The organism is Niveispirillum fermenti (genome assembly GCF_048066175.1).
GTDB classification, from domain to species: Bacteria; Pseudomonadota; Alphaproteobacteria; order Azospirillales; family Azospirillaceae; genus Niveispirillum; species Niveispirillum fermenti.
The window spans coordinates 173,015-288,357 of sequence record NZ_JBLTXA010000005.1; the positions used below are offsets into that span (position 1 = coordinate 173,015).

The 115,343-nt window shown below is 68.1% G+C and carries 80 protein-coding genes (2 of these 80 running past the window's edge); 43 read left to right on the top strand and 37 right to left on the bottom strand.

Translation table 11 applies throughout. The annotated features are described in order from the left end of the window. The 3 genes from proC to ACM9LZ_RS07230 all read right to left on the bottom strand — a co-directional run. Nucleotides 1-600, bottom strand: partial view of a pyrroline-5-carboxylate reductase gene (gene proC, locus ACM9LZ_RS07220; RefSeq protein ID WP_416618681.1) — the 5' portion only. It extends 207 nt beyond the left edge of the window; the window shows 600 of its 807 coding nt (coding positions 1-600); its start codon is at nt 598-600; its stop codon lies off the left edge, out of view. Nucleotides 601-671: 71 nt separating this feature from the next. After that, on the bottom strand, nt 672-1,175 hold the full coding sequence (locus ACM9LZ_RS07225; protein WP_416618682.1) for a type III secretion system chaperone family protein: 504 nt from the start codon (nt 1,173-1,175) through the stop codon (nt 672-674). 211 nt (nt 1,176-1,386) lie between these two features. Further along, nucleotides 1,387-1,647 carry an accessory factor UbiK family protein gene (locus tag ACM9LZ_RS07230; protein ID WP_416618683.1) on the bottom strand — a complete coding sequence of 87 codons (261 nt, stop codon included), beginning with the start codon at nt 1,645-1,647 and terminating at the stop codon, nt 1,387-1,389. Between the two features lie 160 nt (nt 1,648-1,807). Here ACM9LZ_RS07230 and lgt point away from each other — a divergent pair, with 160 nt between their 5' ends. The 13 genes from lgt to ACM9LZ_RS07295 all read left to right on the top strand — a co-directional run bounded on the left by lgt (nt 1,808) and on the right by ACM9LZ_RS07295 (nt 18,507). After that, nucleotides 1,808-2,635, top strand: coding sequence for a prolipoprotein diacylglyceryl transferase (lgt, locus tag ACM9LZ_RS07235; RefSeq protein WP_416618684.1), 828 nt, complete (start codon nt 1,808-1,810; stop codon nt 2,633-2,635). Continuing rightward, the gene (locus ACM9LZ_RS07240) at nt 2,632-3,810 is read left to right on the top strand and encodes a class I SAM-dependent methyltransferase (RefSeq protein WP_416618685.1); all 1,179 of its coding nucleotides are present in this window, start codon (nt 2,632-2,634) and stop codon (nt 3,808-3,810) included. Before lgt ends, ACM9LZ_RS07240 begins: the two co-directional genes overlap by 4 nt. Next, the gene (gene pgeF, locus ACM9LZ_RS07245; RefSeq protein WP_416618686.1) at nt 3,807-4,571 is read left to right on the top strand and encodes a peptidoglycan editing factor PgeF; all 765 of its coding nucleotides are present in this window, start codon (nt 3,807-3,809) and stop codon (nt 4,569-4,571) included. The genes ACM9LZ_RS07240 and pgeF overlap by 4 nt, the downstream gene beginning before the upstream one ends. Nucleotides 4,572-4,953: 382 nt before the next feature. Continuing rightward, entirely contained in the window at nt 4,954-6,618 is a 1,665-nt protein-coding gene (gene fliF / locus ACM9LZ_RS07250; protein WP_416618687.1) for a flagellar basal-body MS-ring/collar protein FliF, read from the top strand. 18 nt (nt 6,619-6,636) lie between these two features. Continuing rightward, the gene (locus tag ACM9LZ_RS07255) at nt 6,637-7,383 is read left to right on the top strand and encodes a FliH/SctL family protein (protein ID WP_416618688.1); all 747 of its coding nucleotides are present in this window, start codon (nt 6,637-6,639) and stop codon (nt 7,381-7,383) included. A gap of 45 nt (nt 7,384-7,428) precedes the next feature. Then, complete coding sequence (fliN, locus tag ACM9LZ_RS07260; RefSeq protein WP_416618689.1) at nt 7,429-7,761, top strand: flagellar motor switch protein FliN; 333 nt, start codon at nt 7,429-7,431, stop codon at nt 7,759-7,761. A 10-nt stretch (nt 7,762-7,771) separates the two neighbouring features. Next, on the top strand, nt 7,772-8,653 hold the full coding sequence (locus tag ACM9LZ_RS07265) for a motility protein A (protein ID WP_416618690.1): 882 nt from the start codon (nt 7,772-7,774) through the stop codon (nt 8,651-8,653). A 58-nt stretch (nt 8,654-8,711) separates the two neighbouring features. Next, nucleotides 8,712-10,277: a sigma-54-dependent transcriptional regulator gene (locus ACM9LZ_RS07270; protein WP_416618691.1), complete on the top strand. Its 1,566-nt coding sequence runs from the start codon at nt 8,712-8,714 to the stop codon at nt 10,275-10,277. 73 nt (nt 10,278-10,350) lie between these two features. Further along, nucleotides 10,351-12,462: a flagellar biosynthesis protein FlhA gene (gene flhA / locus ACM9LZ_RS07275; RefSeq protein WP_416618692.1), complete on the top strand. Its 2,112-nt coding sequence runs from the start codon at nt 10,351-10,353 to the stop codon at nt 12,460-12,462. A 154-nt stretch (nt 12,463-12,616) separates the two neighbouring features. Beyond that, a complete protein-coding gene (locus ACM9LZ_RS07280) occupies nt 12,617-13,624 on the top strand; it encodes a flagellar biosynthesis protein FlhF (protein WP_416618693.1) in 1,008 nt (335 codons plus the stop codon). Continuing rightward, the gene (locus tag ACM9LZ_RS07285) at nt 13,621-14,415 is read left to right on the top strand and encodes a MinD/ParA family protein (RefSeq protein WP_416618694.1); all 795 of its coding nucleotides are present in this window, start codon (nt 13,621-13,623) and stop codon (nt 14,413-14,415) included. Before ACM9LZ_RS07280 ends, ACM9LZ_RS07285 begins: the two co-directional genes overlap by 4 nt. Nucleotides 14,416-14,434: 19 nt before the next feature. Then, nucleotides 14,435-17,137, top strand: coding sequence for a hypothetical protein (locus ACM9LZ_RS07290; protein ID WP_416618695.1), 2,703 nt, complete (start codon nt 14,435-14,437; stop codon nt 17,135-17,137). A gap of 56 nt (nt 17,138-17,193) precedes the next feature. Then, entirely contained in the window at nt 17,194-18,507 is a 1,314-nt protein-coding gene (locus ACM9LZ_RS07295; RefSeq protein WP_416618696.1) for a DUF3422 family protein, read from the top strand. Between the two features lie 10 nt (nt 18,508-18,517). Here the strand turns inward: ACM9LZ_RS07295 and ACM9LZ_RS07300 are convergent, their stop codons facing one another. The 6 genes from ACM9LZ_RS07300 to ACM9LZ_RS07325 form a co-directional block, all read right to left on the bottom strand. Further along, on the bottom strand, nt 18,518-20,461 hold the full coding sequence (locus tag ACM9LZ_RS07300; RefSeq protein ID WP_416618697.1) for a CHASE2 domain-containing protein: 1,944 nt from the start codon (nt 20,459-20,461) through the stop codon (nt 18,518-18,520). Between the two features lie 113 nt (nt 20,462-20,574). Further along, nucleotides 20,575-21,261, bottom strand: a complete 687-nt coding sequence (locus ACM9LZ_RS07305) for a hypothetical protein (RefSeq protein WP_416618698.1) — start codon at nt 21,259-21,261, stop codon at nt 20,575-20,577. Between the two features lie 5 nt (nt 21,262-21,266). Then, complete coding sequence (locus ACM9LZ_RS07310) at nt 21,267-24,278, bottom strand: CHAT domain-containing tetratricopeptide repeat protein (RefSeq protein WP_416618699.1); 3,012 nt, start codon at nt 24,276-24,278, stop codon at nt 21,267-21,269. Continuing rightward, on the bottom strand, nt 24,278-33,550 hold the full coding sequence (locus tag ACM9LZ_RS07315; protein WP_416618700.1) for an MBG domain-containing protein: 9,273 nt from the start codon (nt 33,548-33,550) through the stop codon (nt 24,278-24,280). Before ACM9LZ_RS07315 ends, ACM9LZ_RS07310 begins: the two co-directional genes overlap by 1 nt. Before the next feature lie 18 nt (nt 33,551-33,568). Then, the gene (locus tag ACM9LZ_RS07320) at nt 33,569-35,254 is read right to left on the bottom strand and encodes a ShlB/FhaC/HecB family hemolysin secretion/activation protein (RefSeq protein ID WP_416618701.1); all 1,686 of its coding nucleotides are present in this window, start codon (nt 35,252-35,254) and stop codon (nt 33,569-33,571) included. A 199-nt stretch (nt 35,255-35,453) separates the two neighbouring features. After that, nucleotides 35,454-36,305, bottom strand: coding sequence for an MBL fold metallo-hydrolase (locus ACM9LZ_RS07325; RefSeq protein ID WP_416618702.1), 852 nt, complete (start codon nt 36,303-36,305; stop codon nt 35,454-35,456). A 215-nt stretch (nt 36,306-36,520) separates the two neighbouring features. On the opposite strand from ACM9LZ_RS07325, the gene ACM9LZ_RS07330 reads away from it, so the two are divergent. Continuing rightward, a complete protein-coding gene (locus tag ACM9LZ_RS07330; protein WP_416618703.1) occupies nt 36,521-37,285 on the top strand; it encodes a cyclic nucleotide-binding domain-containing protein in 765 nt (254 codons plus the stop codon). Between the two features lie 39 nt (nt 37,286-37,324). On the opposite strand, the gene puuE is transcribed toward ACM9LZ_RS07330, so the two are convergent. Next, entirely contained in the window at nt 37,325-38,251 is a 927-nt protein-coding gene (puuE, locus tag ACM9LZ_RS07335; RefSeq protein WP_416618704.1) for an allantoinase PuuE, read from the bottom strand. Nucleotides 38,252-38,346: 95 nt separating this feature from the next. Between puuE and uraD the strand changes: the two genes are divergently transcribed. From uraD to uraH, 3 genes are read left to right on the top strand one after another with little or no spacing between them, the layout of a single operon-like run. Then, nucleotides 38,347-38,886, top strand: coding sequence for a 2-oxo-4-hydroxy-4-carboxy-5-ureidoimidazoline decarboxylase (gene uraD, locus ACM9LZ_RS07340; RefSeq protein ID WP_416618705.1), 540 nt, complete (start codon nt 38,347-38,349; stop codon nt 38,884-38,886). After that, a complete protein-coding gene (locus ACM9LZ_RS07345) occupies nt 38,883-40,307 on the top strand; it encodes an NAD(P)-binding domain-containing protein (RefSeq protein WP_416618706.1) in 1,425 nt (474 codons plus the stop codon). The genes uraD and ACM9LZ_RS07345 overlap by 4 nt, the downstream gene beginning before the upstream one ends. Next, complete coding sequence (gene uraH / locus ACM9LZ_RS07350; RefSeq protein ID WP_416618707.1) at nt 40,295-40,648, top strand: hydroxyisourate hydrolase; 354 nt, start codon at nt 40,295-40,297, stop codon at nt 40,646-40,648. The genes ACM9LZ_RS07345 and uraH overlap by 13 nt, the downstream gene beginning before the upstream one ends. A 17-nt stretch (nt 40,649-40,665) precedes the next feature. Here uraH and ACM9LZ_RS07355 read toward each other — a convergent pair whose 3' ends face one another. The 6 genes from ACM9LZ_RS07355 to ACM9LZ_RS07380 all read right to left on the bottom strand — a co-directional run bounded on the left by ACM9LZ_RS07355 (nt 40,666) and on the right by ACM9LZ_RS07380 (nt 48,244). Next, nucleotides 40,666-42,705: a glycoside hydrolase family 97 protein gene (locus ACM9LZ_RS07355; protein ID WP_416618708.1), complete on the bottom strand. Its 2,040-nt coding sequence runs from the start codon at nt 42,703-42,705 to the stop codon at nt 40,666-40,668. 133 nt (nt 42,706-42,838) lie between these two features. Then, a complete protein-coding gene (hutU, locus tag ACM9LZ_RS07360; RefSeq protein WP_416618709.1) occupies nt 42,839-44,509 on the bottom strand; it encodes a urocanate hydratase in 1,671 nt (556 codons plus the stop codon). Further along, a complete protein-coding gene (gene hutG, locus ACM9LZ_RS07365; protein WP_416618710.1) occupies nt 44,506-45,339 on the bottom strand; it encodes an N-formylglutamate deformylase in 834 nt (277 codons plus the stop codon). The genes hutU and hutG overlap by 4 nt, the downstream gene beginning before the upstream one ends. A gap of 4 nt (nt 45,340-45,343) precedes the next feature. Continuing rightward, entirely contained in the window at nt 45,344-46,885 is a 1,542-nt protein-coding gene (gene hutH, locus ACM9LZ_RS07370) for a histidine ammonia-lyase (protein WP_416618711.1), read from the bottom strand. Then, the gene (gene hutI / locus ACM9LZ_RS07375) at nt 46,882-48,090 is read right to left on the bottom strand and encodes an imidazolonepropionase (RefSeq protein WP_416618712.1); all 1,209 of its coding nucleotides are present in this window, start codon (nt 48,088-48,090) and stop codon (nt 46,882-46,884) included. The genes hutH and hutI overlap by 4 nt, the downstream gene beginning before the upstream one ends. After that, entirely contained in the window at nt 48,080-48,244 is a 165-nt protein-coding gene (locus tag ACM9LZ_RS07380) for a hypothetical protein (protein WP_416618713.1), read from the bottom strand. Before ACM9LZ_RS07380 ends, hutI begins: the two co-directional genes overlap by 11 nt. A 182-nt stretch (nt 48,245-48,426) precedes the next feature. On the opposite strand from ACM9LZ_RS07380, the gene ACM9LZ_RS07385 reads away from it, so the two are divergent. Beyond that, the gene (locus ACM9LZ_RS07385; protein ID WP_416618714.1) at nt 48,427-49,782 is read left to right on the top strand and encodes a formimidoylglutamate deiminase; all 1,356 of its coding nucleotides are present in this window, start codon (nt 48,427-48,429) and stop codon (nt 49,780-49,782) included. Continuing rightward, entirely contained in the window at nt 49,779-50,504 is a 726-nt protein-coding gene (gene hutC, locus ACM9LZ_RS07390; protein ID WP_416618716.1) for a histidine utilization repressor, read from the top strand. Before ACM9LZ_RS07385 ends, hutC begins: the two co-directional genes overlap by 4 nt. On the opposite strand, the gene ACM9LZ_RS07395 is transcribed toward hutC, so the two are convergent. The 3 genes from ACM9LZ_RS07395 to pgmB all read right to left on the bottom strand — a co-directional run bounded on the left by ACM9LZ_RS07395 (nt 50,505) and on the right by pgmB (nt 57,476). Continuing rightward, nucleotides 50,505-51,722: an MFS transporter gene (locus ACM9LZ_RS07395; RefSeq protein WP_416618717.1), complete on the bottom strand. Its 1,218-nt coding sequence runs from the start codon at nt 51,720-51,722 to the stop codon at nt 50,505-50,507. It lies immediately after the preceding gene. A gap of 198 nt (nt 51,723-51,920) precedes the next feature. After that, nucleotides 51,921-54,362 carry a TonB-dependent receptor gene (locus tag ACM9LZ_RS07400; RefSeq protein WP_416618718.1) on the bottom strand — a complete coding sequence of 814 codons (2,442 nt, stop codon included), beginning with the start codon at nt 54,360-54,362 and terminating at the stop codon, nt 51,921-51,923. Nucleotides 54,363-54,455: 93 nt separating this feature from the next. After that, nucleotides 54,456-57,476, bottom strand: coding sequence for a beta-phosphoglucomutase (gene pgmB, locus ACM9LZ_RS07405; RefSeq protein ID WP_416618719.1), 3,021 nt, complete (start codon nt 57,474-57,476; stop codon nt 54,456-54,458). Between the two features lie 212 nt (nt 57,477-57,688). Here pgmB and ACM9LZ_RS07410 point away from each other — a divergent pair, with 212 nt between their 5' ends. Together ACM9LZ_RS07410 and ACM9LZ_RS07415 are read left to right on the top strand one after the other, a co-directional pair. Beyond that, a complete protein-coding gene (locus ACM9LZ_RS07410; RefSeq protein ID WP_416618721.1) occupies nt 57,689-58,723 on the top strand; it encodes a LacI family DNA-binding transcriptional regulator in 1,035 nt (344 codons plus the stop codon). Between the two features lie 250 nt (nt 58,724-58,973). Next, nucleotides 58,974-59,777: a response regulator gene (locus ACM9LZ_RS07415; protein WP_416618723.1), complete on the top strand. Its 804-nt coding sequence runs from the start codon at nt 58,974-58,976 to the stop codon at nt 59,775-59,777. Nucleotides 59,778-59,822: 45 nt separating this feature from the next. On the opposite strand, the gene ACM9LZ_RS07420 is transcribed toward ACM9LZ_RS07415, so the two are convergent. Then, a complete protein-coding gene (locus ACM9LZ_RS07420) occupies nt 59,823-60,209 on the bottom strand; it encodes a YciI family protein (RefSeq protein WP_416618724.1) in 387 nt (128 codons plus the stop codon). A gap of 214 nt (nt 60,210-60,423) precedes the next feature. Between ACM9LZ_RS07420 and ACM9LZ_RS07425 the strand changes: the two genes are divergently transcribed. Both ACM9LZ_RS07425 and ACM9LZ_RS07430 read left to right on the top strand, forming a co-directional pair. Further along, complete coding sequence (locus ACM9LZ_RS07425; RefSeq protein WP_416618726.1) at nt 60,424-60,843, top strand: DUF983 domain-containing protein; 420 nt, start codon at nt 60,424-60,426, stop codon at nt 60,841-60,843. Further along, on the top strand, nt 60,840-62,219 hold the full coding sequence (locus ACM9LZ_RS07430; RefSeq protein WP_416618727.1) for an aminotransferase-like domain-containing protein: 1,380 nt from the start codon (nt 60,840-60,842) through the stop codon (nt 62,217-62,219). The genes ACM9LZ_RS07425 and ACM9LZ_RS07430 overlap by 4 nt, the downstream gene beginning before the upstream one ends. A gap of 213 nt (nt 62,220-62,432) precedes the next feature. Here ACM9LZ_RS07430 and ACM9LZ_RS07435 read toward each other — a convergent pair whose 3' ends face one another. Continuing rightward, nucleotides 62,433-64,685: a helicase-related protein gene (locus ACM9LZ_RS07435; RefSeq protein ID WP_416618728.1), complete on the bottom strand. Its 2,253-nt coding sequence runs from the start codon at nt 64,683-64,685 to the stop codon at nt 62,433-62,435. A gap of 175 nt (nt 64,686-64,860) precedes the next feature. Here ACM9LZ_RS07435 and ACM9LZ_RS07440 point away from each other — a divergent pair, with 175 nt between their 5' ends. The 3 genes from ACM9LZ_RS07440 (at nt 64,861) to ACM9LZ_RS07450 (ending at nt 67,811) form a co-directional block, all read left to right on the top strand. Continuing rightward, entirely contained in the window at nt 64,861-65,493 is a 633-nt protein-coding gene (locus ACM9LZ_RS07440) for a hydrolase (RefSeq protein WP_416618729.1), read from the top strand. A gap of 123 nt (nt 65,494-65,616) precedes the next feature. After that, nucleotides 65,617-66,276 (top strand): DUF3047 domain-containing protein, encoded by a 660-nt coding sequence (locus tag ACM9LZ_RS07445; protein ID WP_416618731.1) that lies wholly within the window; start codon nt 65,617-65,619, stop codon nt 66,274-66,276. A 215-nt stretch (nt 66,277-66,491) separates the two neighbouring features. Beyond that, nucleotides 66,492-67,811: a cation:proton antiporter gene (locus ACM9LZ_RS07450; protein ID WP_416618732.1), complete on the top strand. Its 1,320-nt coding sequence runs from the start codon at nt 66,492-66,494 to the stop codon at nt 67,809-67,811. A gap of 95 nt (nt 67,812-67,906) precedes the next feature. Here the strand turns inward: ACM9LZ_RS07450 and ACM9LZ_RS07455 are convergent, their stop codons facing one another. Beyond that, entirely contained in the window at nt 67,907-69,973 is a 2,067-nt protein-coding gene (locus ACM9LZ_RS07455) for a methyl-accepting chemotaxis protein (protein WP_416618734.1), read from the bottom strand. Between the two features lie 185 nt (nt 69,974-70,158). Between ACM9LZ_RS07455 and ACM9LZ_RS07460 the strand changes: the two genes are divergently transcribed. Further along, nucleotides 70,159-71,517, top strand: a complete 1,359-nt coding sequence (locus tag ACM9LZ_RS07460; protein WP_416618736.1) for an MFS transporter — start codon at nt 70,159-70,161, stop codon at nt 71,515-71,517. A gap of 121 nt (nt 71,518-71,638) precedes the next feature. Here ACM9LZ_RS07460 and ACM9LZ_RS07465 read toward each other — a convergent pair whose 3' ends face one another. After that, nucleotides 71,639-72,706, bottom strand: a complete 1,068-nt coding sequence (locus ACM9LZ_RS07465; RefSeq protein ID WP_416618737.1) for a LacI family DNA-binding transcriptional regulator — start codon at nt 72,704-72,706, stop codon at nt 71,639-71,641. A 270-nt stretch (nt 72,707-72,976) separates the two neighbouring features. Here ACM9LZ_RS07465 and ACM9LZ_RS07470 point away from each other — a divergent pair, with 270 nt between their 5' ends. Next, nucleotides 72,977-74,584: a carboxylesterase/lipase family protein gene (locus ACM9LZ_RS07470; protein WP_416618738.1), complete on the top strand. Its 1,608-nt coding sequence runs from the start codon at nt 72,977-72,979 to the stop codon at nt 74,582-74,584. Here ACM9LZ_RS07470 and ACM9LZ_RS07475 read toward each other — a convergent pair. Continuing rightward, entirely contained in the window at nt 74,565-74,960 is a 396-nt protein-coding gene (locus ACM9LZ_RS07475) for a response regulator (RefSeq protein WP_416618740.1), read from the bottom strand. The two genes, ACM9LZ_RS07470 and ACM9LZ_RS07475, sit on opposite strands and share 20 nt — an antisense overlap. Before the next feature lie 112 nt (nt 74,961-75,072). Between ACM9LZ_RS07475 and ACM9LZ_RS07480 the strand changes: the two genes are divergently transcribed. Together ACM9LZ_RS07480 and ACM9LZ_RS07485 are read left to right on the top strand one after the other, a co-directional pair. After that, nucleotides 75,073-76,695, top strand: a complete 1,623-nt coding sequence (locus ACM9LZ_RS07480; protein WP_416618741.1) for a diguanylate cyclase — start codon at nt 75,073-75,075, stop codon at nt 76,693-76,695. Nucleotides 76,696-76,822: 127 nt separating this feature from the next. Next, nucleotides 76,823-79,744, top strand: coding sequence for a response regulator (locus tag ACM9LZ_RS07485; RefSeq protein WP_416618743.1), 2,922 nt, complete (start codon nt 76,823-76,825; stop codon nt 79,742-79,744). Nucleotides 79,745-79,869: 125 nt separating this feature from the next. Here ACM9LZ_RS07485 and cheB read toward each other — a convergent pair whose 3' ends face one another. Genes cheB through ACM9LZ_RS07515 form a run of 6 tightly spaced genes read right to left on the bottom strand, consistent with a single transcriptional unit; the run spans nt 79,870 to nt 87,476 of the window. Continuing rightward, nucleotides 79,870-80,904 (bottom strand): chemotaxis-specific protein-glutamate methyltransferase CheB, encoded by a 1,035-nt coding sequence (gene cheB, locus ACM9LZ_RS07490; protein WP_416618744.1) that lies wholly within the window; start codon nt 80,902-80,904, stop codon nt 79,870-79,872. 11 nt (nt 80,905-80,915) lie between these two features. After that, nucleotides 80,916-83,177, bottom strand: a complete 2,262-nt coding sequence (locus tag ACM9LZ_RS07495; RefSeq protein ID WP_416618746.1) for a hybrid sensor histidine kinase/response regulator — start codon at nt 83,175-83,177, stop codon at nt 80,916-80,918. 22 nt (nt 83,178-83,199) lie between these two features. Beyond that, the gene (locus ACM9LZ_RS07500) at nt 83,200-84,810 is read right to left on the bottom strand and encodes a methyl-accepting chemotaxis protein (RefSeq protein WP_416618748.1); all 1,611 of its coding nucleotides are present in this window, start codon (nt 84,808-84,810) and stop codon (nt 83,200-83,202) included. A gap of 1 nt (nt 84,811) precedes the next feature. Further along, on the bottom strand, nt 84,812-85,477 hold the full coding sequence (locus ACM9LZ_RS07505; protein ID WP_416618749.1) for a chemotaxis protein CheW: 666 nt from the start codon (nt 85,475-85,477) through the stop codon (nt 84,812-84,814). Further along, nucleotides 85,474-86,946 carry a CheR family methyltransferase gene (locus tag ACM9LZ_RS07510; protein WP_416618750.1) on the bottom strand — a complete coding sequence of 491 codons (1,473 nt, stop codon included), beginning with the start codon at nt 86,944-86,946 and terminating at the stop codon, nt 85,474-85,476. The genes ACM9LZ_RS07505 and ACM9LZ_RS07510 overlap by 4 nt, the downstream gene beginning before the upstream one ends. After that, nucleotides 86,943-87,476, bottom strand: coding sequence for a chemotaxis protein CheW (locus tag ACM9LZ_RS07515; protein ID WP_416618751.1), 534 nt, complete (start codon nt 87,474-87,476; stop codon nt 86,943-86,945). Before ACM9LZ_RS07515 ends, ACM9LZ_RS07510 begins: the two co-directional genes overlap by 4 nt. 930 nt (nt 87,477-88,406) lie before the next feature. Between ACM9LZ_RS07515 and ACM9LZ_RS07520 the strand changes: the two genes are divergently transcribed. Beyond that, nucleotides 88,407-89,747, top strand: a complete 1,341-nt coding sequence (locus ACM9LZ_RS07520; protein WP_416618753.1) for a replication initiation protein — start codon at nt 88,407-88,409, stop codon at nt 89,745-89,747. A 125-nt stretch (nt 89,748-89,872) separates the two neighbouring features. On the opposite strand, the gene ACM9LZ_RS07525 is transcribed toward ACM9LZ_RS07520, so the two are convergent. Both ACM9LZ_RS07525 and ACM9LZ_RS07530 read right to left on the bottom strand, forming a co-directional pair. Beyond that, nucleotides 89,873-90,799 (bottom strand): ParB/RepB/Spo0J family partition protein, encoded by a 927-nt coding sequence (locus ACM9LZ_RS07525; RefSeq protein WP_416618754.1) that lies wholly within the window; start codon nt 90,797-90,799, stop codon nt 89,873-89,875. After that, nucleotides 90,792-91,745 (bottom strand): AAA family ATPase, encoded by a 954-nt coding sequence (locus ACM9LZ_RS07530; protein WP_416618756.1) that lies wholly within the window; start codon nt 91,743-91,745, stop codon nt 90,792-90,794. The genes ACM9LZ_RS07525 and ACM9LZ_RS07530 overlap by 8 nt, the downstream gene beginning before the upstream one ends. Before the next feature lie 378 nt (nt 91,746-92,123). On the opposite strand from ACM9LZ_RS07530, the gene rocD reads away from it, so the two are divergent. The 6 genes from rocD (at nt 92,124) to ACM9LZ_RS07560 (ending at nt 99,564) form a co-directional block, all read left to right on the top strand. Next, complete coding sequence (gene rocD, locus ACM9LZ_RS07535) at nt 92,124-93,347, top strand: ornithine--oxo-acid transaminase (protein ID WP_416618758.1); 1,224 nt, start codon at nt 92,124-92,126, stop codon at nt 93,345-93,347. A 46-nt stretch (nt 93,348-93,393) separates the two neighbouring features. Next, nucleotides 93,394-94,308, top strand: coding sequence for an arginase (locus ACM9LZ_RS07540; protein ID WP_416618759.1), 915 nt, complete (start codon nt 93,394-93,396; stop codon nt 94,306-94,308). A 122-nt stretch (nt 94,309-94,430) separates the two neighbouring features. Continuing rightward, nucleotides 94,431-94,916 carry an Lrp/AsnC family transcriptional regulator gene (locus ACM9LZ_RS07545; protein WP_416618761.1) on the top strand — a complete coding sequence of 162 codons (486 nt, stop codon included), beginning with the start codon at nt 94,431-94,433 and terminating at the stop codon, nt 94,914-94,916. A gap of 202 nt (nt 94,917-95,118) precedes the next feature. Beyond that, nucleotides 95,119-95,685 (top strand): transcription elongation factor GreB, encoded by a 567-nt coding sequence (greB, locus tag ACM9LZ_RS07550; RefSeq protein WP_416618763.1) that lies wholly within the window; start codon nt 95,119-95,121, stop codon nt 95,683-95,685. 258 nt (nt 95,686-95,943) lie between these two features. Beyond that, nucleotides 95,944-98,883, top strand: coding sequence for an ATP-binding protein (locus tag ACM9LZ_RS07555; RefSeq protein ID WP_416618764.1), 2,940 nt, complete (start codon nt 95,944-95,946; stop codon nt 98,881-98,883). A 228-nt stretch (nt 98,884-99,111) separates the two neighbouring features. After that, nucleotides 99,112-99,564, top strand: coding sequence for an RrF2 family transcriptional regulator (locus ACM9LZ_RS07560; RefSeq protein WP_416618765.1), 453 nt, complete (start codon nt 99,112-99,114; stop codon nt 99,562-99,564). A 14-nt stretch (nt 99,565-99,578) separates the two neighbouring features. Here ACM9LZ_RS07560 and ACM9LZ_RS07565 read toward each other — a convergent pair whose 3' ends face one another. The 4 genes from ACM9LZ_RS07565 to ACM9LZ_RS07580 all read right to left on the bottom strand — a co-directional run bounded on the left by ACM9LZ_RS07565 (nt 99,579) and on the right by ACM9LZ_RS07580 (nt 104,573). Beyond that, nucleotides 99,579-99,974, bottom strand: coding sequence for a response regulator (locus ACM9LZ_RS07565; protein WP_416618766.1), 396 nt, complete (start codon nt 99,972-99,974; stop codon nt 99,579-99,581). Further along, on the bottom strand, nt 99,971-103,531 hold the full coding sequence (locus tag ACM9LZ_RS07570) for a response regulator (protein ID WP_416618767.1): 3,561 nt from the start codon (nt 103,529-103,531) through the stop codon (nt 99,971-99,973). Before ACM9LZ_RS07570 ends, ACM9LZ_RS07565 begins: the two co-directional genes overlap by 4 nt. A 238-nt stretch (nt 103,532-103,769) precedes the next feature. Next, entirely contained in the window at nt 103,770-103,961 is a 192-nt protein-coding gene (locus ACM9LZ_RS07575; RefSeq protein WP_416618768.1) for a hypothetical protein, read from the bottom strand. A 111-nt stretch (nt 103,962-104,072) separates the two neighbouring features. After that, nucleotides 104,073-104,573: a hypothetical protein gene (locus ACM9LZ_RS07580; RefSeq protein WP_416618769.1), complete on the bottom strand. Its 501-nt coding sequence runs from the start codon at nt 104,571-104,573 to the stop codon at nt 104,073-104,075. Nucleotides 104,574-104,615: 42 nt separating this feature from the next. Here ACM9LZ_RS07580 and ACM9LZ_RS07585 point away from each other — a divergent pair, with 42 nt between their 5' ends. Beyond that, nucleotides 104,616-104,876 (top strand): hypothetical protein, encoded by a 261-nt coding sequence (locus ACM9LZ_RS07585; RefSeq protein ID WP_416618770.1) that lies wholly within the window; start codon nt 104,616-104,618, stop codon nt 104,874-104,876. Nucleotides 104,877-104,995: 119 nt separating this feature from the next. Further along, nucleotides 104,996-105,313, top strand: a complete 318-nt coding sequence (locus tag ACM9LZ_RS07590; RefSeq protein WP_416618771.1) for a hypothetical protein — start codon at nt 104,996-104,998, stop codon at nt 105,311-105,313. 301 nt (nt 105,314-105,614) lie between these two features. On the opposite strand, the gene ACM9LZ_RS07595 is transcribed toward ACM9LZ_RS07590, so the two are convergent. Then, entirely contained in the window at nt 105,615-106,343 is a 729-nt protein-coding gene (locus ACM9LZ_RS07595) for a YjbF family lipoprotein (RefSeq protein WP_416618773.1), read from the bottom strand. Nucleotides 106,344-106,353: 10 nt separating this feature from the next. Here ACM9LZ_RS07595 and ACM9LZ_RS07600 point away from each other — a divergent pair, with 10 nt between their 5' ends. From ACM9LZ_RS07600 to ACM9LZ_RS07615, 4 genes are all read left to right on the top strand, one after another. Then, nucleotides 106,354-109,293, top strand: coding sequence for an SLBB domain-containing protein (locus ACM9LZ_RS07600; RefSeq protein WP_416618775.1), 2,940 nt, complete (start codon nt 106,354-106,356; stop codon nt 109,291-109,293). Between the two features lie 16 nt (nt 109,294-109,309). Next, on the top strand, nt 109,310-111,835 hold the full coding sequence (locus tag ACM9LZ_RS07605) for a YjbH domain-containing protein (protein ID WP_416618776.1): 2,526 nt from the start codon (nt 109,310-109,312) through the stop codon (nt 111,833-111,835). Between the two features lie 177 nt (nt 111,836-112,012). Beyond that, entirely contained in the window at nt 112,013-112,954 is a 942-nt protein-coding gene (locus ACM9LZ_RS07610; protein ID WP_416618777.1) for a glycosyltransferase family 2 protein, read from the top strand. Between the two features lie 552 nt (nt 112,955-113,506). Then, nucleotides 113,507-115,343 carry the start of a beta strand repeat-containing protein gene (locus tag ACM9LZ_RS07615; RefSeq protein WP_416618779.1) on the top strand. It continues 3,746 nt past the right edge of the window, so 1,837 of the gene's 5,583 nt are visible here — the first part of the coding sequence; it begins with the start codon at nt 113,507-113,509; the stop codon falls past the right edge of the window.

Here is a 115,343-nt window from a genome sequence, read left to right on the forward strand (position 1 = left end):
AAGCTGCATGGCCAGGTCGGCCGGCAGGCCCGCGGCCACGCCGCCGCGCGCCATGGCCTCCACCAGCAGGAAGACATAGGCAGGACCGCTGCCCGACAGGGCCGTCACGGCATCGATCTGCGCCTCATCATCGACCCAGGCCACCTCACCCACGGCCGACAGCAGAGTACGGGCCAACTGGCGCTGGTCTTCTCCCACCCGGGCGTTGGGCACCGCCGCGCTGATGCCGCGGCCCACCGCGGCCGGCGTATTCGGCATGGCCCGCACGATGGCGGCCTCCGGCCCCAGATGCCTTTCGAAATATTCGATCGGCTTGCCGGCGGCGATGGACAGGAACAGCGCGGAGCCGGCATAGCGGGCATAGGCCGGCAGTGCCTGGTCCATCATCTGCGGCTTCACGGCCAGGATCACGGCATCGGGCCGGAAGCCGGCCGGAATGGCCGCCGCGTCGGTCACCACCTGTACATCGGCCGGCAGGCCACGGGGCTGGCCGTGCGGTTCCACCACGACCATGGCCGCCGCCGCGCCCGCCGCCTTCCACCCGGCCAGCATGGCGCCGCCCATCTTGCCGCAACCGACCAACAGCAAATTCGCACTCATCCGGTGTTTCCCCCTGTTGCCGGGCGGGGGTGCGGAGGGTATCCCCTCGCGGCCCGTCCCCGCACGGTCGTTCAGGCCTCGCCCACCGTGTCCAGGATGGCGGCGGAAACGGCCTCGCTTGCCGATTTGCCGCCCCAGATCACGAACTGGAAGGCCGGATAGAAACGCTCGCATTCCGACAGCGCGATGTCCACCAGGTCTTCCAACTGTTCGGAACTGGCCGCGCGGGCACCCCGCAGCAGGGTGGTCTGGCGGAACATAGGGGTGCCCTGCTCCAGGCAGACATCGAAATGGCCCAGCCAGAGCTTGGGATTGATCTCGCCCAGCAATTCGCTGACCGATGCCTTGCGCCCGGCCGGCACTTTCATGTCGAACTGGCAGGAGAACTGCATGGCCGACACGTCCGTCTGCCACATGAAGAACAGGCGGTAGTCGCACCAGCGGCCACCGATCTCCACCACCATTTCCTCTTCGCTGACGCGGTCGAACGGCCATTCATTGGCCACGACCATCTCCTCCAGCATGTCCAGCGGATTATGGGTGGATCCCTGGATCTCGCTATTCAAGGCCGTCATGCCCTACCCCTTTCCCTCAAGCCCTGCCGGGATGCCGGTCTTCCCCCCGTGCATCACGGCGGGCCACAAATCGGGGTGAACCAGATATTGTGGCCCAGATGGCGATGAAGCTACCAGGATTACGGTGCCAGCGGGCTCACACCCGCGCAACCGGAAACCGGCGCCCCCGCCCGTCCTCCATTGTCGATCCGGCGCGACCGGAACCGGTGCGTCAGTCCGCCTTGGCCGCGGAAAGCCTGGCTTCCAGCGCGGCCAGCCGCTCCTCCAGCGCTTCCTGGCGGGCGCGAGCCTCCACGGCCACGGCCTTCATGGCCTCGAATTCTTCCCGGCTCACCACGTCCATCTGGGCCAGGATACGCTCGAACTGCTGGCGAATCTGCCCCTCGACCTCGCCGCGGATGCCGGACAGGGCGCCGGCGGCGCCGCTGGCCACACGGGCAAGGTCATCGAACAGCTTGTTTTCCACCTGCATGGCGGATCCCCTTTCCAAAAAGCGCCGCATTATGGGGACAGGCCCCGGCCCTGTCCATGGCGTTGGCGGCGGGTCGGACCCGCGCCTTGCCGCCATCGTCCCCTACCCCCTATATAGGGTGCGCACGTCCCCGCCGGGGATGGCCGTGACGGATTTTCGCATGCTTTTTGCCATCCCCTTCCCCGATCTGGACCCCGTGGCCCTCTCGCTGGGCCCCGTTTCCATCAAATGGTACGGCCTGGCCTATGCCGTGGGCATCGCGTTCGCGCTCTGGTACTGCGCCCGGCTGGCCCGCAACAGCGGCACGCGCCCCACGGTGGATGATCTGGGTGATTTCGTGGTCTGGGCGGCGGGCGGCATCCTGATCGGCGGGCGGCTCTTCTCCATCCTTTTCTACAATCTGGACGCCTATATCCGCGACCCGCTGGAGGTGTTCCGCGTCTGGCATGGCGGCATGTCCTTCCATGGCGGGCTGACGGGGGTGATCGTGGCCATCATCCTGTTCTCGCTGCGACGCGGCTTCTCGCCCTTCGCGCTGGGCGACCTCGTGGCCTGCGCGGCCCCCGTGGGCCTGCTTCTCGGCCGGCTGGCCAATTTCGTGAATGCCGAACTGTGGGGCCGGCCGGCCGATGTGCCCTGGGCCATGGTCTTTCCCACCGACCCCGCACAACTGCCCCGCCATCCCAGCCAGCTCTACCAGGCGGGGCTGGAGGGGGTGATCCTGTTCATCGCCCTGTTCATGCTGAGCCGCAGCCCCGCCATCCGCGCGCGCGCCGGCACGCTGTCGGGCTGCTTCCTGATCGGCTATGCCCTGGCCCGCATGACAGGCGAACTGTTCCGCCAGCCCGATGCGCAACTGGGCTTCCTGGCCTTCGGCACGACGATGGGCCAGCTTCTGTCCGTCCCCATGCTGCTGGCCGGCATCTGGATCGTGCTGAAAGCCCCCCTTGGCCGGCCCGTGCCCGCCCCACCGGCCGCGACGGCATGACGGCCCCGCTGGAAACGCTGCTGATCCGCCGCATCGCGCAGGCGGGACCCGTCGGCATCGCCGCCTTCATGGCCGAGGCATTGGGCCATCCCCGGCACGGCTATTACATCACCCGCGATCCGCTGGGGGTGGAGGGCGATTTCACGACGGCACCGGAGATTTCCCAGATGTTCGGGGAAATGCTGGGCGTCTGGCTGGCCGATGCCTGGATATGCCAGGGAAGGCCCAACCCCGTACATCTGGTGGAACCGGGGCCGGGGCGTGGCACGCTGATGGCCGACGCGCTGCGCGCCACGGCGCGGGTGCCGGGCTTCCATACCGCAATCCGGCTGCATCTGGTGGAAACCAGCCCCGTCCTTCGCCGCCGCCAGGCGGCCGCCCTGCCGGCCTTCGCCCCGCAATGGCATGACAATCTGGCCGACGTGCCGGAAGGCCCGCTGCTGCTTGTCGCCAATGAATTCTTCGACGCACTGCCCATCCGGCAGTTCATCCGCACCCCGGCAGGCTGGGCGGAACGCAAGGTAGGCCTGGACGCGGCCGGCCGGCTGGCCTTCACCGTCGATCCCGGCCCCGGCGGCGCGCTGCTGACGCCGCTGCACCAGATCCCGGGGATCCCGCCCGGCGCCATCGCCGAGACATGCCCCGCCGGCATGGCGCTGACGGCGGAGATCGGGCGGCGCCTGGCAACCCATGGCGGGGCGGCCCTGATCATCGATTACGGCTATGACGGGCCGGCCATCGGCGACACGCTGCAGGCGGTGCGGGCGCACCGGCCCGTTCCCGTGCTGGACGCGCCCGGCACGGCCGACCTGACGGCGCATGTGGATTTCACGGCCCTGGCGCGGGCCGCCGCCGATGCCGGGGCCACCTGCCATCCCGGCATCGGCCGCAGCGTGGGGCAGGGGGCGCTGCTGCGCGCTCTGGGGATCGAGGCGCGGGCCGCCACACTGGCCGCCCGAGTCACCCCGGCCCAGCAGGATGCGATCGGCGCGGCCCTGGACCGGCTGACGGGACCGGATGCCATGGGCAGACTGTTCCGCGCCATCGCCCTGACGGGGCCGGGAGCCCCGGTGCCCGCCGGCTTTGCCCCCGAACCGGAGACGGCATCGGAACCGGAACCGAAACCGGACCCGGGCCCGGGCCCGGAACCGAGGACGCAAGGAGCATCATCATGATCACGCTGGACCTTCTGGCCGCGCAGGACGGTCTGCGCCACGGCTTCTTCACCCGCGCCGACGGGGTTTCCGCGGGCATCCTGGCCGGCATGAATTGCGGCTATGGTTCCGACGATGACCCGGCCAACGTCACTGCCAACCGGGCGCGGGCCATGGCGCGGCTGGGCCTGCCGGCCGGCGCGCTGACCACGGTCCATCAGGTCCACAGCCCCGATGTGGTCACCGTGGAGGCCCCCTTCCCCCATGCCGGGGCGCCAAGGGCCGACGCGCTGGTCACCGACCGGCCCGGCATCGCGCTGGGCATCCTGACCGCAGACTGCGTGCCCGTGCTGTTCCACGATCCGCAGGCCCGCGTCATCGGGGCAGCCCATGCCGGCTGGAAAGGGGCGGTATCGGGCGTGCTGGAAGCGACGATCGATGCCATGACGGCGCTCGGCGCCGATCCCACCCGCATCCTGGCCGGCATCGGCCCCCATATCGGCCGCGACAGTTACGAGGTGGGGCCGGAATTCCGGGACCGCTTCCTGTCGCTGGACCCGGCCCATCACCGTTTGTTCCGGCCTTCGACCCGCGACGGCCATTGGATGTTCGATATCGGGGCCTATGTGGAAGGACGCCTGCGCACCGCGGGCGTGACGCAGGTGGCGGCGACGGGGCTGGACACGCTGGCGCGGGAAGACCTGTTCTACAGCTACCGCCGCGCCTGCCTGCGCAACGAACCCGACTATGGCCGCGGCCTGTCGGCCATCTGCATAACCTGACGGGGAGCCGGGCGACGATGTACTATCTCTGGCAGCTTCTGGCCTTCTTCATCCTGCTGGCCCTGCTGGCGACCTGCACGATGGTGTGACAATGGCAGGATGAGACGGGTGTGACCGGTCCAGGCTGGCACCACCCTTGCTTCGTGAGGACCCGATGCCGGGCCGTACCGGCATTCGGCGGCGGGCTTTGCATTCTGCATTGTCCGCTGCATGTAACCCAATGAACATTGCATGGGTCGTTGTTTTTATGCCACAGTCCGCGTGAAACGGGCAAAAATTGCCCAGTCGATACCACCGCACTTCATAGAGCGGATGCAAAGCATCTCGTAAAGGCGGGAAAACGCTTGTAGTTTGTGGCCGAAGCGCCCTTGCCCGACAGGAGATGTCACTCGTGGAGTCGTTTCTGCAGACCTTGCGGAATCTCGGCACCCTGCGCCTGGCGGGGATCGGGGCCGCCGTCCTCGTCACCATCGGGGCCATCGTCTTCTTCGCCAGTCAATGGTCGACGCCGAACATGGCGCTGCTGTACAGCGACCTGTCGCCGTCCGATGGCGGCGCCATCGTGCAGCAGCTTGAGCAACAGCAGATCCCCTATCGCGCCTCGGCCGACGGCACCCGGATCGAGGTGCCGGCCGAGCAGGTGGGCCGGCTGCGCATGACCATGGCCCAGCAGGGGCTGCCGTCGGGCGGCAGCGTGGGCAACGAGATCTTCAACCAGCCCGAGGGGCTGGGCACCACGGCCTTCATGCAGAATGTGCAGCAGCTCCGCGCCAAGGAAGGCGAGCTGGTGCGGTCCATCCAGACCCTGCAGCAGGTGCAGCAGGCCCGCGTGCATCTGGTGATGCCCAAGCGTGAACTGTTCGCGCGGCAGGCGCAGACGGCCACGGCGTCGGTCCTGCTGCGCCTGCGGCCGGGACAGACCCTGTCGCGTGAGCAGGTGGTGGCGATCCAGACGCTGGTTTCCACGGCCGTGCCGCAGATGCAGCCGGAAAACGTGTCCATCCTGGACGACAAGGGCAACCTGCTGTCCCGCGGCCTGCGGCCCAACACGCCGGAGGCACTGGCCGCCAGCGCCGAGGAGCGGCGCCTGGCGCGCGAGCGGGAACTGTCCCAGACGATCGAGGAATTGCTGGGCCGTTCCGTCGGCCATGGGCGCGTGCAGGCCCAGGTGTCCGTCGAAATGGATTTCGACCGCATCACCACCAATTCGGAAATCTACGACCCTGACGGCCAGGTGGTGCGCGGCACGCAGTCCGTGACCGAGAATGTGCAGAGCCAGGATCGCGACGGCGTCGATCCGGTGACGGTCGCCAACCAGCTTCCCAATGCCGACCCCACCGGCGCCACGGCCGGCGGCTCGTCGGAAACGCGGAACCGGTCGGAGGAAACGGTCAATTACGAGATCAGCAGAACCACAAAGATCCATGAGCGGGAGACGGGCCAGATCCGCCGCCTGTCCGTGGCCGTGCTGGTCGATGGCACCTATACGACGGCCCAGGACGGCGCGCGCACCTATCAGGCGCGCAGCGATGCGGAACTGGCCCAGCTTCAGCGGCTGGTGCAGTCGGCCGTCGGCGTCGACCCGTCGCGCGGCGACATGGTGGAGGTGGTGTCCATGCAGTTCGCCCGGCCCGATGACGAGCTGGCGGCCATGGACGAGACCTTCTTCGGCATGCCCAAGGCTGACGTGATCCGCATCGCGGAGACGCTGATCCTGGCCATCGTCGCCATCCTGGTCATCCTGCTGGTCATCAAGCCGCTGGTCACCCGCGCACTGGACCGCTCCCCGCAACTGGATGAGGAGCCCGACCTTCTGTCCGATGGGTCGGGCATGCCGCAGCTGGCAGGCCCCGGCGGCGGCGCCCTGTCGCGCGAACTGGCCATGGAGGCGGCACAGGCCAACGAGGAACTGGAGCAGATGATCGACATCAACCGCGTCGATGGCCGCGTGCGCGCGTCCTCGCTGCGCAAGGTGGGCGAAATCGTGGAGAAACATCCCGAAGAAGCCGTGTCGATCATCCGCAACTGGCTCTATCAGGAAAATTGAGGCGGCTAGAGCATCCCCATGGCCACCATCCAGAAATTCCTGTTCGAGGAGGATTTCGACGACGAGTTCGGGGGAAAGCCATCCCTGCCGCCCGCCGCCGAGAAACCCGCGGAACCGCCCCCGCCGCCTGCCCCGCCCCCACCGCCGCCGCCCCCCACCTTTTCGGTGGAGGAATTGCAGCAGCAGGTGCGCATGGCGCGCGAACAGGCGCGTGAGCAGGCCCTGACCGAGGGACGCCAGCAAGGCAGGGAACAGGCCGAGGTGGCCGCCCAGCAGGAGATGTCGGCCGCCCTGCGCGCCGTGGAAAACGGGCTGAAACAGTTGCTGTCCGTGCAGAATGGCGAACGCCAGTCCCGGCAGGAGAACACGCAGCGCCTGGTGCTGGCCATCATGCGCAAGCTGTGGCCGGGCCTGGTGGAACGGCAGGGCCTGGCCGAGATCGAGGGCGTGGTCGCCGCGTTCCTGGCCGAACTGGCGGAGGAGCCCAAGCTGGTCTTCCGGGTGCATGAGCGCTGGTTCGAGACATTGCGCGACCGGATCGGCGACATGGCGCTGCGCCACGGGTTCGGCGGCCAGGTCAATGTGCTGGCCGATCCCAAGCTGGGGGAGATGGATGTGAAGGTGGACTGGACGGCCGGCGGCGCCGAACGCGACGTGGGCAAGCTGTGGCGCGATATCGAGGCGCTGGCGGGCAACCTGCTGGCCGACTTCCCCGGTGGCCCGGAAGAGGTGATCGCGGCCCCGCGGCGGGAGGCGGCGTTATGAGCCGCCTGCGCGCGCGAGCGGCGCGCTTGAGCCACGGGGGTTGAGATGGCGGCCAAGGATGACATGTCGCTGAGCGAGTTCGACAATGGCGGCCGGGGCGGCGGCGGGGGCGAGCTGGAGAGCCTGCCCGTCGTCAAGGACCTGGAATCCGTCTACGACATTCCGGTCCAGATTTCCGCCGTGCTGGGCAAGACCAACATGCAGGTCAGCAGCCTGATGCGCCTGAACAAGGGCGCGGTGGTGGAACTTGACCGCAAGGTGGGCGAAGCCATCGACATCTATGTCAACAACAGGCTTGTGGCGCGCGGCGAGGTCGTGGTCGTCGAGGACCGGCTGGGCGTAACGATGACCGAAATCATCAAGACCGAACGGGCGTGAAGGGCGAGCGATGACCGACCGCAGCGCCATCCGCAACCGCCATCCGGCCCCGCCCCCGGCCGACGCTCCACCGCCCGCAGCCGGTGGCGGCAAGCCGCCGCCCCTGCCGCGCCTGCACCGGCGGCTGGACCTGGCGACCGTGCTGGGCCTGTCCAGCGGGTTCCTTCTGGTGCTGGGCGCGCTGCTGCTGGGCGGGCGCGTGGCGGCCTTCATCGACATCCCGTCGATCCTGATCGTGGTGGGCGGCACGACGGCCGTCACCACCATCTCCTTCTCGCCGTCCGACATGCGGGCGGCGCTGCGGGCGCTGGGGCGGACCATGGTCGCCCATACCAGCGACCCGCAGGCCGCGGCGCGCACAGCATTGTCGCTGGCCGAACATGTGCGGGCCAATGGTCCCCTGTCACTTCAGCCGATGGCCCGCGCAACGCGGGGCTGGCCCGTGCTGAACCGCGCCGTGGAACTGATCGTGGACGGGTTGCCGGCCGATGATGCCGAACGCATCCTGCGCACCGAGATCGAGGCGAATATCGGCCGGGCCCGGACGGCGGCGGCCGTCATGCGCCGCGCGGCAGAGGTGGCACCGGCCATGGGCCTGATCGGCACACTGGTGGGGCTGGTGCAGATGCTGGGCAACCTGTCGGACCCGTCGACCGTGGGCCCGGCCATGGCCGTGGCCCTGATCACCACTTTCTATGGCGCCATCCTGGGGTCCATGGTCTTTTCCCCGCTGGCCGCGAAGATCGACCGCAATGCCGAGCGCGAGGCGATGGTGGACGGGCTTTACCTGCTGGCCGCCGGGTCGGTCGCGCGGCAGGAGAACCCGCGCCGGCTGGAAGTGCTGATCAACACCGTGCTGCCGCCCGAATTGCGGGTAACGGCTTATGAATGATTTCCTTGATACAGGGTCCGCCTTGACCGGCCGGACGGGTGAGTGAGGGGACAGGACGATGCGTCTGCTGATCGTGGGAACGCTCGAAGGCTATATCAGCGCCGCCGGCAAGATCGCCCTGCAGAAGGGGGCGAAGGTCGCGCATACCGACAGCATCGACGGCGCCCTGGCCGCGCTGCGTGCCGGCCAGGGCGCCGATCTGGTGATGATCGACGTGAAGCTGGATGTCCGCAGCCTGGTCGACCGGTTGAAGGCGGAGCGGTTCGCCGTGCCCGTCGTGGCGTGCGGCATCGGCACCGATGCGCAGGCCGCCGTGAAGGCCATCCGCGCCGGGGCCAAGGAATATATCCCCCTGCCGCCCGACGCGAACCTGATCGCCGCCGTGCTGGAGGCGGTGGCCGAGGAAAGCCACGCCATCGTCAGCCGCGACCCGTCCATGGCCGCCACGCTGGCCCTGGCGGATCAGATCGCGCCATCGGACGCCTCTGTCCTGATCACGGGCGAAAGCGGCACCGGCAAGGAGCTGATGGCCCGCTACCTGCATCGCAAGAGCCGGCGGTCGGGCGCGCCGTTCGTGTCGGTCAATTGCGCCGCCATTCCGGAAAACCTGCTGGAATCAGAGCTTTTCGGCCATGAGAAGGGCGCCTTCACGGGCGCGGTGGCCCGGCGCATCGGCAAGTTCGAGGAGGCCAATGGCGGCACGCTGCTGCTGGACGAAATCTCCGAGATGGATTTGCGCCTGCAGGCCAAGCTGCTGCGCGCCATCCAGGAACGGGTGATCGACCGGGTGGGCGGCAATCAGCCGGTCAAGGTCGATATCCGCATCCTGGCCACGTCCAACCGCGACATGCTGTCGGAGGCCAAGGCCGGCCGGTTCCGCGAGGATCTTTATTTCCGGCTGAACGTGGTCAGCCTGGCGCTGCCGCCGCTGCGGGAGCGGCCGGCCGATGTCGCCCTGCTGTCCCAGCATTTCGCCGCGAAATATTCCGAAGCCAACGGCCTGCCCCAGCGCAGCGTCGGCCCCACGGCCATGGCCATGCTGCAGGCCCATCACTGGCGCGGCAATGTGCGTGAGCTGGAAAACACCATGCACCGCGCCGTGCTGCTGTCGCGCGGGACGGAGATCGGGCCGGAGGCCATCCTGCTGACCGGCGCGGAGCCGGGCTATGCCCCCGCACCCGCCGTCCCGCCGCCCCAGCCACCGCCCCAACCCCAATCCCAACCGGGCTACGCGCCCGCCGCGCGGGCGGCCGGGTCCTATGGCAATGCCTCGCATTATGCGCCGCAACCCTACCCGCCCCAGCCCTATCCGCCACAAGCCTACCCGCCGCCGGCAGCCCCCGTGATCCCCGTCGCGGAGCCGGCCGCCGGCTTCATCCCCGGCACGCCTCTCGCGCCCGCCGGGTCGGCCACCCAGGCACTGGTGGGGCGCACCGTGGCGGATGTGGAACGCGATCTGATCATCGACACCCTGAAGCACACGCTGGGCAACCGTACCCATGCGGCCAATATCCTGGGCATCTCCATCCGCACGCTCCGCAACAAGCTGAAGGAATACAGCGAAGGCGGCGTCCCCGTCCCGCCGCCGGCCGGCGGCGGGGATGAGGAACGGGCCGCAAGCTGAGACGGCGCCCGCCCGCCCGACCTGATCACCCACCCTTCCCGGCAACCAGACCGCACCAGCAGACCCATCACGCATGTCGGACCAGTCGCAAACCAACATAGCCTCCGTCCAGGACGCGGTACGCATCGTCGGCCAGTCGCTGAAGCGCGGCGAGGTGGGCTTTGCGATCGCCATCCTGGCCATCGTGGTGGTGCTGATCATCCCACTGCCCACCTTCCTGCTGGATGTGGGCCTGACCATCTCCTTCGCCTTTTCCGTCCTGATCCTGATGGTGGTGCTGTCCATCACCAAGCCGCTGGATTTCAGCAGCTTCCCCACCATCCTGCTGGTCAGCACGATGCTGCGGCTGGCGCTCAACCTCGCCTCCACGCGCCTGATCCTGGGGCATGGGCATGAGGGGCCGCAGGCCGCCGGCCATGTGATCGCCACCTTCGGCCAGTTCATCATGGGCGGCAACTTCATCATCGGCGTGACGGTGTTCGGCATCCTGATGCTGGTGAATTTCAGCGTCATCACAAAGGGTTCCGGCCGCATCGCCGAAGTGGCGGCCCGCTTCACCCTGGACGCCATGCCCGGCAAGCAGATGGCCATCGACGCCGACCTGTCGGCCGGCCTGATCGACGAGGCCGACGCCCGCAAGCGCCGCAAGGAGCTGGAGGATGAAAGCCAGTTCTTCGGCGCCATGGACGGTGCGTCGAAGTTCGTGCGCGGCGATGCCGTGGCCGGTCTGGTCATCACCTTCCTGAACATCATCGTCGGCATGATCGTCGGCATGGCCCAGAACAACATGTCGTTCTGGGAAGCCGGACAAACCTATACGCTGCTGACCGTGGGCGACGGGCTGGTGTCGCAGATCCCGGCCCTGCTGGTGTCGCTGGCCGCCGGTCTCATGGTGTCCAAGTCGGGATCGGCCGGGTCAACGGACAAGGCCGTGCTGGGCCAGCTCACCTTCTATCCCACGGCACTGGGACTGACAGCGGCCGTGGTCATGGCAATCGGCCTGTTGCCCGGCATGCCCAAGATCCCCTTCGGCCTGCTGGCCCTTGGCCTGGCCCTTGCCGCCTACTACCTGCCCCGCACGCGCATGATGCGCGAGGCGGTGGAGGCGGAGCAGGAACAGCAGGCCGCAGCGGCCCCGCCGCCCGTGGCGGAAGAGCCGATCTCCACGGCGCTGGCCATCGATCTTGTGCGCCTGGAACTGGGCTATGGCCTGCTGTCGCTGATCAGCACGGAGGCCGGGCACAGGCTGACCGACCAGATCAAGGGCCTGCGGCGCCAGCTGGCGGGGGAAATCGGCATCATCATGCCGGCCGTGCGCATTCAGGACAACCTGCAGCTTCCCCCCAACACCTATCTGATCCGCATCAAGGAGATCGAGGCCGGCCGCGGCGAGGTGCGACCCAACATGCTGTTATGCATGGACCCCAGGGGCGACCGGATCGGCCTTCCGGGGGAGGCGACGACGGAGCCGACCTTCGGCCTGCCCGCCATGTGGATCGACACGGCCTATCGGGAGGAGGCCTTGTTCAAGGGCTATACCGTCGTCGATCCGCCCACCGTGCTGACCACCCACCTGACCGAGGTGATCAAGGACAATATGAGCGATCTGCTCTCCCATGCGGAGACGCAGAAGCTGCTGGACGAGATGGGCAAGGAACACCAGAAGCTGGTGGGCGACGTGGTGCCGGCCCAGATCACCATCGGCGGCCTGCAGCGCGTGCTGCAGAACCTGCTGGGCGAGCGGGTGTCGGTGCGCGACCTGCCCACCATCCTGGAGGGCGTGGCCGAGGCGACGGCCTATACCCGCAACATGACCCAGATCACCGAGCATGTGCGCGCCCGCCTGGCCCGCCAGATTTCCGACGCCAACACCAACGACATGGGCTATATCCCGCTGGTCACCCTGTCGCCGGAATGGGAACAGGCCTTCGCGGAAAGCATCGTGGGCGAAGGCGACGACAAGCAACTGGCCATGATGCCGTCCCGCCTGCAGCAATTCATCACGGCCGTCCGCCAGACCTTCGAGAAATTCGCCATGCAGGGGGAGGCGCCCGTGCTGCTGACCTCGCCCATGGTGCGGCCCTTCGTCCGGTCCATCATCGAGCGGTTCCGCCCGGCAACCGTGGTGATGTCGCAGAACGAGATCCACCCCAAGGCCAAGATCAAGACATTGGGGCAGATATGACGCGGCGGACCGAACAGGGCACCGGGGGCCGCCGCCCCGCGACCGGCGAAAAGGAGGGCATCCACCTGCCCCCTAGGGCTTTCGCCGGAAAGGCTGCTATACTGGCAATCGATAGTGTCAACAAGGGCTGGAGGGCCGGGAAGGCGGGGTCGGCATGCGTCTGAAATCGTTCCATGCGCCAACCATGCAGGACGCCATGCGGCTGGTCCGCGAGGTGCTGGGCGATGACGCCATCATCGTCGCCACCCGGGAAGAGGAGGGCGTCGGCGTCCGCGTCACCGCCGCCATCGAGGAGGACGAGGGCATCCTGGCCACCTATGCGCCGGTCGCCGCCCCCAACCCGCTGCGCTTCATGGAACCCGCGGGCCCCGACCCGATCGATGTCGTGTCCGATGCCCTGCTGCGCCACGGTGTGCCGGCGGAACTGAATCAGCGCCTGATCGACAGCATCGAGGATTTCGACACGCGCGACCCGCTGACGGCGCTGGCCGCGGCCCTGGATGCCGTCTTCACGTTCCAGCCCCTGCCGGACGGGCGTTCCCCCCGGCCCGTCATGCTGGTGGGTCCGCCCGGCGGGGGGAAGACCCTGACCGTCGCCAAGCTGTGCGCCCGCTGCGCGCTTCAGAAACGGCCCGTGGGCGTCATCTCCACCGACACGATCCGGGCCGGCGGCATCGAACAGCTCCAGGCCTTCACCCGCGTGCTGAAGCTGCGCCTGATCACGGTGGAGGATCCGCTGGCGCTGTCCGACGCGGTGGAGGTGTCCAAGGGGATGGAACAGGTGCTGGTCGACAGCGCGGGCCGCAACCCCTACAACGCCCAGGACATGAAGGACCTGCACGAATTCGTGACCGCGACGGAGATCGAGCCGGTGCTGGTCCTGCCCGCCGGGCTGGACCCGGTGGAGGCGGTGGAGATCGCCAGGGCCTTCCGCCAGGTGGGGGCGCGGCGTCTGCTGTCCACCCGCATGGACATGGCGCGCCGCTATGGCAGCCTGCTGGCCGCCGCGCATGAAGCTGGCCTGGCTTTTGCAGATGTAAGTGCCACGACAAAGGTTGCCGACGGGCTGACTGCCCTGACGCCGACAATATTGGCCAAGATGATGATGCCGGAACTGCAAGCCGAACAGCGGCGAGCCAAGCAAACGGGGACCCACGCATGACCGACCTGTCCGCGATGATGGCCGCCACGACCAATATAACCCCGCTGCGCCAGCGCAACATCCTGGCCGTGGCCAGCGGCAAGGGCGGTGTGGGCAAGACCTTCTTCTCCATCACACTCACCCATGCCCTGTCGAAACTGGGGCGCAAGGCCCTGCTGTTCGACGGCGATCTGGGGCTGGCCAACGTGGATATCCAGTTGGGCCTGATGCCCAAGCGCGACCTGGGCCAGGTGATCGATGGCATGGTGACCCTGGGTGGTGCCACGACGCGCTATGGCGATGGCGGGTTCGACATCATCGCCGGCCGATCCGGTTCCGGCAGCCTGGCCAACCTGCCCCCGGCAAAATTGACCCAGTTGCGTAACGAGCTGACCGATCTTGCCCGGTCCTACGACAATATCGTCATCGACCTGGGCGCCGGCGTGGATCGCAATGTGCGCACCTTCACCACCCCGGCCGGGGTATCGCTGGTGGTCACGACGGACGAACCGACCAGCATCACCGATGCCTATGCCTTCCTGAAACTGTCCTATCAGGCCAACCCCTCGGCCGACCTGCGCATCGTGGTCAATATGGCGCAGACCCGCAACGAAGGGGAAAAGACCTATGAGACGCTGCTGGCCGCCTGCCGCAAGTTCCTGGGCAAGAGCCCGCAACTGGCCGGCATCATCCGCCGCGACATGAAGGTGCGGGAAAGCATCAAGACGCAGACCCCGCTGCTGGTGCGTTCCCCCACCTCCGACGCGGCGCACGACATCATGGCGCTGGCCCAGCGGCTGACGGCCGGCTGATCCGCCGGGGTCGGCCCCCATGTCGATCCCCCAGCCACCCGGTCCGGGTATGCCGGCCGCCGCCACGGGGACGGTCCCGGGTGGCAGCGGGCCAGCCCTGGTGCCGGTCGGCGACGTGCTGGTACGTGCGCTGCCCGACCGGCTGGCCGGGCTGGAACGGCCCGTGACTCTGTCCGGCCAGGTTGTCGAGCAGAAGGACGGGGCAGCCACGATCCGCACGGCGGCGGGCGATATCCGGGTCGAAACACCGATACCGCTGCCCACCGACCGGCCCGTCACACTGCGCATCCCCGCCCAGGTGCCCGGCACACCGCCCCGGGCCACCGCCCTGGCGCCACCGGCCCCGCCGGCACCGCCGCCGGCTGCCGGCCCGATACAGGCGGCTGCCCCACCGCCGGCACCGCTTCCGGCTATCCAGCCTGGGGCCGTCATCACGGCCATCGTCGTGGCCGCGGCCCAGCCGCGCCCGGCCCCTGCCCCCACAGCGGCCCCCACAGCGGCCCCATCCCCGCCGTCGGTCGCCGGCCAGCCCGCTGCCGGTGGCACAGCACAAGCCCCGCCAGCGGTGTCGCCATCCGTACCGCTTCCTCCGGTACAGGCACCGCCATCGCCGGTCCAGGGGGGACAAGTGCCCGGTGCAGCCGTCACTCCGGTGCCGGGCGGCGGGGTCCCGCAACCGGCCCTGTCCCCCCTGGCGGCCCTGCTGGGATCGGAACCGTCGGCCTTGGTGCCCGTCCCGGCCGCGGTGACCAGGGTCCAGACGGGCCAGCCCCCGGCCCCGGCCGCCGCCGATGCAGCCCCACCGCCGCCTTCCGCGCCGGCAACCGCACCCCCGACCGCCGTGCCTTTGCCCGATGCCGCGACAGACGCGGCCCGCCTGGCACGGCTGGCGCGCTTCAACCTGCCATCCACACCATCGAACGGCCCCCCGTCCTTGCCCGATTTCGGGGGTGCCCCCGCACCGGTGCCGGAAGCCCGGCTGCGCGCCACACCCCCGACGGCCTCAGCCACGGCGCCCCCGACAGCCCCGGCCGCAGCCCCACCGACGGCGGGCTCCTCACCGGCCGGACCGGGCCAGACACAGGCACCATCCCTTCCGGCCGGCCCCACCGCCCCATCGGCCACCACACCCGCCGCTGGCGCGGGGACAGCCGGAACGAGGGAGGGGGCCTTGCCCCCCGTGCCGGCGCCAAGCCCGCCGGCACCCCAGGCACGGCCGGCCGCGACCGCTGCCCATCCCCCGACAGCCGATCGGCCCGCCGGCCTTCAGGCGGGGTCGCCGGCCCTGACGGTGCCGCGGGAGACGGCGGCACCGGGCCCGGCCGGCCAGGGCCTACCCGACCGGCAGGCACCGGCACCAGACACAGCCGCACGTGCCACCCCGATGGCTCCGGCGGATGGTGCCATCCCGGCCCGTGTCCGGGGACCGGCGGTGCCGGCCAGCCCGACGGCCCCGCCGACTGCACCGGCCGCACCGCCAGCGGGGGGCGGCACATCCGCGCCGGTCCCTGCCCGAGGGGAACCGGCACCACAGCCATCGGCACAGCCACAACAGACCACTATGCGGGATGCCGGCGCGCGTATGCAGCCGGCCCCGCCGTCCGCGCCACAGCCCGCCCCCGCCGCGCCCGGGACCCTGGCCGAGCCGGCCCCGACCCGCGACGCCCCGCCGCCCCGCGTGCCCGTCGCCCTGCAGGCGACCGGCATGGTGGCCGCAGCCTCGGGGGCCCCACTGTCGGCAACGCGACCACCGGGGGGAGTGGCGCCCGCGGACCCGGCCCCGGCCCGGCCCCTGCTGCCACCGGGCCAGCCCGTGCAGGTCCGTGTTCTTTCCATCGAAGGGGCGATGCCACCGGCCGATACCGGTGCCCCGACCCTGACCGGCACGCTGGTCGGCAACACGGCCCAGGGGCAGCCCGTCGTCACGACGGACCAGGGCACGCTGGTGCTGCGTGCCCGCACCGACCTGCCCCCGGGTACCGCCCTGCTGCTGGCTGTGGATGCACCGGCGAACCGGGCGCTGGACGGCATGCTGGCACCCTTGGACCCCGCGCAGGCGGACGGGGACTGGCCTGCCATGCGCGAGGTGATGGGTGCCCTGCTGGCCGCCGACCCCGCCCTGGCCCGCAGCGTGGCGGCCGCCATCCTGCCACAGCCGACGAAGCGGCTGACCACGACGCTGACCTTCTTCCTGTCGGCCCTGCGCGGCGGGGATGCCGGCGGCTGGCTGGGGCCTGCCGCCACCGAATTGCTGGAGGCGCGCGGCCAGGGGCGGCTGCTGGCCCGCCTGCGCGAGGATTTCCGCGCGGCGGCGCAGCATGCCGCCGAACCCGCCCCGGATGGCTGGCGCGGCATGCCCATCCCGCTGGGCACCCCCGACCATGTCACCCGCGCCCAGCTCCATGTCCGCCACAGCACCGACCAGGATGGCGATGGTCAGGGCACGCAGGATGGGCGTGGGGCGGCACGGCGCTTCCTGCTGGATCTCAGCTTCTCCAACCTGGGTCCCATGCAGTTGGACGGGATGGTCCGCTCCGGCCGCTTCGACCTGATGATCCGCACCCGCACCCTGCTGCCGGCCGACATGCGGCAGACGATCGGCACCCTGTTCCGTGAAAGCCTGGAAACGGTGGGCTATGCAGGCACCATCGGTTTCCAGACCGGCGCGCATTTCTGGACCCGTGTCCGGGGTGGCACACCGTCCCGGCCGCTCGACGTCTGACCAAGATGTCCCATGGCGCGCCCCTGGCCGTCACGGCATAGTCGGTTCCGGCCGCAATGATGAAGCAGGGGAACTTCATGGCGACGGGGGCAGAGGCGCGCGGCGAGGGGCGGGAACATCCCCAGCGTGTCCAGTTGAACGAGGAATTGCATGCGCGGCCGCATATGCGCGTCACGACGCCGGCCCGTCTGACACATATCGCGCACCTGACGGGCGAACTGGGGGCCGATCATGCCCACCTGCTGGACCTGTGCCGGGATGTGGGGCTGCCCCTGCCCGGCGCGGAACTGCGGCAGGTGCAGTTGCTGATCGATGGCCGTACCGTGAAATGGGAACGTCACACCGAATTCACGGCCATCACGGTCGCCGACATGGAACCGGTGGAAGGCGGCGACTGGTCGGCCCTGTCACCGCGCCTGACCGACTGGACATCGCGGCTGCCGGGATTGCGGCTGGTGGCCTGCCATCTGCGGCTGGAACCCGATACGGAACCCCGGCACGGCCCGGAAAGCCTGTCGGCCATCTTCCGGGGCGAATTGCAGGGCAGTGCCGTGGCGGGGGAGGAAGCCCTGGTCTGGACCGATTTCCGCCTGGGCGGCGATGGCTTCACCCGTATCCTGCTGCGCGACAAGGGCCTGTCGCCCAGCCATGCCGGCCGTGTCGTCCAGCGCCTGCTGGAGATCGAGACCTATCGCATGACGGCCCTGCTGGGCCTGCCCCTGGCGCGCGAGGCGGGGCCGGAGCTGGCCGCCCTTGAACAAAGGCTGGAAGGCATCGTGGCCCGCACGGCGACGGCCCGCGACATGGCGGAGGAACACGGCCTTCTGGACGCGCTGACCCGTCTGGCGGCAGAGGCGGAGGGCCTGTCGGCCCGCTGCCGCTACCGCTTCGGCGCCACGCAGGCCTATGCCGAACTGGTGGAGGAGCGGGTTCGGGAATTGCGGGAGGTGCGCATCCCCGGGCTGCAAAGGCTGGGCGTCTTCCTGGAACGCCGGTTCCGCCCGGCCGTCCGCACCTGCGAAGCGGTGGCGCGCCGTCAGGCCGAACTGGCGGCCGGCATCAGCCGGGCCAGCAGCCTGCTGCGCACGCGGGTCGATGTGCAGCGCGCCGAACAGAATGCGGAGATCCTGAGAAGCCTGGAGACCCGCGCCCGCACCCAGTTGCGTATCCAGGAGGCGGTGGAAGGCCTGTCGGTCTTCGCCATCTCCTATTATCTGCTGGGGCTGGTGAAATATGTGCTGGAGGGGGTGCCCGCCATCGGCGGCCTGCCGCCCAAGACCATGCTGACGGCCGTGGCCGTACCCACCATCCTGGCCGCCGTCTGGATCGGCGTGCGCCGGCTGCGTCGGGCCATGGCGGCGGGGGAATGAGGGCCAGCCGTCACTTGTCGCTCATGACCACCAGATCCCGCTGTCCGTCGGCTGCCAGCCGGTCACGGTGCATGACCGTCGGCCCGTCCTGCGGATGGGCCGACGCCAGATGCTGGAAGGCGGTGGCAGCACCGTCATCACCCGCCGCCATGCTTGCATAGGCGGCGCGGTATTCCCCGATGAACGGGCTGGCATCCTCGGCGGCGTCCAGCGGCTGGAACACCGCGATCGGTTCGCTCTTGCCCTTCAGCACCACGCGGCCGATGGGCCGGCGGGGGATGCCGGGGCAAAGGGCCGCGGTTGCCCCGCTCATGGCCACGCGCGTCCCGAAATATTTGTTCAGCCCCTCAAGCCGGGCCGCAATGTTCACGGCATCACCCAGGGCCGTATATTCGAAACGCGCATCGGACCCGAAATTGCCGACGCTGGCCGGGCCGGAATGCACACCGATGCGCGTGACGCCGAAGGGCCGGCCGGCCGCCGTTTCCGCCGCCAGAAATCCTTGCGCGAAACGGTCCAGTTCCAGCGCGCAGGCCGCCGCCCGCTCCGCATGGTCGGGCATGTCGCGCGGCGCCCCGAACAGGGCGAAGACCGCATCCCCGATGAACTTGTCCACCGTGCCGCCATGGGCGAACACCACCCGGACCATCCCGTCCAGGTAACGGTTCATGACATCGGCCAGGGTGGCTGCGTCCATCCCCTCCGAAATGGTGGTGAAGCCGGCCACGTCGGTGAAGACATAGCTCATTTCCCGCCTTTTCGGGTCGATGGACAGTTTGGACGGATCCTTGATCAACTCGTCCAGCAGGGCGGGCGACAGGTACTTGGCAAAGGCCGCCTGCACGAAACGGCGCTGGTCACGCTCCCGCCGGCCACGCCAGATATCGGTCAGCCACAGGCCCAGCAGCACCGACAGCGATGGTCCGATCTGTGGCAGCAGGATGTTGGCATGGGTGAAGGCGGGGCCGGCCAGCAGCCACAGCCCGCCGATCAGGCCCAGCCCCAGCAATGCCCGCAGCCATAGCGCGATCTCCACCATCCCCAGCGCAAGGCCCAGGCCGGATGCCAGCAGCCCCACGGCAATGGCCAGACCCAGACCCCTTTCCGGCGGCTGGCGCCCCTCCAGGATCTGTGACAGCGCATGGGCATGGATGGTGATGCCCGGCAACACCCCGTCATTGCCGGCATAGGCCGTGCGGAAGGGCGTGACATGCCGGTCGCGGTCGGACAGATCGGCCCCCACCAGCACGATGCGGTCCTTGAACCAGGTGGCCGGCAGCAGCGGCACGGCATGGGCCGGGAACTGGCGGAAAGGGGGTGTCGCGGCATCGGGCCGGCCGCGCCAGGCCAGGGCCACGGTTTCCCGCGGGGGCGCATATCCCAGCAGTTCGGCAAGGGCCGGGACCACGCCGGGCTGCCATTCCCCCTCCGGCGTGGGCTGGCCGGGGAATATCCAGCGTACGGTGCCGTCCAGGCTGTCCTTGACGAGATTGGCATATCCGCGCTTCTCCACCGGCACGAAGCCGTTGATGAAGGCCACCTGCCCTTCGGTCAGTCCCTCGGCGGCGCCGCCATGGCTGATGACCAGCGGCACCTTCAGCGCGCGGATCGTGTCATAGAGCGCCTGATCCTTGACAGGCTCCGTCGGCTGGTCCAGCAGCACGTCCAGCAGGATGGCCCTGGCGCCCTTGGCCTCCAGCCCGCGCAGCAGGTCCGACAGGAAGGCCCGGTCGACGGGCGACCGGTAGGCAAAGCGCGCCAGCGTCTCCTCGGTGATGGCGGCGATGACGATATCGGGCTGCTGCGGTGCGGCCGGGGTGCGCGTGGCGACCCGATGGTCGGCGACCCAGTTCTCGATCCCCTGCAGGAAGGGGGCGGCCCGCACCAGGGCGACGGGCAACAACCCGGCCACCAGCAGGATGGACAGGATGATCAGCAGCCTGCGGCTGTCCATGTCGGGTCCCCGTTCTACCACGCCATCCGTTCATGCCCGAACCGGCGGCGCTGCCTTTTCCCTTGTCCTCTCCCAGGAACCACCGGTGGGGGAACCCCGCCGGTGGCCGGGGATCACCCCTGCGCGCCGGCCAGGGCGCGGGCCTGGCGATCGCACTGCTTGGCCGCCAGCCAGCCCACGGTCATGGCCGGCGCCGTCACGGCCGGCGGCAGCAGGTGGAAGGTGACCGCGGCCGCATTGCCATCGATCTCGAACATCAGCGTGCCGCCATCCTGGATGGGCAACTCCGGCAGGGCCAGGCGCTGCTCGCCGGCCGGCCATTCGGCATTGGCCGTCCAGGCCCGGTCGGCCGGCATCAGGGTCAGCCCGGCGGGGCCGGCGGCATCGGCCCGCCACAGCACGATCTCCTGCCCCGGCCGGACACAGGCCGAACCGGAAATGGCGGGATCGACCAGCCAGGGTTCCGGCAGGGGAGCCTGCGGTCCCCCATCACGCACGGCACCCAGACTGGTCGTATCGGTGCCACGGGCCGACAGCAGGCCGGCAAGCTGCTGCGTGGCCCCCGTCCCGGCATCGGCCGGTGCGCCCGTGAAGGGCCCCCGCAGCGTGATCTGCGACCCGTCCTCCCCGATCAGCACCAGACGCGCGCCATCGGGCAGCGACAGGGCCGTCTTGTCGTCGATGGTGGCACCCGCCGCCAGATCGGTGCCCGATGCCTCCACCACCACAAGCGGGGCGGCAAGCGCGGACGGGACCAGCAGCAGGGCGGACAGGGCGAGCATGCAACGGATGGGGAACATGGGGATCAGGCTCCATTGCCGGGGGAAGGGGGTGCGCCCACCAGGGCGAAGGCGGCCCAATTGAAAGGATGCGCCGTTGCCGCATCGGATACCAGCAAACGTTGCGCCCGCGCCAGTGATAAGGCCGGGTCTGCATCCAATTGCGCGAACAGGCCCGTCATCAGCCGCACAGTGGGCCCCGACGGTACCTGCCAATGACTGACCAGCAGCGACCGGGCGCCCGCGAAGAAGAAGCTTTCTGCCAGACCGGACAGCGCCTCGCCCCCCAGCCTTGCGTCACCGCCGGCCGTGTTGCAGGCCGACAGCACCACCAGATCGGCGTTCAGGCGCAACAGCGCGATGTCGGACGCGGTCAATAACCCGTCATCGGCAGCACTGGCCGGCATATGGTCCGGCGGGGCCAGGGCCAGCCCGGGCTGCGACTGGCAGCGCAGTTCGCCCGGCAATAGCCCGTGCGTGGCGAAATAGACCACGCGATACTGGTCGAGCCCGCGTTCGCGCACAGCGGCCTTCGTGACCGCAGCGCCCGTGACCAGATCGCCCGGATCGGCACCCAACCGGCGCCCGACCTCACCGATCTCCCCCGCTGTTTCCGGCAGGGGGGCCAGGGCGCGCAGCAGGGCGGGATCCAGCACGGCATCGGTGCGGCACTCCTCCGCCAGAGCCGCCATCCCGGCCCCGTCGCGCCCCTGGAAGGGCGGCGCCGCGAAGCCGATGAAGGGCCGGGGAGCCGCCGGCCGCCGGCGGGCCCCGTCGGACAGGGCCAGGAAGGCCGGCACCGACGGCACCACCGACAGCGCCATTTCCCGCATCATCCAGGCCGCGGCCCGATAGTCGGGCCTGCCGGCCGCCGGAGGCGCCGTCACCAGCAGGGCGGGGGGCAGGCTGGCCAAGGCGGCAGAGGGCACCAGCGTCAGTTCCCGCACGCCGGCCAGCGCCTGCCCCGCCCCATCGAACAGCCGGCGATGGAGATCATATGACAAGGACAGGTCGAAAGGCGCCAGCACGCCGGCACGCGGCATCACCCCACGCCGAAGTTCCGCCACCATGGCCGTCAATTGCGCACGATCGATCGTGACCGGATACGCAACAATACTGTCATTGCGCAGCACGAAGCCAAAGGATGACGCGCTGCCAAAGGCGAACTGCACCAGCGCCGCGTCACCGGCCAGCCGGGCGGACACCGCATCGGCCGTCGCGGGCAGCGGCCGGCTCAACCGCGCATAGTCGGGAAAGGCGGCCTGAAGCTGGCGCTCCAGGCCGCGGGCCTCCTCCTCAGCCGCCCGCAACTGCTCCTGAAGCACCGCTTCGCGCGCCCGGTCACGCTGTGCGTCGGGCCTTGCCGTTTCCGCAGCGACCTCGATACGCAGCCGGTCGCGGGTGCGCACGGCATCCTGCTGGCGGCGGATCAGCTCGGCTACCGCCGGATCGCTGCTGGCGAAGCGGGTGGCGGCGCGGGTGACCGTCTGCCCCACCACGCCCTCCCGCACATTCTGCACGGCGGCGAACATCTGCGCCTGCAATGCCGCGCGGCGGGCCGGATCGGCCTGCGACTGGCGATACAGCACCGTCAGATAGGGCATGATCCGGTCCAGCGGCAACAGGCTGGGCCCGCCCTCCACATCCTGGATCATGGACAAAGCCTCGGCATAGATGGCGATGGCCGCATCGTCCGTTCCGCCCTGGGCATAGACGCGGCCCAGTTCCAACATGCTGGACGCCACCGGCCAGCCCGCTCCGAACAATTGCCGGTTCGACCCTACTGCGGTCGAGATCAGGGCGGCCCCGCCGGCCGCATCGCCCTTGCCGGCCCGGGCCAGTCCACGGATGCCCAGGATGCGGGCATGCCACCAGGGCGGCAGGCCGCGCGTGCGCTGATAAAGGTTCTCCGCCTCCAGCGCCGCCGCCTCGGCCAGCCCATATTGTTCAAGCCGTAGCGAAACCGTGGCTTCCAGCAGCAGCGAATGGATCAGGTCGCCACGGGCGGCCGCCAGGCTGCCCAGCACGGCACGGTTCGCCCCGCCGCCGGCCGCCGCCTCCAGATCGTCCACGATTCCGCGCCGCACGGCGCTGGCGTCCCGCCCCAGCGACAGGGCGCGGCGCGCATCGCCCGTGTTCGCGGCATGAAAGGCCATATAGCTGCCCAGGCGCGCACGGGCAGCCTTGTCGAAGCTTTTCTGCAGCAGCGCATCGGCACGGCGGAACAGGGCTTCCGCCTCCGGCCCACGTCCCTGGTTGGACACTTCCAGCGCCAGGGCCATCAGTGTCTCGCCGGCACCGGGACTGTCCGGCCCCAACGCGCGATCCTGTATCTCCAGGGCCCGGCGATAGGCCGTCTCCGCCCCGGCATAATCCTCCACGCTGTTGGACAGGCGGCCCAGTTCCGACAGCCGCTCGAACCCGTTCAAGTCACCCCGCCCGAACCTCAGCGCGTCATCGCCCAGCGCGGCCCGCAGCACGGCGGAAAGATCGGACACCCCGGCTCCTTCCGTGACCGGTCCGACCCCCAATACATGATAGACCTGCAAAAGCAGATCGGCCACGGCCGGGATACCATCGCCCTGCATCAGGCGCCGGCCCTTGGCCAGTGTCACACCGACATAGGGCCACCCCCCCTCGCGCAACTGGCAGGAGGCAAGCAGCCCCCGGCTGCCATCCGGTCCGGCGATGGGACGGGGCTCCTGGCAGATGGCCCGCTGAGCCAGCCCACCAGCCCAGGCCGTGCGTCCCGCCTCCAGAGCCAACTGTCGGTCCAGGGTCTCCCCACCCGCGGGCAGCGGGTCGTAAAGCTCCACGATGGCGATCGTGCCACTGGCCTGTTCCCAGGCGCCGCAGAACAGGGAATAGGCCCTGACACCGGCGTCGCTTTCAGCCGGGATGGCGCGGCATTCCTCGCCGATGGCATTGCGCCCCATGGCGATGGGGCCGGCGGCCGGCCCGGACGGCGCAGGTTCGCGTGTGGCGCAGGCCGACAGCATGAAGGCCAGCAACGGGAGAAGTGCCAGGGCGCGCCGCATCACCATACCCGTCCCAGGTTGGGGAACTGCTGTTCCAGGCCGGGTGTGCCGTCCGGCGTCTCGCCCGGCAGGCGCCGCTGCTGCGACAGAAGGCCGGGGATCATCTCTTCCGGTGCGGAATCATCATCCGCAGCCGACCCGCTGGCCGATTGCACGCTCTGGCTGGCCGCGGCCAGGGCGGCGGCCCCGGCATCCAGGCCAGGCGCCCCCGAGGCCGGGGAGGACGAGGCCGTTGCCGCAGGTGGCGCGGCCGGGGCCGCCGGCACGACGGGAGCCGCCACGGCCATACCGGTCAGGCCAGGTGTCTGCGGCGGTTGGGTGATGGTGGTGACAGGCACCTTTTCGGCCAGGGCTGGTGGCAGAACGCCGCCACCGGTCACGGTCAAGGTGCCATCAACATAGGTGACGAGATAGTTTCCGTTCGTGATGCCGCCCGCCCGGATGCCATAGGCACCGGCGGTGGCACCGGCATCGGCCGTGCTGGTGATGGTCAGGCCCGTCAGGCTGGCCGCCGTATCGCCATTGACCAGCCCCTCGTACCGCGCCGTGAACACCGGATTGGCCGTCCCCGCCTGCCGGGTCGCATTGTCGACCAGCACGGTCAGGGCCACAGGCGCGATGGTCAGTTCCGCCCCCTGGAACAGGATGCGATAATTGGCATTGGCCACCAGCGAGCCCTGGGTGATGGCATAGCGGCCCGCATCGCCGCCCGCCGCACGCGACAGCGTACCCGACAGCACGGATGCTGCGCTGTCCTGCCGCCTGAATCCGCTGGCCGTGAACGCCAGCGCAGGGTCTGGCGCGCCATAAAGCCGGCTGGCCGCCTGCGCCGTGATGGTCAGCAGGGCCGGATCGATCGTCAATCGCCCACCCGTAAAGGTCAGTTCGTAATTGCCACCCGCCGTCAGGCTGCCCTGGGTAATGGCATAGGAACCGGCATTCTCCCCCACCTCCCGCGACAGGGCACCCGACAGGCTGTCCCCATTCTTCAGACCGGACACCTGATAGGTCAGGGCCGGATCGGCATCGCCATAGACCTTGCCGGCTGACAGGGCGCTGATGGTCAGCGCCGCCGGGGTGATGGTCAGTGTACCGCTCGTGAAGGTCAGTTCGTAATTGCCACCCGCCGTCAGGCTGCCCTGGGTAATGGCATAGGAACCGGCATTCTCCCCCACCTCCCGCGACAGGGCACCCGACAGGGCGTCCCCGTTCTTCAGGCCGGACACCTGATAGGTCAGGGCCGGATCGGCGTCGCCATAGATCTTGGTCGCGGCGGCAACATTGATGGTAAGGGGGGCCGGGGTGATCTCCAGGCTGCCATCGATGAAGGTCACGATGTAATTGCCACCCGCCGTCAGGCTGCCCTGAGTGACGGCGTAGGTCCCCACATTCTCCCCCACCTCCCGCGACAGGGCGCCCGACAGGCTGTCCCCGGCCACCAGGCCCGAAACGCTGTAGGCCAGGTCCGGATCGGCGTCGCCATAGACCCTGGTCAGGGCGGAGGCGGTGACGGTCAGGGTGGCGGGATCGATGGTCAGCGCGCCGCCGGTGAAGCTGAGCGTATAGTTCGGCCCCCCCGTCAGGTCGCCCTGACCGACGGCATAAGTGCCCACATTCTCCCCCACCTCCCGTGACAGGGCACCCGACAGGCTGTCCCCGGCCACCAGGCCCGAAACGCTGTAGGTCAGGGTCGGGTCGCCCGTGCCATAGGTCTTGGTCAGCCTGTCGGCCGTCACCGTCAGGGCGGCGGGGCTGATGGTCAGGGTGCTGCCGGTGAAGGACAAGGTGTAGTTGGCATTGGCCGTCAGATCGCCCTGGGTGACGGCATAGGTGCCGGCATCACGCCCGCCCGCCCAGGCCAGGGCACCCGACAGCACGGCCCCGCCCGTGTCGCCGCGCCGCAGCCCGTCCACACGATAGCTGAGTTCGGGCACGGCACGGCCATAGACCATTGCCGCCGGCAATGCGGTCACCAGCAGCGGCGCCGGCGTGATGGTCAGCACCCCGGCATCCAGCGTCAGGGTGTAATTCCCCCCCGCCGTCAGGCTGCCCTGCGTGATGGCATAGGTGCCGGCATCCTCTCCCGCCTCCCGCGCCAGGGCGCCCGACAGGCTGTCCCCCGCCACCAGCCCCGATACGCTGTAGGCCAGGTTCGGATCATTGTCGCCATAGACCTTGGTGACCGACGGCGCCGTGATGGTCAGCGCGGCCGGCGTAATGGTCAGTTCCGCACCGGTGAAGTTCAGGACGTAATTGCCACTGGCCGCCAGCGACCCCTGTATGATGGCATAGGTACCGACATTCCCGCCTTCCACCCGGACCAGCCCGCCCGTCAGCGTGTCGCCATTCACTAGGCCCGTGACGCTGTAGGTCAGGTCCGGATCGACGGTGCCATAGATTCTGGTCCGCGCGTCGGCCGTGACCGTCAGTTGCGCGGGATCGACGGTCAGGGTGCCCGCCACCGTGGTGCCCAGCGTATAATTGGCGGCATCGGCCCCGGTGATGGCGATGATGTCCTGGATATAGGAACCTGCGCCCAGGGTGGGGCCCGGCGTCACGGCCCCGCCCCCGCCGCTGACCTGGACCGTGCCCAGCACCTCGTCCCCCGTCAGCACACCGGTCAGGATGCCGGCACCGGCCGCCATGCCCTGGCCATAGGTGCCGGTGACGGCCGTGACGGTGCCTGTGATCGTCTTGCGGGCCACGGTCAGGGTGCCGGTGCTGTTGCCGGTGGCCGCGATCTCGTAATTGCCGGCCGCGGTCCCCGTCAGCCCGCCCACGGCCACGGTGTAACTGCCGGCATTCAGCCGTTCGCCCAGCGTGGCACCCGACAGTTCGGCCGTGCCCGCCACCACGTCACCCGACAGCACCCCCGTGAGCGTGACATCCCCAAGCGTGGCCAGCGTGCCATAGGTGGAACCGGTATCGGCCACGGCATAGGTCAGGCTTTTGCGTGCGATCGTCAGGATGCCCGTGCTGTTGCCCGTGGCCGCGAACGTATAGTTGGCGGCATCCGCCCCCGCCAGCGTTCCCGCCTCCTGGATATAGGTGCCGGCCGCCAGACGTTCGGCCAGGACCGCACCCGACAGGGTGGCACCGGCCGTCACGCTGTCGCCATCGACGATGCCCGTCAATGTGACGCCACCCAGCGTGGCCAGGGTGCCATAAACGGAACCCGCTGCCGCCACGGTATAGGTCAACGGCTTGGGCGCGATGGTCAGGATCCCGTCGCTGTTGCCGGACAGCGCGATGGTGTAGTTGGCGGCATCCGCCCCGCCCAGTCCCGTCACCTTCTGCGTCAGCGTGCCGACGGGCGTGCGCGCAACCGGCGTCACGGCACCGTCGGAACCATGCGTCGTGACCGTGCCGGTCACCACATCGCCATCGACCACACCCGTCAGCGTCGCGCTCCCGTTGCCCGCAACGGTGCCATAGACGGCATTCACATTCGCCACGGCATAGGTCAATGCCCGGCGATCGATGGTCAGCGTGCCCGTGCCATAGCTGAAACCATAGCCGAGATCGGACAGCAGGGTGCCAGCCCCGGCCGTCAGCGTATAGCTGCCGGCACCGCTGCCGGCCCCGGTGATGCTGGCTGTGCCGCTGACTGCCTGGGAAAGCAGGTCGCCCGATACCAGGCCGGTGACCGTATAGGTCAGGCCCGGCACAGTGCCGTCATAGGTGTGCGTCTTGTTGTCGGGCGTCACCGTCAGCACGGGGGCATAGGTATAGACGAAGCGGTTGCCGCTGTTGCTGATGGCGGCAAAGTCGCGACCCGTGAAATCGAAGCTCCGGTTATAAAGCGGCAGGGCGGATACGCCCCCCGTGCTGCTGGTCGACGGTGCCGCGGAAAAGACCAGGAACCGCCCTCCACCCGAAACGGCAAGGGCGCCGGCGCCGGCATTGTTGATGAAGTTGCCATTGGCGGCCAGGACCAGCGCATCGCCCGTCCCGACGGCCGACACGAGAGCCCCGTTTGCGATGGTCAGGGCGCCACCGGTGCTGATCTTCACGGTTCCCGTGGCGGTGACGCCGGTCAACGATCCGACGGTACCGATCGCCACAGCCCCCGAAAGACCGACATCGACCAGCCCCGTACTGGCGGCCAGCACCCCCACGGCATTGGCCGCATGGGCCAGCCGGTAGGTGCCACCCGCGCCGGTCAGTGCCAGTCCCGCAGCACTGATCGCAGCCGTTTGCGTCACAGTTCCTGCGGATATGAACGTGACCGATCCCGATCCAGAACCAACTCCGGTCACGGAATCAATGATGGAAACGGAAAACCCGTCTGCATCACGGAAAGTCAGCCCGCCACTGGTCAGGCTGGCGGCAAGGTTGGTGACATCGTTGCCCGCATTGTCCAGCACGACAGTACCGGCCGCCGTCACGGCCAGGTTGGTCACGGTGAGGGCGGCCGTCTGGCTGATCCCGCTGCCGCTGCGCAGATGCAGCGTGCCGCTTCCCGTGGGCGCCATGGCGGCACTGATGACAATGGCACCGGCCGCCGCGTCGCCGATGCGGATCGTGCCGGCCGTCACCCGGTTCATCTCGGCCGCGGAAATGTCCAGCGTGGTGGTGGACGGGCCCGTCGACCCCAGATCAATCCCGCGCCCCGCCGTCTTCACCGACAAGGTGGCGGTGCCTGTGCCGGCATCCACACTGCCCGTCAAATCCAGCTTGTCGGTGATGAGGCTGATGGATTGGTTCTGTGTGGTGATGGCCCCGGAAATGGTCAACAGTCCGGCCGTGTCCAGTGCGATGGCACCCGCATCCACGCCGCTGCCGGTCGCCAGGGGGCCGGCAATGGTGATGCCGCCCGTACCGGACAGGATGGTCAGGTTGTTCTTGAGGCCGGCACCGGCCACGGTAACGGTCCCCGTCCCGTCGGACCGGCCGATGGTGACCCCGGAGAAGCCGGCCTTCGTGCCCACGCCGGCCCGGATGGCATCCAGATCGCCTTGCTCCAGTTCCAGATCGGCACCGCCGGCCACCCCGTCGCCGACGGCGATGCTGGCGCCGGTGCCGTTGGTGCGCAGGGTCAGCGTGCCGGTGCCGTTGATGCTGATGGCGGTGCCGCCGGACCCGTTGGTCAGAGCCATGTCGTCGGCGGTCAGCGTGACAGCGCCGCCATAGGCGCTGACCCCGTCCCAGCCGATATGCGCGCGGCTGTAATCGCTGCCCGACACGAAGGCGCCGATACGGCCGGCCGTGCCCGTAGCGGTCAGCGACACGCCCCCCCCACCCGTGGAATAGATGGCGCTGGCAGCCGTGGGGTCGTTGCGCAGCAGCACACCATAGCGGGCCGTGCCCGCCGTCGCCTGTTCGCCATTGATGGCCAGGGCCCCCGTGGCCGTGCGGATCGTGCTGCCATCGCCAATGGCCACACCCGCCGTCAGCGCGTTGCCGGCGCCACCCTTGCCGTTCAGGGTGATGGTTCCGGTGCCGGCGGCAATAAGGCTGCTGCCGGAAACGTTGATGCCGATGCCGGCGGCGGTGTTGACGCCGGACGGCGCACCATCGCCATTGACCAGGATATGGCCGCCGGTTCCGGCGTTCAGGATGCTACCGGTGATGTTGACGCCGATGCCGGTCGCCGCGCCGCCAACGGCCGCGCGGGTGGCCGGCGTGGCACCGCTGCCGATGGTGATGTTGCCGCCATTGCTGGACAATGTGGCACCAGTGACCGTCACCTGGCCGGGGGAACCCGCCTGATTGCCGTCGGCAGCCAGCACGATATTCAGCCGGCCGGATCCCGACACCCCGATATTGGCCGCAACGGCGACATCGATATGACTGGACAGGGTGAGCGTGCCGGTTCCCGTCCCGGCATAGGTCGCAGCCTGGCCCAGCGTGACCAGCGCATCCAGTGCATAGAGGCTGACGCTGCCGGTAAATGTGATGCCCGTCGTGTCGCGTACCGTTCCCACCGTCAGGGACGGGCTCGACCGGAAATCGATGCTGCCTGTGTTGCCGGCCAGGGTCGTGACCGCGTTGGACCCATGGGTCAGCGTATAGGTCCCGCCGGCACCCAGCAGCGCCAGGTTGGCGACGCCGATGGCCGCCGTCTGCGTCACGTTGCCGGCGCTGGCCAGTTCGATCATGTCGCCGGCATGGTTCAGCGTACTGGTGATGGTGATGCCGGCCGTATTGCTCATCGATCCCAGGCGCACGACACCGGCCGAGATCTGGGCCAGTTCGGCGATCGACACGGCCATCTTGCCGGCCCCGGCCCCCGTGGCGCCGATATCCATGGCCCGGCTGTCGGAATATTGCCGCAGCCAGACGCGCCCCGTGCTGGTGACGCTGCTGCCCGTCAGCGCGATATCGTCACCCGACAGGGTGATGCTGCCGGCCCCGGCATTCAGCGTGCTGCCATCCAGCGTCACGGATGTGCGGCCGGCCATGTCGATATAGCCGCCGCCGCTGACGAAGCTGCCCGTGCCCGTGGCGCTGAACTGGCCCGCCGTGCCGTGATGGCCGGCCTCAAATGCCATATGGACGGCGCCGCCGGACGCCGTGACGCCGATCCCGCTCCCGAAGGTCAGGTCGCCCTTGGCCCGCAGGGTGAGCAACGGAAAGCTGCTGGTCGTGCCGGTCTTGGCGATGCCGCTGGACACCACCATGCCGCCACCGCTGGTCAGCGTGATGCTTCTGCCGGCATTCAGCACCGCCACAGCCAGGGAGGCGATGTCGGCACCGATATTCAGCGTCTGCGCCGACAGTTCCAGCGTGCCGACATTTGCCGGGCTGAAACTGGCCGAGGCGCTGATGGTGCCGCTGGTCGCCGAACCGATGACCAGCGTGCCGGCCGTGACGCGGTTCAGCTCGGTCTGCGTCAGGCCCAGCGGACCCGCCGCATTATCCGACCCACCGATGACGATGGCCGTGCCCGCCGTCCCGGGTCGCAGCACGGCGGTGCCCGTCGTCTGGATGCTGATACCACCCAGATCGGTGCCGTCCGATACGATCTCCACCTGTCCCGACTGGCCCGCCCCGCCCAGCATGGCACTGCCATCACGTTCGTTGGCAATGCCGATGCTGCCCGCTCCCCCCTTGGCGGTTACGGTCACGGCGCCGCTGCCGGCGCGCACAGCATAGCCGTCATAGATCATGACGCCATAATTCAGGCCGCCACTGCTACCGCCGCCAGCACCGGTCACGCTTATGGCGCCACCATTGCTCGTGATCGCCCGCGTCCCGCCATCACCATGCAATTCGATGCCATAAGCGGCGCCGGCGCCAGAAACCGATGTGCCGGTCAGGGAGATGGCAGCCGCGCCGGTGGCCGTCACGGACAGGTTAATGGCACGCAGGCCGATCGTGTGATCATTGCTGCTGCCGGCACCCGACATGCCCGTCAGGGTGACGGTGCCGGTCTGCGTCTGGATATGGTTATGCCCGCTGCCTTCGAAATTCAGGCCGGCGCCCTGCCCCCCTGTCCCGGTCAGCGTGATGGCGCCATAGGTGGATTGCAGCACCGTGCCGTCGGCGATGCGGATGCCTGACCCGCCGGCGCCCGTGGCCGCCGTACCCGTCAGGGTGATGGCGCCGGCACCGCTGTTCAGGCTGACGCCGGACAGGTCGATCCCCGTGATCGCGCCAGCGCGGCCATAACCGGTGAAACTGATCGTGCCACCATTGCTGGCGAAGCTTTCCGTTCCCGTCGCGGCACTGACGATGCGGCCCGCACCGGTGCCGTACCCCGCCTGGAAATCGATGTTCAGCGCCCCGGCACTGCTGCTCACCCCCGCCCCGGCCCCGATCACGATGTCGCGGCCGGCCCGCAGGGTGAAGCTGGCGCCGGCGCCGCCGGTCTTGTCGATGCTGCTGGAAAGCGTGATGTCCTGGCTGGCCGACAAGGTGACGCTGGTACCGGTGTTCAGCAGGGCGGCGACGGCCGCCGCCGTGATGTAGCTGTCGGCACCGGCGTAATCGGTCACGCTGTCCAGGTCGCCTGCCCCCGACAGGTCGTCACCCTGCGTCCCATCGCCATTGATGTCGGCCGTGCCGCCGATCACGATGTTGGTGGGGTCCAGCAACAGGGTGCCGGCCCGCCCGCCGGCCCCGGCCGTCAGATCGGCCGTGCCGGCGAAGCGCAGGCTGCCCTTGCCCGATACTTCGGCGAACCCGCCATCACCGCCATCGGCCCCGCGAGCGCTGATGGAACCGGCATAATCGGTACGCCCGTCGGACCAGACGATGATACGGCCGCCATCGCCCGTGCCGACAGCGTCGGCCGTGATCCGGCTGCCGGCGTCGATACGGGTCGACCGGGCGCGGTGCAGGTCGCCGCCCCCCTGATAGTCGCCGCCGATGCGCACGGTACCGCCGCCACCCTGTCCGCCGGCATCGATACCGGCCCCGGCCAGTTCCACCCGGTCGCCCAGAATGTCGATGGCACCATTCCGGGCCGTCAGGTCGCCCGTCACCAGCGTCTGGGTGCCTTCGCCGCCAATGATGATGCGGCCATCCACCTCCTGCGCCGACACCGCCTCCACCAGCCCGCCGGCATTGATGGTCGCTGCCATGCCGTCACGTGCCGCCTGCGCCGTCATCAGGACGCGGGTGCCCGCCAGCGTGCCGTCATTGACGACACGGCCCGCCATTTCAGCCGGCAGTTCGAACCGCAACAGCCCGTCGCCGGCCAGATCCAGGGTGAAGTGCTCCACCCCGGCCAGCACGACACGTCCCAGTCGCGCCTCCACCAGACCCCGGTTCTCCACGATGGCGGCGGCCAGCGCGGCATAGCCGCCTTCCGCCACCCGGATGGTTCCTTCGTTGACGATTGCGGCCCCGGCGACCCCCGCCTTGCCGAACAGCAAGCGGCCGGCGGCGAAGTCGGCATTGTCGATGTCGGATGTGGTGGCCAGGAAGGACCCGGCATCGATGCGGGCACCACGGCCGATGATGATGCCGGCCTTGTCGATCACCACCACCTGGCCGTTGGCCGTCAGCGATCCGTCGATGCGGGTGCCCGCCCCGCCGCCGGTGACACGGTTGACCAGCAGGGAACCGGCACCCGGCTGGGTCACGATGACGGACTGGTCACGGCCAATGTCGAAACTGCGCCAGTCGATCAGGGCGCGGTCGGTGGTCTGGTTGATCAGGGTATTGCCGGCCTGCTGGCTGATGCCGGCGCCGCCCACCACGACATTGCCCCCCGTCGGGGCCTGCTGCGCCGCCGCCGGCAGGGTGAAGACGGAGGCGAGCGTCAGGGCGCGGAACCCCCGCGCCCAACGCCTGCCCGACCCTGTCCCCGCCCGTCCGGCCATCGTCCCTTCCCCCTGTTCCTATATCTGCACGGTCAGTTCCACGAACAGCCGCGTGCGCCGGGCATCGGCACCCGGCAGGGGCAAGGCGCGCAAGGTGCGGGCCAGTTCCGCCGTCACGGCCGCCTTGCCGAACAGGCCCAGCCGAAGCCCGCCGCCGGCCGACAGCAGATGGGTGCTGGCCGCCACGCTGTCCCACACCCGCCCGCTATCCAGGAAGCCATACAGGCTCACCCCGTCGACATGGCGGATGCCGGGATCGAATCCGCGCCGCAGTTCCAGCCCGCCGCCGATGCCGTTGGGTCCGGACAGGTCGCCGCCATTGTAACCGCGCCCGAACCGGGCGCCGCCCAGCGCGAACTCCTCCCCCGCCACCAGCGTGTCGGGCGTGTACTGCCCGGCTACTGTCAGGGTGCCCCCGATCCCTTCAAGCAGCCGGAAACCATAGGCCAGTTCCCCCGTCACCTTGGTATACCAGGGATCAACCCCCAGGCGGGACGCCTGCAGATCGTCGCGCCCTGTGGCACCGGCGACATCCAGTCCCTGTGTCACCCCGGCCTGCACCTGGATATCACCACCCAGGAAACCTTGCTGGCTGTATGTGACACGGGCATCCAGGCTGCGCCAATTGTCACGGCTGAACGGAAGGGCCAGCAGTTCCACGCGGGCACGCTGCGCATTCCACCCTGCCTCCAGCGTCAGATTGCGGGCGCGAGAGCGGATGACGGGCAGCGACAGGCGCTGACCGGCGCCATAGGAGGTGGTGGCCACGGCGAAAGGCTTCAGGGCCGCGCCGGGCCGGCCACGGCTGTAATTGCCACTGGTCAGCAGCGACAGGCCGCTGCCCGCCAGGGGCTGCACCCACCGGCCGTTGGCCGAGCGCTGCTCGGAAAATTGCGGTGTGGCCGACAGGGTGACGCCCAGCTGCTCCCCATGGCCGAAGGGCGAATTGGCCGCGACATCGATGAAGCCGGACCAGGGGCCGGCAAATTCCGAGCCGCGATTGCCGATGCCCGCCACCAGCGCATAGGGTATCTCGCTGTAGCCGACCAGCAGTTCGGCGGCCCCGAAACTGTCGCCCGGCCGGATCAGGCCCGTGACATTGACACCGGGCAGGTCATCGACCAGCAGCAGGCCGCGTTCGATCAGGTCCACGCGCGCCGGCCGGGCGGCCAGCGCATCGGCCAGGCGCGCTTCCACCCGCGCCCGTTCACGCGGGCCACCGCCTTCCACCCGCGCCCGTTCCAGATGGCCCTCGATCACCCGGATGGTGATGGTGCGGTCGCGCAGTTCCTGCGCGGGCACGAAAACGCGGGTCAGTCCCAGGCCCATGGCCAGATAGCGGGCCTGGATACGGTCCGCCAGGGCGGCGATGTCGGCCAGCGTCACGGGCTTTGCGATCAGCGCCTCGATATCCGCGGCGAACACAGCCTCGGGGTCGAACACGCTCGCCCCGTCCACGGCGATGCGGGACAGCTCGAACCGCAGGTCGTTGGCACCGGCCGCCGTCGCGCCGCGCCGCTGGGCCGGGATGGAGAATTGAAGCTGCGCCTTGGGCGCACGGCGCATTTCCTCCAGCGGTGCCGGGATGGTCGGCCGGCCGGGCTCCACCGCGCCGGGCAACCGGTCCGGCACACCCTGCGCCGCCGCCCCGGTCGATGCCAGGGCCGCGGCCACGCCCCATGATACTGTCCTGAACCGCATCATCCCCTGGCCATCCCGCGACTACCGCCAATGGTTTAAGCCGGCCGCCCCCCCGGAAGCCAGTATTTTATCAAATGAGGGGCCGGTTGCGGTAATAGGCTGGACCGGGCGCAAAGCTCTCAGGCATCGCAAATCTCGCTTCCACACCATTAAGTTTAAAATATAATAAAAAATAACAACCTTTATTGCCTGCCCTTGGGTGTCACAGCACCTCGCCATCCGGCGTGATGACCTGCCCCTCGCGCGCGACAAGGGCGCCGGGATGCCGGGCGCGGGCCGCCGCGGCGATGCCGTCCAGCATATCGTCGGTGCGTTCGGGGGCATGATGGAAGATCACGGGATGGCGGACCCCGGCGTAATCGGCCAGACGCAGCGCCTCCTCCCAGGTGGAATGCCCCCACCCGACATGCTCGGCATAATCGGCATCGCTGTAGGTTGCGTCATAGATCATGACGTCGGCGCCGCGCACAAGGTCGGCGATGGTCTCGTCCCGGCCCAGGGCGGGATGTTCGGTATCGGTGATCAGGCAGATGCTGCGCCCGGCATAATCGACCCGATATCCCGTGCCGCCATTGGGATGGTTCAGCGGACAGGTGCGCACGATCAGGCCGGGCCGGGGCTCCAGCACCTGCCCGGCCGTGAACTTGCGATAATCCATGCAGCGTTCCAGCCCGCGCAGCGGCACGGGAAACAGCGGCGCCGTCATCAGGCAGCCCAAAACACCGCCCAGGGTCAGGTCAGGCCCCAGATGGCCTTCCCACAGGCTGATGCGGCTACGCTTGTCATGGAACGGCGCGAAGAAGGGAAAGCCGACCACATGATCGATATGCGTATGGGTGAAGAACAGGTCGGCCGTGGTGGGGTCGCCCACCGCCTCCAGCGCCGCCCCCAGCAGGCGGATCCCCGTGCCGGCATCGAAGATCAGCAGGTGCGGCCCGCACCGCATCTCCAGGCAGGTGGTATTGCCGCCATAGCGCAAGGTGTCGGGGCCCGTGGTGGCGATGCTTCCCCGCACGCCCCAGAAACGCACATGGAATGGATGATCGTCCGTCATGTTCCGCCGTTGATCCGCCCCTGCCCCGCTGGATCGATCGCGGACCCAACCCGGGCACTTTCAGTCAATGATTGGAAAACCGCAACAGGATGCTACCGGCACCCATGCCGAAAAGCGGCGGGCTCCCCGCATCAGCGGCCTTGCAGGCGACGATGGCAGCACCTTATCTAGGGTTCAGGCCCGCTGCGCGGGGGGTTCAAGCCGCGGACGGGGGCGTGCCCGACCTGGGGGAAGCGGAATTGGCGGAATTGGACGAGATCAATATTGCGCCCGGCAAACTGATGATCAAGGAAGGCGACAGTTGCGGTGATGCCTTCCTGATTACGGCCGGCCGGGTGGAGGTGTTCCGCGCCATCAACGGTGTGAAGCACCGGCTGGCCGTGCTGGGGCCGGGCGACATCGCCGGCGAGATGGGGCTGATCGACAATGCGCCGCGTTCCGCCTGCATCGCCACCATGGAACAGACCCGCTGCATCCTGATTTCCCGCGACCTGCTGGCCCGGCAGGTCCGCAACAGCCCGCCGCTGGTCCGGTACGTCCTGCATTCGCTGGTGCGCACGCTTCGTGCCATCAACGGCATTCCGGCCGACCAGGGCGACACCATCTTCGCGGCCGACCCCATCGTCTCGGAACGCACGCACAAGCTGTTACGCCGCGACACGTTCGCGCCCGGCCGCACCATCTTCCGCCGGGGGGACGAGGCCCATTGCGCCTACCTGATCCAGTCCGGCCTGGTGGAGGTCTGGCGGGAGACGGTCGATGATCAGGTCCAGGTGCTGGCCCGGGTCGGGGCCGGCAGCGTATTCGGCGAGATGGCCCTGCTGCGCGATGCCAACCGCGCCGCCAACGTCACCGCCGTGGAACTGACGGTCTGCGAGGTGATCCACCGCCAGCGCTTCGATGAACTGCTGCGCACGGCACCCACCCTGATCCGCCAACTCGTCCAGTCCTATGTGACCCGGATCGAAAAAGGGTCCTGACGCGGGAGGGACAGGGGGGCACCGGGCGGCCGCACCGGCTCAACCGGCCCAGGGATGGACACGATGCCAGTGTCGGGCGATATCGACCCGCCGGCACACCCATACCCGGTCATGCGCGCGGATATGGTCCAGGAACCGTTGCAGGCCGCGCACACGGCCGGGCCGGCCGATCAGGCGGGTATGCAGGCCCACGGACATCATCCGGGGCGCCGTCTCCCCCTCGGCATAGAGCGTATCGAACGCATCGCGGGCATAGGTGAAGAAATCGTCACCCTGACCGAAGCCCTGCGCCGTGCCGAACTTCATGTCGTTGACATCCAGCGTGTAGGGGATGACCAGATGCGGTCGCGTCTGGCCATCATAGGTGCCGGGCGGCAGCCAATAGGGCAGATCGTCATTATAGGCGTCGGCATCATAGAGGAATCCCCCCTCCTCAACGACCAGCCGCCGCGTGTTCGGCCCCAGCCGTCCCGTGTACCAGCCGAGCGGGCGCTCGCCCGTCAGGTCGCGGATCGTCTCGATGGCCCGTGTCAGGTCGGCGCGCTCCACCGCCTCGGGCACATCCTGATAGTCGATCCAGCGCCAGCCATGGGATGCGATCTCGTGTCCCGCCGCCACCATGGCGCGGGCGGCGTCCGGATGGCGGGCCAGCGCCATGGCCACGGCATAGCAGGTAACCTGGATGCCATACCGGTCGAACAGGCGCATCAGCCGCCAGAAGCCGGCACGGCTGCCATATTCATAGACGGATTCCACCGACAGGTTGCGCCGGCCCGCCAGCGGCGGCGTACCCACCACCTCCTGCAGGTAGGCTTCCGACCGGTCGTCGCCGTGCAGCAGGCAGCTCTCGCCCCCCTCCTCGTAATTCATGACGAACTGCACGGCGATGCGCGCATCGCCGGGCCATCGCGGATGGGGCGGATGCGCGCCGTAACCGATCAGGTCGCGGGGATAGGCGTCGGCCATGGCGGGATCTCCCTGTCATGCGGTCAATGCGGGGCTGCCCATGATGATACGCATCGTTTCGCTTGCGCACAAAAAAATCCGTGGCACGATGGATTATGGCCGAAGATAAGACCGCGCCCCGCTCCCGCCCTGACCTGCACGCGCTGAATGCCTTTCCGCGTGCCGCTTTCGTGCAATATCTGGCCACGATATGGGAGGACAGCGCCTGGGTGGCCGACCGGACCTGGGATCACCGTCCCTTCGACAATCTTGCCGCACTGCACAAATGCATGACCGATACCGTGCAGGTCGCGGGCAAGACGGCACAACTGGCGCTGCTGCGCGCCCATCCCGATCTGGCCGGCAAGCTGACCCGGGGCGGCGGGCTGACGGCACACAGCACGGAAGAACAGGCCGGCCTGGGCCTAGACCGGCTGGAGGAGACGGAGTTCGCCTGGTTTGACCGGCACAACGCCGCCTATCGCGCCCGCTTCGGCTTCCCCTTCATCATCGCGGTGAAGGAGAACACCAGGGACGGCATCCGCCACGCCCTGGCAACCCGGCTGGACAATGATCCCGCCGTGGAAATGAAAACAGCATTGGGAGAGGTCGCCAAAATAGCCAAATTCCGCCTGGAGGGGCTTTTTGGGACATGAGTGACGATGGTTTGACGGCCCTGGAGGCCCAGGTCGCCCGTGATCTGGCCCTGCTGGACTATCCGGCCCGGCCCTGGGTGCCGCCGCGCACCCATGCCGACGGGCCTGTGTTCGATGTGGTGATCGTCGGCGGCGGGCAGGCGGGTCTTGCCACCGCCTTCGGCCTGATGCGGGAGAAGGTGGGAAACATCCTGGTCATCGACCGCAATCCGGCGGGCCGGGAGGGGCCGTGGATCAATTTCGCCCGCATGGTCACGCTGCGCACGCCCAAGCATCTGGCCGGCCCCGATCTGGGTATTCCCAGCCTGACGCCCCGCGCCTGGTACGAGGCGAAATACGGCGCGGACGCCTGGGCATCGCTCGGCAAGCTGCCCAAGGAGGTGTGGCAGGACTATCTCTGCTGGTATCGCCGCATCCTTTCCATTCCCGTGCGCAACGACCATGAATTGCTGCGCATCGACCCGGAAGAGGAAACGGGGATCCTGCGCCTGACCGTCGATACGCCCGACGGAGAGGACCTGATCCTGACGCGCAAGCTGGTGCTGGCCACGGGCATCGACGGGGCCGGGCGCTGGCACGTGCCCGATTTCATCCGCGGCGTGGTGCCGGAGGACCGCTTCGCCCACACGTCCGAATATATCGATTTCGACCGGCTGAGGGGCCGGCGCATCGGGGTGCTGGGGGCTGGCGCGTCGGCCTTCGACAATGCCGGCACGGCGCTGGAGGCGGGGGTGGCCTCGGTCGATCTCTGCCTGCGCCGGGCAGACATCCCGCGCGTCAACCCCTATCGCTGGATGGAGTTTTCCGGCTTCCTGGGGCATTTCGCGGCGATGGGCGACCTGGACCGCTGGCGCTACATGCGCCACATCTTCGATCTGAACCAGCCGCCGCCGCAGGACACGTTCCACCGCTGCGCCATGCATCCCACCTTCACCTTCCATACCGCCTGCCCCTGGGAATGGGTGCGGATGGAAGGCGAGGATATCCATGTCGGCACGCCCAAGGGCGTGATGATCTTCGACTTCCTGGTCGTGGGCACGGGCTTCATCGTGGAGGCGGCATTCCGGCCCGAACTGGCAGCCTTCGCCAGGGACATCGCCACCTGGGCCGACCGGTTCACCCCACCCAGGGGGGAGGGCAATCCGCTGCTGATCCGCTATCCCTATCTGGGCGACGCCTTCCAGTTCACCGAGCGGGTGCCCGGCTGTGCCCCGCACCTGGCCCATATCCACAATTTCACCTTCGGCGCGACCCTGTCCATGGGGCTGTCGGGCGCATCGATCAGTGGCATGAAATACGGGGTACAGCGGCTGGTGCAGGGGCTGATCCGCGATCTGTGGCTGGCCGACAAGGACCATTTCCTGGCCGATCTGAAAGCCTATGACCAACCCGAACTGGTGAGCACGACATGGCCCGCCTGAGCACCCATGTGCTGGATACCATGGCAGGCAGGCCGGCGGCCGGCCTGCGGGTCCAGCTTTTCAGCCTGGCCGACGGCACGCCGGTGCTGGTCGGGGATACCGTCACCAACCCGGACGGGCGCACCGGCGCACCGCTTCTGTCGGGCACGACGATCCCCACGGGTCCTTACGAGCTGCTGTTCCATGCCGGGACCTATTTCCGGTCGCGCGGGACCCTGCTGGCCGACCCGCCCTTCCTGGACCTGATCCCCATCCGCTTCGCCATCGCCGACACGGACGGGCATTACCATGTGCCGCTGCTGCTGGGCCCGTGGAGCTATTCCACCTACCGCGGGAGCTGAAGCCCTACGGAAACCGGTCAGGGCAGCGGCGTGAAGCGCACGGCCTGGCCGCCACCGGGTGCCATGATGATGGTCAGGCTGTCGGCGGCGGTGACCTCGCGCATGGTCACCGTCAGCGGCTCGGCATTGTGCTTCCAGTCGGCGCCCGGCCCGTCGGCATAAATCTCTGCCCGCCAGGTCCGGCCCTTCTCCAGGAAATCCAGCGGCACGGTCAGGGTACGGGCCTGTTCATCCGTGATGGCGCCCAGATACCAATCCTCGCTGTTGCGGTCCTTGCGCACCTGGGTGACATAATCGCCGATGACGCCGTTCAGGGCGATGGACCGGTCCCAATCCACGGGCACCTGCCGCAGGAAGGGTAGGGCCGGATGGTCCTCGTAATTCTCCGGCAGGTCGGCCACCATCTGCAGCGGGCTGTACAGCACGACGAACAGCGCCAGTTGCTTGGCCACGGTGGTGGAGATGCCATGTTCCACGCCCGGCCGGTCACCGGCAAAGCGGGTCTTCATGATGCCCGGCGTGTAATCCATGGGGCCCGACATCATGCGTGTGAAGGGCAGGATGGTGGGATGGTCGGGCTGGTTCCCGCCCTCCACCGGGCCCCAGGCGTCATATTCCTGACCGCGCGCGCCCTCGCGCGTCATCATGTGCGGCCAGGTGCGGCGCAGGCCGGTATCCTTGATGGGCTCATGCGCGTTGACGGTCACCTTGTTGGCCGCCGCCACGGCCGTCACCTTCTCGAAATGCCGCACCATGTACTGACCATGGTGCCATTCCTTCTTGTCCAGCAATTCCCCGACATAGCCCGTCTTCACCGACCCGACGCCCAGGCGGTTATAATAGCGGAAGGCATCGTCCAACTGCCTTTCGTAATTCACGATATCCGCGGCCGTCTCATGATGGCCGATCAGGGTCACACCCTTGCGCCGGCCATAGGCGGCCACGGCGGCGATATCGAAGCCCTTTACCGGCTCGGTGAAACGGAAATTGCTGCCATCATTGTACCAGTCCGTGTGCCAGCCATAGTTCCAGCCCTCCACCAGCACGCCGCCGAACCCGTTGCGGGCCGCAAAGTCGATCTGGCGCCTGGCCTCCGCCGTCGTGGCCCCCTGGCGGGGTCCCGGCTCCCAGGTGCAGGTGCGGATATGCATGCACCACCAGATGCCGACGAACTTCATCGGCTTGATCCAGCTCGTATCCGCCAGCTTGTTGGGCTCGTTCAGGTTCAAGATCAGGCGGGAATTCAGCAACTGGTGCGGCCTGTCAGTGATCTGCACCGTCCGCCAGGGCGATTTCATCGGTGCCGTGCCATAGACCTTCATGCTGTCGGCCCAGGGAACCAGGTCGGATTTCAAGGTATAGCCGTGGATACCCGGACGCTTCAGCGCCATGGAGGCAAAATCGACCAGGGCCGCCTCATGCACGGTGACGGCGATATCGCCGCCATCCAGGGTGAAGGGCGTGTGGACGACATCGACCGCATCCAGCGCCGATTGGGCATATTGATATTCATACCGGTTGTTCTGGTAGGCGCGGATCCACCAGGCCTTCATCTGCTTGGCGAAGGCGAACTCCGTCACCTCGTCCCGGATGCGGATTTCGGCGATATTGGCCTGGACGGGGATTTCGTACCGGAAACCCAACCCGTCATCGAAGACGCGGAAGGTGACCAGCAGGGTGCGGGCCGGGCCGTCCGCGGCTTCCAGGCGCAGGGACAGTTCGTTGTAATGCTCGCGGATGTCCTTTTCCTCACCCCAGACCTGGGTCCAGGTCGCGTCATGGCTGCGGCGGTCGCTGCCCGTTATGGCCAGCCCGTCATGCAGCGACGGACCGCCATCCAGCCTGAAGCCAAGACGGGATGGCAGCAGCACGGGCTGCCCCCTGTAGGCCACACGATAGACGGGCTCGCCGCCCCGCAGCCCCACCTCAACGACGATATCACCATCGGGCGAGGTCACGGGCGGCTGCCAGACCGGCTCCGGTGGCGTCTGGGCCAGGGCGGCGGGCAGGCCCAGCCCCAGGACGGCGATGCAAATCAGCAGGCTGCGGCGGATCATCCGTTTCCTCCCCGGCTTCACGCGCTTTGTCGGGCGCGAAGCATGGGTCGGGCCGCAAAACAGGGTCAAGCGGCGGGCGGCGGTCCGGGCCATGAATACGTCGTCATTGGCGCCGGACCGTTCCGCCTGCGCCTCATCCCAGGATGCCGGGCAGGTCCAACCCCTTCTGCCGGGCGCAGTCGCGTGCGATCTCATATCCCGCGTCGGCATGGCGCATGACGCCCGTGGCCGGGTCGTTCCACAGCACCCGTTCCAGCCGTCGCGCCGCCGCCTGCGTGCCGTCGGCCACGATGACCACGCCGCTATGCTGGGAAAAGCCCATGCCCACCCCGCCGCCATGATGCAGCGAAACCCAGGTGGCGCCCGACGCCGTGTTCAGCAGCGCGTTCAGCAACGGCCAATCGGAAACGGCATCGGACCCGTCCATCATGGCTTCCGTCTCGCGGTTGGGGGAGGCGACGGAGCCGCTGTCCAGATGGTCGCGGCCGATGACCACGGGGGCCTTCAATTCGCCGTTGGCAACCATCTCGTTGAAAGCCAGCGCCAGCCGGTGACGATCGCCCAGGCCGACCCAGCAGATGCGGGCGGGCAGTCCCTGGAACCGGATCTTCTCCCGCGCCATGTCCAGCCAGTTATGCAGGTGGGCATTGTCGGGCAGCAGTTCCTTCACCTTGGCGTCGGTCTTCCAGATATCCTCCGGATCGCCCGACAGGGCCGCCCAGCGGAAGGGACCGATGCCACGGCAGAACAGCGGACGGATATAGGCCGGAACGAAGCCGGGGAAGGCGAAGGCGTCAGCCACCCCCTCTTCCAGCGCCATCTGCCGGATATTGTTGCCGTAATCCAGCGTGGGCACGCCAGCCGCATGGAAATCCAGCATGGCCCGGACCTGTATCGCCATGGAGGCGCGGGCGGCCTTCTCCACCCCCTTGGGGTCTTCCTCCCGCGACCTGAACCAGCGGTCCAGCGTCCAGCCGGCCGGCAGGTAGCCGTTGACGGGGTCGTGGGCGCTGGTCTGGTCGGTCACGGCGTCGGGGCGCACGCCCCGGCGGACCAGTTCGGGGAAAACCTCCGCCGCATTGCCCAGCAGGCCGACCGACCCGGGCTTGCCGGCCCTGCCATGGTCGCCGATGATGGCAAGCGCCTCATCCAGGCTTTCCGTCGCCCGGTCCAGATAGCCGGTGCGCAGGCGCATGTCGATGCGCGATGGCTGGCATTCCACGGCCAGGCAGGAGGCACCGGCCATCACGGCGGCCAGCGGCTGCGCACCACCCATGCCGCCCAGCCCGCCGGTCAGGAACCAGCGGCCCGACAGGTCCCCGCCATAATGCCGGCGTCCCACCTCGACAAAGGTCTCGTAGGTGCCCTGGACGATGCCCTGGGTGCCGATATAGATCCAGCTTCCGGCCGTCATCTGGCCGTACATCATCAGGCCTTTGGCATCCAGTTCGTGGAACTTGTCCCAATGGGCCCAGTGCGGCACCAGATTGGAATTGGCGATCAGCACGCGCGGCGCGTCGGCATGGGTGCGGAACACGCCCACGGGCTTGCCCGATTGCACCAGCAGCGTCTGGTCATCCTCCAGGCGGCGCAGCGTCTCCACGATACGGTCGAAGCTTGTCCAGTCGCGCGCCGCGCGGCCGATGCCGCCATAGACGACCAGTTCCTCCGGCCGTTCCGCCACTTCCGCGTCCAGATTGTTCATCAGCATGCGCAGCGCCGCCTCGGTCTGCCAGCTTCTGGCCGTGCGTTCCGTCCCGCGGGGGGCGGTGATGCGGCGGGAATTGTCGGTGCGGTTCATCATGATGTTTCCCCCTTGACCGCCCAGCCGATGCAGGCGTTCAGGATGCTGTGGAGGGCCCGGGTCATCGGTGCCGCATAGGCGGCGTCGAAGGCAGGAGGCCAGTTGTCCGGCGTCAGGTCGCCTTCCGGCTCCATGACATAGCCGCGGCAGGCCAGTTCCATCTGCACGGCATGCACGCCATGGGTGGGCCTGCCATAATGGCGGGTGATATGGCCGCCCTTGAAACGGCCATTGGTGACGCGCGTGAATTGTGTGACGTCACACGCCGCCTCGACCACCCGCGTCAGGCCGGGATGGCAGCTTCTGCCGCCGAAGGTCCCGATGTTGAAATGCGGCAGAACCCCGTCAAACAGGCGCGGCACCAGTGAACGGATCGAATGGCAATCATAGAGCACGACCCGTGGATGGTCGGCACGCAACCGCTGCACCTGCGCCAGCAGCGCCGCATGATAGGGCGCGTGGTACAGTTCCCGGCGGCGCAGCACCTCCATGGCATCGGGTTCCTGCCCCGGCTGGTAAAGCGGCTCCCCGTCGAAACTGGTCGACGGGCAGAGGTCCGTCGTCGCCTGCCCGGGATAGAGGGAGGCGCCGTCGGGCGGCCGGTTCACGTCGATCATCGTGCGCGAGATGGTCGTCTGCACGATGGTGGCATCCAGGTCGCGGGCGAAGAAATAAAGCTGGTCCACCCACCAGTCGGCATCCTTGCGCCCCAGCCAGGGACTGACCAGGGTGTCCTCCACCGCTTCCTCGATCTCCGTCCCCGCATGCGGGATCGACAGGATCAGGGGGGCCGTCCCCCGGTGGATGATCAACCAGTCCGCATCATCCATCCCCTCACCTCCCGTCCAGGGCCGGCAGGCCGACCCCGCCATCCGCCACGGCAGACAGCAGGGCACCGCTACGCACCAGCGTCAAGGCCGCCTGGATGTCGGCATGGAAGTAACGGTCGTCGGTCAGGGACGGGACATGCGCGCGCAGCCTGCCGCGCAACGCCTCCAGCACGGCGGAACTGGCCAGGGGGCTGTGGAAGTCGCAGCCCTGCGCGGCGGCCAGATATTCGATGGCCACCACGCTGTCGGCATTCTCCACCATGGCCATCAGCCGGCGGGCGCCATGTGCGGCCATGGAGACGTGATCCTCCTGGTTGGCGGATGTCGGGATGCTGTCCACGCTGGCGGGATAGGCCCGCTGCTTGTTCTCCGACACCAGGGCGGCGGCCGTCACCTGCGGGATCATGAAGCCCGAGTTCAGGCCCGGCCTGGGGGTCAGGAAGGCCGGCAGGCCCGACAGAGCCGGGTCCACCAGCATGGCCAGGCGGCGTTCGGCCAGGGACCCGATCTCGCAAACGGCCAGCGCGATCATGTCGGCGGCGAAGGCCACCGGCTCGGCGTGGAAATTGCCACCTGACAGCACGCTGTCATCCTCCGCGAAGACCAGCGGATTGTCGGAAACGGCGTTGGCCTCCGTCAACAGCGTCTGGGCGGCCTGGCGCAGCAGATCCAGGGCGGCACCCATCACCTGCGGCTGGCAGCGCAGGCAATAGGGGTCCTGGACGCGCACATCATCTTCCCGATGCGAGGCGCGGATGGCGGAACCTTCCATCAGGCGGCGCAGCGTCTCCGCCACGTCGATCTGCCCCTTGTGGCCACGCAGGGCGTGGATGCGCGGATCGAAAGGCGTGTCGGAACCCTTGGCCGCCTCCGTGGACAGCGCGCCGGTGGCCAGGGCCGATCCGTGCAGCCGTTCCGCCTCGAACAGGCCGGCCAGGGCATAGGCGGTGGAAAACTGCGTGCCGTTCAGCAGCGCCAGCCCCTCCTTGGGACCCAGCGCCAGCGGCGACAGCCCGGCCAGGGCCAGGGCCTCGGCCGCCGGCATGCGCCCCCCTTTGGCAAACACCTCGCCATGGCCGATCATGGCGGCCGCCATGTGCGACAGGGGTGCCAGATCGCCCGATGCCCCCACCGACCCCTGCGCCGGCACCAGCGGCAGGATGTCATGCGCCAGCAACGCTTCCAGCAGGTCCAGGGTGGCGGGCCGCACGCCCGATGCGCCAACCCCCAGACTGGACAGCTTCAGCGCCATCATCAGGCGCAGCACGTTTCGCGGCATGGGCTCACCCACGCCGGCCGCATGGCTCAGCACGATGTTGCGTTGCAGCATTTCCAGATCGTCGTCGGCGATGCGCACCGATGCCAGCTTGCCGAAGCCGGTATTCACACCATAGACGGGATCCCCCTTGGCGATGATGCGGGCGATGGTGGCCGCGCTGCGTTCCACGGCGGGGCGGCAGGCCGGGTCCAGCCGGACCCCCGCCCCGCGATAGATGGCACGCCAATCGGCCAGGCCGACCGCACCGGGATGCAGCGTGACGGTCATGAAATCCCCCTGTGGATACGGGCATGCAGGGGGTTGAACCCCATGCGATAGACAAGTTCGGCCGGCCGTTCGATATCCCAGATGGCAAGGTCGCAGGCCTTGCCCGCCTCCAGCGTGCCGATATCGGCCTGGCGGCCAAGCGCGCGGGCGGCGTGGCGCGTGACGCCGGTGAGGCATTCCTCCACGCTCATCCGGAACAGGGTGGCCGCCATGTTCATGGACAGAAGCAGCGAGGTCAGGGGCGCCGTGCCAGGGTTGCAGTCGGTGGCCACCGCCATCGGCACGCCATGGATGCGGAACAGGTCGATGGGCGGCAGATGCGTGTCGCGGGTGAAGTAATAGGCACCGGGCAGCATGACGGCCACGGTCCCGGCCTGGGCCATGGCACGCACCGCCGGCTCGTCCACATGCTCCAGATGGTCGGCCGACAGCGCGCCGCATTGGGCAGCCAGGGCGGCGCCCTGCAGGTTGGAAAGCTGTTCGGCGTGCAGCTTGATGGCCAGTCCATGCGCCTTGGCCGCATGGAACACGCGGCGCACCTGCGCCAGGGAAAAGCCGATCCCTTCGCAGAACCCGTCCACGGCATCGGCAAGCCCATGCTGCGCAACATGGGGGATCATGCTGCGGCACACCAGATCGATATAGGCGTCGTGATTCTCGGCAAATTCCGGCGGAACGGCATGGGCGCCGAGGAAGGTGGTGGCGATATCGACGGGGCGCAGGCCGGCCAGCGCCCGGGCCGCGCGCAGCATCTTCACCTCGTCCTGCAGCGTCAGGCCATAGCCGGACTTGACCTCCACCGTCGTCACCCCCTCGGCCAGCAGCGCATCCAGCCGGGGCAGGGCCTGGCGCAGCAATTCCGCCTCGTCGGCCGCACGGGTGGCCCGCATGGTGGAGACGATGCCGCCGCCGGCCCGCGCGATCTCCTCATAACTCGCACCCTTCAGGCGCAATTCGAACTCATGCGCGCGGTCGCCGGCATGGATCAGGTGCGTGTGGCAATCGATCAGGCCCGGCGTGACCCAGCGGCCTTCCAGGTCGGTGGTCCGGGCGGCATCGAAGGCCGGCGCGTCGGCCGCCGGCCCGGCATGGAGGATGCGCCCATGCTGCGCAGCAATCACCCCATCCTCGATGATGCCCAGCCCGGGAAGGTCGGGGCGCATGGTTGCAAGGCGGGCGCCGGTCCACAGATGGTCAGCGCGCATCGGCCGCCCCCTTCACCCCGTCTTCCCGGCGAAATCCCGGCCCCAGGGGCCAGATGCCCGACCGGACGGCGCCATAAAAGGGCTGGATGACGGGCGCGGCACCGGCCGTCCCCGCTTCCGCGCCCTCGGCAGCCTGACAGGGGGAGACGGTCATCACCGGATGTCCTGAAAACCCGTGCCGCATGTCCGCACCTTACTCCTGGCCATGATCTGTTCATGGGGGCGTCTTCACGCAAGGTCCCTGCCCCCGCGCCCCCCTTCGTCCTTTTTATGTCTATACATAATTCATGTCTATACATTATTCTGAATCCGCGGATTGAATTGGGGGGGATGGGCATGGCCGGGTTCTGGTTTCAGCAGGCGCTGCTGCCGGGCGGATGGGCTGATGGGGTGCGGGTGGAAGTGGGGGACGGGCTGATCTCCACCGTCACGACGGATACGCAGCCGACACCCCCGGATGAACGCCACGCCATCGCCCTGCCCGGCCTGCCCAACCTGCACAGCCACGCCTTCCAACGCGGCATGGCGGGGCTGGCGGAGGTGCGGGGACCGGGTCCCGACAGTTTCTGGACCTGGCGGGAGGTGATGTACCGTTTCGCCCATCGGATCGGTCCGGATGAGATGCAGGCCATCGCCGCCATGGCTTTCGTGGAGATGCTGGAGGGTGGATTCACCCGCGTGGGCGAATTCCATTATGTCCATCACGATATCGACGGCCACCCCTATGCCGACCCCGCCGAGATGGGTGCCCGGCTGGCGGCGGCGGCGGCGGAGACGGGTATCGCGCTGACCCTGCTGCCGGTCCTTTACCAGTGTGGCGGTTTCGGCGGGCAGGCACCGGGCGACGGGCAGAAACGCTTCATCAACGATGTGGACCGGTTCGCCACCCTGGTGCAGGCCAGCCGCAAGGCGCTGTCGGGCCTGCCCGACGGGGTGCTGGGCATTGCCCCCCATTCCCTGCGCGCCGTGACACCGGACAGTCTGGCAGGCGTGCCTGAGCTGGCAGCGGGCGGGCCCATCCACATCCATGTTGCCGAACAGGTCCGCGAGGTCGCCGACTGTCATGCCTGGTCGGGACAGCGGCCGGTGGCCTGGCTGTTCGATCATGCGCCCGTGGATGGCCGCTGGTGCCTGGTGCATGCGACGCACATGGATGCGGCCGAAACCGCACGGCTGGCCGCCAGCGGCGCCGTGGCAGGCCTGTGCCCGATCACAGAGGCGAACCTGGGCGACGGCATCTTCAATGGCCGCGACTATCTGGCGGCCGGTGGTGCCTTTGGCATCGGATCGGACAGCAACGTCCTGATCGATGCTGCGGAAGAACTGCGCAGCATGGAATATGCCCAGCGGCTGGCGCACCGGGCCCGCAACGTGCTGGGCCGCCGGGACGTGCCCTCCACGGGCCGGGTGCTGTTCGATGGCGCGCTGGCCGGTGGGGGCCGCGCGCTGGGACTGACCGCAACAGGACTGGTGAGCGGCGCGCCGGCCGATTTCGTGACGCTGGACGCCGCGCAACCCAGTCTGGCGGCGCGGCGCGGCGACGCGCTGCTCGACGGCTTCATCTTCGCGGGACAGCGCATGGTGGACGGCGTTTGGCGGCGGGGCCGGCGCGTGGTAAGCGGGGGCCGCCACGTCGTGCGCGACGCCGTCGCCGCCCGTTACCGCCTGGCCCTGGGAACCATCCTGTCATGAGTATGGCCGCGAACACCGCCCCGCTTCATGCCCGCATCCGCGCCGATATCGAAGGCCAGATCCTGTCCGGCACCCTGCGCCCCGGCGACCGCATCCCCTTCGAGCACGAGTTGACGGCCCGCTATGGCTGCGCGCGGATGACGGTGAACAAGGCATTGTCCGGGCTGGTGGAAGCGGGGCTGCTGGAACGGCGCCGGCGGGCGGGCACCTTCGTGGCCCGGCCGCATATCCACATGGCGGCCCTGGCCATCCCCGACATCCAGGCGGAGATCGAGAGGCGGGGCCAGCGCTACGGGCTGGAACTGCTGTCGCGCGACGTGCTGCCCGCCACCGCCGTGGACCCGATACGGATGAAGGCGCCGCGCGGCGCCCGGGTGCTGGCCCTGACCTGCCGGCATCTGGCCGACAATGTGCCGTTCGCGGTGGAGGAACGGCTGATCAGCCTGAAATCCGTGCCCGAGGCGGCCACGGCCGATTTCACGTCCATCGCACCGGGTTCCTGGCTTCTCGCCCATGTCCCGTGGACAGAGGCCGAACACCGCATCATGGCAGCGCCCGCCGGCCGGCTGGCCACCGCACTGGGGCTGGACGAGGGGACGGCCTGCCTCGTGCTGGACCGCCGCACCTGGCGCACGGACCAGCCCATCACCCAGGTACGCCAGATCTTCCCCGGCGACCGTTTCGACCTGGTGGCACGGTTCTCCGGTGCCGGCGGGGTCTGATCATCCCGCCCGGGTCCGCCGGTCCAGCAGGAACAGCGTCACGGCGATGACCGCCATCGGCACCAGCGCCATGTAGAACGCCGTCTGCCCGCCCAGCCGGTCGAACAGGAAGCCCGTGACGAAGGAGCCGAAGGTGCCGCCCAGCGCGGAGAACACCACGATCAGGCCCGTCATGGCCGCGTGGTCGTGGCGGGGCAGGGCTGACAGGATGACCGAGTTGATCACGGGGTAGATCGGGGCCATGAACAGCCCGATCAGCGGCAGCATGAAGGCCGCGACGGGGGCCGCGAACCAGTCCGCCTCCGCCATCGGCGTCACCCCCGACGCCAGCGGCAGGGTCAGCAGCACCAGCCCCGCCATGCAGGCCAGGCAGACGGCCAGAAACGGGAACCAGGCCACCCGGCGCAGCGCCACCCCGGCCGACAGCCGTCCCAGCGCGATGGCCGCGGCGAAGATGCTGGTGGCCTGGATCGACATGGCGGCCGGCAGGTGCAGCACTTCCGCATTGAAGGTGGGCAGCCAGGTGCCGATGGCCTGTTCGATCAGCACATAGAGGAAGGCGGACGCCAGGAACACGACAGCGATGGGTGTGGCGGCCAGCCGCAGCATCTGGCCGATGCCGGCCCTGCCCTCCGGCGCCTGCGCCCCGCTTTCATCCAGCGGGGTCGTCGCCCACAGCGCCGCGGTGCCCAGCGCCAGGGCCGACAGGACCCAATAGACATCCAGCCAGCCCGGATCGGCCGGATTCTCATGGTTGACGAACAGGCTGAACAGCCAGTAGCCACCCAGAACCCCCACCATGAACAGCCCTTCGATCAGGTTCGTCAGGCTGGCATGGCCCTGCCGGTCGCGGGTCAGCAGGCCGATGCAGGAATAGGCGGCCACCTTCACCCCGGCAAACCCGACACCGATGCAAAAGAACATCAGCTTCATGGCCCAGAAGGCGGAAAGGAACGGCATGGCAGCCGCCGCCAGCCCTTCCAGCGCCAGGGCGATGATCATGGCCCGGCGATAGCCCAGCCGCGGCAGGAAAGACGCGATCAGGAAGCTGGTGATGGCAATGGGCAGGTCCTTGTATGCCTCCAGCCGCCCGGCCTCCAGCTTGGAGACGCCGAAGCTCTGGATGGATTGCAGGATGACCGTGCCCACCGAATTCAAAAGAATGGCGAAGACGATATAGGTCAACGCCACCGCGACGACAGCCCGCCCATTCCGCATCTTGGCTTTTTCCTTCCCTGGGATGTTCTTGTTGGCTGGCGGGGCCTTTGTCGAAGGGGGAGACATCCCCTTACCATATCCCTGTGATCGTAGCCGATCTCCAGTCCCCGATCGGTTCTGCTCGCCGGGCCCCGGTTACCCTCTTGCCGTCCCCGCAATGGCAAAGGCCCCATCCGCACGGGATGGGGCCTGCACACATCAGAACCGCGTCGCCACCGACATCTTCACGTTCCGGCCGAAGATGGGCCGGCCCAGGAAGACGCCGCCGGTATTGGCCCCGCCGATGATGCGGGTATTGCCTTCCGTCAGGCCAAGCTCGTTCGTCAGGTTGGTGCCGGAAAGCTGGACCGTCACGTTTTCACCGATATCGGCGGAGATGCCGGCATCGACCGTGTTATAGGACGGCAGGCGCTGCGCATTCTCCACATCGGCGAAACGCTTGCCGATGTAATTGTAGCTGGCGAAGACGCGCAGCTTGCCCCAGTCGGTGGGGATGTCATAGCTGGGCGAGAAGGTGAACTGGATTTCCGGCTGGCGCTGCACCTGATTGCCGCTGTTGGCGCCCAGATCCTTATACTCGCCCTTCTGCCAGTTGCCCCGCAGCGCCAGATCCAGATTCTCCAGCGGCGTGACCAGCAGTTCGAACTCGATACCATAGGCTTCGCTGTCGCCGATACGGTTGATCTGCGTCTGGCTGCCATCGGGATTGATGATGAACTGCTGGAAGGGCAGGCCCTTGAAGGTATTGCGGAAGAAGGTGACATAGGCGGCATAGTCGCGCGTGCGCGTCTTCAGGCCGACTTCCTGCTGGTCGATCTTCTGCATCTGGTCCTGCCCGTCGCGCAGATTATCGAATTGCGGGAACTTGAAACCGCTGTTCAGCCGGCCGAAGACCGACATATCCGGCGTCAGGTAATAGTTCACGCCCGCCGTCCAGGAGGTTTCCGTATTCTTATAGGACAGGGTGCGGAAGGTGCCGTTCAGGACGGATGCATTGTTGTTGGCCAGCGTCAGCGGATTGCCGTCCAGATCGACGCCGCCCGACACGTTCTCCAGCGTGGCATTGACCTTCTGCTGCTCCACACGGCCGCCGACATCGATGCGCAGGTCTTCGGTGAGCGCCCATTCATCGGCGATGAAGCCGGCAATGTTCTGGCCGTTATAGATGGCGTTGACCGCGAAGAAGGGGGCCCCCACGAACCCGGCGCGCGTGGCCTGCACGCCATTGTTCAGAGCCACATTGACCAGCTTTGCGTTGGGCGTGGCGGTCATCAGGGCGTTGTTGCCCAGATACCAGACATCCTTCGATGAATAATCGGCGAAATAGGCGCCGATGGTCAGGGTATTGCCCTCGAAGATTTCGCGGCTGAAGCGCAGATCGTCGGTGAAGCTTTCGATATCCTTGTCGACCGACCAGAGGCCGGCCACGATCACCTGCGTGTTCAGGTCGGTGATGGCCCCGCCGCCATTGGCGAAGCTGGCGCTGCCGGCCGTCGCGGCGGAACCGGCGGCGGCCAGCACGGCGGCATTGCCGTTTGCCGACGTGATGGTCTCATTGATGAAACTGCCCAGCGTCTGCGGGTTGGCGCCGGAGAACAGGCCGCGGGTATTCGCCTGGCCGCTCAGGTAGTTCATCTTGTTCGACACGGTCCATTCGCCGAATGTCAGGTCGAAGGTGGCGCCCACGATGCCGGCATCCACGCCGCGCCCCTCGCCGAAATCGCGGGAGATGGACTGGCCCGGCGCCACTTCCAGCACGACATTGCGCAGGTCGTTGCCCAGCAGCGTGCCCTTGCCGGGGCTGAAGCCGGGGAAGGCGCTGACATCCTTGCCGTTATTGCTGCTCATCAACGGAATGGCGGTGTAGAAGGCGTTCTTGTCCTTGGTATAGCGGCCATAGAAGGTCACCTCGCCATTTTCCAGGATCTTGGTGACATTGCCGCTGACCTGGCCACCCCGGTCGGCGGGATATTCGGTGTCGCGGATACCGTCAGAGGTGCGGTAGAAGCCGCCGACGGAGAACAGCAGATCCTGGTCCAGCTTGCCCTGGTAATAGGTGTCGACGCGGTACAGCCCCTCGTCACCCACGGTCAGCTTCATGCTGCCTTCCGGGTTCTCCTTGCCCTTGCGCTGGATGAAATTGATGGTGGCGCCGGGCTGGCCGTTGGAGAAGATGGGCGACGGGCCGCCACGCAGCACCTCCACCCGCTCCACCGTGTCGTCCAGGCGGAACAGGGAACTGTTTTCCAGGAAGGAAAGGGTCGGCGGCGGGAAGATGGCGGAACCATCCAGCTGCACCGTGATGAAGGGCGCATCACCATCGGCCGGGAACCCACGGACGGAAATGTTGGCGCCGGCCGTGCCGCTGGTGCTTTCCACCCACACGCCGGGGACGATTTTCAGGAGGTCGGCCGTGCTGCTCGGCTGCTGTTCGGCGATCTGCTCCGCCGTGGCGGTCGTGATGGAGAAGCTGGCATCCAGCTTCTTCATGCCGTCGGAACGGGCCACACCCGTCACGATGATCTCCTCCAGCATGTCGGCGCCGGCGGCATCCTGTGCGCGGGCAGCCGTCATGGCCGGCATCAGCAGGGCGGCAAGGGCCGCACCCGTCAGCAGCTTCTTCTGATAATTGGCAGTCATAGGGACCTCCCGTATGAGCATCACCCGGATGCTTCTTGTTGATGGGTTGGTTCGGGGGCCGGTGACCGCCCCTGACAAGGGGCGGGTCCGGGTTTAAGCCGGGCGGACGAAGCGGTCCAGCCGGAAGTCGCGGATATGGCCGATGACGGCATCAGCCTCTGTCAGGATGGCGGGATCACCGATACCGACGGCCGGCATGCCGGCCTGCCGGATGGCGGTGATGCCGGCCATGCTGTCCTCGATGCCCAGGCACAGGGGGGCCGGGACATCCAGGGCCCTGGCCACCGACAGGAAGATGTCGGGGGCGGGCTTGGGATTGGGGATGGCGCCCGCATCGGCGACATGGTCGAACAGGTCGATGATGCCGAGCCGGGTCAGCAGGGCGGGCGCGTTGCGGCTTGCCGAGGCCACGCCCAGCTTCAGGCCGGCCTGACGGGCCGACAGCAGCAGGTCGCGCACGCCCTCGAACAGGTCTTCGGGCGTGAAGCGGGCGATCAGGTCCTGGTAGTAGCCGTTCTTGCGGCTGGCCGCTTCCAGCTTTTCCGCCGCAGTCAGCATCTTGCCGGAACCGGCCAGGATACGTTCCAGGCTGCCCATGCGGTCGATGCCCTTCAGCGCCTCGTTCCGTTCCCGGTCGAACGGCACGCCCAGCTCGTCCGCCAGCCGCTGCCAGGCTTGGTAGTGACCTTCCGCCGTGTCGGTCAGAACGCCATCCAGGTCGAAGATCAGGGCCCTGACGGGCGCCGGAAACGGACCCGCGGCGACATGCCGGTCGCTGCCGACGGCCAGCATCACGGCGCCGCCATGATGGTGGATGGTCAACTCGTCGCCGGACAGCAGGCAGTAAGTGGTGCCGGCCGCATCCACGGCCACGCGCAGCCGGCGGCCGCGCCAGCGGATGCCGAATTCATAGCGCGCCCAGCCTGGCGGCAGCACAGGCGCGAACCGCAGTTCCCCGCCTTGCCAGCGCATCCCCCCGAAGCCCCAGGCGACTCCCAGCCAGCTTCCGGCCATGGCGGCCATATGCACCCCGTGGCTGGCATTGCCATGCAGGTCATCCAGGTCGATGCGGGCCGTTTCGGTGAAGTAACGAATGGCCTTATCACTGTCGCCCAGCTCGGCCGCCAGGATGCCGTAAGTGCTGGGAGACAGCGTGCTGTCATGTACTGTTACGGCTTCGTAATAATCAAAGTTCCGCTGCTTCAGGCCACGATCGAACCGGTTGCCGGCCAGCAGCATGGCCAGCACGACGTCGGCCTGCTTGCACACCTGGTGGCGGTAGATGGCCAGCGGATGGTAATGCAGCAGCAGGGGGTACCTGTCCGCCGGCGTATCCGCGAAAGGCCAGACGGGTTTGGAGAGGAAATCATCATCCTGCGGGCTGACCCCCAGATCGGGGTCGGTCGGCAGGTACATGGCCGCGGCGGCCCTTGCCCAGAGCGTCACCTCCGCCGCCGTCAGCCCGATGCGGGTCGCGACGGTGGCCAGTTCCGCAGGGGCCTGGGTCTCCATGCGCCGGTACAGGTCGGCGGCATGGGCCAGATGGGCGGCGGCCATGGCATTGGTGTAGAAGTTATTGTTCACCAATGCGGTATATTCGTCCGGACCCGTCACCTCGTGAATGGTGAAGGCGCCGCCCTTGCGGGCGTTGAAATGCCCGACCTGCGGCCAGATGCGTGCCGTTTCGAACAGCATCTCGGCAGCGTGGGCGTAAAGGAAGGCGCTGTCGCCCGTCGCTTCCTCATAAAGGCGGGTGGCAAAGGCGATATCGGCATTGATATGGTACTGTGCCGAACCGCTGGGATAATGGGCCGAGCATTCATCCCCGGCGATGGTGCGCCAGGGAAACAGCGCGCCGGCACGATGGCCCATGCCGCGTGCATGCGCCCGGGCGCGGTCCAGCCGGCCGATGCGATATTCCAGCATGCGCCGCGCCAGTTGCGGCGCCGTGAAGGCCAGCACGGGCAGAATGAAGGTTTCCGTATCCCAGAAATAATGACCCTCATAGCCTTCGCCCGTCAGGCCCTTGGCCGCGATGCTGGTCGCCCCGTCGCGGCCCGTGGACTGGTACAGGTGGAACAGGTTGAAGCGGATGGCCTGCTGCAGGCCGGCATCCCCCTCGATCACCACATCGGCATCGGCCCAGAACCGGGCCAGATCATCGGCCTGTTCCGCCGCGATCACCTCCCAGCCCGCTTCCTTCGCCGATTGCAGGGTGGCGGCTGCCTCCTGCATCAGGCGGTCTTCCACCGCCGCCCCGTCATTGTCCCTGTCGCCATCGGCCCAGGCATAGGCGGCGAACTTGACCAGCGTTACAACCCCGCCCGGCGCCAGGTCGGCGTGGAAGGCTTGGGAAATGCTGTCCAGTGACAGGAAAGGCTCTTCGGCGGTCAGGCCAGGACCAGCTACATGGTCCTGCCGCAACAGTGCCGTGCGCCGGGAAAGCCGGGCCGTCTGGCGGACGGCAACAGGCCGGCTTTCCGGCAGGATAGGCTGGAAATCGACACCGCCGCTGCCCAGCGACACCCCGATGCGCGGGTCATCACCCTGCCCTTCGGCCCGGCGGCCCCAGCGCAGGTCGGACAGGCAGGTGACGGGCCCCGTGTAATCAATGGACCGGATCGTCAGGCGCAGAGCCAGCAGGCCCGGCCGCGCGAAGCTGACCAGCCGCTCCGTTGCAATCTCCACCGCCCCGCCCTGTGCCGCCATGAAACGGTGCAGGGTGCGCAGGCGGCCCGTGGCCAGATCCAGCTCGCGGGTCAGCGGCGCGTCGGGGCCCGGTGCCACACCGACGGTTTCCCCGTTCAGCACGACGCGGATATGCTTGGCATCGGCCACCGGCACCCGCGTGTCGGTCGTAAAGGCAAAGCCCGTGAATTTCTCGTGATAATGGATGGGCGCCTGTTCAAAGAAGGCGGCCAGGAAGGCGCCATCGGTGGCGCTGTCGATCCCATCCACGCCACCACGAACGCCCAGCGCGCCATTGGCCAGCGCGAACAGGCTTTCGTCGCGCGCCGCCGTCGCCGGATCGAATCCCTGGACACGGATGGTCCAGCCATCCCCTGCATCGGCACGCACGTCACCGGCGCGGACGTGAGAGAGCCTCTCCGCCACGGTCATCCTCCCCGAAATACGCTTGATCCCCGCGCCCTACGCGGTGGTTGGCCTTTAAGCTACCATCAATGATATCGATGTCAAGATATCGATATCATTTTTCTGGCTACGTATGCGGGAAGGGTTGCACGGGGGGTCCCCTCTTGGAAAATGGCGGGCTTCATGCCAAGGTTGCGACCTCCAACCCATTGCGCCAACAAGGTTCCCCCGCGATGAGCAAACCTGCCGCCGAACGGCCCGCCATGCCGGACGCCAAGGCCCCGGCCGCTGCCGGCCGCCTGACCATGGCCGATCTGGCGGAACTGGCGCAGGTTTCCAAGATCACGGTGTCGCGCGCGCTGCGCAACAGCCCGACGGTGAAGCCCGATACGCGGGCCCGCATCCAGGCGCTCGCCAAGGAGCATGGGTACAAGTTGAACCTGTCGGCGCGCAGCCTGCGCCTGCAGCGGTCCAATACCGTGGCGGTCGTGGTGGAGATGAAGCCCAGCCCCGACCGGCCGCTGTCCGACCCGTTTCCCATGGCCCTGATGGGCGGCATCTGCCAGGAACTGACCAGCATCGGCTATGCCGTGGTGCTGACGACGCGGGACGGGGTGCAGGCACCGGCCGTGCAAACGGCGGACGGGATCATCCTTCTGGGCCAGGGCAGCCATGATGAGGCGGTGGCGCAGTTGGCCGATGGCGACGTGCCGCTGATCGTCTGGGGGGCGGAGGCGGCAGGCCACGATTATGTGACCGTGGGGTCCGACAACCGGCAGGGCGGCATCCTGGCCGCCCGCCACCTCCTGTCGTCCGGCCGCCGGCGCGGTCTTTTCCTCGGCGACACCAGCCATGCAGAGATCGAGCAGCGCCACGGCGGTTTCCGCGACGCCCTGGCACAGGGTGGCGGCATCCTGGCGGGAACCGTCTCCTGCCCCTTCGCCATCCAGGCAGGTTCGGATGCCATCGCCGGCTGGATCGATGGCGGGGGCGCCCCGTTCGACTGTCTGCTGGCGGCCAGCGACATGCTGGCCATCGGCGCCATGCAGGCCTTGCAGGAGCGCGGCCTGCCGGTGCCCGAGGCCGTGTCCGTCATCGGCTATGACGATACGCCGCTGGGGGCCTGCCTGACCCCGCCCCTGTCATCGGTCCATCAGGATTGGCAGGCGGGCGGCGAACTGCTGGCGCGCAACATCCTGGCCATGATCAACGGGGAGGATGTGCAGTCGGTCAGCCTGCCCACCCGTCTGGTCGTCCGCGGGACCTGACAGGGACCACCCGCCATCCAAGTACCCTTGTGCATCCGTATAGGATGGCCCGGTGCCCGAGCCCGGGCGTTTCGCGCTATGGACCTGTTTTATAAGTGTTTCCTTCCGGAAAATCATGACGCGCGCTGAAAAGCCTATCCCTCCGCATGAATAGGAGCCCCAACGCCGGTCGGTTAGCGTGAACCCATTGTCGGACAGGACGCCCTGTCCCGATCCGTCAGGGGTGAAGGCAATGCCGGTCGATATCGGAATGATCAAAGCCGCCACGGGAACGGCGCGCCGTTCCATCCTGGTGGTGGATGACATCCAGGCCAATCGGGCCGTGGCCCGGCTGATCCTGGAGGAGGCAGGCTTCGACGTGGGGGAGGCTCTCCACGGCGCCATGGCCGTGCAGATGCAGGTGGCCAGCCCGGCCGACCTCGTGCTGATGGACCTGCAGATGCCGGTGCTGAACGGCTTCGGCGCCACCGAGCGCATCCGCAGGGCCGAGAGCGTGGCGGGCCGGGCGCGGGTGCCCATCCTGGCCGTCACGGGCGTCACTCATGGCGGCATCCGCGAGGAATGCTTGGCCCGCGGCATGGACGACCACCTGCCCAAACCCTACGAGCCGGGCCAGTTGCTGCGCCTGGTGGTCCGGTGGACCGGGTTGCCGGTGCAGGGCGGGAACGGCGACTGCACAGGGACGACCAGCCAGGACCTGGATGAGCGCAAGCTGCTTGATCTGGCCGCCGTCCTGCCGGAACGGCTTTTCATCGAGCTGATCGGCGATTTCGTCCGTATCGGGCTGGAACAGGCCGACGCCCTGGCCCGCGCGGCGGCCGACGGGCGCGTCACGACCGCCCGCACCTTGCTGCACGATCTGGTGGGGACGGCCGGCAATGCCGGGTTGATGCTGGTCTCCCGGCGGGCGGGGGAAACCCTGCATCAGTTCCGGACCGGGCGGAACGAGGCCGGCCTGGCCGATGCCGCCGCCCTGGCCGTCCTGTCGGCCTGCGGCTGGCGCCTGCTGCGCGACCGGCTGCTGGACCGGTCGGCGATGCGCGCGGCCGGCTGATCCCCTAGCCCCAGGCCCCGGCCCTGGCCACCCCCGGCAGACCGGTCAGGCAGGGGTCCCCGGCACCATGATCTCCGCGAAATCCTCCATTTCGTAGAGGGGGCGGATCTCGATCTCGCTGGGTCCCGGCATGGGATTGGGGCAGCGTTTCACCCAGGCCACGGCCTCTTCCATATCCTTCACCTGCCAGAGCCAGAAGCCGGCGACCAGTTCGCTGGTGGCGGCGAACGGGCCGTCGATCACGCTGCGATCCGCTCCGTTGAAGGCCACGCGGCAGCCGTTTGCGGAGGGTTTCAGCCCGTCGCCGGCCAGGATGATGCCGGCTTCGGCCAGTTCGGTGTTGAACCTGCCCATGGCTTCCAGCAGGTCGCCGGGGGGCATGAGGCCGGCTTCGCTGTCCGCGGTCGCCTTGACGAGAACCATTACGCGCATTGTCGTGATCTCCTTTGCCAAAAGGTCCGGGCCGCGTGCCCTTTCCCTCCCCAGGACGTGCCGGCCGCCCCGGCACCGACAAGGGGGATGAGAAAACAGCCCCGGTGCATGCGCCCTGCGACAATGCGCGACGGGACAGGGCCGGGAATTGAATGTATGGATCGGACAATCGCCATACAAAACGGCATCAGGCGACCCATACAATGAGGATATCATGGCCGGCCACGAACGCACCCATTTCGCCAGCACGCCCCTTGGGCTGGGCCTGCGGGGCCTGTGCCCGTCCTGCCACCAGGGATCGATCTTCGACGGCTATCTGCGCCTGGCCAAGGCGTGCCCGCAGTGCGGGCTGGACCTGTCCTTCGCCGACCCGGCGGACGGGCCGGCCTTCTTCACCATGTCGATCGTCAGCATCCCGCTGACGGGCTTTGCCATCTGGCTGGAGATGGCGTTCCAGGCGCCCTATTGGGTGCATGCCTTCACGACGCTGCCGCTGGCGGTGCTGTCCTGCATGGCGCTGCTGCGGCCGCTGAAGGGCTGGCTGGTCTGCGCGCAGTACCTGAACAAGGCCGAGCAGGGCCGGCTGGAGGATGCGGCGGAGACGGACGGGCGCGGGCGCGGGGACGGGGAATGACGGGCTGGACCCCGCCGGACCTGCCGCAGGGCATCCCGCTCTACCGCGCCATCGCCGACGCCATCGCGGCCGACGTGGCATCGGGCGCGCTGAAGCCCGGCACCCGCCTGCCCACGCACCGCGCCCTGGCGGAGAGCATGGGCGTGGACCTGACCACGGTGACCCGTGCCTATGCCGAGGCCCGCGCCCGCGGGCTGGTGGCCGCCGCCGTGGGGCGCGGCACCTTCGTGGCCGAGCAGGGGGACCGCCCGCCACCCCCGCCCGTGCAACTGGACCTGTCCATGAACCTGCCGCCGCAGCCGCCCGGCGCCGACCTGGCAGCCCGGCTGGCCCGCGCCATGGCGGGTCTGACACGCCGGCCAGACCTGGCCAGCCTGCTGAACTACCAGCCCATCGGCGGGGGCGAGGCCGACCGGCGGGCCGGTGCGCGCTGGCTGTCGGCCGCCCTGCCCGACCTGCGGGCCGAGCGGGTGCTGGTGGCCGGCGGCGGCCAGGCCTGCCTGACGGCGCTGCTGTCGCTGCTGGCCTCGCCGGGATCGCATGTCATGACCGATGCCTTCCTTTATCCGGGATTCCGGCTGGCCGCCCAGTCGCGCGGCCTGTCGCTGCTGCCTGTGGAGGGGGACGCGGAAGGCATGCTGCCCGATGCCCTGGCGGCCGTGGCGCGGCACAGCGCGGCGCAACTGCTCTATCTGACGCCCAGCATCCACAATCCGACGACGCGCACCCTGTCGCAGGCCCGGCGCGAGGCGCTGGTGAAGGTGGCCCGCAGCTACGACCTGATCGTGATCGAGGATGACGCCTACGGCCTGCTGGCCGCCGACGCCCCGCCACCGCTGGCGGCCCTGGCCCCGGAACGGGTCTGGCATGTCGCCACCCTGGCCAAGGGCCTGACGCCCGCCCTGCGGATCGCCTATCTGGTGGTTCCCCAGGGCGGCGATGTCCGCGCGGCCAGCATCGCCCTGCGCGCCACATCACAGATGGCCCCGCCCCTGTCCATGGCCGTGGCCACGAGCTGGATCGAGGATGGCACGGCCCGCGCCATCCTGGCCGCCATCCGCGAGGAGGCGGCCGAGCGGCAGCGCATCGCGGCGCGCATCCTGCCGCTGGGGTCCTTCCAGGCGCATCCGAACGGCCATCACCTGTGGCTGGACCTGACACGCTCCTGGACCGACAAGGCCTTCGTGGAAGCCGCCCGCCGGGCCGGGGCCGCCCTGGTGCCGGGATCGGTCTTTGCCGTGGCCGGAGAGCCCCCGCCCCATGCCCGCGTATCCCTGGGCGCCGCTCCGGACCGCGCCAGCCTGACCCACGCCCTGGACCGGCTGGCCGTGCTGCTGCGCCACGGTCCACTGCCCGACGGGGAAGTCGTGGTGTAGAAGGCCTTTCCAGAATGTCTGGCGCCTCGTTTCACGAATGGGACCCCGGCCTTCGCCGGGGTGATGGTGTGAAGACACCCGGGGTGATGGTGTGAAGACATTGACATGTCGCGAAAGACGAAACCGTCCCGTACCGTCGGCGCGGGCCGCGCGGCGGCGGCGGCCGCCGTACCCAATTACGATAAGGTCCACTGATCGCGATTGGGTATCGTATCAGCCCTTGCGGGGGCCGTAGCGTTTGCGCGGTGCCCCGCGGAAGCCGGGGGGCGGCTTTCCCGGCTTGGAGCCGGCCGGCCGGCCGCCGCCGGGCTTGCCCAGCCGCTGACGCCGGGCCGTGCTGGCCAGCAGTTCGGCCAGGCGCCCGGCCACCTGGGCACGGCGTTCCTCCACCGGCTTGCGGTCGGGGAACAGGCGGGCGAACTTGCGGCTGGCCCAGTAATAGAGGTCGCAGGACCGCGACAATTCCTCCAGTCCGTAATCGTCCAGCCGGTCCATGCGCAGCGGCACGACCAGCCCCAGGGGCACGGGCTCGTCCTTTTCCACGGCGCGCAGCATCTGGTGGAAGAAGCGGGCATCCACCTCCTTTTCCAGGTCGCAGGGCATGAACAGCAGGGACAGCTTGTCCTCGAACGCGACATCGCGTTCATCCAGCGCCTGGGCCAGCCGGCGCAGCGACGACAGGTCGGCCACGCGGTAGGGGCTGCCCGTGGTCCGCGCCGCCGCGAAGCAATCGACCAGCAGCACCATGCTGTCCGTGCCGATGCGCGTCGCCAGCCGTGCCACCATGGCGCGGGTGGGCCGCACCGTCAGCGCCGTGCGCGGCCCGAAGGACGGATCGGTCCGCGTCCACAGCGTGCGGAGCTGGGCCGGCGTGCCCTTGCCGATCACGCCGAATTCCCCGACCTCGTGATGGCCATAGCGGCCGGCACGCCCGGCAATCTGCTTCACCTCCGCCGGAGCCAGCTCGCGCTGTTCCGTCCCGTCGAATTTCTCCAGCGTCGTGAACAGCACGCGGCGGATGGGCAGGTTCAGGCCCATGCCGATGGCATCGGTGGCCACCACGACATCGGCCCCCCCGCTGGTGAAGCGCTCCGCCTCCCGCCGCCGCACCTCCGGCGCCAATGCGCCATAGATGACGGCGGCCGTCAGCCCGAGCGCCTGCACCATGTCGCGGACCATGTGGACATTGCGGCGGGAAAAGGCGATCAGCGCGTCCCCCTTGCGCACATCCTCATATTCCAGCCGCTGTTCCAGCATGTGCAGCGGCTGCTTGCGGTCCAGGCGCACGACCTCCAGCGGTTCCCCCAGATAGGCGGCCACCCGTTCGATCAGGGGCAGCGCCTCCGGCGCGCCCAGCAGATAGACGGTGCGGGCCGGCACACCCATCAGCGCCGCCGTCCAGGCCCAGCCGCGGTCCTTGTCGGCCAGCATCTGCACCTCGTCGATGACGGCGACATCCACGACCTGCTCGGGGTCCAGCATCTCGATGGTGGAGGCCAGATGCCGGGCGCCGGGCACGCGGATCTCCTCCTCCCCCGTCAGCAGGGTGGTGGGTGTGCCCTCCCGGTTCAGCCTGTCCATCACCTCCAGCGCCAGCAGGCGCAGCGGCGCCAGATAGATGCCCTGCTCCGCCCCGTGCAGCGCCTGCATGGCGCGGTGCGTCTTGCCGGAATTGGTCGGGCCGACCACGGCCACCAGACGGCGCCCCAGGGCGCGGGCCGTGGGGAACAGCCGTTCGAACCGGGCGAAATCGAACTCGCTGTTCACGAAGCTGCGCCCGCGCGCCACGGCGCGTTCCCGCATCCAGGTGTCGGCCGTTTCCTCCCACCGGCGCAGGATGTCGTTGGGCTGATGGTTGGTCCGGGCGATGCGGTAGAGCCGCTGGACCAGATTCTCGAAGGTCCAGCTATCGTCGGCCTCGCCCGTCAGTTCCCGCAACTGCCACAGGCGGGCGGACACGTCCGACAGGGCCTGGTCCATGGCCTGACGCAGTTGCGGGTCGTCCACCAGCCGCTGCCGCAGCGTGTCATCCTCCAGCCCTGTCAGTTCATCGATATCGAAGCTGCGGGACACTTCCAGCCGCAGCGGGCCGGGCAGGTCGGGGAAGGACAGCGTGTCATGGGCCCGGGCGCGCACCCGCGCCTTGGCCTCCGCGGCCAGCAGGTCGACATGCGTGCCTTCCAGCGCGCGGCGCCCCTGCTGAAGCAGTTCCATGCGCCGGACCAGACGGGCCACCAGCCCCTCGATCTCCAGCGCCACGGCGTCCCGCCGTTCGGCCAGGACGACCAGATCGCGGCGGCCCGGTGGCAGCGGCAGGCCCAGCGGCACCATGCCATAGGCCGCCGCCTGTTCCACCCGGTCCAGACCCAGGCGCCCCACGCTGGTGATTTCCGGATGATGGCGGGCAACGGAAAAGACGAGGTCCGGTTCCATGGGGGCGGAGGGTTCCGGGGGCAGATTGTCCATGGAAGGGGGTCACCAAAGCCGATAAAGATATTTTCGCACCCGCACAATATGCGCCCGATCACGCCATTTGCCCAGAGGGGCACGGGCGGGGACAGGGGCGCGGGGCGGACAAGGCATCTGGAAATCACCGGCCGGCGCGATCATTATCGTCACCCCAAGCAGCGGTGCCCCGACAATGACCGATACACCCGCCTCCCCCGTACCCAACCACCTGGACGCGCCGCGCACCAACCTGCTGATGCGGTCGGGACGCTGGGTGAACCTTTACGACCCCTCCCCCGCCGATATCGTGCTGGAGGATTGGGTGACGGGGGCGTCGCGCGTGGCGCGGTGGGGCGGGCAGACGCGCGGTGCCGTGGCCTATAACGTGCTGCAGCATTCGGTGCTGCTGGAACGGGTGCTGGTCACGCTGCTGGCGCCCGATGCCTCCCCCATCCTGCGCCGCGCCGCGCTGATGCATGATCTGCACGAAGGCGGCGGGCTGGGCGATGTCGTCACCCCCTATGGCAAGCTGTTCGCCACGGCCGGGCTGCGCGAGGTGAAGGCCCGGCTGGACCGGGCCCTGTTCCTGGCCGCCGGCCTGCCCTGGCCCCTGCCGGAGCCGCAGGCCGCCCTGATCAAGAAGGCCGACCGCATCATCGCCGTGTCGGAAGCCATCCAGTTGATGGGCTGGCCCGAACGGCTGGCCCGCCGCGATATCGGCGGCAATTACCGCGGCCGGCTGTGGACCGACCCGATCGAGGTCGTGGACGAGGCGGGGGCCCGCGCGCTGTGGTGGGAAAGCCATCGCCGCATCGGTGACCCGTGATGCTGCCCGGTCCTTCCCCCTGTCGGAACCGGGAAGAACGGGGAAAGGGGAAGAACATTCATCGAAATGCAACCGGAAAGCGGTTATGGTGCGCCGCTGCCCGCCATCGGAGGTCCCCGCCGCATGCGCCTGTTCACCGCCCTTGCCCTGATGGCCGTGCCGCTGCTGGCCATGGTCCCCGCCCGCGCCATGGAGGTGCAGCCGGCCACGCAATGGAGCGAGCGGGTCTTTGAGCAGGGAACCCGCTTCGCCGACACCGTCTTCGACGGCCATCCCGCCCTGTCGGTCGAGGCGGACGGGGCGGGCACGATGAAGGGCGGACGGCTGGATGTGGACCTGCGGGCCCGTCCGATGGTCGATCTTCTGTGGGCCGCCACCTCCACCCTGGGCGGCAATGACGAGCGGTCGCAGGCCGGCGATGATTACGTGGCCCGGGTCATGTTCAACCTGCTCGACGAGGACGGAAGGCGGGGCGGCATCAGCTATGTCTGGTCGACGGCCACGCCGGTGGGCACCTGGATCGACAGCCCGTTCAGCGGCTCCCGCAACCTTGTCGTCCAGACGGGGCCCGCCCGGTCCACGGGCTTCTCGCGCGTCACGCGCGACCTGCTGGCCGACGCGCGGGCCGGGCTGGGCATGCGCAATCCGCGTCTGGCCAGCCCGGCCATCATGTCCGACACCGACCAGACGGGGGCCAGCACGCGCGCCTGGTACGGCCGCATCCGCTTCGAACCGCCATCCGCCCCGCCACGGCCCGCCGATGACGGGGTGCCGACAAGCTGAGGCGGGCAGGGAGGGGAAACCGCAGACAGGGGCGACTGTTTGCGGTAACATGGACGATGCCGCCAGCCAGTGGCCGATAATACCCTGTGCCCGGCGGCGCGGATACCGAGGGGTATTGTTCATGCCCTCGGTATAAGAGGTTGATAAGGCCGTCGCCCTGGCGCATCCTGAGTGGAAACAATCAGACAACGTTGTCCGACGGGGAGGACAGTTCAATGACGACAGCCCAGCTCAGCGTCGTTTTCTTCTTGCAGATGGCGGTGATCATCGCCGCCTGCCGGGCCGTGGGCTGGCTGGCCCGCCGCTATCTGGGCCAGCCGCAGGTGGTGGGGGAGATGATCGCCGGCGTCATCCTGGGCCCGTCGCTGCTGGGCCTGCTGGCGCCCGACATCCAGGCCATGCTGTTTCCCAAGGAATCGAAGAACATCCTGTTCGTGGGCGCGCAGCTTGGCGTGGGGCTCTATATGTTCCTGGTGGGGCTGGGGTTCCAGTCCAGCCATTTCCGCAGCAATGCCGGCAGCGCCGCGGCCGTGTCGCTGTCGGGCATGGCGGCCCCGTTCCTGCTGGCCATCGTCATCACGCCCTGGCTGATGGGCCATCCCGGCCTGTTCAATCCGGCTCTGTCCACGCCACAGGCCACGCTGTTCATGGGCGCCTGCATCGCCATCACGGCCTTCCCCATGCTGGCGCGCATCATCCATGAACGCGGCCTGTCGGGCACGCCGCTGGGCACGCTGTCGCTGTCGGCCGGCGCCATCGACGATGCCGGGGCCTGGGCCGTGCTGGCCATCGTGCTGGCCACGTTCGGCGACGGGTCCATCGTGGCCGTGAAGGCCATCGGCGGCGGGCTGGCCTTTGCGGTCTTCATGCTGACGCTGGGGCCGCGCCTGCTGGCGCCGCTGGGCCGCTGGGCCGAGCGGGAAGGCAGGGTGACCCATTCGATGCTGGCCGTGACCCTGGGCCTGTTCCTGCTGGCGGCCTTCACCATGGATGCCGTGGGCATCCATGCCGTGTTCGGCGGTTTCCTGCTGGGCGCCGTCATGCCCAAGGGTTTCTTCGCGCAGGAGATCCGCCGGCAGCTGGAGCCGTTCACCGTCGTGCTGCTGCTGCCCATGTTCTTCACCTATTCGGGCCTGCACACCCAACTCACGCTGGTGGACAATTGGGGACTGGCCCTGGTGACGCTGGCCATCCTGGCCGCCTCGGTGCTGGCCAAGGGCGGCGCCTGCTGGGCGGCGGCGCGCCTGACGGGGCAGGACAATGCCACCGCACTGGGGATCGGGGCGCTGATGAATGCCCGCGGGCTGATGGAACTGATCATCATCAATATCGGCCTGCAGAAGGGCATCATCGGCCCGGCCCTGTTCTCCATGCTGGTGCTGATGGCCATCGTCACCACCCTGATGGCATCACCGCTGTTCGAACTGGTCTATGGCCGCAAGGCCCGGGCGCGCGGCGAACTGGGCGCGCTGCAGGAGCAGGAGGGCGATGGTGCGGAACTGCGCACGGCGGGGGGCAAGGCCGGCTCCGCATAGCGCCAGCCTGCCGCCCCGCAGGGCCGGCGGCGATGGCCGCAGGCCGCCCATACGCCCGCGGTGTGCAGCCCCGCCCGTGCGGCGGCGGTGGCGCGTCAGGCCGCCCGTGCGAAGCGGGCCGCAAGGCTGGCCGCCAGGGCCTGCTGCTGGCCCTCGTCCAGCAGGAAGGCTAGGCCATTCTCCCCGCCATGCTTCGCCGCCGCCGCGGGGCCGTCTGTGGCAGCGCCATCCGTGGCAGTTGCCACGCGGAAGGCGATGGGGCCGGGCAACCCGGCCAGGACCAGGCGGCCCTGCTCTCCCACGGTCAGGCCCGCCCCCTCCACCAGCGCGCCGCCGGCAGAGATGTTGCGCAACCGGCCCTGGCGGGGGCCGGCGGCGGTTTCCACCGTCACCGGCTCGTCCACGGCGTGGCGTTCATCCTGGCGGCGGTCCACATCGGCCGTGGCCGTGCGCACCACGCGGACCAGGGTCTGGCGCAGTTCGCTGACCGATCCCACGATGCGGGTGGCCACTTCGCGCATGGCCACCGCCTTCTGCCCCGTGCTGCCCGCCTCCTGCGACACGGTTTCGATGCGGGTGGCCACCTCCTGCGCGGCTTCCGCCGTTTCCGTCACATTGCGGGAGATTTCCCGCGTGGCGGCGGCCTGTTCCTCCATGGCGCCCGCGATGCTGGCAGATACGTCATCCATGGCGCTGATGGCCCGGCCGATCTCCTCCACGGCGGCGACGGCGGTGGCCGTGACGTTCTGGATCTGGATGATCCGGGCCGATATCTCCTCCGTGGAGCGGGTGGTCTGGGTGGCGAGGTTCTTCACCTCCGACGCCACGACGGCGAAGCCCTTGCCGGCATCGCCGGCACGGGCCGCCTCGATCGTGGCGTTGAGCGCCAGCAGGTTGGTCTGCTCCGCGATCTCCCGGATCAGGCCGGCCACGCCGCCGATCTGCTCCACCACCTCCGACAGGCTGTCGATGGTGGCGCGCGTGTGGTTGCTGCGCTCCACCGCCTGGCCCGACAGGCTGGTGGCGTGGGCCACCTGGGCGCTGATCTCGTTGATGGAGGCCGTCAGTTCCTCCGTGGCACCGGCCACGGCCTGGGCATTGGCCAGAGCGTGCATGGCGGCCGTGGCCACGTTGGCGGCGCTGTCGCGCACCTGTGCCGCGCTCTCGGCCATGGCCGATGCCGCGCCATCCATGGCCCGCGTCTCCACCGCGATGCCGTCGACGCTGGCGCGGCTTTCCGCCTCCACCGTCTCGGCCATGTTGCGCAGGGCGCCGCGGCGCTCCCGCTCGGCCGCGGCCTCGCCATTGCGCTGCGCATCGCGCAGGCGGGCATTCTCCTCCGACCGCTCCCGCAGGCTGGCCACGGCATGGGCCATGTCGGCCAGCTCGTCACGGCGGCCCTGCATCGGCGGCACCGGCACATCCAGGTCGCCGCGCCCGATGCGGGTCAGCGCATCGGTCAACCGCACCAGCGGGCGCACGACATTCTGGCGCAGGGCCAGCAGCACCAGCCCGGCGATGGCCACCCCGATGCCGGCCAGCACCACCACCAGCCAGGCCAGCCGGGCCGCGATGCCCGCCGCTTCGTCCAGTTCGCGGCGCATGCCGGCGGCGGCCTTATCGGCCACCTTGCGCACATCCTCCACCACGGCGTCCAGTTCGGCCGTCATGCCGTCAGTCTCGCCCACGAAGGCGCCCATCAGCATGTTGCCCACCTCCGGCCCGCTATTGACATAGGCCTGCGCCATGGCCTTGCCCTTGGCGTAGAAATTGCCATAAAAGCCCTCGATGCGGGACAGCGACGCCTCAACCTCCGTAAGCCCCATGGCGGCAGCCTGACGGCGGGCGGCGGCCGTGTCGCGCAGCAGGTCGGCCTGAGCGCGCTCCGCCTCCTCCAGCCCGGTATCCAGCCCGTCCAGCCCGCGCGTGGCCGAGATGTCGGTCAGCCAGAGCTGCACCCGCATCACGCCGGAGCGGACATCCTTGATGACCGATACCAGCGCCATGGCATCCACCGCCGCGCGTTCCGCCGCCAGTGCCGCGACATCGACCTGGCGCTGCTGGCGGCCGGTGCCCAGCACCATGATGACGGCCGCGACCAGCAGCAGGGCCAGGATCGACAGGTTGGCGAGCAATATCTTCAGGCTGAGGCTGAGACGCACAGACCCTGTCCCCCATCGACCGGATGTTTTCCCACCCCGGTTGCGTAACATACATGCCCCCTGAATTGAAGCGTGCAGGGCGGCCGGGACCGATGATGGGGCTCGACCTTGGTCGCAGGCCGGCGTAACGTCGCGCCCAAGCCCGGCGATGACCGGGCATCCGGGGGGGACATGAGCGGGCGGTGATGCGGACATTGGGGCTCAAGGCCAAGCTCGGCTACGGGGTCGGGGATTTCGGCCTCAATCTCTACTGGCAGTCGATCCTGCTGTTCATCCTGTTCTTCCAGATGGATGTGCTGGGCCTGTCGGCCGTGGATGCGGGGCTGTGCTTCCTGATCGCATCGGTCTGGGATGCGGGCATGGACCCGCTGATGGGCATCATTTCCGACCGCACGCGCACCCGCCTGGGACGGTACCGACCCTTCATCCTGTTCGGCACCGTGCCGCTGGCCCTGTCCTTCTGGCTGTGCTTCACGCCGCCCGGCTTCCTGGACCCCGGATCGGTCGGGATGATGGTGTTCGCCACCCTGTCGCACATGCTGCTGCGCACCTGCTATGCCGTGGTGGGCATCCCCTATTCGTCGCTGACGGCGGCCATGACGCGCGACAGCGACGAAAGGGCCAGCCTGACAGGGTGGCGCATGCTGCTGGCCTTCGCCGGTGCCACCTCGGTGTCCGCGCTGCTGCCGCTGCTGGCCCGCTGGTTCGGCGATTACAGCCCCGCCGCCGCCTGCATCGGCGCGCTGGCCGTGCTGGCACACCTGGCCTGCGGGCTGAGCGTGCGCGAATTGCCACCCCCGGTGCGGTCGGAGGCGCCCGGACGCATGGATCTGGGCGCCGATCTGGGCGGGTTCCTGCGCATGGTGGGGCGCAACGGGCCGCTGCTGCGGCTGATGCTGGCCACCGTGGCACTGCACCTGTCGCTGGGCATCCTGATGCGCAACATGCCCTTCATGCTGAAATATGACCTGGGCGGCGATGCCGACCTGACGGCATCGGCCCTGACCTGGTTTTCCGCCGCCGGCGTGGCGGCCGTACCGGTCTGGGTCTGGACGGCGCGGCGCTGGTCCAAGGCGGCCGCCTGGCAGGCTGGCAGCGTCATGACCATCGCCGGCAGCCTTTTCCTGGCGCTGGTGCCACCCGGCGCGCTGTGGTCCACGCTGGCCTGCCTGACCCTGATCTCCTTCGGCCATGCGGCCCATGCCGTGGCCATGTGGTCCATGCTGCCCGACGCGGTGGATTACGCCCATTGGCGCCACCGCCGCCGCGATGAGGCCAAAATCTACGGCCTGTCCTCGCTGATCCTGAAATTGTCGCTGGGCGGCTCGGCCTTCGTGGGGGGTATCGTGCTGGACGGGGTCGGCTACCGGCCCGGCGGCGCCCAGGCGGCCGAGACGCTGGAAGGCTTCCGCCTGCTGGCGGGACTGGCGCCGGCCCTGGGGCTGGGCCTGTCCATGCTGGCCATCGCCGGATACAGGCTGGACGCCGCCCGGCACGGCCGCATCCAGGCCTTCCTGGGCCGCCGCGCCGTGCGGGAAAGCTGAACCGCGCCGGAACCCCATCGCCAGCCGATGCCCGCAAACAGGGGGGGCGCCCTGCGGCCCGTGATGGCCAGGGGCCGCTGCGCGGGACACTTTTCAGGGAGCCGCTGCGCGGGACACTTTTTCAGGGGGCCGCTGCGCGGCCCTGGCGCAGGGCCATGACGGGGGCCGTGGACTGGCGGCGGATCAGTTCGAAGGCCAGTTGCCGGGGGCCCGCCTCCCCCTCCCCGATCAGCAGATCGACGGCGGCGGCGGCCATTTCCATGGTCGGCTGGCGGATCGTGGTCAGCGGCGGCCAGATGACGCGGGCGATGGGGCTGTCGTCGAACCCCACGACGGACAGGTCGCGCGGCACCTGCAGCCCGTGCTTGTTGGCGGCCGCCACGGTGGCGGCCGCCATGTCGTCGTTGCAGGCGAAGATCGCCGTGGGGCGGTCCGGCAGCGCCAGCAGCGTTTCCGCCGCCGCAAAGCCGCCGGGAAAGCTGAAATCACCCTGCATGATATGGGCCGGCGCCGGCGTGATGCCATGGGCGGCACAGGCGGCCAGAAACCCCCGCTGGCGCAGTTCGGCCGCGCCATGGTCGGGATGGCCCAGGATCATGCCCAGCCGGCGATGGCCCAGCGCCACCAGATGATCGGCCGCCAGCCGGGCCGCCGCCTCGTCATCCATGTGGACATGCTGGGTGCGGCCGGGATCGATGCGCGGCGCGATGCGGATCAGCGGCACGCCCGCCAGGGCCACCGCGTCCAGCACATCGGCACGGTCGACCAGCGGCGGGGTCAGGATCAGCCCGTCCAGGCGGAAGCGGGTGGCCACCCCCACCATCAGCCGGGGCAGGCCGGGGTCCGTCGCCTCGCACGGTTCGGTCAGCAGGTGGTAACCGCGTTCCTGGCAGCGGCGGATGGCACCGGCCTTGATATCGGCCATGTAGTTGCTGGACGGATTGTCATAGAACAGACCGATCAGATAGGAACGGCGGCCCGCCAGGCTGCGGGCATTGGGATTGGGCCGGTAATCCAGATCGGCCACGGCGGCACGCACGCGGGCCAGCGTATCCTCCGCCACCCGCGCCTCGTTGTTCAGCACCCGCGAAACGGTCTTGGTCGACACACCCGCCAGGCGGGCCACGTCGAAGATTGTGGCGGGCCGCACGGACCCGTGCGGGGCTTCGGCATGCTGGTAATCGGTCAAGGATCACTCCCTATGGCCGGGGTCCGCTTTCCCTGGTGCCAGGATGCCATGGCGCCGCCCCGTTTCGCCCTTCGCATGTATCATACGCAATCCTATCTGACAACGTTGTCCAATCATTGGATGTCCGTCAGATGGACAGGAACGCGCCATCGGGTCCGAAGTGCAAGCCGGCGCCAGGGCCCGACATGTGAAACATCTTCGCATTGACACCGGTATCATCTATCCTCGCGACGTGAAGGGAACCGGGCCGGGGGGTGCAGGATGATGAGAATGACGCGGCGGTCGCTGCTGCTGGCCGGACCGGCCGGCCTGGTGCTGGCGGGCGCGGGGACGCCCCCGGGAACCCTGGCAGCAACGCAAGCGCGTCCCATCGTGCGGACCAGGGCGGGACGTGTGCGCGGGCGCACCCTGGACGGTGTGCATGTCTTCAAGGGTATCCGCTATGGTGCCGATACGGCCCCGCGCCGCTTCATGGCCCCGCTGCCGCCCGTGCCCTGGGACGGGATCGCCGAGGCCGCGGCCCCGGGCGCGGCCAGCCCCCAGACGGGACAGGAACCCGGCCAGTCTGAGGATTGCCTGTTCCTGAACGTCTGGACCCCCGGCCTGGGGGACGGGGCGCGGCGGCCCGTGATGGTCTATATCCATGGCGGCGCCTATGCCCACGGGTCGGGCGGCAACCCGCTTTACGACGGCACGCGCCTGGCCCGCCGGGGTGATGTCGTCGTCATCACCATGAACCACCGGCTGAACCTGTTCGGCTATCTGTATCTGGCCCGGCTGGCGGGGATGGACGACCCGGCCTTCGCCGACAGCGGCAATGCCGGCCAACTGGACCTGGTGCTGGCCCTGGAATGGGTACGCGACAATATCGCGGCGTTCGGTGGCGACCCCGGCAATGTCATGCTGTTCGGCCAGTCGGGCGGCGGCGCCAAGATCGCCACGCTGATGGCCATGCCGGCAGCCCGCGGCCTGTTCCACAAGGCCGCGACCATGAGCGGCCAGCAGGTGACGGCCGGCGGGCCCCGCAACGCCACGGCCCGGGCCACGGCCCTGCTGCACAGGATCGGCCTGACCCCCGACCGGGCCGGGGCCGAGGCGGCCCGCCGCCTGCCCGTGGCCGACCTTCTGGCCGGCATGAAGGCCACCGACCCGGTGGCCGGCACCGGCGGCGTCTATATGGGACCCGTGCTGGACGGGCGCGCCCTGCCCCGTCATCCGTTCTTCCCCGACGCCCCCGCCCTGTCGGCCGATATCCCCATGATCATCGGCAACACCCGCGACGAGACGCGCAACCTGATCGGCCGGGGCGACCCCGCGACCTTCACGCTGGACTGGCAGAGCCTGCCGGCAAAGCTGTTCCCCGCCCTGCGCGTGGACATCCCGCCGGAGATGGTGATCGCCGAATATCGCCGCCTCTATCCGCACTACAGCGCCTCGGACCTGTTCTTCGCCGCGACGACGGCCGGCCGGTCCTGGCGGGGCGCCGTGGAGGAACTGGAGGCACGGGCCCGCCAGCCGGCCGGGGCCGCGCCCACCTGGGCCTATCAACTGGATTGGGCCTCCCCCCTGGATGGCGGGAAATGGGGCGCACCGCACATGCTGGACATCCCGCTGGCCTTTGACAACATCGCCCAGCCCGAAAGCCTGACGGGCGTCTCCGCCCGCGCCCAGGCCCTGGCCGACCGGCTGGCCGATGCCTTCATCGCCCTGGCCCGCCATGGCGACCCCAACCATCCGGGGCTTCCACGCTGGGAGCCCTATGGGCTGGACCGGCGGCAGACCCTGCTGCTGGACGATGAATGCCGGCTGACCGACGATCCACGCGGCGCCGAACGCCGGCTGTTCGCCCAGGTCCCCTTCATCCAGTTCGGGACGTAAAGGCGGCCCACAGCGACCGCACCTCCGCCGCCATGCCCATCAGGTCCAGCGGCTTGGTCATGACGCCCGCCGCCCCCAGCGCCAGCAGCGACGAACGTTCCTCCGGCTGGTCACATGCTGTTACGAAGATGACAGGCGTTTCCACCGTGACCGGATACGCCCGCAGCGCCTTCAGCGTGGCCGGCCCATCCATACCGGGCATCAGCACATCCAGCAGCACGAGCTGCACCCCATGTTCATGCGCCAGGGCCGGTGCCGACGCCCCGTCATCGCACAGCACGACCCGCATCCCGCCGACCCCGGACAGGGCCAGTTCGGCCATGGCCCGCAGATCCGGGTCATCATCGACATACAGCACGGTTTCCAGCACGGACATGCTTTCTCCCTTTGCGGGCATAGCCGAATGTTCATATCCCGTGGCTCGACACGGCTCAACCCGATCACATAGGGTAAGCACAATATCCAAAAGAGAACATTTGGACACCCCTATGGCTGAGACGCCTACCCCGGCCGACATCGTCACACGGCACCGGGAAATCCGCGAACAATATATCGTCACCCTCCCGGACCGTCTGGCGGCACTTGCCAATGCCGCCACCCGGCCGGCGGAACTGGCCGCCCGTGCCCACGCGCTGATCGGTTCGGCCAGCACGTTCAAGCTGCTGGAACTGGCTGCGGCCGCCCGGCAACTGGAACATGTGGCCCGTGCGCAGGACGACGGCGCGCACGGCGGGGCGCCGGCCCTGGAAACCGCGCTGGCCCTGGTGCTGCGCCTGGGCGAGCAGGCCGCCAGCCTGCCGCCTCTGCCCGACCCGGATCTGGTGGTGCCGGACCTGTCCGACGAGACGCTGGTCTACCTGCTGGAAGACGATCCGGTCCAGGCGGGCGAGATGGTCGTGCAGCTTCAGCCCTATGGCTATACGCTGGTCAGCTTCGACGATCCCGACCGGTTCCGGGCCGCCGTGCGGCAGGACCGGCCGGCTGCGCTGCTGGTGGACATCATCTGCGGCGACAATCCCGATGCCGGCTGCCAGACCGTGGCCGCCATGGGGGCCGAAGGCACGCTGCCGCCCACCATCTTCCTGTCGAGCCGCGATGATTTCCAGGCGCGGCTGGGGGCCGTGCGGGCCGGCGGCCTGGGCTATCTGGCCAAGCCCGTGGACCCGGCCATGCTGGCCGAGCGGCTGGACCAGGTGATCGGGCGCGATCTGGCCCGGCCCTACCGCGTGCTGATCATTGATGATGACGAGATTGTCAGCGCCGAATATGCCACCGCCATGGGGGCCGCCGGGATGGAGGTGCGCACCCTGTCCGATGCGGCCGGCGCCGTGGAGGCCATCCGCGGCTTCCTGCCCGACCTGCTGGTGCTGGACCAGCGCATGCCGGGCTGCACGGGCCTGGAGCTGGCCGCCGTGCTGCGCCAGCAGGAGGGCATGGCGTCGCTGCCCATCCTGTTCCTGACAGCGGCAACCGAACTGGGCGACAAGCGGCTGGCCCTGGATGTGGGGGCGGAAGACCTGCTGCTGAAGCCCGTGGCGCTGCCATTGCTGGTCACCCAGGTGCGGGCCCGCATCCGCCGCGCCCGGCTGTTGCAGGCCATGATGGCCCGCGACAGCCTGACGGGCACCCTGAACCATGCCATGGTGCAGGACCATCTGGTGACCGAGGTGGCGCGCGCCCGGCGCGAGGGCAAGCCGCTGTCCTTCGCCATGATCGATGTCGACCGGTTCAAGCGCGTCAATGACGAGCATGGCCATGCGGCGGGCGACCGGGTGCTGCGCGCGCTCGCCCGGCTGCTGCGCCAGCGGCTGCGGCGCAGCGACATCGTGGGCCGCTATGGCGGCGAGGAATTCGCCGTGGTCCTGCCCAACACGACGGCGGAAGAAGCCGCACTGATCCTGGACGGGCTGCGCCGCGGCTTCCTGGCCATCGGGTTCCGCGGGGCCGATGATGCGCTGTTCCATGTGAGCTTCAGCGCCGGGATCGCCCCGCTGCGGCCCGACAGCGATGTGGCCTCGCTGAACCTGGCGGCCGACGCCGCGCTCTATTTCGCCAAGCGCGCGGGCCGCGATCGCGTGCATGTGGCGGGCTCCCTCTCATCGACCACGTGACCCCCATGGGCAAATAGCGTTAGAATCCTGTGCCGGTTGCCCTTAAAACAGGGCGAGCCAGACCCCGTTGCCCCGGCCGGGCGCGGGGATGCCGGCAATCAGGGCAGAGGATTTGATGAAGACGGACATGCCGCATCTCCTGATCGTGGAGGATTCTCCCACCCAGGCGCTGCAGCTTGAGCTGATCCTGGCCGCACAGGGCTGGACCGCCGATGTCTGCCCCACGGCGGAAGCCGCGCTGGAAAAGTTGAACGGCGCCCTGCCCGATCTGCTGCTGGTCGATTATCACCTGCCCCGCATGAGCGGGGACGAGTTCATCCGCCGCGTCCGCCTGAACGCCCGCACCCGCGCCCTGCCCGTCGTCATGCTGACCGACGAGGTGACGCAGGAAGCCGAGTTCAAGGGCATCGAGAGCGGCGCCGACGCCTATGTGCCCAAGACCGCCGACCGCGACGTGCTGCTGCTGCGCATCAACGCGCTGCTGCGGCGGACCAATGGGGGCGGGCACAACGACATCCAGGCCGCCGCCCAGGCGCTGCGAAGCTGCCGGCTGATGATCGTCGATGACAGCCCCACCTTCCTGGAATTCCTGCGCATCCTGCTGGAGGAGGAAGGGCACGAGGTCGACGCCCTGTCATCCGGGCTGGACGCGCTGGACCGGGCCGAGCGCGAGAGCTTCGACTGTATCATCGTCGATCTGCACATGCCGGAGATCGACGGGGTGGAACTGTGCGCCCGGCTGGACACGATCCGCCGCCGGCGCGAGGAACTGTTCCAGATCGTCATGCTGACCGCCAGCGACAGCAAGGCCGATCTGATGCGCGGGCTGGAGGCCGGGGCCGACGATTACGTCACCAAGGCCAACGATATCGAGATCATCAAGGCCCGCATCCGCGCGCTGTTGCGCCGCAAGCTGCTGCACGAGGAGAATCTGCGCATCTCCATGGAGTTCCGGCGCAAGGAACTGGAACTGGAGCGCGCGCGGGAAGAGATGCGGGTGGCCGAGGCCAAGGCCTCGCTGGTGGAAGCGCTGGAACGGTCCAACCGCGAACTGGCCGAGACCAACGCCCGCCTGACCCAGACCCAGGTCGAACTGACCCGCGCCAAGGACCAGGCAGAGGCCGCCAATCACGCCAAGTCGGAGTTCCTGGCCAATATGAGCCACGAACTGCGCACCCCGATGAACGGCATCATCGGCATGAACGCGCTGCTGCTGACCACCGACCTGACGGCCGAGCAACGCCACTCGGCCGAACTGGTCGGATCGTCGGCCAAGCTGCTGCTGAGCCTGCTGAACGACATCCTGGACATCTCCAAGCTGGAGGCCAACCAGGTCACGCTGGAGCAGATCCCGTTCGATCTGGCCGAACTGTTCGAGGAAACCGTGCTGCTGATGGCGCCCAAGGCCGCCGAGCATGGGATCGAACTGGTGCTGGACCTGGACGCCTCGGCCCGCCGCCACGCGATCAGCGACCCGCTGCGCCTGCGCCAGGTGGTGCTGAACCTGGTGGGCAATGCCATCAAGTTCACCAGCCGCGGCGGGGTGACCGTAGCCGTCGCCGCGCATGAGGACGAGGCCCGCTGCCTGACCCTGCATGTGCAGGTGATCGACAGCGGTATCGGCATCGCGCCCGACGCCGTGACGCGGCTGTTCGAGAAATTCGTGCAGGCCGACAGTTCCGTCAGCCGCCGGTTCGGCGGCACGGGCCTGGGCCTGGCCATCTGCCGGGAGACGGTGAGCCTGCTGGGCGGGCATATCGGCGTGGACAGCACCATGGGCCTGGGCAGCACCTTCTGGTTCACCGCCAAGCTGACGGCCGTGGCGGAAAGTCTGCCGGCCGGACCCGTGCCGGAACTGGCCGGCCGCCATGCCCTGCTGTTGGTGCCGGAAGGGCTGGTCCGCGCGCCGCTGGCCCGCGATCTGGCCCGGCTGGGCCTGTCAGTCGTGGCGGAGGAGCCGGCCGACGCGCTGGCCGAACTGGCCGCCGGACGGCTGCGGGCCGACATGGTGCTGCTGGACATGGTGCTGGTGGCCGACCCGGCCCTGAATGTCGTCAGCCACCTGCGCGCCGCCCTGCCCCATGCAAGGCTGATCATGCTGCGGCCCCTGACGGGCGCCGTGCCCGCCCCGCCCGACATCGACGGCACGCTGGACAAGCCCGTCCTGCGCCACAATCTGGCGGCCGTGCTGTGCGGTGCCACGGCCGGGCTGGCCCAGATCACCGGCATCAGCCCGCCAGCCGCCAAATCCATCTCACCAGCCGGACCGGTTACGGCCACCAGCGGGCGTATCCTGTTGGCAGAGGATAATTACGTCAATCAGCAGGTGGCGCTGCACATGCTGGCCGCGGCGGGATACGATGTGGCGCTGGCCAACCATGGCGGCGAGGCCGTGGAAGCTGTGGAGGCCGCAGATTACGACCTGATCCTGATGGACGTGCAGATGCCCGTCGTGGACGGGCTGGAGGCGACGCGGCGCATCCGGGCCATGGGCGCACCCGCGGGCACCATCCCCATCATCGCCATGACCGCCAATGCCATGACGGGCGTGGAAGCGACCTATCGCGCCGCCGGCATGGATGATTACATCTCCAAGCCCGTCGATCATCAGGAATTCCTGGCCAAGGTCCGGTCCTGGATCGGCCGCCCCCGCCGGGCCGATGCCGGCACGGCCGCCGCACCGCCCATCCCCGCCGCACCGGCCGACGAACTGGACCTGACCCCGGCCCGGCAACTGCGCCAGATGATGGGGGAGGAGGCCTTTGCCGGGCTGCTGGAACGGTTCCTGGTCAATTCCCGCAGCCGCCTGGCCCGCATCGATACCGCCCTGCAGGGCGGCGACCTGGCGCAGGTGAGCCGGGATGTGCATGACATGATCAGCACGTCGGGCGGCTTCGGCTGCCGCAGCCTTGTCAGCCTGGGCCGCGCCATCGAGCAGGCCATCCGCGAGAATGACGGCAAGGGGCTGAACGGCCTGTGCCGCCGGCTGGCGCAGGAAGCGCCCCTTGTGTGGGAACGGCTGCGCAACGGTCTGGCCGAAGCGGCATAGAAACTCTCTTTCCTTCTCCCTCACGCGCCGGGCACCGCCATCCGGCGGCTTGGGCTTGGCGCGGGCACGGGCCCGCGGGCCAGCGGTCGCTGGCCTGCAGGGGTCATGGGACATGACCCCTGGCGTCACACGAGGGAAACCAGCTTCGCGGCGATTTCCTGGGGGGGCAGGATGAAGCGGGCGCCGCCACGTTCGATGGCAACGCCGGGCATGCCATGCACGACGGAACTGGCGGCATCCTGGGCGATGGTCGCAGCGCCCAGCGCCCGCAACTGGCACATCTCGTCGGCGCCGTCGGCCCCCATGCCGGACAGCAGGACCGCCACCGCCCGCCCGCCATGATGGGCGGCCACGGCGCGGAACAGATGCGACACGGCGGGGCGCAGGCCCGCCTCCGGCGGTCCCTTCTCCAGCCAGATGCGGCCATGGGCGTCCAGGCCCATATGCCGGTCGTCGGGCGCCACATAGACGTTGCCGGGCAGCGGTTCCACCGCGTCGGTGGCCACATGCACGGGCAGCGCACTGCCGCCGCCCAGCCAGTTGGCGAAACCATGGACGAAACCATGGGCGATATGCTGCACGACCAGGATGGGCAGCGGGAAATCGGCCGGCAGCATCGACAAGATGGTCTGCAGGGCAAGCGGCCCTCCCGTCGAGGCGCCGATGGCCACGACGCGGGGCCGTTCGGTCTGGATGACGGTGCCCGGCAGCGAGGGCAGGCCCGGCCGGCGGGCCGTGGGCGGACGCTTCCAGCGCCGCACCACCTTCACCTCCGACATCAGGCGCACGGCCGTCACCAGGGCATCGGCCTCCGCCTCATGATCATCATGCCCCAGCCCGGCCGGCCGGCGCACGAAGGCCAGCGCCCCCGCCTCCACAGCCTTGAAGGTGGCCACCATCTCGTCCTGGACGGCCCCGCTGACGATGACGATGGGGACGGGCGACGTCTCCATGATCTCCCGCGTGGCGGCAAAGCCGTCCAGACCGGGCATGTGGATATCCATGGTCACCACATCCGGCTTCAGGCGCTGGACCTGCTCCACGGCGGCCAGCCCATCGGCTACGGCGGAAACCACCTTGATATCGGATTCGCTTTCCAGGATCGCGGCCAGAAAGGCCCTGATCGTGGGTGAATCCTCGGCGACTAATACCCTGATCAAAACACTGCCCCTCAGATCAGGCGACCGATGATCTCCAACAGGTCGCTCTGGTCGAAACTCTTCTTAACGATATAAGCACTGGCGCCAACATCAACCCCACGCTCCCTATCCTCTCGAGACTCCAACGATGTAATCAGGATGACCGGGATATCGGCCAGACGCGCATCCTGACGAATCCGTTCGGTCAGTTCGAACCCGCCCATCCTGGGCATTTCCACGTCGGACACGACGAGATCGAAAATTTCCCCGCCCAGCACCGTCCAGGCCTCCATCCCGTCCACGCAGGTGCGCACACGGAAGCCGGCGGCCTCCAGCACATGCTTGAACAGGGTCCGGGCCGTGATGCTGTCCTCCGCGATCAGGATGGACTTGCGCGCCGGCGCCAGGCTGGCCATGACGGGCCGCGCCGCCCGCACCTGGAATTCCGGGTTCAGCGCCGTGCGCAGCAGGTCATGCACGTTCAGCACGAAGCCCAGCCGGCCGGACGGCAGCACGATGGCCCCGCCCACCCCCGGCACGCGCGACAGCGGCCAGGCCAGCGGCTTCATCAAAATCTCCGTCTCGCCCTGGATCTGGTCCACCTCCACGGCCAGGCGCTGGCCGGCCGCCGACATGACAAGGTAATGACGGTAATCACCCGACGGCAGCAGCGGCGTGGAGAGGTGCAGCAGGTCCGACAGGCGCACCAGCCCGATGGGCCGCCCATCCAGCCGCAGCATCTCCCGCCCGTCGACCTGCTGCACATCCTTGCTGGCGATGCGGCCCACCCGTTCGATCCGGTTGGTGGGCATGGCATAGCAACGGCCCGCCACCTCGGCCATGACGACACGGAAGGCGGCCAGCGTGACGGGCAGCAGCAGGCGGAACGTCGTCCCCTGCCCCAGCCGCGATTCCACTGTCACCGAACCGCCCAGCCGTTCCACCACCTCCTGCACGATGGCCAGACCCAGGCCCCGGCCGGAAATGTCGGTCACGCTGCTGCTGGTCGACAGGCCCGACTGGAAGGCCAGGGACATCACCTGCTCGGGCGTGAGCCGGGTCGCCTCCTCCTCGTCCAGCAGGCCCAGGGACAGGGCGCCGGACAGCAGGCTGCGCATGTCCATGCCGCCGCCATCGTCGCTGATGGCAATCTCCGCCCGGCCGCCATCGCGCTGGATGACAGTCAGGTCGATCGTGGCGCGGGCTGGCTTACCCGCCGCCTGCCGCTGGGCCGGCGTCTCGATCCCGTGATCGACGGCGTTGCGGGCCAGATGCAGCAGTGCCTCGCGGAGTTCCTCCTGCACCCGCCGGTCCAGTTCCAGTTCCTGGCCCGACAGGTTCAGCAGCACATCCTTGCCCTGGGCGCGCGACAATTCGCGGATATCCTGGGCCACCGGCTCCAGCAGCCGGGCCGCCGGGAGCATCAGCACCTGCTTGGTCCCCGACAGCAGGTTGTCGACGCTCTTGGCCAGGGTGCGGACATCGTGGTCCGCCTCCCGCGCCAGGTGCGACAGGCGATTGCCGATCCAGGCCAGGGTCTGCGTGTCGTGCTGGCTCTGCGATGGCAGGTCCAGCCGCTGGCGCAGCCGGGTCCGTTCCAGCAGCCCCAGCCCGATCGACCGTATCTCCGCCAGCCGCTCGCTTCCCGACAGCTTGGCCGCGATCAGTTCTTCCGCCTGATGCAGCAGATAATCCAGCCTGTCGATGGCCACGCGCAGGGTCTGGCGGGTGGCCGGACGCAAGGGGCCCGGCTGTTGTTCCTCCACTGCCGCCGCTGGTCCGGTTTCCACAGCCGCCTGTGCCATGGCGCCCGCGGCGGCGGCCGGGACCGCCACCGGGGCCGCCGGAGCCGCCGGGGCCGGCGGCGGAGATGGCAGCGGCTGACCCCGGCTGACCCCTTCCAGCCGGGCGATCAGGGCGTCCAGATCCGCCACCGGGGGCGGATTCTGTCCATTCGCCTCGTTCGGAACCATCTGGCGCAGGGCCGTGAAGCCCTGGGCGAAGACCTCCACGACGGCGGGGCCCAGCTTCACCTCCCCCCGCTTGACCAGCGCCAGAAGCGTTTCCAGCGCGTGGCAAAGGGCGACCAGATGGGTCAGGTTGACGGTGCGGGCCGCCCCCTTCAGCGTGTGGACCTCGCGGAAGGTCTTCTCGACCAGCTCCTTGCCGCGCTGCTCGGTGACCCCGGCCTCCAGTTCCCGCAGGCTGCCGGCCAGCGAGCCTACATGCTCCTCCGCCTCCACCATGAACATGGCGAGCAGGCGCTGAAGAAGCTGTTCGTTCCGGCTGTTCATCGCGTCGGCTCCGGCAGGCGAATCAGGCCTTGTAGTGGCTGACCAGCGATTTCAGCTTATGCCCCAGCGCATTCAGGTTATGCGCCGCGGTTTCCGCCTGCTTGGTGGCGATGGTGTTCTGGCTGCTGGCCTGCCGGATGCTGTCCATGGCCAGCGCCACCTGATCGATGCCCACCTGTTGCTGCTGGTTGGACGCCACGATCTGGACGCTGGCCTGGGTGGCGACCGCGATGTTCTGGGCCAGCCGTTCGATGGCCTGCCCGGCCTCCTGCGCCTGGCGCACGCCGGCATCCACGGCCTTGCTACCCTGTTCGGCCGCCAGAACGGCCGTGGCGGTGGCCTTCTGGATGTCGCCCAGAATGGCACGGACCTGCGACGTCGCCTCCTTGGACTGTTCGGCCAGGCTTTTCACCTCGGCCGCGACGACGACGAAACCCTTGCCCTGCTCCCCGGCGCGCGCCGCCTCGATGGCCGCGTTCACAGCCAGCAGGTTGGATTGTTCGGCCAGATCATTGACCGATGCGACGATGGTGCCGATGGCCTGGCTCTGTTCGGACAGCTTGATCACGGCCTCCGCGATCGACCCGATCTGCTCTCGCACGGCCGTGATACCGGCAACCGACTGTTCCACCGCGCGCTTGCCCGTGGCGGAAATCTGCGCCGTGGCCTGGGCGGTGTCGGCCACATGGCGGGCCTTTTCCGTGGAAAGCTGGGAGGTCTTGCGCACCTCCTCCATGGTGGAGGAGGTTTCGGCCAGGGCCGTCGCCGTCTCTGCCGCGGAAGCCGCCACCTGGGCGGTGGTGGAGACGATCTGGCTGCCGGCCGTGCCCAGCACATTCACGCCTTCCGACAATTCCTGCATGAGCTGGCGCAGGCTGCGCGTCATGTCGCGGAAGGTGTTGGACAGGATGCCCACCTCGTCCTGACGGCCGCTGGTGGCGATGTCCGTGGTCAGGTCCCCCTTGCCGATACGCTCGGCCGTCTGGGTGATGTCACGCAGCGGGGCCGCGATATTGGCGCTGAGGAACAGTCCGGACAGCAGGACGATGACCGAAGCCGCCAGCGCGCCGCCGATGATGGCGGTATTGGCCAGTTCGACATTGCGGTCCTTGGCCGTTTCGCGCAGCGTCAGCAACCGCTGCTCCACCGTGCGCATCTCGGCCAGGACGGCGCGGAAATCATCCATCGCCTGGCGCCCGCGGTCACTGAGGATCAGGGCCTGGGCCGCGGCGAAACCATCCGCCTGACGCGCCTGGCGCGCCAGGCGCACCTCCTCCAGCTTGGCCTGCATGGCCCTTTCCAGCCGCTCCATGTTGCGCAACTGGTCGGGATTGTCGCGCAAGAGGGTGCGCAGGTCGGCCACGATGCCATCCACGCTGCGCAGCGCCGCCTCGTAGGGCTGCAGGTAGCGCACCTCACCCGTGATGACATAGCCGCGCTGGCCCGTCTCCACATCCTGCACGGCCGACAGCAGGTCGCCCAGCCGGGATTCGACGCGATGGGAATGGACGGTCCAGACGGACGCATCCGTCAGGTCGTTCATCGTCTTGAGCGAAACGGCCCCAACGCCCAGCAGGACGAACAGGACGAGGCACAGGCAGCCCCAGATCTTGGTTCCGACCATCATCTTCATGTCAACCCTCCGCCCCCCTGTCCCGGCCGCCAAGGCCGGGTAGGCCGTCTTCTTCGAAAAATCCCGCGCTGTCCAGCACCAGGGCCCCGCCGGGGGCAACCCCCTGGTAGTAGCGCCGCGTGCCCTGCACCGTGGCCGGCACATTCCCCATATCGCCGCGCGACAGGGCATTCAGCCCATGGATCGGTCCCGCCAGCAGCCCCAGGGCGCGATTGCCCTGGTGCAGCACGATGATATGCGACGCCTCGTCCCGGTCGGCGGTGCCGGCACCCGACAGCCTGTCGAAATCCACGACCGTCAGCACCTCGCCGCGCAGATAGATGACGCCGGCGACCCAGGCCGGCACATTGGGCACCGGCGCGGGCATCAGATCGGCGCAGACCTCCCGCACCCAGCGGCTGTCCACGGCCAGAACCCGGTCACCCAGCGCGAATTCCAGCAGGCGCATGTCACCCTGGACATCGCCTGCCGCCTCATCCCCGCGTGCCAGCCGCGCCGCACGCTCACGCAGGCGGCGATCCACCTCCGCGGCCCCCGGCTCGAACCCGCGTGCCAGCCCGGCCATGGCGGCCGCGACGCGGGCATGCATGCCCTGCCAGTCGATGGCCACCTGTCCCGCCTCCCCCTTGGGGGTGCCGCCTGCGCCCTGCTCCCCGGCCCCGCTCATACCCTCACCTCCGCACTGGCGACGCGAATGATCTCCACCAGGCGGCCCGCCGTCAGCCCGTCGCCTTCCGGCAACGTATCATCTGAATTGCATTCGCGCAGCAATGCCAGCGCATTGCGATAGCAGCGCCGCGCCTCCGACGGTTTGCCCTCCGCCTTGGCCAGCCCGGCCAGGGCGACATGAGCCAGGATGAAATCGGGGTCCAGGAACAGGGCACGCTTCAGCGATTCGGTGGCGCCGCGCGCGTCGCCGCATTCCTGCCGGATCATGGCCAGCAGGTAATGCCGCTCCGCCGACAGCCGGTCGATCAGCAGGGCCCGCCGGCACCAGTCGGCCGCGAGATCGAGCTGCCCCTCGTTGGCATAAAGCCGGGCCAGCAGCGTCTGGGCCCGCGCATCATCGGCCAGCGCGGGATCGGCCAGCAGCAGTGCGATGGCCCCCGCATTCTCCCCCTTCTGGTAAAGCCGCGTCGCCTCATCCAGCAGGGCCTGCCCCTGCTCGCCGGCCACCTGATGTGACGGCGGCGGCAGACCCGGATCCGGGGGTTCCGGCAGCAGGGGGGATGATGCCAGGGGCGTCGGGGGATGCGGCGGCGGGGACACCATGGGCAGGGTGAAGGCCGGCTGCTTGCGGTAGATGGTGGCACCCGGCGCGCCGGAATTGACCAGCGGCGCGAACAGTTCCGACGACCCTTCCACCGCCGCCGCGACCAGCCAGCCCCCTTCCACCAGCGAATGCTGCAGGGCCGCCGATACGCGGCGCGCCCGTTCCGCACTGAAATACATCAGCACATTGCGGCAGAAAATGATGTCCATGGCGTTGGTGTTGTTATGCACCGCCGGATACTGATCCTCCGCCAGGTTGTGATAGGCGAAGGTCACCATGCGCCGGATCTGGGGCGCGATTTCCCAGCGCCCGTCGCGCAGGGTGAAATAGGCGCGGCGGATTTCCGGATCGATACCGCGGAAGGACCATTCGCCATACCGCCCGTCGATCGCCTTGCGCAGCGACCGCGGATTGATGTCGGTGGCCAGCAGCGTGATGTTCCAGTGCTGGATGTCAGGGATCAGCCGGTGCAGCAGGATGGCCATGCTGTAGGCCTCCTCCCCCGTGGAGCAGGCGGCGCTCCATATCCGCAGATGGCGATGGGACGCCGCGCGCCGCTGTTCCAGCAGATCGGGCAGCACGCGCGTTGCCAGGGCATCGAAGCTGGCCGGCTCGCGGAAGAAATAGGTCTCCCCGATGGTGAGATAGCTGGCCAGCGTCTCGATCTGCGTCCGCTCCACCTGGGCGGACAGGAAATGCCGCATGCAGGCATCCGCATCGGCAAAACCCAGCTCTGCCGCCATCTGCGTGACGGCACGCTCAAGATCGCCCCAGCGCTCCGGCGGATAGTGCAACCCCATGCGGTGGGCCAGGAAGGCGCTGAAATCCGCCAGGCGCTGATGGCTCAGCAGGCTTTGCATCATGCGCCCGTCCCGTGCTCGCCCACACCCCGGGCCAGGGCGGCATCCAGTGCCTGTTCTTCTGCCAGCGACAGGAAACGATCCACGTCATGGATGAACAGGGGACCGTCGGGAAGCGCCGTCACGGCATCGAAATAGCCGCCGGCCGCAACCACCTTCTCCACGGGAACCAGGTCATCGGGCGCACGGCTGATGGTGCCGTCCACATGGTCGACCCACAGGGCGACGGACCGGCTCTGCAGGCGCACGATGACCAGCCCGTCCGTCAGCCGCGGGGCATGGACCGCCAGGCCCAGGCGGGCGCGCACATCCAGGACCGGCAGGAACCGGCCGCCCAGATTGATGACGCCCGCGACCACCGGCGGCGCACCCGGCATGGGCACCACGGCCGCCATGGCGACCACGCGCTCCACCCGGTCGATGCGGATCGCATAGGGCCGGTCTTCCAGCGAGAACAGCAACAGCTCGATCAGCGCATCGTCCGTCGCCATCGCCGCGGCCTGCACCGCGTCCATCCATCCCCCCTTCTTCATGGCCTCGCCCCCATCGGTGGCGGGTTCATTCCTGAAAGCCGTTTTCCCTAGAAACCGCAAAAAACCGCCGCCCGCCAGCCCTTTCATGATGAACCGACGAATAGCCTGTTCCATGATCGCCCGGTGCCCGCCGAGAGGGAGCCCCCGCGACGGTTCCACTGTGACCTGTGACCTGCCATGTCATCGTCAGCCCTTTCATCGGCTGTCGGGTGTCTGGCCTGTTTTCATTTTTCTGTCCCTGTTGCCTCAAACTACCCTCAAACCCCCTGTTCTGTGGATTCCCTTTTTCAGGATTCTTTGTTCAGGGAGCGGTTTCAGGTGTGATTGCAGGGGGTTGAGGTGCCTTTCTGTGCCGGGGGACACGGGTTTCTGTGCCATGGCTTGCGAGTCCCTGTGCCGGATTGGCCGGGTTCATGTGCCCTGGAATACGGCTTTGCGGGACGGATTGCACGGGGCATGCGGCTGGCTGTGCCGGATGTCACGGGCGGAGCGAAGGGTTTGTATTTTTATCAATGGGTTAATGGGCGGTCATCTTCTTATTGTGCCAGATTGCACGGGCACAACGCGGCCGGATGAGGGGGTGGCGCCCGTCGGCTTGCTTCATGTGCCGGATTGCACGGGTGGGGAGGGGCTGAGTGTGCCGGATCTCACGGGCGGGGTGCCGGGGGTCCGATCGGGGTGATTCCCCCCGTCGGACCTGCACTGGATGTGGAGTCGTGCATTCTGTACCCGATCTCACGGTTGCCGTGACCCTCAAGCCTTGTCATTGTGCCGGAATGCACGGGCGAGAATCGGCCAGATCACCCCTTTCTGTGCCTTCTTGTACGGGGCGGGTGATTCCCGCTTGATCCTGTGCCCCATCGGGTGATGCTGTGTCACAGTGACATGGGACAGGCTCTTTTGGCACTTAAAGCGTGTCGGGTGGGGGAGATGATGGTAGCGCAGGCCAATGCGGTGAAGGCGGACTTTGTCCGGCCGCGGATCAGCGGCAATGTGCTGGACCTGTCCACGGACCCCACCCTTCCCAAGCCCCGCACCCAGATCGAGGTGATGGAGACCGGCAACGGTCTGACCCTGGCCGATCGTAAGCTTTTCAATGTCTTGCTGGCCTATAGCTGGGACAGGCTGGCCGATCCCGATGCCCCCCTGCCCCCCTTCCGCGCGTCCACCGCCGATCTGCGGCGGGCCATCGGCGATGATACGGAAAGCAACAATGTGCGCCTGCGCCAGTCCTTCGACCGGCTGATGCAGACGCTGGTGCGCTTTCCGTACTGGAGCGAGGCGGACCAGCAATTGAAGGAAGGCGGCTCGCCGCTGCTGTCCTTCCGGGCGCTGCCGCGTGGTGCCGGCTATGCCGAGTGGGAGTTTCCGCCGAAGCTGCGGCCGCTGCTGGCCAAGCCGGGAGCCTGGGCGCGCATCCATCTGGCCATCTGCGCGCAATTCTCCTCCAAATATTCCCTGGCGCTGTACGAGTTGCTGAGCCTGCGTGTCAACCTGCGGGAGCCGCGCTGGGAAGTGGCGCTGAACGATCTGCGCGACAGTCTGGGCTGTGCCGACAAGATGCCCAACTATGCCCATTTCCAGCGCCGGGTGCTGGACCCGGCCGTCAGCGAGATCAATGAATTGTCGGGCCTGCTGATCGCCTATCAGGAGATCCGGTCCAACGGGCGCGGGCGCAAGGTCGAACGGCTGCTGTTCGACGTGAAGAAGAAATCCAACAGCGATCTGGTGGCCACGGCCCGCATGACGGAGTTCGCCAAGGCGCCCGTCGGCCGGCCCACCGCCGGCGGCACGCGCGACCAGGATACGCCTGATCTGGAGGATGGCCGCACCGACCGGGAGCGGGGGCCCGCCGGCACGCTGGGGCTGATCCAGCGCGTCTCCCTGTCCGTGATCGAGGAACTGGTGGCGCAATATCCCGATGTGGACATGCAGACAGCCATCTTCAGCTGGGCCGAATGGGCCATGCGGCAGAAGGAACCCTGTCGCAACCCTTCGGCGGCGTTCCGCGCCTGGCTGGAGAAACTGCACCCCGCGGCGTCCGGCCCGGTGCGGCTGGCCCCGGAAGGCGCCGAACCCCCTGCCCTGTCGCCGTCGGCACAGCGGGCCCTGCACTGGCTGACGGGCGAACCCTATGCCGTGCGAGCCCGCTGGTATCGCAAGGCCCTGACCCTGGGGGCCGCGGAGATGCGGGCGGCGACGGCGCCGGAGAATATCACCCGCTGGGTGGAACTGGTCGCCGAAGAGGTTGCGAAGGGGTTGCGGGGATAGGGCCGGACCCGGACGGGACGGACAATCGGCGTTAACGGGCGGCGTCATCCAGGCCGCCCGTTCTGTTTCTGCCCGTTCTGTTTCTGGAGGATGTTTCCGGCCACCGGAGACAGAGGCACCAAAGGTCAGCCCAGCAGGTCGCCCAGAGCCTGTTCATAGGCCGCCAGCTTGGCCTTCAGGGCCAGCAGACGGGCCCGTTCCTCCGGCTTCAGCTTGGCAGAGCCCTTGGCGGCGACGGCATCCAGGCCGGCCGACAGGCTCTCTTCCAGCTTGGGCAGGCTGGCCAGGAACTTCTTTGCTGTAACAAGTCTCACGGGGGCAGGAGAGACAGCCCCGGCCGGGCGCTGCAGGCGGGCCCTGGCCTCCCGAGCCTCTCGCGCGGTCAGCCCGTCCTTCTTGACCTTGAGCCAAAGGCTCAACTGGTCGGGCTCCTCCATGCGGGCCAGTTCCAGCAGGACGGCCTTCGGCACCTCGCTGTGTGACGTCACACATTCGTGACGCACGGTGGGATGCAGCTTCAGCAGGGTCAGGGTGGTGTTCACCTCCGTCCGGGAGCGGCCCAGCAGGTCGCCGACGGCTTCCTGATTGTAATCATGGGTTTCGATCAGGCGGCGGATGCCCTCCGCCTCTTCCACCGGAGACAGGTCGACGCGCTGCAGGTTCTCGATCAGGGCGATCTGATCGGTATTGACGTCGGTCGGCAGGATATGGGCCATGATCTTGGTCAGACCGGCCATCCCCGCCGCCCGCCACCGCCGCTCCCCCGCCACCAGCTGGAAGCGCTTGGGCTCCGTCGGGTGGGCGGTGACCAGGATCGGGGAAAGCTGCCCGACCTCCCGCAGGGAGAAGCTGAGGGCCTGCAGCTCCTCCTCATCGAAATGACGGCGCGGCTGGTAGGGATTGGGTTCCACATCCGTCAGCCGCAGCAGCACGGTATCGCGTAGCCCGTCGGCCGCGCCGAAGATCAGGTCGGCGCCCGGCCGTTCCAGCGTCTCCCCGATGCTGCGGGCCACCGGCTGCTGTCCGCCGGCCTTGCGCCAATTCTTAACCATTGACGATCTCCTGCGCCAGGGTGCGATAAACGGACCCGATCGGGTGGTTCTTCGACAGCATCTTCAGCGGCACGGCGCCGGCATAGGTGGCCTGGTCGATCTCCGTGGAGCGCGGGACGGGGGGGAAGATGCGGGCCTTGTCCCCCAGGCTTTCCTGCAGGTCGCCCAGCACCTGCTGTTCGACGGCGAAATTGCGGTTGAACATGGTGGGCAGGATGCCCAGCACCTTCAGGCTGGGATTCTGCCGCCGCTGGATCTTCGACACGGTATCGAAGATCAGGGGGATGCCGCGCACGTCGTAACGGCTGGCCTTGGTCGGGATCAGCAGGAAATCCGCCGCGATCAAGGCCGTCACGGTGATCAGCGCCAGTTCCGGCGGGCAGTCGATGACAATGAAATCATAGTCGCGCAGAATCTCGGTCAGCTTTTCCCGCAGGACATAGCGGCCATCATCGGGGTCCAGCAGGATCTTGATCTGCGCTTCGGCCAGGGCGATGGTGCAGGGCAGGACATCGAACGCATCGCGGTGGACGATGGCGTCATGGATGGCGGTTTCGCCGAACAGCACATCTTCCAGCCCGCCACGGCGGTCCTGAACCTCCAGCGGGTCCAGCCCGGCGCCTTCGGTGGCCGTCGCCTGCTGGTCGGCATCGATGACCAGCACCTTCTTGCCCAACTCCCCCAGGGCATAGCCGAGGTTCAGCGCGGTGGTTGTCTTGCCGACGCCGCCCTTCTGGTTGGCCACGGCGATGATGCAGGCCGTGCGCTGGCTGGCCGCGGCCAGAAATTCCGCCACGCGCACGGGCAACCGCTCCGCCCCCGATTCCCAACGGCTGATGGTGGCATTGTCATATTTGCGGCCCAGCTTGGTATTGACCCAGGCGGCGAAGGCGGCCTGGCTTTCGCCCCGGCGTTCGCGGAATTGGCGCAGTTCATCGGGTGTCATGGCACCGGCCCGTTGGGGAAGGGGAGTTTGAGGGTTTGAGAATTGGCTCAAATCGCCCCTGCCGTCAATGATTGTTGCGGCTGGCGCTCTCTGTGCCATATCGCACGGCCTTTCGAATGGGTTCATGTGCCGGAAATCACGGGGTACCGACGCCCTTCCTGTGCCGGATTGCACGGGGTCGCGGCGCCCCTGTGTGACGTCACACAGCAGGTCCGTGCCGCAAGGATCACGGCCGGGACGGGTTCGGCTGGGCGGATGGGGGAGGCCCGCCCGTTCCTGTCGTGGCGTGCCTTATCTTCAGCCGTTTCGGCTGTTGCCGCCTGTCATGCTGGAACCAACACGAGCATCAAGCCGAAAACCAGACGGAAAGGGATGATCATGGACATGCGAACCAGCCTGAACACCGATGCCATCAAGGTGGAGGAGCGCTGGTGCGCCCATAATTACAAGCCGTTACCGGTTGTCATCTCCCGCGCCGAAGGGGTGTGGATGTGGGACGCTGAGGGGCGGCGCTATCTGGACATGATGAGCGCCTATTCCGCCGTCAATACCGGCCACGGCCATCCGCGCGTCCTGAAGGCACTGGTGGAACAGGCGGGCCGCGTGGCCGTCGTGTCCCGCGCCTTCCATACCGACCGGCTGGGCCCCTTCCTGGCGCGCCTGTGCCAACTGGCCGGGCTGGACGGTGCCTGCCCCATGAATACGGGGGCCGAGGCCGTGGAAACGGCCATCAAGGCTGCCCGCCGCTGGGGCTATCGCGTGAAGAACATTCCTGCCGACCGGGCCGAGATCCTGGTGGCAGAGGGAAATTTCCATGGCCGGACCACGACGATCGTGGGCTTTTCCGCCGAGGCGGCCTATCGCGACGGGTTCGGCCCCTTCGCGCCGGGCTTCCGGCTGGTGCCGTTCGGCGATGCGACCGCCATGGAAGCCGCCATCACGCCCCATACCGCGGCCATCCTGGTCGAACCGATCCAGGGCGAGGCGGGGATCGTGGTGCCGCCCGCCGGCTATCTGAAGCGGCTGCGCGAGATGTGCGACCGGCATAATGTGCTGCTGATCCTGGATGAAATCCAGTCGGGTCTGGGCCGGACGGGCCGCTGGTTCGCGCACCAGCATGAGGAGATCCGCCCCGATGGCCTGTGCCTGGGCAAGGCGCTGGGCGGCGGCGTGATGCCGGTTTCCGCCTTTGTCGCGCGGCGCGACCTGATCGACATGTTCGTGCCGGGCAACCATGGATCGACCTTCGGCGGCAACCCGCTGGCCGCCGCCGTGGGGCTGGCCGCGCTGGAGGTGATCGCCGATGAGGGGCTGGTGGAACGGTCGGCCGAACTGGGCGCCCATATGATGGCGCGCCTGTCGGCCCTGAACAGCCCCGCCATCCGCGCCGTGCGGGGCCGGGGCCTGTGGGTCGGGGTCGATATCGATCCCGCCTTCGCCACGGCGCGGGCCGTGTGCGAACGGCTGATGGACAAGGGCGTGCTGTCCAAGGAAACCCACGAGACGGTGATCCGTTTCGCGCCGCCGCTGGTCATCAGCCGGCCGGAACTGGACTGGGCCATCGACCGTTTTGCCGAAACGCTGGACGGCATGGCGCGCTGATCCGGCCGCCGGAATTCCAGGATAAAGACAGGGAAGGGGAGGGCGCATGAGCGGATGGTACGGGCTGGTGGGGGCACCCACCGATGTCGGCAATGTCGATTGCGGGGCCGCGGAAGGGCCGGGCGCCCTGCGTGCCATGGGCCTGCCGCGCCGTATGGGCATGGTGGACCGTGGCGATGTGCGCGGCCCCGCCTATGATGGCCGGCCCGATGCCACGGGCAGCCGCAGCGTGCGCGAAACGGCTGCCTGGTGCGCCGCCGTGCGGGACGGGGTGGCCGGCGTTCTGGCCGATGGCGGGTTCCCCCTTATGCTGGGCGGCGACCATGCCATGGCGCTGGGCTCCATTGCCGCCGCCGCCGCCCATGCCAGACAGGAGGGGCGGAACTTCTTCGTGCTGTGGTTCGACGCGCATCCGGATTTCAACACGCCGGAAACCACGCCGTCGGGCAACACGCATGGCTATCCCGCCGCCCTGGCCTGCGGCATCGGCCATCCCGATCTGCTGTCGGTCGGGGCCTTTACGCCGCTGATCCGGCCGGACCGGTTGATCCAGTTCGGTGTGCGCGACATCGACGCCGGGGAGCGGGCCAACCTGTTGCGCATCGGCGTGGAATTCCATGAGATGGATGCCGTCCGCGAAAAGGGGCTGGAGGCGCTGGTCGCGCATACGATCGCCCGCATCCAGGCAGCCGGTGGCGGGCATGTACATGTCAGCTTCGATATCGATGCGCTGGACCCGGCCGCCGCCCCCGGCGTCGGTACGCCGGTGTCCGGGGGACTGACGCCGGCCGAGACCGTGGGGGCCATGCGGCTGCTGGGAGCGTCCGGGCTGGTCCGGTCGCTGGATATCGTCGAATTCGCGCCCCGCCATGACCGGGACGGCATGACCGCCCTGACCGTGGAACAGGTGCTGGCCGGTTTCATGGCGGGCCGGACCGGGCAGCGGGCGCTGGTGGCATAGCGGCCGCATACCTGAGGGACCGGGGCCGTGCCAGGGCAGTGTCATTCTGGACCCCGATCTTCGCCGGGGATAGATTGCCCCGACCCCCTATCCTTATCCTTGCCATCGGAACCCGACCCGCCATGCGCCGCCGCCTTGATCAGATCGACCTGCGCATCCTGGCCGAGCTGCAGCTCGACGGGCGCGTCACCAATCAGGCCTTGTCGGAGCGGATCGGCCTGTCGCCGCGGCCCTGCCTGGAACGGGTCCGGCGGCTGGAACGGGAAGGGCTGATCCTGCGCTATCAGGCCGTGCTGGATGTCCGTCGGCTGCAAAGCTGTATCACCGTGCTGACCCAGATCGCCATGGAGCATCATGGCCGGCATGGCCGGCAATTGTTCGAGCGCCGTCTGGCCAATACGCCCGAAGTGGTGGAGTGTTTCGAGGTCAGCGGCGAGTTCGACTATATCGCCAAGCTGATCTGTCCCGATGTGGACGCCTATCAGGAACTGACCCAGGGCTGGATCGACGATACCGAACTGGGCGTCAGCCGCGTGACCAGCAATATCGTACTGCGCCCCGTCCGCGATCTGGCGCCCACACCCCTGTTCGGGCGGGAGGAGGAATAGGCCGGCGGCTTTCCCGATAAAAAGTTCGGCGTCGATTATATCGTGCGAGATATTATCGCGCTTGCTATCTTGAACCGGCCGGGGTCGTGAAATATCGCCACTACACAGCAATCCTGTTGTGATTTCCCCGCCTGACCTATTTCCTGCACCCGGCATCCGCGCTAAACAAACGTCCGGTTTCCCCGGATGAGGGTGCGGCGGCATGAGCAAGGCCTGGGTCAACGAGAATGCGCGCGAAACGGCGGACGATGATGACGGCCCCGACGATCCGCGCCCCCTGCCGCCCGGCACCAAGAACCACATCACGCCACAGGGTTTCCACCGGATGCAGCAGGAACAGCAGCAATTGCTGCGTGTGGAGCGGCCAAAGGTGGTGGAGATCGTGCATTGGGCGGCCGGCAATGGCGACCGGTCGGAAAATGGCGACTATATCTATGGCAAGAAGCGGCTGCGCGAGATCGACAGGCGCCTGCGTTTCCTGTCCAAGCGGCTGGAAATCGCCAATATCGTTGATCCGGCCCAGCAGAAACATCGCGATCAGGTGTTCTTCGGCGCCACCGTAACCTATGCCAGGGAAGATGGGGCGGAAAACACCGTCACCATCGTGGGCGTGGACGAAACCGACATGGCCCCGGGCCGCGTGAGCTGGGTTTCCCCCATTGCCCGCGCGCTGCTGAAGGGGCGGGAAGGTGATCTGGTGACGGTCCGCACGCCGACGGGGCCGGAGGAACTGGAAATCCTGTCCATCCGCTACCCCCCGCCCGGTTAGAGCCCGTATTCCGCTGACCGGAAACAGGGGGGCCTCCAGCTTTCAGTTCCACCCAGCGCCGGGGCGGCTCTCTGGCCAAAGGAAAGCCGCTTCGGGCCATGTCCCGCCCCTGAAAGCGAGGCCATCCGACGTCGGATAAGGGGACATGTCTGGGTTTCCGCAGCGCCCCCCGACCTAACCTTCTGCACCCCCCCGCGGTGCGGTACATTTGTTAATCAAGAATGGTGTCCTGATGTGACGAACCCTGCCGGGGTCTCGATGCCCTTCGCGTCCAGAAGGTTGCCGCTCGTTTTCCTGATATCCCTCGCCCTGTTATGGAGCGGGGTGGGGTTCCTGCTGCTGCTGGAGCGCGACCGCGTCATGGAACAGGCGGAGCGCGATGTCGCCAATCTGGCCCTGGCGTTCGAGGAGCAGTCCTATTGGGTGCTGTCGAGCGTCGATAACCTGTTGCATACCGCGAAGGCGGAATATGAGGGCGATCCCGGCGGGTTCGATATCCCCGTCTTCCTGCGCGAGCATGCGCTGCCGGCCGGCTTTTCGGTGCAGATGTCCATCGTGGGGGCCGACGGTTATCTGCTGATGTCCAGCCTGGGCATGGGGCCGGACGCACGCATCACCAACTATCTGGACCGGCCGCACATCATTGTGCATGCCCACCAGGATACGGGCCGCATCTTCATCGGCGCCCCGATCGTGGGGCGGCTTTCCGGCAAATGGTCGCTGCCGATCAGCATCCGGGTCAATGATGGCCAGGGCCGGTTCGCCGGGGTCATCACGCTGGCCGCCGATCCCTTCTATCTGTCCGGCTATTACCGGCGGCTGGATCTGGGGGCAGAGGGGGCCGTGTCCATCCTGGGCACCGACGGGATATTGCGGGCCCGTTCCACCCCGTCCGCCAGCCCTGATGGCCCGGCGGGCCTGGGCCGGACGCTGAACAGCATGCCCGTTGCGCGCCTGACGGAACAGGCACCCGCCGCCGTACTGGAACAGGTCAGCGACCTCGACGGGATCGAGCGGGTCACGGCCATGCGCCGTATCCGGTCCTACCCGCTGGTGGCCACGGTGGGGCGCGGCGTGGACGAGGTGCTGCGCCCCTGGTGGTCGCTGGTCTGGCGGGCCGTGGGCGCAGCCGGGCTGGCCAGCCTGGGCCTGACCGGCCTGTTCTGGATGCTGTGCCGTGAGGCACAGCAGCGCCTGCGGCAGGATCGCGATATAGCAGAGGCCAACCGCCTGCTGCGCCTGGCCGAACAGGTGGCGATGGTTGGCCATTGGCGGCTGGAGATCGCCAGCCGCCGTCTCACCTGGTCGGACGAGGTCTATCGCATCCATGGCCTGTCGAAGGACCTGTTCCAGCCGACCCTGGAAAAGGCGCTGACCGCGTATCATCCCGATGACCGGGGGCGGGTGCGCGAACTGGTGGCAAGCGCCATGCAGACGGGCAGTTCCTATGAGATAGCGCTGCGGGTGGTGCGGCCGGACGGGGAGATCCGCCATGTCGTCACGCGCGGCGTGGTGGAATTCGGGTCCGGTGACCGGCCCATGGCCCTGTTCGGCGCGCTGATCGATGTCACCGACCGCACCCATCAAGAAGAGGCGCTGCTGGCCGCGCGGCGCGAGGCGGAGGCTGCTGCCCGCGCCAAGACCGACTTTCTGGCTACCGTCAGCCATGAATTGCGCACCCCGCTGAACGCCGTGATCGGCTTTGCCGACCTGTTGCTGACGGCCGACCTGCCGGAGGCCGAACGCCGCCGTTACATCCGCCTGCAGGCCGAGGCGGGGCGCACGCTGCTGACCGTCATCAATGATGTGCTGGACTTCTCCAAGATCGATGCCGGGCATCTGGCGCTGGAGGAGGTGGCCACCGATACGGTGGGCGTGCTGCTGACCTGTGCCGAGCTGGTCCGCCCCATGGCGCAGGAAAAGGGCCTGAACCTGCAGGTGGACCTGGCACCGGACCTGCCGCCCTGGCTGCTGCTGGACCCCACGCGGGTGCGCCAGGTGCTGCTGAACCTGCTGAACAATGCCACGAAATTCACGCAGGCCGGCTCGGTCTCGCTGACGGCCGGCGTGCTGCATGATCCGATCGGCGGCGACCGGTTGCGCTTCACCGTGGCCGACACCGGCATCGGCATCCCCCAGGACCGCCAGGCCCACCTGTTCGAGCCGTTCCATCAGGCCGATGCCTCCACGGCGCGCCGTTATGGCGGCACGGGCCTGGGGCTGGCCATCTGCCGCCGTCTGATCGGGCTGATGGGCGGGCAGATCGGCTTTTCCAGCGAAGTGGGGCGCGGCAGCCTGTTCTGGGTGGAGATCCCCCTGCGGCCAACGGAGCCGCCGGCCCATGCCCCAATGCTGCCGACACCAGGGGCAGGGGAGGCGACGGCGCCCGGCCGGCCCCTGCATGTGCTGGTGGCCGAGGATCTGCCCGTCAACCAGATCCTGGTCCGGGCCATCCTGGAACGGGCCGGCCACCGCGTGGATATTGCGGTCGACGGGCAGGCGGCCCTGGACGCCGTGCAGCGCCAGTCCTTCGACCTGATCCTGATGGATGTGCAGATGCCGGGCATGGACGGGCTGGAGGCCACGCGCGCCATCCGCGCCCTGCCATCGGCTGTCGGGCGCATCCCCATCGTGGCGCTGACCGCCAATGCCCTGGCGTCGGAGGTGGAGCGCTGCCGCAAGGCCGGCATGAACGACCATATCGCCAAGCCGATCGAAGCCGAGCACCTGCTGGTCACGCTGTCGCGCTGGTCGCAGCGCATCCATTCCGTGACAGGCGAGCCAGGGGACGGCGGCGACGGTGCGGATGTGAAACCGGGCGGCCCGCCCCGCCTCGCCGTGCTGTCCGCCGATCTTCAGGCCCAGTTGGAAACCCTGATGGGCCGGGGCGCGCTGCTGCCCATGATGCAGGAACTGATTTCCACCCTGCGCACCCGGTTGACGGTGGCGCTTGACCCGGCCACTCCGCTGGATGTGGTGCGCACCCACAGCCATGCCACGGTGTCCCTGGCCGGCAATTTCGGCCTGATGGAGCTGTCGGCCACGGCGCGCACGCTGGAACAGGCCATCGATAACGGGGAGGACCGTGCCGCCGTCACGCTTCTGCTGGACGGGCTGGCGCCGGTGGCCGAACGGGCCCTGTCCGCGCTGACCGCACGGATCGAGGAATTGTCGGCCCCGCTGCCGGCCGGGAGCTGATACCCTGTGCCTTTGATCTCGACGTAATCGAGATCAAAGGCTTTGGCGGAACAAGCCGCCGCGGCTTTGGCGGCACAAGCCGCCGCCGCGTCCGTCGGCGCGGATATCAAGGGGCATTCTCCATGCCCCCTGGTATGAAACCGGCCGGGCCGTCCAATCAAGGACTTGCCATCCGGCGCCGGAGCGCCCATGAAAGGGTGATCGTTCCGGGCCGGGAAGCAAATTGCGATGCTGACACAACGGGCCAAATACGCCCTACGCGCCTGTATCCATCTGGCAGACCATTTCGAAGACGGTACGACTGTCCAGATTGCGGAGATTGCGGCGGCGGAGAATATTCCCGCCAAGTTCCTGGAGGCGATCCTGCTGGACATGCGCAAGGCCGGGCTGCTGCAGAGCCAGCGCGGCCGCCATGGCGGCTACCGTCTGGCCCGCGCGCCGGAAAAGCTTTCCGTAGGCGACATCATCCGTGTGATCGACGGTACGCTGGCCCCCATCCGCTGCGCCAGCCGGCTGCGGTTCGAGCCGTGCGAGGATTGCGAGGATGCGGCGACCTGCGTCATTCGCTGGGCCATGCTGAAGGCCCGCGATGCCATGGCCACCGTGCTGGACCGCTGCACCCTGGCGGAAGCCTCCCGCCGCCGCCGGTCGATGAGCCATCCGCTGGATTTCGTGATCTGATCCCGGCGGCGGGGTCACGCCCCGCCATGGTGACGGTTCCACAGGCTGCGCACCTGATTGGCCAGGTTCATCGGCTCGAACGGCTTGGCGATGACATCGATGACGCCCAGCGCCCGGAAGGCCTCGATCTCCCGCGGCTGGACCTTGGCGGTGATGAAGATGACGGGGATTTCCGTGGTTTCCGGATCGGCCTGCAGCGCGCGCAGGGTGGACGGACCATCCATCCCCGGCATCATCACATCCAGCATGATCAGGTCGGGGCGGAAGCGCTTGGCGGTGTCAACGGCCTTGGTGCCGCTGTCGCAAAGCTCCACCGTGAAGTTGCCGATGCGGGTCAGGGCCAGATTGGTGACGACGCGCAACATTTCCTCATCCTCAACATAGAGGATACGGTCCAGCGCTGGGATCATGGTCCAATCTCCACTGAGGCCGAAGGTATGACGACACCTTCCGCAGGCGTCATCCTATGTATCAGGCTGCGGATGGTTTGAACCAGTTCTTCGTTGCGGGCGCGCGATTTCACCAAGGTGGCCGCCACCTGGCGGAGACGGACGGGTCCGGCATCGGCCGCCGTGAAGACGACGATGGGGACCGGCCCCCCCTCCGCATCGCGCAGATGGGGGATCACGTCCAGGCCGCAGCCATCGGGCATGTCGATATCGACGATACCCACATCGAACGGGCCGGCGGCGGCCAGGCGCAGCGCCTCGCCCAGGGTGGGCGCGGCCACCATTTCCGTCTGCCCGGACAGGAGATGGCGGACCACGGCGCGCACATCCTCGTCATCCTCCACATGCAGCAGGCGGGGGCGCTGTCCCGGCCGGGAAATGGCGGCTGCGCGGCGCAGGGCAGAGAGAAGGCGCGGCTCCTCGATCGGCTTGGTCAGCCAGTCGATGATCCCCACCGCATCCCCTTCCACCGCGGCGCGGCCGGCATCACCGCTGGCCGTCACCACGATGATGGGCAGTTCGCGCGTTTCCGCCCGGTCCCGGACGGCCCGGAACAGGGTCAGCCCCGGCAGGTCGGGCAGCATCAGGTCCAGGGTCATGGCATCGAACCGGTGCCGTTCCAGCATGTCCAGCGCTTCCGCCGCCGTGGAGGCCACGCTGGTGGCATAGCCCGCCCGGCCCAGCATCAGGGCCAGCAGCCGCCCGATATCGGGGTCATCCTCGCAGATCAGGACACAAGGGGCATGATCCGCCGCTGACGGTGGCAGGGCCGGCAGATGCAGCACGGGCGGCAGGGCCGCCGACGGGGCCGGTGGCAGGTCGATATGGAAACGGCTGCCGGCTCCGGGCTCGCTGTCGAAGCCGATGCGCCCGCCATGCCGCTCCACAATCTCGCGCGTGATGGCCAGCCCCAGCCCGGTGCCGCCCCGGTCGCGGCTGTCGGACCCGTCGGCCTGGGCGAAACGCTGGAATATCCGCTGGCGGAACGAGGGATCGATGCCGATACCCTGATCGGCAATCGTTACGCGAACGAAATGATCCCGAAGCGTTTCGGCCGACAGGGTTACGGTGCTGCCGGCGGGCGAGAATTTCACGGCATTGCCGATCAGGTTGGCGAAGGCCTGGGCCATACGGTCGGCATCGGCCCGTACACGGGTGCGGAGGCGCGTGCCCGGTTCCAGCCCCGGACCGGGCAGCAGCCGGATGCCGGCCTTCTCCGCCAGGGCATTGTTGTCCCGTACGGCCCTGTCCAGCAGATCGTCCAGCGCCTGCGGCGCCCAGTCGAAGCGCATCTTGCCCGAGGCGATCTTCTCGATATCCAGCAGATCGTTGATCAGGCGGATCAGGCGCTCGGTGCTGTCCTGCGCGATATCGGTCAATTGCCGTGCCTCCCCCGGCAGGGGGCCGAACAGGTCGGAATTCACCATCCCCAGGGCCGCGCGGATAGCCGTCAGCGGCGTGCGCAATTCATGGCTGACGGTGGAGATGAATTCCGATTTCAGCCGGTCCATCTCCTTCAGATGGGCGATGTCGTTGGCCACGCCGAGGAAACCCTGGATCTCGCCCCGCCCGTCGCGGATGGCCGTAACGGACAGCAGGACGGGCACCCGTTGCCCGTCGCGCGCGATATAGGTCCATTCACGCTGGTCCGGCTTGCCCTGCCTGGCGCGGTGGACCAGTGCCTCGAACGGATCGGCCACGGGCCGGCCCAGGCTGGCCACCAGCTTGGCGAGGGCCTCCGCGATTTCATTCTGGTCATGGAACAGTTTCGGCGTTTCCTTGCCGACAAGGTCCTGCGCCCGATAGCCCAGCATGCGCTCGGCCCCGCGATTGAAGGCCCGGATGATGCCGACGGGATCGGTCGCGATGATGGCATTGTCGGCGCTGTCGACGATGGCCTGAAGCTCCGCGGTCAGGCGCCTTGTCTCGGCCTCAGCCCGCTTGCGGGCCGTGACCTCCTCGGTGAACATCACGATGCCGCCGATGCCGCCATCCAGGTCGTGCCAGGGATGCACCTCCCAGCGCAGCCAGACGGTGCTGCCATCGGGTTGGGGAAACGGGTCCTCGGCCGCCGCCGCCTCCCCGGCCAGGCAGCGTTCCAGCACGGGCCGCCAGTGGGCGGCCGCGGCGGGAAACATGTCGTAATGGCAAAGACCTGTCAGGTCCCGGTCCTCCAGCCGGTAATCCTTCTGCCAGCGCCGGCTGACGGCCACAAAGCGCATCTGGGTATCCAGCATCGCGATGGCCGTGGGCGCATGACGGATGAACAGGTCCAGCAGCCGCTCGCGCCGGCGCAGCGCCTCGGCCAGGGCCTCTCCTGCCAGATGGACAGCACGGAAGGCGGTGGCCGCCCGCGTCAGGTCGCCGATTTCATCAGCCCGCGTGATGTGGGGCAGGGAGACATTGGTCTCGCCCCGGGTAATCTGCTCGAACAGGCGGGTGACCCCTGTGAGTGGTCGCAGCACACGGCCATGGACCAGCAGAAGCGCCGCCACGCCGCCCGCCAGGGCCAGCAGGCAGATGACGGCGCTGCGCACCAGCAAGGACGCGGCATCGTCGGACAGGGTGCGGGCCCGGTCGGTCACGACGCGCAGCGTGGCCGATTCCACCTGCCGCAGCGCATCCACGGCGAGGGAGGCGGCTGTATTCCATTCGTCCACCACGGTGGGATCATGTGCCCCGGACGCCAGCAGGGCGATGGCGCGCCGCCGCTGCGGTTCCAGATGGGTACCGATGAGCCTGTCGGCCCTTTCCACGGTCTGACGGACCAGGTTCAGCCCGTCCGCATCCTGCCCGCCATCGTTTCGTGCCACGCGCTGGCGCAGGCTGTCCCAGGCCAGGGTGAAGCGGGTGCCGCTTTCTGTCAGGGTCTGCAGGGTCGGCACGGCCCCCCGCGCGGTCAGCGCCCCCGTCAGCAGGGGGCCGGCCCGCTCCACCTGCTCCGCCGCGTCCGATGCGGCATAGCGCAACGCGATCTGTGCAGCCAGCACATCATCCATCACCACCGTGTGGTCATCCAGCATCTGGTGCAGCAGCAGGGCATGGCCGACCATGCCGTTCATGGCACCGAACCAGCGGTCGGCCCAGGCCTGGGGCCGGTCTTCCCATGGCAGGGTCAGGGTGTCGTCCATCTCCTCCCGCTGGGCGGCCAGACCGCGGCGCAGGCTCGCCAGCCCGGCCCGCAGGTCGCCGATCCCGGCTTCCGACAGTTCCGATGCGGGCAGACCGGCCGTCAGACGGTCCAGGGCGCCATCGGTACGCCGGCGCACCTCTTCCAAAGCAGGGAGATCAGGGATGTCCTCCGGCGACCGGTGGGCCAGACGGTCGTAGCCGTCGCGCCGTTCCGCGGCCATGGCCGAAACCGTTTCCACCAGCAGCGCATGCAACGGGTCGGCAGCCAGCGCGCGGTCGGCCGCATGTTTCAGCGCCCATTCCCGCGATAGCCCCAGCACGGCCAGCGCCGTCATGGCGCCAGCAAGCAGCAGGATCAGCAGCGGGATCAGCACACGAAGACGCATGAACGCCCGTTCCGGTCGGTGGGAGCTGCGGAATGCCGGCCTGGGGATGCCGGCTCCCGGTCCGACCCGTCCCAGGGACCATAAACCTTACCGACCGGCATACGCCAGACGAGAGGATGAACCCTATCCGGAAGCTTATGTCGTGCATAGGCGCCCAGGGCGCCCATGCGAGAAAAGGCCAGAATCCCTGAACCCGCAATCCCTGAACCCGCCGGGGGTGCGACCGCCGCCTGCGGCGTTATTCCAGGTAGCCATCCACCTCGGCCGCGGCCCGTTCCAGGGGCCAGTTCAGGCGCTCGATGATCTCGTCGATGGCGTCTTCCGCCGTCAAGGACCCCCGGCCCAGCCGTTCCAGGATGGCATCCAGGGTTGCCTCCTCCTTGGGGCTCGGACGTCCATAGGGCTTCAGAATCTCCAGAATACTGCTCATCGACTCCGCCTGTCCTTCAGATGGCCGGTTCCGGTTTCGCCGGAAGAGGGGGGAGATTACACAGGACCATCGCCGCTTGGCCAGAGAAGTTCGGACTGTTCCACCTGTGAATCAGCCCGGGGAAAGGTCCATCAGGTCCGGCGCCTCGCTGGCCAGCCGCTGCGACAGCTGCTCCACCCGCTCCAGCAGGCCGGCATCCAGGCGGCGCGCCACCGCCTCCTCCTCCTGCCGCAGGGCCACCAGCCGCTTCACCCAGCGTTCCGCCACGAAGCGCGTGCCGATGGGCATATGGGCGATGCCGGCAACCATGCGCTGCAGCCGCGGTTCCACCGCCGCCAGGTGCAGGTTCCACAGCGCCACGGTCAGTTGCGCCAGTTCCGCCTCCACCTGCCGGCGGCGCTCCTCCTCCATGGACCGGACATTGACCTGAAGGACCGAGGTGAAGGCGGCCACAGCCTCGAACGCAGGGGCCAGCGCCTTGAACTGCCGCAGTGCGGTGGTGACGTCCGGCGGTATGGGCAAGCCGGCGCACCGCCCCTGCAGACGGACCAGATCCTCCTGTAGCAGTGCCAATTGCAGCCGGATAGTCCGGTCGCTGGACTTCTTCTGCATCGGTCTATCTCCTTTGATATAGGTATAAACCGAATCGCCAGGATGTTCAGCGTAGAAATGGCGCGTGATGGCGACAGGCACGGCCAAGTAATGGCGACGGATGTTCAGCCGCCCGGCCGGCGCCGAGTGCCGTTGCGGCGCGGCAATGATGACGATTATGTGGTAGACCCCTGGGGGCAGCATTGCGCAGCCCGCTTCCGCACCAGCCACGCCATGCCGGGGGTTGAACATATATTTTCATTTATTTTCAATATGTTATATCATGTTTCCCGAGGAAACGAAAAACCCTTGCGCGCCCGTTGATTGTGGCTTTCCGGGCAGCCTTGTGGAAATTTCAACATCGCTTCTCTCAAGAACCCTCTCGCAACGCGAAAAAGAAATGGTATAAGGCTCAGCAGTCCAACCTCTGGGGAATTTTGCCAATGAAAAAGGAACTCCTGGCCCTGACGTTCGCCATCGCCCTGGGTGCCGCTCCGGGTGTCGCCAACGCACAGACCACGACTGAGGCCGCTCCGGCCGCCGCGTCCACCGCTTCCGGCTCCGCCGCCGGCGCTGGCGCTTCCGGTGTCGCCCTGGGTTCCCTGGGCACTGTTGCCGTTGTTGGCGCCGTTGCCGTTGCCGGCATCGTGGCCGCCGCTTCCGGTGGCGGTGATGAAGAGGCCCCGGGCCCCGGCCCCGGCCCCGGTCCGGGCACCCAGACCACCCCGCCGGCCACGGCGACGACGACAGCGTCGAACTGATCGTCGGTCGTTCCGCACAGGGTTCGCACCAAGGGGCTGTGGACTTGGACATGGAATTGGGACCTCCGGCGTCATGCCGGGGGTCCTTCCTCTTTTCAGGCCTGCCTCTCTTCCGCCGGTATCCTGCCGATCTTTCATGAGGGTCCTGGGTGAAGGTCCTGACCGACATGCCAGCGGATCGACACCGCAGGTCGATGCCGGAAACAGCATCTGGCGCATTCCTGTCGGGAATGCCGGTGGAACGGGGTCTTTCCTGCGACCCTGCAGGCCCGGCCCCGCTGCGGAAAGGCCCTGTCACCGGTCAGCCGGCGGGCTTCGTCACCTCGATATTGACGGCGCCGGTGCGGTCGTGGATGTGCTGGCGCGATTTCCAGCAAAAGCCCGTCTGCGGGTCGATCCAGTAATGGTTCTCGAACGGCTTCATCCCGGCGATCTCCACCTGCTCACGCAGATGAGACAGCCTGTGGGGCCGGTCCAGGATCGTCACCGTCTCCTCCCCCAGATCCGTCCATCGGCCGCGAACGGCAAGATCGAACAGGCCGGCCGCCTGGATGTCGATGAACCGGACCCATTCCTGACCGGCCAGCCGGCGCAGATCGGGCACCTTGTCATCGACAAAGCGGGTGCGGGACAGATCGCCGGGCAGGCCCACGGTCTGCACCAGGAACGGGCCGCGCGTCACCAGAACCTGGCGGGTCTGGCTATAGTAATAGTGTGCCCCATTTCCGCCGATTTCGCCCAACACCATGAAGGCCTTGCTGCTATCTTCCAGCCAAGCCAGAATCGATGCATAAGGCAGGGCGTCCGCCTGTTCACGGGTAACAGGCGACCCACCGCCCACACCGCCGACCGCCGCCACAGTTGCCCAGTACGGAGATTCAGTGTTAACCAGGGCACATCCAGACAGGGCGCTGGCCGGTAGCGTGCTGGCCGCGATCAGGCCCAGGCACTGGCGGCGGCTCAACCGGGCCGGAATGTCTGCCGGATTGTCTGCCAGAATGTCTCTGGGGTCGCACTTGGGAAGTGTCATGGAGAACTCGATGCGTCGTGTGTTCAGGGGGGCCGTCACCGGACGGCGCCTGGGGTTGGGTCTAGCATGTGCGGCCCTGCTTGTCAGTGTCGCGATGCCGGTATCGGCCCAGACCATCGAGTTGCCGAACGGCACCATCGATCTGCAGCGGCTCCAGGGACAACGCGGTGACATGGATGGGAACTACACTGTCCCGTCCGCCCTGGACCGTGCCCGGTCGGGCAGCCGGTATGACGATCCGCGCCTGACCGACCCGTCGCGCGGCACCCCGTCCCGCTTCGATACGCGCGACCCCGCCGGCTATTACGGGGCCGACACCGAGCTGGCGCGCCCGTCCGCCCTGGAGCAGCAATATTCCCAGCGCGCCGGCCGCAGGCTGGAACAGTTCGGCTATGACTGGCGCCATGACGGGCGGCTGGTGGCCACCGGCCTGCTGAACGGTGCCGTGCCTGAAGATTACGTGCTGGGAATCGGCGACGAGCTGGTCGTCACCCTGCGCGGCCAGGTCAACAGCACCAGCAGCGTGCGCATCGACCGCGAGGGCCGCATCGTGCTGCCCAACATGGCCCCGGTCACCGCCGCGGGCCGTTCGTTCGGTGAATTCCGCGACGATCTGACGGCCCAGGCCCAGGCGGCGTTCCTGCAGACCAACGTGTTCGTTTCCGTCGGTTCGGTGCGCAGCATCGGCGTGCTGGTCACGGGGGAGGTGAACCTGCCCGGCCGCTATACGCTGACCAGCTTCTCCAGCCTGATCGACGCCCTGACCCAGGCCGACGGCATCCGCAAGTCGGGCAGCCTGCGCAACCTGCGCATCATGCGCGGCGGCCGGACGGTGGCCATCGACCTTTACGACGTGCTGCTGGGCACGCGCACCGTCAACGACCTGCGCTTGCAGGACGGCGACCAGATCATCGTGCCCGCCATCGGCGACACGGTGGCGGTACAGGGCGATGTGGTCCGCCCCGGCATCTATGAATTGAAGTCCGGGCAATCCACCGTGACCGGCGTGCTGGAACTGGCCGGCGGCGCGCAGCGCGCCCGCGGCAACCGGCTGGATATCCTGCGGCTGGACCGGTCGGGCCGCAACCAGGTGCTGCGCAACGCGGCGCAGGGCGCCCGCATCCTGGCCGGCGACATCCTGCGCGTCGAGCTGCCGCGCGACGCCTTTGCCGTGGAAGGTGCCACGGAGCTGCCCGGCGGTCGTGGCCTGGCCGAGACCAAGACCCTGCGCGACCTGTTGTCCGATCCCTATGTGCTGACGGCCAACCCCTATCTGCCGCTGGCGGTGATCGAGACGGAGGACCCGGCCACGCGGCAGCGCCGTTATGTGCCCGTGGACCTTCTGCGGGTGCTGGACGGCTCGATGAACGTCTCGCTGCGCGAGCGCGACAGGGTGATCTTCCTCAGCCAGACGGATATCCGCTATCTGGGATCCGCCGATGTCCAGGCCGTGCTGCGCGGCGAACAGCCGCCCAGCCTGAAGCTGGCCATGGACAACCAGTTGATGGGCGAGAAGCTGGCCGTCAGCGGTGTGGCCGGCGCCGCCGGCGCGGCCTATCCCGGCACCGCGCAGGCGGCCGGGAACAATGGCGCTGCCAACCGCACGCGCGGCGAGGCGCAGCAGCAGCCATGGCGCGGCAGCGACGATGCCTATCGCGGCGACCGTCCGCTGGACCCGCTGCTGGTCAACCCCGATCTGGCGGCGGCGCGGTCGTCGCGCCGGCTGATCGGCACCTATGCCGACCCGCAGAATCCGGCGGGTATCCGGCTGATCGAATCCGATATCGAATGCGGCGGTCTGCAGACGCTGGCGGCGCTGGCGTCGGAGGGCCTGCAGCAGCGCTATTCCGTGGCCATGCGCTCCGGCGCGCGCCGGTCGGAAGACAGTTCGGTGATCGATGTCCGGGCCTGCCCCGCCGTCTTCAACCGCCATCCCGACCTGCTGCCCTTCCTGCTGGAATATGCCGTGTCCGTGGAAGGCGAGGTGCGCATTCCCGGGGTCTATCCCGTGGTTCCGGGCGCCCGCGCCGACAGCCTGCTGAAGGCCGTGGGCGGCGTGACGCTGGATGCCGACGGCGAGGCGGTGGAGGTCACGCAGGCCAATGGCCAGCGCGCCACGGGCATCAGCCTGCAGCAACTGGCCACCAGCACCGTCGGCCCCGGCGATGTGATCCGCATCAGCAGCCGCGTGTCCAGCCGCGAGGTCGGCGTGGTCCGCGTGGCGGGCGAGGTCGTGCGCCCCGGCCGGTATGACATCAAGCGCGGGGAGCGCCTGTCGGAATTGCTGCGCCGTGTCGACGGCCTGACGGCCGAAGCCTATCCCTACGGCGCCATCTTCACGCGCGAACGGGTGCGTCAGGCCGAGGAGGCCGGCTATCGCCGTGCCGCCCTGGAACTGGAACAGTCGCTGCCCAGCGTGCTGGCCGCATCGTCGGGTCAGGAGGCCGAGCAAGCCCGCCAGGCGCTGCCCTTCCTCCAGGGGCTGATCGGCAGCCTGCGCGCCGCGAAGGCGGTGGGGCGTGTCGTGATCGAGGTCGATCCCACGGTCCTGGCGGCCCGTCCGGAGCTGGATTTCGTGCTGGAACCGGGTGACACGCTGCTGATCCCCAAGCGGCCCTCGCATGTCACCGTCTCCGGCGAGGTGCTGAACTCCAGTTCGGTGATGTTCAGGAGCGGCCTGTCGGCCCGCGATTACCTGCGCATGGCCGGCGGTGCCACATCGGCGGCGGAACTGTCCGATGCCTTCGTCATCTATCCCAATGGCGAGTCCGAGCCGCTGCGCCTGGGCCGCTTCAGCGATGGCAGCGTTCCCATCCCGCCGGGGGCGACCATCGTTGTTCCCCGCGATCCGCAGCCCTTCAGCTTCATGACCATGACCCGCACGGTCGTCTCGCTGCTGAGCGATCTGGCCCTGACGGCCGCGTCGCTGGCCGTCATCAACAACAACTGATCGGGCGGAACATATTGTGAGGATCTATCGGTCCGGTGCGATGGCCACGGCCGCCATCGCCCTGATGGCGGTGGTGCCGGCGGCCAGCGGGCAGGAAAACCCTTTCCTGCCCTGGCGCCCGCCGGAAATCGTCAATGATTTCGGTGGCACGGGCCTTATCCAGACCCCGATCGCCCGCGCGGCGGAGGACGGGCAGGCCTATGCCGGCTTCACCTATGTCTGGCCCTACTCGCGTTACTTCATCACGGTGCAGGGACTGCCCTGGCTGGAAGCGACGCTGCGTTACACCAGCGTTGCCAACCGCTTTTACGGGCCGATCGATTTCTCGGGCACCCAGTCCTACAAGGATCGCGGCATTGACGTGAAGGTGCGGCTGGTGAAGGGCGATGCCAACTGGCCCAACATCGCCGTCGGCCTGCGCGACATCGCCGGCACGGGCCTGTTCGGGTCCGAATATGTCGTGGCCGACCAGAGCTTCGGCGATTTCGACATCTCCTTGGGCCTGGGCTGGGGCAACATGGGCACCCAGGGGCATTTCCGCAATCCGCTGAGCCTGTTCTCCAAGAAGTTCGACAGGCGGACGGACAGCTACACGCCGGGCGGCGGTGCCCTGTCGACCGATTTCTTCCGCGGCCGCGATGTGGCGCTGTTCGGCGGTGTCAGTTGGCGCACACCCCTGGAGGGGCTGACGCTCAAGGTCGAGTACGATCCCAACGATTACCAGCACGAGCCGCTGGAAAACAATCTGGCCCAGGACATTCCGGTCAATATCGGCATCGATTACAAGCCCTGGGACTGGCTTCAGGTCGGTGCGGCACTGGAGCGGGGCAACCGCGCCATGCTGCGCTTCGCGACCACTACGAATTTCCATAAGGCCAAGGGGCCCGGCAAGCTGGACCCGCCGCCCCCGCCCCTGATGCCGACAGGGCCGCAAGGCGGGCAGGCGACCACCGCCACCCCCCTGCCGGACAGCATGAGCCCGGCCGCCGCGGCACCCGTGGCGGGGGACGAGGCATCGGTGCGCACCGGCCTGGGCCGGCAGGCCGCCATGGACGGCATTTCGCTCCAGCATTTCGCCCGTATCGACGGAGAAATCCGGATCACCGTGGCCGGCACTCCGATGCGCGACGGGGCCAGTGTCGCCTATGACCTGGCCCGCCGTGCCGTGGAACTGGCGCCCGACTTCCAGGGCAGGGTGCATGTGACCCGGGTGGAATACAATCTGCCCTGGATGGAAGCCAGCTTCGACGCCGGCGCCCTGCGCGAGGGGATGCCGCTGGCCGCGGCCCCGGAAGCGGAGATGGTGCCGGCGGTGCAGGGTGCGGCCCCGGACGAGGAGGTGCGCCAGGAACTGGCCAGCCAGTTGCGGACCCAGGGTTTCTTCCTGTTCGCCGCCGACTATACGCAGCCGCGCGTCACCCTGTTCCTGGTCAATGGCCGCTATCGGCAGGTGCCCAAGGCCATCGGCCGGGCGGCCCGCACCGCCGCCGCCGTGCTGCCGCCCGAGTACCAGCAGATCCGCGTCATCTTCGTCGACAATGGCATGGAAATGCTGTCGGCCACACTCTACCGGTCGGACCTGGAGCGCGCCCTGTCGCCCCACGGCGGATCGATCGAGGAAGCCTGGATGCGCACCGAGATCGACCGGCCGGACATGCGCATGGAGGAGGCAAGCCATCCGGAGGAGATGAGCTTCCCCTCCTTCGCCTGGAACCTGCGTCCGGCCCTGCGCCAGACGCTGGGCCGTCCGGAAGCCTTCGTGCTGTATCAGGCATGGGTGCGCCTGAACGGCAGCGTCGTCGTGACCCCCGGCCTCAATGTCGCCGGTGGTCTGGGCATCAACGTTTCCAATAATTTCAACCGGATGCGCATCCCCTCGGACAGCCAGCTTCCGCATGTGCGGTCCGATATCAAGAATTACCTGCAGGAGGGCACCACGGCGATGACCTACCTGCAGGCCGACTATACCCAGCGCCTGGCCACCGACACCTATGGCCGCGTCTATGGCGGCTATCTGGAAGAGATGTTCGGTGGGGTCGGCAGCGAGGTGCTGTACAAGCCGTTCGGCCGGGAATGGGCCATCGGCATCGACGTCGCCTGGGCCAAGCAGCGCGATTATGACCAGTGGTTCAAGTTCCGCGACTATGATGTCGTGACCGGGCACATCACCGGCTATTATCATTACGAACCGATGGGCGTGGATGCGCGCGTCAAGGTCGGCCGTTACCTGGCCGGCGACAAGGGCGCGACGTTCGAGCTGTCGCGCACCTTCGACAGCGGCATCACGGTCGGCGCCTTCGCCACCTTCACCGATGTGTCGGCGGAGCAGTTCGGAGAGGGCCGCTTCGACAAGGGCATCTATTTCATCTTCCCGCTCGACAATCTCTATGTGAAGTCGACACGCGGCAGCCTGGGCTGGCTGTGGCGGCCCCTGACCCGTGATGGCGGCCAGACGCTGAACAACCGCCGGCCGCTGATCGGTCAGGTGTCGACAGCCGACGGCACGGCCTTGCGCCGCAACTGGAACCTGTTACTGGATTGAGGACGGGACCGGCCCGGGACCGGCTTGATTTAGCCGGGGCGTGTGGATCATGGTGGCCCGCCAGCCTGTTCCACACGCCCCGGAAATGGTTGATATCACACCGGGTGCCCGGGCACGGATGTTGATCATCATATCGGTTCCGGATCCACATCCGGGTTGAGCATTCGGTGTCTGAGCATGATCGAAATTCTCCTGGCCACCTACAATGGTGCCCGCTACCTGCCGGAAATGATCAGGTCGCTGGACGGGCAGGATGCACCGTCCTTCAGGGTGCTGGTGCGCGATGATGGCTCCACCGACGGCACCCAGGCGATCCTGATGGCCTGGCGGGACCGCTGCCCTGACCGGGTCGCCATTCTGGAAACAGGCGCGCCGACAGGATCGGCATCCGGCAATTTCCGCCGCCTGATGGAAGCCGCGTCGGGCGAATACATCCTGTTTGCCGACCAGGATGATTACTGGCACCCCGAAAAGATCAGCCGGACGGTGGCGGCGCTGCGCCAGGCCGGTGGTGACGGCAACCGGCCCGTGATGGCCTTCTGCGACCTGGTCGTGGTGGACGAGCAGCGCCGGCCCATCGCCGGCAGCTTCCGCCGCTTCCAGCAGCTTGATATCGGGCAGGGACTGACGCTGCCGCGGCTTCTGGTGCAGAATGTCGTGACCGGTTGCGCCATGGGGATCAATAACGCGGCCTTGCGGCTGGGCCGGCACGTGCCCGATGCGGCCCTGATGCATGATTGGTGGCTGGCGCTGATCTGTGCCGCCTGCGGAACCATCGTGCCCATGCCCGAGGCCCTGATCGATTACCGCCAGCACGGCGCCAACGTCGTGGGGGCCCAGGCCTACTCCACCAGGCGGACATTGCGAAGCTGGCTGACCGTCTGGCTCCGGTCGGAACGGCGCCATCGCTTCCAGCGCAACTATGCCCGCCTGATGGAGCAGGCTGCCGCCCTGGCTGAGAAACTCGGCTCCGCCTGCCCCCCGCAGGCGGCCCGCCAGATTGCCGGATTCCGCAGCCTCCCCATGGTCGATCCCGTGACCCGGCGGTTCCGCGCCCTGCGTGGCGGCTATCACCCATCAGGGGTATTGCGGGTTATGAGCTGGCTTGTAAGGATCTGAGAGGGCGCGTGTCCGGGCCGGGAGAATCAATCGCATGTGTGCCCGGCGCGGTGCGTCCCGTCCCCTGAAGGCTTCCGCCGGTTGCATCGGCATTGGCCGCAGGCCGCTTTTGCCGCCTGGTGTTGCATTTCAGCCAAGATTTTAGTCGCTTCAAAAAAAATCTTCGATATCAGTCGCTTGCGGGAATTTCTTAATCAAGGGCCGCTGATCAGCGAACCCATGTTAAAGAGTTGGTGAACATTTTGCGTGCCCCTTTGGATTTCCTTCGCATTTGCTGCTTGCATCACGCGGATAGCTCGCATAAAGAACCTAACGACGCATAACTTCGTGGGGGAGCGTTCTAGGGGCATGGTGTGGCCGAGCAAAATGTCTTCTGTCAGCTTTTTGCCTGTGCGCGCCGCCCAGATTTCGGCGGATGCCAACGTTTTATCCTATCCTTTGCGGACGGTGATTCGTCTGCAAATAGGCTCTTTGGCTCGCCGCATACCATTTTCCCAGAACACGCCTCTCTCAAGGTTAAGCGCGACCAAGCCTACTCACGGAGATTCATAGATGGCTGGACCCTCCATTTTCGTGTATAACGAAGCCTACTATCTGGCGCAGAACCCGGATGTCGCCGCTGCCGTTCAGGCTGGCGTGATCGAGAACGGTCTGCAGCACTGGCAGGCTTTCGGCGCGGCCGAAGGGCGGAAGGCTTCCGCTTTCTTCGATTGGGAAGTTTATCGCGACAACAACCAGGATCTGGTTGAGGCCGGTCTGACGACCGAAGCGGCCCTGACGCAGCACTTCAACCTGTACGGTCACAACGAACCCCGCGTGTTCCTGAGCTCGGCCGTCTTCGACGCCACCATCTATGCCGCTCAGAACCCGGATCTGGCCGTTGCCGGCGTGACCGGCGCCTATGCGCTGGAGCGTCACTTCGTGACGAACGGCGTGGGCGAGGGCCGCGTCGCGGTGGCCGGCCTGGACGGCGCCGCCTATATCGATTCCTTTGCCGATCTGAAGGCCCTGCTGGATGCCGGCGGGAACATTGCCGGCTTCACCGCCGCCCAGAAGGCCCAGGCCGGTATCTGGCACTATTACAATTACGGCATCTCCGAAGGCCGCCCGCTGCCGACGCCGGCGCCGGTCGTGACCATCACGCCGGCCAGCACCACCGTGCAGGAAGGCGCCGACCTGGTCTTCACCGTGAAGCTGTCCGTGCCGCTGACGACCGACACGGTGTTCACCTACAACATCACGGGCGATACCCGTGATGGCGCGCTGAACGCCGCCAGCCCGAACGACTTCACCTCCGTGACGGGCACCGTCACCATCCCGGCCGGCTCGACCAGCTATTCCTTCACGGTCACCCCGGTTGCCGACGGCATCGCGGAAGGCCTGGAAGGCTTCAAGGTCACGCTGTTCAACCAGAACCTCGTCGTGGTCAAGACCAGCGACGTGGTCGGCATCATCGACGCCCCGGCGCCGGTCGTTCCGCAGACCTTCACGCTGACCGCCGGCACCGACAATTTCGTCGGCGGCACCGCCAACGACACGTTCGTCGGCACGATCCGCACCGATGATCCGACGCTGTCCACGCTGAACGCGGGTGACACGCTGAATGGCGGTTCGGGCATCGATACGCTGACCGTCAACGTCGCCGGCAGTGGCACTGGCAGCCCGGCCATCTCGCCGACCCTGATCGGTGTCGAGCGCGTGCTGGTCTCCAACTCCGCCTCGTCGGGCACCGCCTCCATCGACCTGTCGCTGGCCGACAGCGCGCTGACCACCGTCGGCACGACCGCCTCGCTGAGCTCGGGCGTGAAGACGGAGTTCGTCGGTCTGAACAAGATCGTCGACGTGGTGGCCCGCGGCGCCGGTGACCTGACCGTGAACTTCGCCGCTGGCGTCGTTGCTGGTTCGGGCGATGCGCTGAACCTGTCGCTGAGCGGCGTGGGTTCCTCCGGTTCCGGCATCATCTTCGATACCAACGGTATCGAAACGCTGAACATCTCGTCCTCCGGCGCTGCGAACAGCCTGAAGTTCGGTACCGGCATCACCGGCACGGGCGGCACGCAGACCATCAATGCGTCGGGCGCTCAGGCCCTGACCCTGGACGGGATCGGCGGTGTCACGACCGTCAATGGCGCTGGTCTGACCGCGGCTCTGACTGTCAGCGGCATCGGCAGCGGCGGCGTCAGCATCACGGGTGGCGCTGGCAATGACGTGTTCGATTTCGGCAACACCTTCAACGCGGCGACCGGCACGGGCAATGACATCATTGCCGGTGGCGAAGGCACCGACACGCTGAAGATCACCAGCTCGGCTACCAACATCGCCGACGCTGCTTTCGCCAACGTGACCTCGATCGAAGTGCTGAACGTCGCCAGCGGCGGCACCGGCACCC

Bases quoted from the DNA above. Each gene is read 5' to 3' on its own strand.
- ACM9LZ_RS07225 (WP_416618682.1), bottom strand. From the start codon at position 1,175: ATGACGGCCTTGAATAGCGAGATCCAGGGATCCACCCATAATCCGCTG.
- ACM9LZ_RS07230 (WP_416618683.1), bottom strand. From the start codon at position 1,647: ATGCAGGTGGAAAACAAGCTGTTCGATGACCTTGCCCGTGTGGCCAGC.
- lgt (WP_416618684.1), top strand. From the start codon at position 1,808: ATGCTTTTTGCCATCCCCTTCCCCGATCTGGACCCCGTGGCCCTCTCG.
- ACM9LZ_RS07240 (WP_416618685.1), top strand. From the start codon at position 2,632: ATGACGGCCCCGCTGGAAACGCTGCTGATCCGCCGCATCGCGCAGGCG.
- pgeF (WP_416618686.1), top strand. From the start codon at position 3,807: ATGATCACGCTGGACCTTCTGGCCGCGCAGGACGGTCTGCGCCACGGC.
- fliF (WP_416618687.1), top strand. From the start codon at position 4,954: ATGTCACTCGTGGAGTCGTTTCTGCAGACCTTGCGGAATCTCGGCACC.
- ACM9LZ_RS07255 (WP_416618688.1), top strand. From the start codon at position 6,637: ATGGCCACCATCCAGAAATTCCTGTTCGAGGAGGATTTCGACGACGAG.
- fliN (WP_416618689.1), top strand. From the start codon at position 7,429: ATGGCGGCCAAGGATGACATGTCGCTGAGCGAGTTCGACAATGGCGGC.
- ACM9LZ_RS07265 (WP_416618690.1), top strand. From the start codon at position 7,772: ATGACCGACCGCAGCGCCATCCGCAACCGCCATCCGGCCCCGCCCCCG.
- ACM9LZ_RS07270 (WP_416618691.1), top strand. From the start codon at position 8,712: ATGCGTCTGCTGATCGTGGGAACGCTCGAAGGCTATATCAGCGCCGCC.
- flhA (WP_416618692.1), top strand. From the start codon at position 10,351: ATGTCGGACCAGTCGCAAACCAACATAGCCTCCGTCCAGGACGCGGTA.
- ACM9LZ_RS07280 (WP_416618693.1), top strand. From the start codon at position 12,617: ATGCGTCTGAAATCGTTCCATGCGCCAACCATGCAGGACGCCATGCGG.
- ACM9LZ_RS07285 (WP_416618694.1), top strand. From the start codon at position 13,621: ATGACCGACCTGTCCGCGATGATGGCCGCCACGACCAATATAACCCCG.
- ACM9LZ_RS07290 (WP_416618695.1), top strand. From the start codon at position 14,435: ATGTCGATCCCCCAGCCACCCGGTCCGGGTATGCCGGCCGCCGCCACG.
- ACM9LZ_RS07295 (WP_416618696.1), top strand. From the start codon at position 17,194: ATGATGAAGCAGGGGAACTTCATGGCGACGGGGGCAGAGGCGCGCGGC.
- ACM9LZ_RS07300 (WP_416618697.1), bottom strand. From the start codon at position 20,461: ATGGACAGCCGCAGGCTGCTGATCATCCTGTCCATCCTGCTGGTGGCC.
- ACM9LZ_RS07305 (WP_416618698.1), bottom strand. From the start codon at position 21,261: ATGTTCCCCATCCGTTGCATGCTCGCCCTGTCCGCCCTGCTGCTGGTC.
- ACM9LZ_RS07310 (WP_416618699.1), bottom strand. From the start codon at position 24,278: ATGCGGCGCGCCCTGGCACTTCTCCCGTTGCTGGCCTTCATGCTGTCG.
- ACM9LZ_RS07315 (WP_416618700.1), bottom strand. From the start codon at position 33,550: ATGGCCGGACGGGCGGGGACAGGGTCGGGCAGGCGTTGGGCGCGGGGG.
- ACM9LZ_RS07320 (WP_416618701.1), bottom strand. From the start codon at position 35,254: ATGATGCGGTTCAGGACAGTATCATGGGGCGTGGCCGCGGCCCTGGCA.
- ACM9LZ_RS07325 (WP_416618702.1), bottom strand. From the start codon at position 36,305: ATGACGGACGATCATCCATTCCATGTGCGTTTCTGGGGCGTGCGGGGA.
- puuE (WP_416618704.1), bottom strand. From the start codon at position 38,251: ATGGCCGACGCCTATCCCCGCGACCTGATCGGTTACGGCGCGCATCCG.
- uraD (WP_416618705.1), top strand. From the start codon at position 38,347: ATGGCCGAAGATAAGACCGCGCCCCGCTCCCGCCCTGACCTGCACGCG.
- ACM9LZ_RS07345 (WP_416618706.1), top strand. From the start codon at position 38,883: ATGAGTGACGATGGTTTGACGGCCCTGGAGGCCCAGGTCGCCCGTGAT.
- uraH (WP_416618707.1), top strand. From the start codon at position 40,295: ATGGCCCGCCTGAGCACCCATGTGCTGGATACCATGGCAGGCAGGCCG.
- ACM9LZ_RS07355 (WP_416618708.1), bottom strand. From the start codon at position 42,705: ATGATCCGCCGCAGCCTGCTGATTTGCATCGCCGTCCTGGGGCTGGGC.
- hutU (WP_416618709.1), bottom strand. From the start codon at position 44,509: ATGATGAACCGCACCGACAATTCCCGCCGCATCACCGCCCCCCGCGGG.
- hutG (WP_416618710.1), bottom strand. From the start codon at position 45,339: ATGGATGATGCGGACTGGTTGATCATCCACCGGGGGACGGCCCCCCTG.
- hutH (WP_416618711.1), bottom strand. From the start codon at position 46,885: ATGACCGTCACGCTGCATCCCGGTGCGGTCGGCCTGGCCGATTGGCGT.
- hutI (WP_416618712.1), bottom strand. From the start codon at position 48,090: ATGCGCGCTGACCATCTGTGGACCGGCGCCCGCCTTGCAACCATGCGC.
- ACM9LZ_RS07380 (WP_416618713.1), bottom strand. From the start codon at position 48,244: ATGACCGTCTCCCCCTGTCAGGCTGCCGAGGGCGCGGAAGCGGGGACG.
- ACM9LZ_RS07385 (WP_416618714.1), top strand. From the start codon at position 48,427: ATGGCCGGGTTCTGGTTTCAGCAGGCGCTGCTGCCGGGCGGATGGGCT.
- hutC (WP_416618716.1), top strand. From the start codon at position 49,779: ATGAGTATGGCCGCGAACACCGCCCCGCTTCATGCCCGCATCCGCGCC.
- ACM9LZ_RS07395 (WP_416618717.1), bottom strand. From the start codon at position 51,722: ATGCGGAATGGGCGGGCTGTCGTCGCGGTGGCGTTGACCTATATCGTC.
- ACM9LZ_RS07400 (WP_416618718.1), bottom strand. From the start codon at position 54,362: ATGACTGCCAATTATCAGAAGAAGCTGCTGACGGGTGCGGCCCTTGCC.
- ACM9LZ_RS07410 (WP_416618721.1), top strand. From the start codon at position 57,689: ATGAGCAAACCTGCCGCCGAACGGCCCGCCATGCCGGACGCCAAGGCC.
- ACM9LZ_RS07415 (WP_416618723.1), top strand. From the start codon at position 58,974: ATGATCAAAGCCGCCACGGGAACGGCGCGCCGTTCCATCCTGGTGGTG.
- ACM9LZ_RS07420 (WP_416618724.1), bottom strand. From the start codon at position 60,209: ATGCGCGTAATGGTTCTCGTCAAGGCGACCGCGGACAGCGAAGCCGGC.
- ACM9LZ_RS07425 (WP_416618726.1), top strand. From the start codon at position 60,424: ATGGCCGGCCACGAACGCACCCATTTCGCCAGCACGCCCCTTGGGCTG.
- ACM9LZ_RS07430 (WP_416618727.1), top strand. From the start codon at position 60,840: ATGACGGGCTGGACCCCGCCGGACCTGCCGCAGGGCATCCCGCTCTAC.
- ACM9LZ_RS07435 (WP_416618728.1), bottom strand. From the start codon at position 64,685: ATGGACAATCTGCCCCCGGAACCCTCCGCCCCCATGGAACCGGACCTC.
- ACM9LZ_RS07440 (WP_416618729.1), top strand. From the start codon at position 64,861: ATGACCGATACACCCGCCTCCCCCGTACCCAACCACCTGGACGCGCCG.
- ACM9LZ_RS07445 (WP_416618731.1), top strand. From the start codon at position 65,617: ATGCGCCTGTTCACCGCCCTTGCCCTGATGGCCGTGCCGCTGCTGGCC.
- ACM9LZ_RS07450 (WP_416618732.1), top strand. From the start codon at position 66,492: ATGACGACAGCCCAGCTCAGCGTCGTTTTCTTCTTGCAGATGGCGGTG.
- ACM9LZ_RS07460 (WP_416618736.1), top strand. From the start codon at position 70,159: ATGCGGACATTGGGGCTCAAGGCCAAGCTCGGCTACGGGGTCGGGGAT.
- ACM9LZ_RS07470 (WP_416618738.1), top strand. From the start codon at position 72,977: ATGACGCGGCGGTCGCTGCTGCTGGCCGGACCGGCCGGCCTGGTGCTG.
- ACM9LZ_RS07475 (WP_416618740.1), bottom strand. From the start codon at position 74,960: ATGTCCGTGCTGGAAACCGTGCTGTATGTCGATGATGACCCGGATCTG.
- ACM9LZ_RS07480 (WP_416618741.1), top strand. From the start codon at position 75,073: ATGGCTGAGACGCCTACCCCGGCCGACATCGTCACACGGCACCGGGAA.
- ACM9LZ_RS07485 (WP_416618743.1), top strand. From the start codon at position 76,823: ATGCCGCATCTCCTGATCGTGGAGGATTCTCCCACCCAGGCGCTGCAG.
- ACM9LZ_RS07495 (WP_416618746.1), bottom strand. From the start codon at position 83,177: ATGAACAGCCGGAACGAACAGCTTCTTCAGCGCCTGCTCGCCATGTTC.
- ACM9LZ_RS07500 (WP_416618748.1), bottom strand. From the start codon at position 84,810: ATGAAGATGATGGTCGGAACCAAGATCTGGGGCTGCCTGTGCCTCGTC.
- ACM9LZ_RS07505 (WP_416618749.1), bottom strand. From the start codon at position 85,477: ATGAGCGGGGCCGGGGAGCAGGGCGCAGGCGGCACCCCCAAGGGGGAG.
- ACM9LZ_RS07510 (WP_416618750.1), bottom strand. From the start codon at position 86,946: ATGATGCAAAGCCTGCTGAGCCATCAGCGCCTGGCGGATTTCAGCGCC.
- ACM9LZ_RS07515 (WP_416618751.1), bottom strand. From the start codon at position 87,476: ATGAAGAAGGGGGGATGGATGGACGCGGTGCAGGCCGCGGCGATGGCG.
- ACM9LZ_RS07520 (WP_416618753.1), top strand. From the start codon at position 88,407: ATGATGGTAGCGCAGGCCAATGCGGTGAAGGCGGACTTTGTCCGGCCG.
- ACM9LZ_RS07525 (WP_416618754.1), bottom strand. From the start codon at position 90,799: ATGGTTAAGAATTGGCGCAAGGCCGGCGGACAGCAGCCGGTGGCCCGC.
- ACM9LZ_RS07530 (WP_416618756.1), bottom strand. From the start codon at position 91,745: ATGACACCCGATGAACTGCGCCAATTCCGCGAACGCCGGGGCGAAAGC.
- rocD (WP_416618758.1), top strand. From the start codon at position 92,124: ATGGACATGCGAACCAGCCTGAACACCGATGCCATCAAGGTGGAGGAG.
- ACM9LZ_RS07540 (WP_416618759.1), top strand. From the start codon at position 93,394: ATGAGCGGATGGTACGGGCTGGTGGGGGCACCCACCGATGTCGGCAAT.
- ACM9LZ_RS07545 (WP_416618761.1), top strand. From the start codon at position 94,431: ATGCGCCGCCGCCTTGATCAGATCGACCTGCGCATCCTGGCCGAGCTG.
- greB (WP_416618763.1), top strand. From the start codon at position 95,119: ATGAGCAAGGCCTGGGTCAACGAGAATGCGCGCGAAACGGCGGACGAT.
- ACM9LZ_RS07555 (WP_416618764.1), top strand. From the start codon at position 95,944: ATGCCCTTCGCGTCCAGAAGGTTGCCGCTCGTTTTCCTGATATCCCTC.
- ACM9LZ_RS07560 (WP_416618765.1), top strand. From the start codon at position 99,112: ATGCTGACACAACGGGCCAAATACGCCCTACGCGCCTGTATCCATCTG.
- ACM9LZ_RS07565 (WP_416618766.1), bottom strand. From the start codon at position 99,974: ATGATCCCAGCGCTGGACCGTATCCTCTATGTTGAGGATGAGGAAATG.
- ACM9LZ_RS07570 (WP_416618767.1), bottom strand. From the start codon at position 103,531: ATGCGTCTTCGTGTGCTGATCCCGCTGCTGATCCTGCTGCTTGCTGGC.
- ACM9LZ_RS07575 (WP_416618768.1), bottom strand. From the start codon at position 103,961: ATGAGCAGTATTCTGGAGATTCTGAAGCCCTATGGACGTCCGAGCCCC.
- ACM9LZ_RS07580 (WP_416618769.1), bottom strand. From the start codon at position 104,573: ATGCAGAAGAAGTCCAGCGACCGGACTATCCGGCTGCAATTGGCACTG.
- ACM9LZ_RS07585 (WP_416618770.1), top strand. From the start codon at position 104,616: ATGTTCAGCGTAGAAATGGCGCGTGATGGCGACAGGCACGGCCAAGTA.
- ACM9LZ_RS07590 (WP_416618771.1), top strand. From the start codon at position 104,996: ATGAAAAAGGAACTCCTGGCCCTGACGTTCGCCATCGCCCTGGGTGCC.
- ACM9LZ_RS07595 (WP_416618773.1), bottom strand. From the start codon at position 106,343: ATGACACTTCCCAAGTGCGACCCCAGAGACATTCTGGCAGACAATCCG.
- ACM9LZ_RS07600 (WP_416618775.1), top strand. From the start codon at position 106,354: ATGCGTCGTGTGTTCAGGGGGGCCGTCACCGGACGGCGCCTGGGGTTG.
- ACM9LZ_RS07610 (WP_416618777.1), top strand. From the start codon at position 112,013: ATGATCGAAATTCTCCTGGCCACCTACAATGGTGCCCGCTACCTGCCG.